Source organism: Allochromatium palmeri (assembly GCF_009720725.1).
Classification (GTDB): Bacteria; Pseudomonadota; Gammaproteobacteria; order Chromatiales; family Chromatiaceae; genus Thermochromatium; species Thermochromatium palmeri.
Genome location: NZ_WNKT01000001.1, coordinates 1 through 115,343, shown reverse-complemented (window position 1 = coordinate 115,343; position 115,343 = coordinate 1). Strand labels below are relative to the sequence as shown.

General features: G+C 63.6%; 102 protein-coding genes and 2 tRNA genes (1 of these 104 running past the window's edge). 51 read left to right on the top strand and 53 right to left on the bottom strand.

From position 1 onward, the window contains the following. On the top strand, positions 1-1,268 hold the final stretch of the coding sequence (locus GJ668_RS00520) for a trypsin-like serine protease (protein WP_186342800.1). 1,279 nt of this gene lie to the left of the window's left edge; only the last 1,268 of its 2,547 coding nucleotides appear in the window; the start codon falls outside the window, past its left edge; its stop codon occupies positions 1,266-1,268. 198 nt (positions 1,269-1,466) lie between these two features. Here GJ668_RS00520 and GJ668_RS00515 read toward each other — a convergent pair whose 3' ends face one another. Further along, positions 1,467-3,143: a hypothetical protein gene (locus tag GJ668_RS00515; RefSeq protein WP_155448154.1), complete on the bottom strand. Its 1,677-nt coding sequence runs from the start codon at positions 3,141-3,143 to the stop codon at positions 1,467-1,469. A gap of 405 nt (positions 3,144-3,548) precedes the next feature. Here GJ668_RS00515 and GJ668_RS00510 point away from each other — a divergent pair, with 405 nt between their 5' ends. From GJ668_RS00510 to GJ668_RS00495, 4 genes are read left to right on the top strand one after another with little or no spacing between them, the layout of a single operon-like run. Continuing rightward, positions 3,549-4,298 (top strand): glycosyltransferase family 2 protein, encoded by a 750-nt coding sequence (locus GJ668_RS00510; RefSeq protein WP_343032153.1) that lies wholly within the window; start codon positions 3,549-3,551, stop codon positions 4,296-4,298. Positions 4,299-4,337: 39 nt separating this feature from the next. Next, entirely contained in the window at positions 4,338-4,727 is a 390-nt protein-coding gene (locus GJ668_RS00505) for a DUF2304 domain-containing protein (protein WP_155448153.1), read from the top strand. Between the two features lie 2 nt (positions 4,728-4,729). Continuing rightward, positions 4,730-5,977 (top strand): glycosyltransferase, encoded by a 1,248-nt coding sequence (locus tag GJ668_RS00500; protein ID WP_155448311.1) that lies wholly within the window; start codon positions 4,730-4,732, stop codon positions 5,975-5,977. Further along, positions 5,974-7,035 (top strand): acyltransferase family protein, encoded by a 1,062-nt coding sequence (locus tag GJ668_RS00495; RefSeq protein WP_343032159.1) that lies wholly within the window; start codon positions 5,974-5,976, stop codon positions 7,033-7,035. The genes GJ668_RS00500 and GJ668_RS00495 overlap by 4 nt, the downstream gene beginning before the upstream one ends. 58 nt (positions 7,036-7,093) lie before the next feature. Here GJ668_RS00495 and GJ668_RS00490 read toward each other — a convergent pair whose 3' ends face one another. The 7 genes from GJ668_RS00490 to GJ668_RS00460 all read right to left on the bottom strand — a co-directional run bounded on the left by GJ668_RS00490 (position 7,094) and on the right by GJ668_RS00460 (position 18,093). Continuing rightward, positions 7,094-8,518 (bottom strand): hypothetical protein, encoded by a 1,425-nt coding sequence (locus GJ668_RS00490; RefSeq protein ID WP_155448151.1) that lies wholly within the window; start codon positions 8,516-8,518, stop codon positions 7,094-7,096. A 14-nt stretch (positions 8,519-8,532) separates the two neighbouring features. Beyond that, positions 8,533-9,741, bottom strand: a complete 1,209-nt coding sequence (locus tag GJ668_RS00485) for a hypothetical protein (RefSeq protein ID WP_155448150.1) — start codon at positions 9,739-9,741, stop codon at positions 8,533-8,535. Positions 9,742-9,747: 6 nt separating this feature from the next. Continuing rightward, on the bottom strand, positions 9,748-10,899 hold the full coding sequence (locus GJ668_RS00480; protein ID WP_155448149.1) for a glycosyltransferase: 1,152 nt from the start codon (positions 10,897-10,899) through the stop codon (positions 9,748-9,750). A 58-nt stretch (positions 10,900-10,957) separates the two neighbouring features. After that, entirely contained in the window at positions 10,958-12,643 is a 1,686-nt protein-coding gene (locus GJ668_RS00475) for a sialidase family protein (protein ID WP_155448148.1), read from the bottom strand. A gap of 396 nt (positions 12,644-13,039) precedes the next feature. Continuing rightward, complete coding sequence (locus GJ668_RS00470) at positions 13,040-14,149, bottom strand: hypothetical protein (RefSeq protein WP_155448147.1); 1,110 nt, start codon at positions 14,147-14,149, stop codon at positions 13,040-13,042. Positions 14,150-14,561: 412 nt separating this feature from the next. Then, complete coding sequence (locus GJ668_RS00465; RefSeq protein ID WP_186342799.1) at positions 14,562-15,524, bottom strand: GNAT family N-acetyltransferase; 963 nt, start codon at positions 15,522-15,524, stop codon at positions 14,562-14,564. 22 nt (positions 15,525-15,546) lie between these two features. Beyond that, positions 15,547-18,093, bottom strand: a complete 2,547-nt coding sequence (locus tag GJ668_RS00460) for an O-linked N-acetylglucosamine transferase family protein (RefSeq protein ID WP_155448145.1) — start codon at positions 18,091-18,093, stop codon at positions 15,547-15,549. Between the two features lie 17 nt (positions 18,094-18,110). Here GJ668_RS00460 and GJ668_RS00455 point away from each other — a divergent pair, with 17 nt between their 5' ends. Next, positions 18,111-18,968: a PIG-L deacetylase family protein gene (locus GJ668_RS00455; RefSeq protein WP_155448144.1), complete on the top strand. Its 858-nt coding sequence runs from the start codon at positions 18,111-18,113 to the stop codon at positions 18,966-18,968. Positions 18,969-18,986: 18 nt separating this feature from the next. Here GJ668_RS00455 and GJ668_RS00450 read toward each other — a convergent pair whose 3' ends face one another. From GJ668_RS00450 to GJ668_RS00430, 5 genes are all read right to left on the bottom strand, one after another. Continuing rightward, entirely contained in the window at positions 18,987-19,418 is a 432-nt protein-coding gene (locus tag GJ668_RS00450; protein ID WP_155448143.1) for a DUF29 domain-containing protein, read from the bottom strand. 10 nt (positions 19,419-19,428) lie between these two features. After that, on the bottom strand, positions 19,429-20,472 hold the full coding sequence (locus GJ668_RS00445; RefSeq protein WP_343032152.1) for a BPSS1780 family membrane protein: 1,044 nt from the start codon (positions 20,470-20,472) through the stop codon (positions 19,429-19,431). A 40-nt stretch (positions 20,473-20,512) separates the two neighbouring features. Continuing rightward, the gene (locus tag GJ668_RS00440; protein WP_155448141.1) at positions 20,513-22,498 is read right to left on the bottom strand and encodes a hypothetical protein; all 1,986 of its coding nucleotides are present in this window, start codon (positions 22,496-22,498) and stop codon (positions 20,513-20,515) included. A gap of 137 nt (positions 22,499-22,635) precedes the next feature. Continuing rightward, positions 22,636-23,100, bottom strand: coding sequence for an OsmC family protein (locus GJ668_RS00435; protein ID WP_155448140.1), 465 nt, complete (start codon positions 23,098-23,100; stop codon positions 22,636-22,638). Positions 23,101-23,123: 23 nt separating this feature from the next. Beyond that, a complete protein-coding gene (locus tag GJ668_RS00430) occupies positions 23,124-23,711 on the bottom strand; it encodes a DJ-1/PfpI family protein (protein WP_155448139.1) in 588 nt (195 codons plus the stop codon). Positions 23,712-23,829: 118 nt separating this feature from the next. On the opposite strand from GJ668_RS00430, the gene GJ668_RS00425 reads away from it, so the two are divergent. Genes GJ668_RS00425 through asnB form a run of 3 tightly spaced genes read left to right on the top strand, consistent with a single transcriptional unit; the run spans position 23,830 to position 27,070 of the window. Next, a complete protein-coding gene (locus tag GJ668_RS00425; RefSeq protein WP_155448138.1) occupies positions 23,830-24,858 on the top strand; it encodes a quinone-dependent dihydroorotate dehydrogenase in 1,029 nt (342 codons plus the stop codon). Positions 24,859-24,898: 40 nt separating this feature from the next. Beyond that, positions 24,899-25,252, top strand: a complete 354-nt coding sequence (locus tag GJ668_RS00420) for a hypothetical protein (RefSeq protein WP_155448137.1) — start codon at positions 24,899-24,901, stop codon at positions 25,250-25,252. Next, positions 25,253-27,070 carry an asparagine synthase (glutamine-hydrolyzing) gene (asnB, locus tag GJ668_RS00415; RefSeq protein WP_186342798.1) on the top strand — a complete coding sequence of 606 codons (1,818 nt, stop codon included), beginning with the start codon at positions 25,253-25,255 and terminating at the stop codon, positions 27,068-27,070. Here the strand turns inward: asnB and GJ668_RS00410 are convergent. After that, positions 27,067-27,384 carry a DUF2288 domain-containing protein gene (locus tag GJ668_RS00410; protein ID WP_155448136.1) on the bottom strand — a complete coding sequence of 106 codons (318 nt, stop codon included), beginning with the start codon at positions 27,382-27,384 and terminating at the stop codon, positions 27,067-27,069. The two genes, asnB and GJ668_RS00410, sit on opposite strands and share 4 nt — an antisense overlap. Next, positions 27,362-29,653 carry a 1,4-alpha-glucan branching protein GlgB gene (gene glgB / locus GJ668_RS00405; protein WP_155448135.1) on the bottom strand — a complete coding sequence of 764 codons (2,292 nt, stop codon included), beginning with the start codon at positions 29,651-29,653 and terminating at the stop codon, positions 27,362-27,364. The genes GJ668_RS00410 and glgB overlap by 23 nt, the downstream gene beginning before the upstream one ends. 93 nt (positions 29,654-29,746) lie before the next feature. Here glgB and glgC point away from each other — a divergent pair, with 93 nt between their 5' ends. The 9 genes from glgC to GJ668_RS00360 all read left to right on the top strand — a co-directional run bounded on the left by glgC (position 29,747) and on the right by GJ668_RS00360 (position 37,738). After that, positions 29,747-31,018, top strand: coding sequence for a glucose-1-phosphate adenylyltransferase (gene glgC / locus GJ668_RS00400; protein WP_155448134.1), 1,272 nt, complete (start codon positions 29,747-29,749; stop codon positions 31,016-31,018). Between the two features lie 27 nt (positions 31,019-31,045). Continuing rightward, positions 31,046-31,246 (top strand): sulfur carrier protein ThiS, encoded by a 201-nt coding sequence (gene thiS, locus GJ668_RS00395; RefSeq protein WP_155448133.1) that lies wholly within the window; start codon positions 31,046-31,048, stop codon positions 31,244-31,246. Positions 31,247-31,318: 72 nt separating this feature from the next. Next, the gene (locus GJ668_RS00390) at positions 31,319-32,110 is read left to right on the top strand and encodes a thiazole synthase (RefSeq protein ID WP_155448132.1); all 792 of its coding nucleotides are present in this window, start codon (positions 31,319-31,321) and stop codon (positions 32,108-32,110) included. Positions 32,111-32,121: 11 nt separating this feature from the next. Next, the gene (trmB, locus tag GJ668_RS00385) at positions 32,122-32,823 is read left to right on the top strand and encodes a tRNA (guanosine(46)-N7)-methyltransferase TrmB (protein WP_155448131.1); all 702 of its coding nucleotides are present in this window, start codon (positions 32,122-32,124) and stop codon (positions 32,821-32,823) included. 12 nt (positions 32,824-32,835) lie between these two features. Further along, positions 32,836-33,474, top strand: coding sequence for an ABC transporter ATP-binding protein (locus tag GJ668_RS00380; protein WP_155448130.1), 639 nt, complete (start codon positions 32,836-32,838; stop codon positions 33,472-33,474). Positions 33,475-33,494: 20 nt separating this feature from the next. Further along, positions 33,495-34,295, top strand: coding sequence for an ABC transporter permease (locus tag GJ668_RS00375; RefSeq protein WP_186342816.1), 801 nt, complete (start codon positions 33,495-33,497; stop codon positions 34,293-34,295). Between the two features lie 162 nt (positions 34,296-34,457). Next, positions 34,458-35,858 (top strand): FAD-dependent oxidoreductase, encoded by a 1,401-nt coding sequence (locus tag GJ668_RS00370; RefSeq protein WP_155448128.1) that lies wholly within the window; start codon positions 34,458-34,460, stop codon positions 35,856-35,858. 266 nt (positions 35,859-36,124) lie between these two features. After that, positions 36,125-37,534, top strand: a complete 1,410-nt coding sequence (gene nhaD, locus GJ668_RS00365) for a sodium:proton antiporter NhaD (RefSeq protein WP_155448127.1) — start codon at positions 36,125-36,127, stop codon at positions 37,532-37,534. 114 nt (positions 37,535-37,648) lie between these two features. Then, a tRNA-Ser gene (locus tag GJ668_RS00360) sits at positions 37,649-37,738 on the top strand. Between the two features lie 299 nt (positions 37,739-38,037). On the opposite strand, the gene GJ668_RS00355 is transcribed toward GJ668_RS00360, so the two are convergent. From GJ668_RS00355 to GJ668_RS00345, 3 genes are read right to left on the bottom strand one after another with little or no spacing between them, the layout of a single operon-like run. Continuing rightward, positions 38,038-38,877 (bottom strand): DUF3037 domain-containing protein, encoded by an 840-nt coding sequence (locus GJ668_RS00355; protein WP_155448126.1) that lies wholly within the window; start codon positions 38,875-38,877, stop codon positions 38,038-38,040. After that, positions 38,874-39,608 carry a HipA family kinase gene (locus GJ668_RS00350; protein WP_155448125.1) on the bottom strand — a complete coding sequence of 245 codons (735 nt, stop codon included), beginning with the start codon at positions 39,606-39,608 and terminating at the stop codon, positions 38,874-38,876. Before GJ668_RS00350 ends, GJ668_RS00355 begins: the two co-directional genes overlap by 4 nt. Before the next feature lie 59 nt (positions 39,609-39,667). Continuing rightward, positions 39,668-39,886: a hypothetical protein gene (locus GJ668_RS00345; RefSeq protein ID WP_155448124.1), complete on the bottom strand. Its 219-nt coding sequence runs from the start codon at positions 39,884-39,886 to the stop codon at positions 39,668-39,670. 125 nt (positions 39,887-40,011) lie between these two features. On the opposite strand from GJ668_RS00345, the gene pgi reads away from it, so the two are divergent. The 3 genes from pgi to GJ668_RS00330 are packed head-to-tail and all read left to right on the top strand — an operon-like array spanning position 40,012 to position 46,761. Further along, complete coding sequence (gene pgi, locus GJ668_RS00340; RefSeq protein ID WP_155448123.1) at positions 40,012-41,664, top strand: glucose-6-phosphate isomerase; 1,653 nt, start codon at positions 40,012-40,014, stop codon at positions 41,662-41,664. Positions 41,665-41,672: 8 nt separating this feature from the next. Continuing rightward, entirely contained in the window at positions 41,673-45,788 is a 4,116-nt protein-coding gene (locus tag GJ668_RS00335) for a DEAD/DEAH box helicase (protein ID WP_155448122.1), read from the top strand. Between the two features lie 13 nt (positions 45,789-45,801). Continuing rightward, positions 45,802-46,761, top strand: coding sequence for a protochlorophyllide oxidoreductase (locus tag GJ668_RS00330; protein ID WP_155448121.1), 960 nt, complete (start codon positions 45,802-45,804; stop codon positions 46,759-46,761). Here GJ668_RS00330 and rfbD read toward each other — a convergent pair. Genes rfbD through rfbB form a run of 4 tightly spaced genes read right to left on the bottom strand, consistent with a single transcriptional unit; the run spans position 46,758 to position 50,176 of the window. Next, positions 46,758-47,666: a dTDP-4-dehydrorhamnose reductase gene (gene rfbD / locus GJ668_RS00325; RefSeq protein ID WP_155448120.1), complete on the bottom strand. Its 909-nt coding sequence runs from the start codon at positions 47,664-47,666 to the stop codon at positions 46,758-46,760. The genes GJ668_RS00330 and rfbD overlap by 4 nt on opposite strands. After that, positions 47,663-48,235: a dTDP-4-dehydrorhamnose 3,5-epimerase gene (rfbC, locus tag GJ668_RS00320; protein ID WP_155448119.1), complete on the bottom strand. Its 573-nt coding sequence runs from the start codon at positions 48,233-48,235 to the stop codon at positions 47,663-47,665. The genes rfbD and rfbC overlap by 4 nt, the downstream gene beginning before the upstream one ends. Continuing rightward, a complete protein-coding gene (gene rfbA, locus GJ668_RS00315; protein ID WP_155448118.1) occupies positions 48,232-49,113 on the bottom strand; it encodes a glucose-1-phosphate thymidylyltransferase RfbA in 882 nt (293 codons plus the stop codon). Before rfbA ends, rfbC begins: the two co-directional genes overlap by 4 nt. Before the next feature lies 1 nt (position 49,114). Beyond that, the gene (rfbB, locus tag GJ668_RS00310; RefSeq protein ID WP_155448117.1) at positions 49,115-50,176 is read right to left on the bottom strand and encodes a dTDP-glucose 4,6-dehydratase; all 1,062 of its coding nucleotides are present in this window, start codon (positions 50,174-50,176) and stop codon (positions 49,115-49,117) included. A 222-nt stretch (positions 50,177-50,398) separates the two neighbouring features. Here rfbB and gatB point away from each other — a divergent pair, with 222 nt between their 5' ends. The 8 genes from gatB to GJ668_RS00270 all read left to right on the top strand — a co-directional run bounded on the left by gatB (position 50,399) and on the right by GJ668_RS00270 (position 56,967). Further along, a complete protein-coding gene (gene gatB / locus GJ668_RS00305) occupies positions 50,399-51,832 on the top strand; it encodes an Asp-tRNA(Asn)/Glu-tRNA(Gln) amidotransferase subunit GatB (RefSeq protein ID WP_155448116.1) in 1,434 nt (477 codons plus the stop codon). Positions 51,833-51,912: 80 nt separating this feature from the next. Continuing rightward, on the top strand, positions 51,913-52,524 hold the full coding sequence (hisB, locus tag GJ668_RS00300) for an imidazoleglycerol-phosphate dehydratase HisB (RefSeq protein WP_155448115.1): 612 nt from the start codon (positions 51,913-51,915) through the stop codon (positions 52,522-52,524). A gap of 60 nt (positions 52,525-52,584) precedes the next feature. Then, positions 52,585-53,328 carry a 1-(5-phosphoribosyl)-5-[(5-phosphoribosylamino)methylideneamino]imidazole-4-carboxamide isomerase gene (gene hisA, locus GJ668_RS00295; RefSeq protein WP_186342797.1) on the top strand — a complete coding sequence of 248 codons (744 nt, stop codon included), beginning with the start codon at positions 52,585-52,587 and terminating at the stop codon, positions 53,326-53,328. Continuing rightward, complete coding sequence (gene hisI, locus GJ668_RS00290; protein WP_155448114.1) at positions 53,325-53,732, top strand: phosphoribosyl-AMP cyclohydrolase; 408 nt, start codon at positions 53,325-53,327, stop codon at positions 53,730-53,732. The genes hisA and hisI overlap by 4 nt, the downstream gene beginning before the upstream one ends. An 18-nt stretch (positions 53,733-53,750) precedes the next feature. Then, entirely contained in the window at positions 53,751-54,068 is a 318-nt protein-coding gene (locus GJ668_RS00285) for a phosphoribosyl-ATP diphosphatase (protein WP_155448113.1), read from the top strand. Between the two features lie 34 nt (positions 54,069-54,102). After that, a complete protein-coding gene (gene tatC / locus GJ668_RS00280; RefSeq protein ID WP_186342796.1) occupies positions 54,103-55,269 on the top strand; it encodes a twin-arginine translocase subunit TatC in 1,167 nt (388 codons plus the stop codon). A gap of 124 nt (positions 55,270-55,393) precedes the next feature. Further along, positions 55,394-56,389, top strand: a complete 996-nt coding sequence (locus GJ668_RS00275; protein ID WP_155448307.1) for a LysR family transcriptional regulator — start codon at positions 55,394-55,396, stop codon at positions 56,387-56,389. 191 nt (positions 56,390-56,580) lie between these two features. Beyond that, on the top strand, positions 56,581-56,967 hold the full coding sequence (locus GJ668_RS00270) for a helix-turn-helix domain-containing protein (protein WP_155448112.1): 387 nt from the start codon (positions 56,581-56,583) through the stop codon (positions 56,965-56,967). 10 nt (positions 56,968-56,977) lie between these two features. Here GJ668_RS00270 and hypE read toward each other — a convergent pair whose 3' ends face one another. The 3 genes from hypE to GJ668_RS00255 are packed head-to-tail and all read right to left on the bottom strand — an operon-like array spanning position 56,978 to position 59,420. Beyond that, the gene (hypE, locus tag GJ668_RS00265) at positions 56,978-58,024 is read right to left on the bottom strand and encodes a hydrogenase expression/formation protein HypE (protein ID WP_155448111.1); all 1,047 of its coding nucleotides are present in this window, start codon (positions 58,022-58,024) and stop codon (positions 56,978-56,980) included. Next, the gene (gene hypD / locus GJ668_RS00260; protein WP_155448110.1) at positions 58,024-59,151 is read right to left on the bottom strand and encodes a hydrogenase formation protein HypD; all 1,128 of its coding nucleotides are present in this window, start codon (positions 59,149-59,151) and stop codon (positions 58,024-58,026) included. The genes hypE and hypD overlap by 1 nt, the downstream gene beginning before the upstream one ends. After that, positions 59,148-59,420 (bottom strand): HypC/HybG/HupF family hydrogenase formation chaperone, encoded by a 273-nt coding sequence (locus GJ668_RS00255; RefSeq protein WP_155448109.1) that lies wholly within the window; start codon positions 59,418-59,420, stop codon positions 59,148-59,150. The genes hypD and GJ668_RS00255 overlap by 4 nt, the downstream gene beginning before the upstream one ends. A 252-nt stretch (positions 59,421-59,672) precedes the next feature. Here GJ668_RS00255 and GJ668_RS00250 point away from each other — a divergent pair, with 252 nt between their 5' ends. From GJ668_RS00250 to GJ668_RS00230, 5 genes are all read left to right on the top strand, one after another. Next, entirely contained in the window at positions 59,673-60,263 is a 591-nt protein-coding gene (locus GJ668_RS00250; protein WP_155448108.1) for a class I SAM-dependent methyltransferase, read from the top strand. 321 nt (positions 60,264-60,584) lie between these two features. Further along, the gene (locus tag GJ668_RS00245) at positions 60,585-61,049 is read left to right on the top strand and encodes a peroxiredoxin (protein ID WP_155448306.1); all 465 of its coding nucleotides are present in this window, start codon (positions 60,585-60,587) and stop codon (positions 61,047-61,049) included. Positions 61,050-61,055: 6 nt separating this feature from the next. Then, positions 61,056-63,494: an ATP-binding response regulator gene (locus tag GJ668_RS00240; RefSeq protein ID WP_155448107.1), complete on the top strand. Its 2,439-nt coding sequence runs from the start codon at positions 61,056-61,058 to the stop codon at positions 63,492-63,494. Continuing rightward, positions 63,491-64,333, top strand: a complete 843-nt coding sequence (locus GJ668_RS00235) for an ATP-binding response regulator (protein ID WP_155448106.1) — start codon at positions 63,491-63,493, stop codon at positions 64,331-64,333. Before GJ668_RS00240 ends, GJ668_RS00235 begins: the two co-directional genes overlap by 4 nt. Positions 64,334-64,408: 75 nt before the next feature. Then, the gene (locus GJ668_RS00230; protein ID WP_155448105.1) at positions 64,409-64,747 is read left to right on the top strand and encodes an ArsR/SmtB family transcription factor; all 339 of its coding nucleotides are present in this window, start codon (positions 64,409-64,411) and stop codon (positions 64,745-64,747) included. A gap of 13 nt (positions 64,748-64,760) precedes the next feature. Here the strand turns inward: GJ668_RS00230 and GJ668_RS00225 are convergent, their stop codons facing one another. Then, the gene (locus GJ668_RS00225; protein WP_155448104.1) at positions 64,761-66,209 is read right to left on the bottom strand and encodes a methyl-accepting chemotaxis protein; all 1,449 of its coding nucleotides are present in this window, start codon (positions 66,207-66,209) and stop codon (positions 64,761-64,763) included. 237 nt (positions 66,210-66,446) lie between these two features. Here GJ668_RS00225 and pabB point away from each other — a divergent pair, with 237 nt between their 5' ends. The 3 genes from pabB to GJ668_RS00210 all read left to right on the top strand — a co-directional run bounded on the left by pabB (position 66,447) and on the right by GJ668_RS00210 (position 71,740). Further along, positions 66,447-67,760: an aminodeoxychorismate synthase component I gene (gene pabB / locus GJ668_RS00220; RefSeq protein WP_155448305.1), complete on the top strand. Its 1,314-nt coding sequence runs from the start codon at positions 66,447-66,449 to the stop codon at positions 67,758-67,760. 65 nt (positions 67,761-67,825) lie between these two features. Continuing rightward, complete coding sequence (locus GJ668_RS00215; RefSeq protein ID WP_222930732.1) at positions 67,826-70,228, top strand: hypothetical protein; 2,403 nt, start codon at positions 67,826-67,828, stop codon at positions 70,226-70,228. A gap of 27 nt (positions 70,229-70,255) precedes the next feature. Then, positions 70,256-71,740 (top strand): phosphomannomutase, encoded by a 1,485-nt coding sequence (locus tag GJ668_RS00210; RefSeq protein WP_155448103.1) that lies wholly within the window; start codon positions 70,256-70,258, stop codon positions 71,738-71,740. 13 nt (positions 71,741-71,753) lie between these two features. On the opposite strand, the gene zwf is transcribed toward GJ668_RS00210, so the two are convergent. After that, the gene (gene zwf / locus GJ668_RS00205; RefSeq protein ID WP_155448102.1) at positions 71,754-73,223 is read right to left on the bottom strand and encodes a glucose-6-phosphate dehydrogenase; all 1,470 of its coding nucleotides are present in this window, start codon (positions 73,221-73,223) and stop codon (positions 71,754-71,756) included. Between the two features lie 110 nt (positions 73,224-73,333). On the opposite strand from zwf, the gene glgA reads away from it, so the two are divergent. Beyond that, positions 73,334-74,869 carry a glycogen synthase GlgA gene (gene glgA / locus GJ668_RS00200; protein ID WP_155448101.1) on the top strand — a complete coding sequence of 512 codons (1,536 nt, stop codon included), beginning with the start codon at positions 73,334-73,336 and terminating at the stop codon, positions 74,867-74,869. Between the two features lie 7 nt (positions 74,870-74,876). On the opposite strand, the gene panD is transcribed toward glgA, so the two are convergent. From panD to pcnB, 4 genes are all read right to left on the bottom strand, one after another. Beyond that, complete coding sequence (gene panD, locus GJ668_RS00195) at positions 74,877-75,257, bottom strand: aspartate 1-decarboxylase (RefSeq protein ID WP_155448100.1); 381 nt, start codon at positions 75,255-75,257, stop codon at positions 74,877-74,879. A gap of 149 nt (positions 75,258-75,406) precedes the next feature. Then, positions 75,407-76,285 (bottom strand): pantoate--beta-alanine ligase, encoded by an 879-nt coding sequence (gene panC, locus GJ668_RS00190; protein WP_155448099.1) that lies wholly within the window; start codon positions 76,283-76,285, stop codon positions 75,407-75,409. 24 nt (positions 76,286-76,309) lie between these two features. Next, entirely contained in the window at positions 76,310-77,113 is an 804-nt protein-coding gene (panB, locus tag GJ668_RS00185) for a 3-methyl-2-oxobutanoate hydroxymethyltransferase (protein ID WP_155448098.1), read from the bottom strand. Positions 77,114-77,146: 33 nt separating this feature from the next. Then, positions 77,147-78,490: a polynucleotide adenylyltransferase PcnB gene (gene pcnB / locus GJ668_RS00180; protein ID WP_155448097.1), complete on the bottom strand. Its 1,344-nt coding sequence runs from the start codon at positions 78,488-78,490 to the stop codon at positions 77,147-77,149. A 97-nt stretch (positions 78,491-78,587) separates the two neighbouring features. On the opposite strand from pcnB, the gene GJ668_RS00175 reads away from it, so the two are divergent. Continuing rightward, positions 78,588-78,662, top strand: a tRNA-Glu gene (locus GJ668_RS00175). Positions 78,663-78,688: 26 nt separating this feature from the next. Here the strand turns inward: GJ668_RS00175 and glcF are convergent. The 6 genes from glcF to GJ668_RS00145 form a co-directional block, all read right to left on the bottom strand. Next, positions 78,689-79,909, bottom strand: coding sequence for a glycolate oxidase subunit GlcF (gene glcF, locus GJ668_RS00170; protein ID WP_186342795.1), 1,221 nt, complete (start codon positions 79,907-79,909; stop codon positions 78,689-78,691). Between the two features lie 17 nt (positions 79,910-79,926). After that, a complete protein-coding gene (gene glcE, locus GJ668_RS00165; RefSeq protein WP_186342794.1) occupies positions 79,927-81,009 on the bottom strand; it encodes a glycolate oxidase subunit GlcE in 1,083 nt (360 codons plus the stop codon). Positions 81,010-81,141: 132 nt separating this feature from the next. Next, positions 81,142-85,062 (bottom strand): PAS domain S-box protein, encoded by a 3,921-nt coding sequence (locus GJ668_RS00160; protein WP_155448095.1) that lies wholly within the window; start codon positions 85,060-85,062, stop codon positions 81,142-81,144. A gap of 81 nt (positions 85,063-85,143) precedes the next feature. After that, positions 85,144-85,773: a Holliday junction branch migration protein RuvA gene (gene ruvA, locus GJ668_RS00155; protein WP_155448094.1), complete on the bottom strand. Its 630-nt coding sequence runs from the start codon at positions 85,771-85,773 to the stop codon at positions 85,144-85,146. Between the two features lies 1 nt (position 85,774). Then, on the bottom strand, positions 85,775-86,311 hold the full coding sequence (ruvC, locus tag GJ668_RS00150; RefSeq protein ID WP_155448093.1) for a crossover junction endodeoxyribonuclease RuvC: 537 nt from the start codon (positions 86,309-86,311) through the stop codon (positions 85,775-85,777). Between the two features lie 6 nt (positions 86,312-86,317). After that, the gene (locus GJ668_RS00145; RefSeq protein ID WP_155448092.1) at positions 86,318-87,067 is read right to left on the bottom strand and encodes a YebC/PmpR family DNA-binding transcriptional regulator; all 750 of its coding nucleotides are present in this window, start codon (positions 87,065-87,067) and stop codon (positions 86,318-86,320) included. 166 nt (positions 87,068-87,233) lie between these two features. Between GJ668_RS00145 and GJ668_RS00140 the strand changes: the two genes are divergently transcribed. From GJ668_RS00140 to GJ668_RS00130, 3 genes are all read left to right on the top strand, one after another. Then, a complete protein-coding gene (locus tag GJ668_RS00140; RefSeq protein WP_155448091.1) occupies positions 87,234-89,204 on the top strand; it encodes an LOG family protein in 1,971 nt (656 codons plus the stop codon). Positions 89,205-89,406: 202 nt separating this feature from the next. Then, positions 89,407-90,174, top strand: coding sequence for a cell division protein ZapD (gene zapD, locus GJ668_RS00135; RefSeq protein ID WP_186342793.1), 768 nt, complete (start codon positions 89,407-89,409; stop codon positions 90,172-90,174). Positions 90,175-90,178: 4 nt separating this feature from the next. Further along, entirely contained in the window at positions 90,179-90,379 is a 201-nt protein-coding gene (locus GJ668_RS00130) for a DNA gyrase inhibitor YacG (protein ID WP_155448090.1), read from the top strand. Positions 90,380-90,382: 3 nt separating this feature from the next. On the opposite strand, the gene GJ668_RS00125 is transcribed toward GJ668_RS00130, so the two are convergent. The 6 genes from GJ668_RS00125 to queC form a co-directional block, all read right to left on the bottom strand. Further along, positions 90,383-91,330, bottom strand: a complete 948-nt coding sequence (locus GJ668_RS00125) for a Nudix family hydrolase (protein WP_155448089.1) — start codon at positions 91,328-91,330, stop codon at positions 90,383-90,385. 105 nt (positions 91,331-91,435) lie between these two features. Further along, on the bottom strand, positions 91,436-91,594 hold the full coding sequence (pufA, locus tag GJ668_RS00120; protein ID WP_155448088.1) for a light-harvesting antenna LH1, alpha subunit: 159 nt from the start codon (positions 91,592-91,594) through the stop codon (positions 91,436-91,438). Positions 91,595-91,625: 31 nt separating this feature from the next. Then, positions 91,626-91,760: a light-harvesting antenna LH1, beta subunit gene (pufB, locus tag GJ668_RS00115; RefSeq protein WP_043796339.1), complete on the bottom strand. Its 135-nt coding sequence runs from the start codon at positions 91,758-91,760 to the stop codon at positions 91,626-91,628. 257 nt (positions 91,761-92,017) lie between these two features. Next, complete coding sequence (gene queE / locus GJ668_RS00110; protein WP_155448087.1) at positions 92,018-92,659, bottom strand: 7-carboxy-7-deazaguanine synthase; 642 nt, start codon at positions 92,657-92,659, stop codon at positions 92,018-92,020. Further along, positions 92,656-93,750, bottom strand: coding sequence for a 6-carboxytetrahydropterin synthase (locus GJ668_RS00105; RefSeq protein ID WP_155448086.1), 1,095 nt, complete (start codon positions 93,748-93,750; stop codon positions 92,656-92,658). Before GJ668_RS00105 ends, queE begins: the two co-directional genes overlap by 4 nt. Beyond that, the gene (gene queC / locus GJ668_RS00100; RefSeq protein WP_155448085.1) at positions 93,747-94,520 is read right to left on the bottom strand and encodes a 7-cyano-7-deazaguanine synthase QueC; all 774 of its coding nucleotides are present in this window, start codon (positions 94,518-94,520) and stop codon (positions 93,747-93,749) included. Before queC ends, GJ668_RS00105 begins: the two co-directional genes overlap by 4 nt. Positions 94,521-94,540: 20 nt before the next feature. Here queC and GJ668_RS00095 point away from each other — a divergent pair, with 20 nt between their 5' ends. Continuing rightward, on the top strand, positions 94,541-95,239 hold the full coding sequence (locus GJ668_RS00095; RefSeq protein WP_155448084.1) for a cytochrome b/b6 domain-containing protein: 699 nt from the start codon (positions 94,541-94,543) through the stop codon (positions 95,237-95,239). 64 nt (positions 95,240-95,303) lie between these two features. Here GJ668_RS00095 and GJ668_RS00090 read toward each other — a convergent pair whose 3' ends face one another. The 3 genes from GJ668_RS00090 to GJ668_RS00080 form a co-directional block, all read right to left on the bottom strand. After that, positions 95,304-95,768 (bottom strand): c-type cytochrome, encoded by a 465-nt coding sequence (locus GJ668_RS00090; protein WP_155448083.1) that lies wholly within the window; start codon positions 95,766-95,768, stop codon positions 95,304-95,306. Positions 95,769-95,836: 68 nt separating this feature from the next. Next, positions 95,837-97,831 carry a M48 family metallopeptidase gene (locus tag GJ668_RS00085; protein WP_155448082.1) on the bottom strand — a complete coding sequence of 665 codons (1,995 nt, stop codon included), beginning with the start codon at positions 97,829-97,831 and terminating at the stop codon, positions 95,837-95,839. Next, entirely contained in the window at positions 97,828-98,415 is a 588-nt protein-coding gene (locus GJ668_RS00080) for a LemA family protein (RefSeq protein ID WP_155448081.1), read from the bottom strand. The genes GJ668_RS00085 and GJ668_RS00080 overlap by 4 nt, the downstream gene beginning before the upstream one ends. 89 nt (positions 98,416-98,504) lie before the next feature. Between GJ668_RS00080 and GJ668_RS00075 the strand changes: the two genes are divergently transcribed. From GJ668_RS00075 to GJ668_RS00065, 3 genes are all read left to right on the top strand, one after another. After that, positions 98,505-98,855 (top strand): hydrogenase maturation nickel metallochaperone HypA/HybF, encoded by a 351-nt coding sequence (locus GJ668_RS00075; protein ID WP_155448080.1) that lies wholly within the window; start codon positions 98,505-98,507, stop codon positions 98,853-98,855. Positions 98,856-99,056: 201 nt separating this feature from the next. Beyond that, entirely contained in the window at positions 99,057-100,373 is a 1,317-nt protein-coding gene (locus tag GJ668_RS00070; protein WP_155448079.1) for a DEAD/DEAH box helicase, read from the top strand. A gap of 135 nt (positions 100,374-100,508) precedes the next feature. Further along, positions 100,509-100,790: an RNA recognition motif domain-containing protein gene (locus GJ668_RS00065; protein ID WP_155448078.1), complete on the top strand. Its 282-nt coding sequence runs from the start codon at positions 100,509-100,511 to the stop codon at positions 100,788-100,790. Between the two features lie 113 nt (positions 100,791-100,903). Here GJ668_RS00065 and GJ668_RS00060 read toward each other — a convergent pair whose 3' ends face one another. The 6 genes from GJ668_RS00060 to GJ668_RS00035 all read right to left on the bottom strand — a co-directional run bounded on the left by GJ668_RS00060 (position 100,904) and on the right by GJ668_RS00035 (position 107,038). After that, on the bottom strand, positions 100,904-102,772 hold the full coding sequence (locus tag GJ668_RS00060) for an aryl-sulfate sulfotransferase (protein WP_155448077.1): 1,869 nt from the start codon (positions 102,770-102,772) through the stop codon (positions 100,904-100,906). A 124-nt stretch (positions 102,773-102,896) separates the two neighbouring features. Continuing rightward, positions 102,897-104,525, bottom strand: a complete 1,629-nt coding sequence (gene hcp / locus GJ668_RS00055) for a hydroxylamine reductase (RefSeq protein ID WP_155448076.1) — start codon at positions 104,523-104,525, stop codon at positions 102,897-102,899. A gap of 119 nt (positions 104,526-104,644) precedes the next feature. Next, positions 104,645-105,649, bottom strand: a complete 1,005-nt coding sequence (locus GJ668_RS00050) for an NAD(P)H-dependent glycerol-3-phosphate dehydrogenase (protein ID WP_155448075.1) — start codon at positions 105,647-105,649, stop codon at positions 104,645-104,647. A 2-nt stretch (positions 105,650-105,651) separates the two neighbouring features. After that, positions 105,652-106,131 carry a protein-export chaperone SecB gene (gene secB / locus GJ668_RS00045; protein WP_155448074.1) on the bottom strand — a complete coding sequence of 160 codons (480 nt, stop codon included), beginning with the start codon at positions 106,129-106,131 and terminating at the stop codon, positions 105,652-105,654. 67 nt (positions 106,132-106,198) lie between these two features. After that, positions 106,199-106,621 (bottom strand): rhodanese-like domain-containing protein, encoded by a 423-nt coding sequence (locus tag GJ668_RS00040; RefSeq protein WP_155448073.1) that lies wholly within the window; start codon positions 106,619-106,621, stop codon positions 106,199-106,201. Between the two features lie 48 nt (positions 106,622-106,669). Further along, positions 106,670-107,038, bottom strand: a complete 369-nt coding sequence (locus GJ668_RS00035; RefSeq protein ID WP_155448072.1) for an ArsR/SmtB family transcription factor — start codon at positions 107,036-107,038, stop codon at positions 106,670-106,672. 108 nt (positions 107,039-107,146) lie between these two features. On the opposite strand from GJ668_RS00035, the gene GJ668_RS00030 reads away from it, so the two are divergent. The 5 genes from GJ668_RS00030 to gspE all read left to right on the top strand — a co-directional run bounded on the left by GJ668_RS00030 (position 107,147) and on the right by gspE (position 114,652). Continuing rightward, entirely contained in the window at positions 107,147-108,442 is a 1,296-nt protein-coding gene (locus GJ668_RS00030; RefSeq protein ID WP_155448071.1) for a murein hydrolase activator EnvC family protein, read from the top strand. Positions 108,443-108,522: 80 nt separating this feature from the next. Next, positions 108,523-109,854 carry a S41 family peptidase gene (locus GJ668_RS00025; protein ID WP_155448070.1) on the top strand — a complete coding sequence of 444 codons (1,332 nt, stop codon included), beginning with the start codon at positions 108,523-108,525 and terminating at the stop codon, positions 109,852-109,854. Positions 109,855-109,874: 20 nt separating this feature from the next. Further along, on the top strand, positions 109,875-110,921 hold the full coding sequence (locus GJ668_RS00020; protein WP_155448069.1) for an MraY family glycosyltransferase: 1,047 nt from the start codon (positions 109,875-109,877) through the stop codon (positions 110,919-110,921). Further along, complete coding sequence (locus GJ668_RS00015; protein WP_155448068.1) at positions 110,918-112,819, top strand: polysaccharide biosynthesis protein; 1,902 nt, start codon at positions 110,918-110,920, stop codon at positions 112,817-112,819. Before GJ668_RS00020 ends, GJ668_RS00015 begins: the two co-directional genes overlap by 4 nt. Positions 112,820-112,855: 36 nt before the next feature. Further along, positions 112,856-114,652, top strand: coding sequence for a type II secretion system ATPase GspE (gene gspE / locus GJ668_RS00010; protein WP_155448067.1), 1,797 nt, complete (start codon positions 112,856-112,858; stop codon positions 114,650-114,652). A 57-nt stretch (positions 114,653-114,709) separates the two neighbouring features. On the opposite strand, the gene GJ668_RS00005 is transcribed toward gspE, so the two are convergent. Next, a complete protein-coding gene (locus GJ668_RS00005; protein WP_155448066.1) occupies positions 114,710-115,051 on the bottom strand; it encodes a FliH/SctL family protein in 342 nt (113 codons plus the stop codon). Positions 115,052-115,343 lie beyond the last annotated feature (292 nt).

Below are 115,343 nucleotides of genomic sequence, written 5' to 3'. Positions count from 1 at the left end.
CTTCGGGGCAGGTCGTCGGTCAGTTGTTTGGTATCTGTGGCTACAACATCGGTGATGTCTGTGATTCGGTCAGCAACGTCATCGCCGATGGTGCCTTTGCCAATTACTTCCATCGCCTGAGTCCCTGGCTCGATCCCAATGAGAACAGCTTGCCGCTGAGTGTGCAAAAGGTCGGCGGCGGGGATGGGCGTGTTACGGCCACCGACATCCAGATGAGCGACGAAGCGGAGCAAGAGGCGGCCCCCGCACCCCCGGCAGGCCCCGTGCAATCGCAGCCTGAGTGGCCCTGGCAGGCACGGTTGTCGGTCAGCACCTGGCGGCTCAATGGCGACTGGACCTGCGGCGGTTCGGTGGTGCATCCCAACTGGATTCTGACGGCGGCGCATTGTGTGGTCGATGACGTGGACGAGCGCTTTACGACGGTGGCCGCTTCCACGATCGAGGTGCGGACCGGCTCCAGCCGTCCCGATTGCGGCGGTCAGGTGTCCAAGGTCAAGCGCGTCGTCAAGCATCCCGAGTTCGATCCTTTCACGGGTAACAACGATATCGCGCTACTCGAACTCAAGAGCCCGGTGTGGGCCGAGCCGATTCGGCCCGTTACCTGTGAGCGCGAGGAGTTGCTCGCCTGTATCAATACGCGCGGCGCGATCACGGGTTGGGATGCGGAAGAGATGTGCGGCTATACCGTGACCGTGCTCGATGGTCAGGAGGCGACCATCGTGAACCCCAGCGAATGCCGCACGGCCTATGGTCAGGACAGCATTACCAACAACATGCTGTGCGCCAGCTCGACGCCCAGCAACGGCGCCTGTCAGTTGCAGGATGGCAGTCCGCTGGCGGTGAGCAATCAGCGCGGCGGCTATGTGCAGGCGGGGATCGTCAGTCGGAGCAATCCCAATACCGGCCTCATCAACAGAAATGCCGATGGTGATCGGGTCAACAGCTGCACCAGCGTTCCTACGCAGGCTGTCTATACGCGCCTGGCCAACTATGTTGACTGGATGGAAACGACAACTGGGATGGATTTCAGCTCTGATGTCGGACCGGGCGTGATCGACTGCGGTGGTGTCTGCGTCGGCCAATACGCCAAGGACTCGCGCGTGACCCTGACCGCTCTGCCGGATTATGGCTCGTTCTTCGACGGCTGGCAGGGCGCCTGTAGCAGCAAGGACAGCACCTGTGAGGTCAGCATGACCCAGGCTCAGAACGTCAAGGCGCTGTTCAGACCCATGCAGCCACGTTCGCTCTGCGCGGCTTGCACGCCCTGACTTGCTGCGCATCAGCATCGCCATATTCGTCGGTAGGCGTCTGCGCGTGCGAGGATTTTGCGAGGCGCGACAATAACGAGACTCGCCGCTCAGAATCGATTTATGACGCATAAAAAACCGCCCCCGATGTGCTCCTGGGGCGGTTTTATTTTGGGGCCGGATCACGGAAAGCTGTCCGGCCAAGCTCGAAACACGCGCTTATGGCGTATAGGGATTCGGGCGGTTCAGATAATCCTCATAAGCATCGGTGTCGATGGTGCTGGGCGGCAATTGGGAACCGTGCCAAGTAAAGTTGTAGGGGCTGGTATAAACGCTGGGAACAGCGACTTCACTACCGTATTGGCTACAAGCACACACTGCATTTGTAAGCCAATAGTTACATGTTTCTGTCGCAGCTTCTCCTTCGCCTTCTGTTGTACATGCCTCTTGACAACCAGGTTGAACACCTGGAACACAAGAATCTGTAACGGCATTAATACAAAGAATATCACCACTTTCACATTGATTAGATGGAATCATGCAATCATTGCCCCCATTGGAACAACCGCAAGAACCCACGAACCCACCGGAATCAAGAGCACTCACAAAGCTATAAGAAGCACAGGGCGCTGTAAAAAGCCTTATGTGTCCGATTCTCACGAAATAATAACCAGGATCCCTCAATCCAATTCGATAAGCCTCCGAATCTCTAGGATAAACACCATCACCTTCCTCAGTAGTGCAAAACTCAAAAGCGTCTGTCGCCGGGTCGTCACACTGATAAAGATTAGTATTAAAAGCCAAAAGAGGCCTAACTTGATCAGGCGCAACACCACTTTCTAAGGCGTTTGCAGATGGTTGATCAAACACCTGAACAAACCAGTCGCCGAGACCACACTGGTCTTTTGAGCAAAAAGTCAGCGTTACAATTTCATTGCCTTTACTTTCGTAAACAAACCAGTCAGCTTCCCCTTGCCCCCATCTAGATGTAATGATGGCATTTCCATCATCATCTGTTTGGCCTGTATCAACTGGATAGGTTCCTTCGAAAGTTAAGTTAATCAAGCCATACATACTAACGCCATTTGCTAATGGATTAGCACGGCTCGGCACATCATTCGGCTCAACCTCCGCATCAAAGAAACCAACAACAGGCTGATTATTGACAAGCGGAGAATCCTGCACCACAGTGGCAACCGAATAGGGATAAGCGGTCACATTACAAAATTCACCGCAAATCAGACGATCGTCCACTGGCTTGACGACGATGTAATAAGTGCCAGCTAGACCTGCCGTGATGCTATAGGTCATGGAGTAATAGGTTTCACGATCCTGGTCATACGAATCGATAGCACCCATGACATTCGTGTTGTAGTTCGCAAAAATATTTCCAGCCGCATCCCGCACCGATATATTCCAAACGGCTGGAAGCCCTTCCAGCAGGTTGACACCGCTGATCCAATACGGAACCGAGAATGTCACCAGGATATTCTGGTTAGGCGCCGTAGTCTCAGTATAGAACCAGTCTTGATCGGCTTGACCATAAAGCTGGCCCCAGAAATTGACACCCTGCGCAAGCGGATCGGCGGCAATGAAGTTATCGTTCGGCTCGGTCTCGCCATAGCTGGCCGCCGGAATCACCGAAGCAAGCGTGACACCAAACTGCAACGGATCCGCGACGCAGCTACGAATCCCGAAGTCATGTCCGGCTTGATGACCAAGATTCCAGCCGTTCGACTCACCCGTGCTGTAGCCCAAAGAATAACCATCAGCATAGCTGGCTTCACGATCGGCCTGACAGGTCTCGTCAGCGGGATAGCTACCGAGCGTAGCCGCGTTCACCGCCAGAGGTAGCAGGAGCGCAAGTCCCGCCATAGAGTGCATCAACGATTTCATAAATCCTCCGCCTGGAAACCCACGACCTCGGTCGCAGGAGGAATGGCCGCTGCGACTGCGCAGCTAACGCAAACACGCCTAGTCGTCGGCCTTCCACCGATCGAGCATCGAAGCGCGGCCCGTCAGGGCTGAATGTTCGATTTGCACATACTCGGGACATGCAAACCTGATTCCCTGACACCACAGTGTCGTATTCAAGCCGCCGCGATCCTGGATTTGCATCATGGCCGACGATCGGCTAGCTTGGCGTGCTGTCTGCGATTCTGATGGAGAAGCCGCACAGCTCGCCCATGTCCCTGGAACGCAACTCTGAGTGTCGCAGACGCTCGACACTGAAGTGTATCCCAACCTCCAGCGCGATCAAGTCATCCACGCCTTCAAATGAGCGATTCTTTTTGGTGATTCGTGTCCAGCCCCCGTGAATCCGCCCCGCGCGATCCAGCACCAGACGCCGCCCCACGCCTCCGAGCCTCGGACGTCCTGGTCCTGATCCCTGCCTACAACGAGGCGGCGACCGTCGGCGCCATCGTGCGCGAGGTGCGACAGCGTTGGGGCTATCCGGTGGTCGTGATCGACGACTGTAGCACCGATGACACAGCCGAGATCGCCCGCGCCGCCGGCGCGACCCTGCTTCCACTGCCACTGCAACTGGGCGCCTGGGGCGCGCTCCAGACCGGACTGCGCTACGCCGAACGCAACGGCTACCAACTGGCCGTCACGCTCGATGCCGACGGTCAGCACGAACCGGCCCACATCGGCACCCTCGTCACCCCCGTGCTCGCCGGCCAAGCCAACGTCGTGATCGGCGCCTTCCCCGCCCGCGCCAGTCCAGCCCGACGTCTCGCCTGGCGCTATTTCCGCTGGCTGACCGGACTCGACCTGGAAGACATCACCTCCGGCTTTCGCGCCTATGACACGCGCTCCATCCACCTGCTGGCCTCACGCGAAGCCACCCTGCTCGACTATCAGGATGTCGGCGTGCTCCTGACCCTGCACCGGCACGGTCTGCGCGTGATCGAGGAACCCGTACCCATGCAGCCGCGCCTCCAGGGCGTCTCCAGGGTGTTCAAATCCTGGTGGACGGTGGGAAACTATATGCTTCAGACCAGCCTGCTCTGTCTGGCGCGCGTCGGCCACGGTCGATCGCGGGGCTGACCGGCAGACTCAGACTCGCCAGGATAGGTTCATCGCGCAATGACATACCAAATGACCTCGATGATGATCGGGCTGGCGCTCGCCGGCGTGATCCTGTGGCTGGTGCGCCGCGATCATCTGCACGGCCCCTACGCGGTCTGGTGGATCGGCGCGGCGGCCACCGTCACGGTGCTGGGATTTTTCCCGCGCATCTTCGACAGCATCGGCGGCTATCTGGGCGTCAGCTATCCACCCATGCTGGCGATGGTGCTGGGATTCGCCATGCTGCTGATCAAGATCCTGACCATGGATCTGGAACGCTCGCGCCAGGAGCGCCAGATCCGGCGGCTGGCCCAGCGGCTGGCCATGCTGGAGGCGCGCGGACCGCTGACTGACGAGGCCGCGCCGCTGGCTTCCCCCCCAAGACCCGCCGACAGCGATGCCGGTTGAAGATGCGCGTCCTGCACATCGGTAAATATTTCCCCCCCTTCGCCGGCGGCATGGAGCATTTTCTCGCCGACCTGCTGCCGGCGCTCAACGCGCAGGGCGTCGAGGCCGCCGCACTCGTGCATCATGAGCGCTCCGGTTGGCGCGGAGCGCGGCCCACCGCGCCCGACGACCCGCCGGTCTATCGCGCACCGACCTACGGGCGACTGCTCTATGCCCCGATCAGCCCAGCCTTTCCGCGCTGGATCGACCGGCTCATCGGCGAGTTCAAGCCCGACCTGCTGCATCTGCATCTGCCCAACACCTCAGCGTTCTGGGCGCTGGCCCTGCCTGCGGCGCGCCGTCTGCCCTGGGTGGTGCACTGGCACTCGGACGTGGTCGCCTCGACGCTCGACCGGCGTCTGAGTCTGGCCTACGGTCTGTATCGACCCTTCGAGCAGCGTCTGCTGGCGCGCGCTCAGCAGATCATCGCCACCTCGCCGCCCTATCTGGAATCCAGCCCCGCGCTGGCACCCTGGCGTGAGCGTTGTGTTGTCATTCCGCTGGGCCTGGACCCAGCGCGTATTCCCGATCCCGATGCAACGAGCCGCGCCCAGGCCGAGGCGTTGTGGAAGGCGGTCACCCCGTCACAGGGACACGCCCGACGACCGTGGCGGATCCTCGCCATCGGGCGTCTGACCTATTACAAAGGGCATGAGGTGCTGATCCGGGCAGCGGTCGAGTTGCCCGAGGCCGGCGTGCTCATCGTCGGCGCGGGCGACCTGGCCGACTCACTGCGCGGGTCGATCGATGCACTTGGATTGACCGGGCGCGTCCGTCTCGCCGGCCATCAACCCGGCCCGGTCCTGAACGCCCTGCTGGCCAGTTGCGATCTGCTCTGTCTGCCTTCGATCGAGCGCACCGAGGCGTTTGGACTGGTGCAGCTGGAAGCCATGCGCTTTGGCAAGCCGGTGGTGGTCAGCGATATTCCCGGCTCGGGGACCGGCTGGGTGGTGCACCAAGCGGGCAATGGTCTGACGGTGCCGCCTGGCGATCCAGGCGCTCTAGCCACCGCCATTGATGGACTCAGACGCGATCCAGAGCAAGCGCAACGACTCGGTCAGACCGGCGCCCGAGCGTTGGAGACGCGCTTTAGCATCGCGCGCATTGCCGAGCAGATCGCGCAACTTTATACCGAGCACGATCCTCGACACCTGAACCCACGGTCGCCTCAAGATCGCCACAGCGCGACACTGTCTGGGGAAGGACGCTGAACCCCGTTATCGAACTGGTCCGTGGCCTAGCCGCCTGGATGGTCTTCACGGCTCATGCCGCCCATCTGCTCACGCCTGATCCAGCCTTTTTGAAGTTCCTCTGGACCGGGGTTGATCTGTTCTTCGTGATCAGCGGCTTCGTATTCGCCCCGCTGTTGCTGTCAGGCGGTTTTGCGATTCGGGCCTATGCGATCCGGCGCGTCTTTCGTCTCTATCCGCTCTATCTGGTTTCGCTGCCGCTGTATTACCTGATCGCACCTGAGTCGGCCGAAAAATTCGTCTATCTGCTCAAGCATCTGCTCTTTCTCGGCACCACCAGCGGCGCACACGAAGCCTTCTTTTTCAATCCGGCCTATTGGAGCCTGCCGGTCGAGGTCGAATACTATCTGCTGCTGCCGTTGCTGGCGCGACTCGTCGCCGGCCGGTTTTGGGTCGTGCTAGGGCTGTTCGCGATCTTTTGCTGCCTGCGTTTCGGGATTGTGCTGGGAGCCACGCCCTTCGCGGTCCCGGAACCGAACTGGCTGGCCATTCTGCGGGTTCATCTGCCCGGCATCCTGATCGAGTTCCTGGTCGGTGTCTTCGTTTATGTGGCGCATCAGCACTGGCTTGGCTCAGCGCAGCGTTCGCAGGCACTACTCGCCGGCTTGATGGGGCTGGTACTCTGGCTAGCCCTGGGACTCTTCTTTGCGCGACATGGCGATCAGGGGATCGGCGTCCATCTGTGGCTGAAAGCCTATTTCAGCCTGCTGTGCGCCATTGGCTATGGTCTGATGCTGTTTGGACTGCTCGGTCTGATGCGCTGTGAGGATGGGTGGTGTCGGATGTCGGCCTTTTTCTTAGGCAACCTGAGTTATGGCGTCTACCTCTTCCATATCCTGGTACTGAGGCTCTATGCGCAGTCGGGCCTGTCGCTGCCCGGCGTCGTGGCCTTCATCGCCTGCGCGCTCAGTGTGCTGGCACTGGCCATGCTAGGGCATCACCTGGTCGAGCATCCAGCGCGCACCTTCGGCCGACGGCTGGCGTCACGCTATGCGCCGGTGCGCCGCGACAGCCGTTAGACGATTTCCGAACAAGAACCGCCCCGCGTGTAGGATAAGCAAAGCACCGCGCGACCCATCACGGAAGCTCTGCCTCTCTCCAGAGCGTCAGCAGGAAGAAGACATAGAACGGCACGAATTGCAGCAGCAACCGGCCCAGACTGGTGCCCTGCTCAGCCCAGCGATGAGCGTCGGTGAGGAAGAACAGCCCCCAGAGCAGCATCAGACTGCCGAGCACCAGCGTCAGCCCCGACAGCAGCCAGGGCGAGCGCTCGCCACGCACGATTCGCCAGCTCGCCACGGCCAGTCCGACTAGCAGCAGATAACCGAGCAGGTGCCAGTTCTCCAGCCCCAGGAGTGTCCGGGCGAAAACGCCCCAGTTATCGTGATAGCCCAGCTCGAAGCGCCCGATGAACGGCAACTGGAGTGCGGTCGCGCTGATTTCGATTTGGCCGATCAGCGGCGCCTCGAAACGCAGACCGATCAGCCAGGCAAGTCCGAAGCCCAGGACTGCCGCCGCGATCAGGCTCAAACCGATCCGACGCCAGCGTGCCTCGGCGAGGATCCAGGCCGGGACCAGGAGCACCAGCCAAGCCGCGCCCTCCAGCTTGAGCAGCGGCCAGCTCGCGGCCAGGACCAGACAGAACACCGCCTGACGCCTATCACCCGTGCGCGTCCATTGTAAAAAAGCCATCAGGCTCAGCCCGAGCGCCCCGGCTAGCCAGAGATCGGCATAGCCCGCCAGGGCCACATGGGTGTCGAGCAGGGGCAGCGAGATCAGCAGCCAGAGCGCCACCAGACTCGTCAACGGCGAGGTGCCCCAAAGACGCGCCTGACCATAGAATCCCAGCGCCAGCGCGATAGCCCCCCCAAGCCAGGGCAGGTTCGCCGCAGTTTCGTTCCAGCCGCCGGCTGCCAGCGTCGGCCACAGCGCCAGGAATGAGACGAGCGACGGATAGTGCCAGGCCTCAATGGTATAGACCGCGCCCGAGCTATCGCTCGCCCAGACCTTGGGCGCGACGAAGGGCACCAGTTGCCCCAGTTCGGACCAAACGCGCGCGCGCACCGCCCAGGTCGTCCAGGCATCCCAGGGATACAGCGGCTGCCACCAGACCTCCAGGGCCAGCACCGTGAAGCGCAGGCCGATCCAGCCGAGCAGCAGCACACAGAGCAGACGTGATCCGAGTGCGCGCCTGTCTCGATCCCAGGCTGGCTGAAACGACTGGAGCGCGCCCCAGGCGGGTGGCCTCCAGCCATGCACAGCCCAGCCGAGCGTCAGTGCAAAACCGAGCATCAGCAGCCAGAACGCGACCCGCAAGCCAAGCATCGACAAGGGATAGAGCGCCAGCGCGCCCGCCAGCAGCCCTAGCCAATAGCCATAGCCCAGTGCCAGTGGCCAGACACCCGGCGTCCCAGCCGGCCACAGCCGCCGCACGAGCACGGTCCCCGTCAGCCAGGGCAGCAGCAACGACAGTCCAACGGCGAACCAGGCGGTCGAACTCATGCTTGTATCCATGCTCAGTCAACCTCTGCCAACGGTGCGACCCGAAACAGCGTGCCCAGACCCGGCCGGGACACTTCGCTCGATACCGCCAGCCGCCAGTCACCGAACGCCAGTTCGGAGCGCGCCCGGTCATAAGATGTGCGATCGAGTGGACTCATCAGGAGCACGAAATCACCCGGCGCGACCCCGCTGGCGGCGTCCAGGGTCGCGGTCAGACGGACATTGTGCGGGAGCAGATGGTAGCGCGCCCGATTGGCACCATAGCCTGCCGGATCGGACGCGAGAAGAAAAATCCGTGCTGGCTCGGCGCCGAGTTGGTCGCGGATCGCTTCGATGAAGGGATAAAACCCCTGGTCCGGCCCTACGCGCTGGCGCTCGGCCGCGTCGAGTCCGGCATAGAGCGAATGGGTCTGATCCAGGCGTTCCAGCAGCAGCCACTGCCAGCGCGCGTCGAGCGCCAGCCAGCCGACGAGCAGAATGACCGCATAGGGCATCCAGGCACGGAACCCGCGCCAGGGCTGCGCGAGCAGCAGATGGATCAGAGCGGCGAGCGCGCACCAGACGACTACCGGGATCAGCGGCCGGATCCGGCTCGCACCCTCCGCCGAGTCCGTGAAATTGATCGAACGCCCTGTCCAGCCCAGATCGCGCCGCCAGTCGTTCCAAGCCAGTGGGAGAATCTCGGACAGGGCTGGACGCCGTGGATGCAGTGTCAGTCCCTCGAACAACAACGGCTCGGCCTCGGCCGTCGATCCAACAACGGCCAGACCCACGCCGACGATCAATCCCTCCCAATTCGGGTCAGCGGTCAGGGTGACGAAACCGGCGCGGCGCTCGTCGGGCGAAATCAGGTGGTCGAAGGGCTTACGCGCCGTCGCTGCGGTGGCCCAGATGACGCGCAGTTCGCGCGTCTCGTCCAGGCCGTCGACCCGCCAGCCCAGTCCACGATAGTCGCGCGCCTCGAAGGGTCGGATCGCGCCCTGGACCAGTACCAGCCCATTGGGCGCCGGGTGCTCGACACGCAGACCACGCTCGCTCGGCGCGCCCTCGCCCGCCGTGAGCTGAAGCGACTGGGCGTCGATGCGAATCGTCGGTCGTGCCGGATTGTCGCTCCAGAGATAAACGCCCGCGAGCAGCAGCCACAGACCGAGCGTGGCGCCGATCATCGCCGCGGCAAGGGCGAGCGGGCGATACCAGGGCGATTGGAGAAGGGCGTTTTTCAATGTAATTCAACCGCGCTTCATCACATCGGTAAAAACATGCTCATAGCCGCGCACCATGCGCTCGATGGAGAGTTGCCCGGCGCGTTCCAATCCATGCTCGGTCAGCCGGCACCGGCGCTCGGGATCGGTCAGCAGCATGCTGATGGCGCGCGCAAGCGATTCGGCGTCGTCCATCGGCGTCAGCAGACCATATTCATTCGACCCCAACACCTCGCGCGGACCATAGGGGCAATCGGTCGCCACCACGGGCGTGCCACAGGCCAGCGCCTCCAGCATGGTATAGCCAAAGCCCTCGAACTGACAGGTATGCACATAGAGATCGGCTTGGCGGATATAGGGATAGACGTTCTCGCAATGGCCGAGGAAACAGACGCGATCGGCCAGCCCCCAGTCGACCACCTGACGTTCGAGTGCCGCGCGATCCGGCCCATCGCCGATCAGGACCAAGGCCGCTGGATGGATCGACTGCAAGCGCCGGAAGGCCGCGAGTAGCAGGCCAAGATTCTTCTCCGGCGACAGACGCGCGGCGGTGCATAGACGCGGCAGATCGGGCGGCAGTGCCTCCAGCCCTGGTGCCGGTTCGGCAGCCAGACGCGCCACGCTGGCGCCATCGATGCCGTTTGGAACGACCACCGTGCGCCGCGCCGGCCCCAGAAAACGCCGGCTCAGTTCGCGTGCCGTGCCCTCGGACGGAACGATCATACGATCGGCCAGCCGCGCTGTGGCACCGACGGCCAGCCGCAGAAATAGGTGGCGCTTGCGTCCATGCTCATACAGGCGCATGTGCTCGTATACCGGCCCGCGAAAGCTGCCGACTGTCTTGACCGGCAGACGCGCCAGCCGCCTCCCGAGCACGGCCAGGGCCGAGGGATAGTGCATCATCCCGAGCACCAGATCCGGCTGAGCGCGTGCGATCAGCGTGCCGATGACACGCGCGTCATCGCGCAGCTCGCGCGTGTTCGTGAACCAGCCGCGCGACAGATGCACGGCGGTGTCGATGAAGTCGTCATAGTCAGGCGGAACCAGATCACGCAGCGCTGCGGGCGCGGCGAGCGTGATGCGGCGCACCACACCGCGATCGAGATGCGTGATCAGATTGCTCGTCGTGCGCTCGGCGCCGCCGAATACCGTGGCCAGATGCAGCATTAGCAAGTGCATGCGGGTGTATTGGTACGACTCCGGGCCGGGCCGCGCACCCGGCCTGGAGACTTCAGGATCAATAGCGCGTGAAGACGATGTCCTGCGACTCGACCCTGAATTCGCTCACCCATTCGCCGTCGATCCACAGCCAGCGGTTTTTGACCGAAGCCACGCGCTCAGGCTGTTGGATAACCTCGCCGGTCATGGGGGCCTTGAACTCAGGTACATGGGCGCGAATGGTGGTGACGACCTCGGCGACCGGCCCCTTGATGGTAATCGCGTCGATCTTGGCCTCGCTGTACTTGATCTTGCCCATTTTGGACAGATAGAGGTTCAGCGGTGTGGCGGCCTTAAAGAACGGATCAAGATAAGTGTAGGTCGTGTTGTAGTCATCGGCCTGCATCGCTTTCCAATAGCCCTCGACCCGCTCGCGCAGAGCGGCTTCAGCAGTCTCAGCCTGGCGCTGGCGCTCAGCACGCGCCGAGTCTGCGATCGATTTCAAACTGGACTCATCGAGAGCCAGCTCGACGAGTTGCTTACCCTTGAGCGTGTCGTCGGTGTAGCGCTCGGCGATCACACGATAGCCATCACCGTCAGCATAGACCGCGTTCGGCTCATAACGCAGCCCCAGGTTGACGCCCGGCTCACGCGGCAGTGGCACATCGGCGATCGCCCAGGTCGCACCATAGTCGTTGGAGAGGCTGGCGTAGAGACCGGAGCGGATGTCGCGCCAGTCTTCCCAGACCAGCAGCACCTGTCCGGGCTTCTGGCCGAAGGCGACCGAGGGATTACGCGCATTGAACAGCGCCAGCATTTCATCGTCGCCTGTGCGAGGCCGGACGGGCTTGGACCAGGTTTCGCCGCGATCAGTTGAATGAATCACATAGACGTCTTGCTTATCCTGATCGTGCTGGCTGCGGTCGCGCCCACTGACGGCGAGCAGAATATGCCCCTTATCGTCAGTCGCTATGTTCAGGCTGCCGATGTCGTATCCGCGCAGATCCTCGAAGTTGAAGCGGGTCCAGGTCTTCCCACTGTCGTCGGAACGCGCACCTTCGAGATGGAAGTCGCGCTTGTCTAAACCGCGCTGGGACAGCCAGATCGCGAACCAGCGCGAACCGGAGCGGAAGGCTTCGAAGATCGGAGTGACTTCGGACACATCATCCGCAACCGTCACAGTCTCGGCAAAATCGCCGCCTGCCGGACGGAAGCGCGAGACGATACGCCGCCCCTCGACATCGCCCTGCCAACTGAAGACAGCCAGATTGCCTTGCGGGTCGGAGACCATGACCGGATAGATGCCCGCCATCACCAGCTCAATTGGGGACAGTTCCTGGCTGGCGCGGTTCAGGTTCCGATAATAGATATTGTGGATGCTATTGGTTGGCTGGCCGGCCTTTTCGCCGTACCAGAGCAGATGGGTCAAACCCTTGGCGTCGGACTGAGCCACGAAACGGGCCAATGGCTCAGTGTCGGCACCAATTTCCAATGGAGCAATTGATGTCGCATCCGCCGCTAGTTGCTCTGTGTCAAGCAAATAAAGTCCCTTGTCAGGATATTTATCGCGCCAGAGCGTAATTGCGCCCTTATCGGTCGCCAACAGAGCCAATCCGGATGGGGCCTGAGCGCGATTATTTGGAACGAGCAGACGTTCATTTCCTTCAGGATCACGCAACCGAAGCAAACGATCGCGATCATAGTAGGCAAGCCACTGCCCGCCCACAGCATCATGCACATATTTCCAGCCGCTGTCGGCTGACATGACTGAGCCAGACAGCGTCTCATAGGAGACGGCTGGTTCAGATTGATTGGCGGCAAGCGATATGGTGCTTGCAAAACAAGCACTTATAAAATACCCCAGACTAAGAGCATTGAGTGTTCTAACAATCACTGAAATCCCCAACAGTTAAGGCTGAAATCAAAGGTCATCATAAGCGTCTAGCGGTACTTCAAACTCACTACACCATCCATCATGGGGTGCGCGGACGCTATCCGAAAATGCTGCCTCTTTTTAGAACAAGGTATTAAGAATATTAAACTAATCAAGGAATCAAAATAATTACGATGCATACATAAAAAGGCCGCCCGAAGGCGGCCTTTGTCTTTACTTCAACTACAAAATCAGTAATGGAAGCAATTTAGATCGTTGGCTGCTTAATCAGCGAGGCCAAGGGTTATTGGCATCGGGACCATACATAATGGCATTGTTGAAGGTATCGTTCATCGACTCGCCATTGAACATTCCACCAACGCTGTATTCAAGCTTGATTACAACTGCACCGTCACTGGCCAAGCTTCTATCAGAAACGCTGATCAGACCCGTACTTCTTGTAGGATCGAACGCTGCCATCTGACCATCCAACACGGGGTAGCTCCACAGATTAGCCCAACCACCGTTACCCAGACGAACTAAGGTACCATCACTCAGCAGCGAAGTGGCGTCAACACGACCCACACACACGACATCCTGCTGCAATGTACCAGAGATTACGTTTTCGTCGCGATCGAACAGATCGCCGCGAGTCGTGGTGAAGTACTCGACACGAGCACGATACGCGTTTTCGACATCAGGCGTTTGATTGCCAGAGACAGGCGTCACAAAAAATGCCGTCGTGATATCACTGGTGGAGCCTTCAACCCCAGCAAACGGCATGAGCGCCACGGGCGTAGGACTCTGTGAGGCGGCCCAGCGCAAATCCTCTGAGTTGGATTGATACGCTTGATAACCCCAAGCTGCACCGCTGCCGAACTCAAATACGAAGGCTTCACCAGCCATCGTATCGCCGTCATCTCCGTTGGTGTCCCAGGTAGTGCCGTCACTATTGTCAACGGTTAAATAACCACGCGCAGGCGTGACATAGCGACCAAGAGCATAGTCACGATTAGCAGCTACCCACGGGTTGTTGACGCCAGGATCATTAAAGAGTACGCCTAACGTATCTGAACCATAAACGCCACTAAGATCGATGGTCTGAATATCGTTACGACTGGTCGACAGATATTCGTTGTACTCTTCGCAAGAGTTCGTCAAACCCTCTCCGTTTGCAACGTTCTTGTAGTAGAGACGATAGTGCAGAAAACCCGCAGCCTGAGGCGGACCGTCATTAGACCAGTTGTCATCCGTGGTGTTGATAACGCTGACAATGGTGGTGACGGTTTGACTCAAAGCCACATAGGGGAAAAAGAGGGTATCGGCCTGGGCTACACCAACCGCCGAAACGCCGATGGCTGCCGCGACTGCGGATGCGAGGGTATTTTTTGCGAACATCGCTGGAGTTCTCCTGTGATTCACACGTTACAAACTGACCAAAATGATTTGAGTATTCCGGATCTCTTATGGACTACTCGTGCTGGAGTTAGCGGAGGCGCCGCCCATCCGAAACGCATGCCACGCTGGCTCGCGGCTCGTCCAGGAGTCTACACCACAAATTGTTGTTGTCAACCCACATCCGTAAATTTGGCGACGTCCAACCGGCCGAAGCACAGCAAAACGCACCAGAAAAAGACTGAAAAACGAGTTGTTTAGACTTGTTTTCAAGCACATCGATGCTTCTTGTTGCAAATTGACAACATTTGACGGAAATGTCTCTCGAACCGTTTTTATGACTTTCGCGCCACATTGGCTCGAAACAGACGGGAATCGGACTGGCCATCTGCTGGCGACACGGATTCGGAATGCCTCAGAAGATATCCACATCGCCCATCGTATAATACAAAAGATTGCGCGCAATCTCAGCCGAGATTGCAGTCTCCCAGCGCATGTTGGCCACCACGACCGGGGTTTCAGTGCCAGGGACGCCCAGCGCGGCCCGATACGCGGTCGGCAGCCAGACGCGGATACCCGTCGTCCGGCTCAGATCCGACTCCAGGCGCACGGCCAGTGCGGCCAAGGCATGCCTCGCAGACTCCAGCGGTAGCCACAGGTCGACCAGACTCGGCTCGGAACCCGTCTCCGCGCAGACGCCCCAACCAGCGAGCCGCCCCAGCCGACTCAAACCATAGAGACGATAGCGATGGCTGGGATTATCGGCATAGCGCCAGTGCAGATAAGCGCGGTCGCGGATCAAACCGAGACGACACTGAGCGTTCAGACGCTCCCAGAGGGCGTCGATGCGCGCGTCGTTCCAGTCCAGCGGCGCGGCACGCCAGAGATTGTTCCAGCGGCGTGGCCCCGAAAGCCGCGATTCCAGGGCGATCTCCAGGCACTCGTAGACGCCGGATCGCTCGCCGATGAGATAGGGACGCTGGCCCGGAAAGCCGTAACGGAAGGCGGTCGGCAGCCGTTCGGCGATGCGCGCGAGCAGATCGCGCAGCATAAGCGTGAAAAGGTTATGGCGACCCAGCCCACCGCGATGCTCGGGATGCACCATGACGTCGCAGACCTGCACGATCGGGATGGGGGCACCCTCGCGCCAGCCAGGCAGGGGCAGGACGCCGGCGTGGGCGACCAACTGCTCGCTGTCGTCGAGTGCGACGACCGATTCGGCACAGTGGTAGCCAGCTCCGGTCGCCAGCGCACAGCTGGCGCCATATTTCCAGCGCCATTCCTCCGCTGTGCGAGATTCTCCGAACACGGTCGCGAACAGCTCGCGTAATCGGTGCTCGTCGTTCGGCTCGGCGGCGCGCAATCGATATCGATCCATCGCTGAATTATCCAGTGGAAGTTCAATCTCCGGCAAGCGCTTTTTCTGGCGCGTCGAGTCGTGCCGGCTGAAATCCCTGGATCTGCCGCTTCCACATGCGCCGATAGAGTCTTTCAAGCTGGCGGGCGAAGCGTTCGCCATCGAAGAAGGGCGCGTGCGTTTTGGCCTCGCTCAAACGCGTCCGAAGTGCCAGGAGACGCACTGGATGGCTAGCCAGATCAAGCGCCAGCGCCTGATACTGATCGAGATCCGTGGCGATCAGCGCGCTCAGACCACAGGCCGCGAGCAGACTGGAGGCCACGCGAGCGGCGAAGGTTTCGCCCTGGCAGGTCACGAGCGGCACGCCCATCCAGAGCGCGTCCGAAGCCGTGGTGTGGGCGTTGACCGGCAGCGTGTCGAGCATGAGATCAGCCAGCGGCAAACGCGCCAGATGCTCAGGCTGAGGGCGCTTAGGCGCGAAGATCAGACGCTCGGCGGCGATGCCTCGCTGTTCGGCCTCGTGCGCCAGATTGCGTCGGATGGCCTCGGTGCGCGCATAGAGCCAGAACACCGAGCCGGGAACGGCCTGAAGCAAGCGGCACCAGCGTTCGAAAACCTCGGGCGTGATTTTGTAGGGGTCGTTGAAACAGGCGAAGACGAAGGCGTCCTCGGGCAGCCCGGCCTCAGTGCGCGTGGGCCGTGCACCGACCCCGCGCCGGTCGTCGACCGGGGCATAGGCATCAGGCAGGTAGGCGATGGCCTCGTCATAGGACGCGACATGCTCCGGCGGGACGACGACCGGATCGGCAATCAGATAGTCGATGAAATCGCTCCCCAGACCGCCCGGAAAGCCAAGCCAGGTCACCTGGATGGGACTCGGACGCTGGGCCAGAATTTCCAGGCGCGCGTTGCGGGTGTAGCCCTTGAGATCGATGAGGATATCGATGCCGTCCTCGCGAATACGCCGTGCCGCCGCCTCGTGGGTCAGATCGCGAATATCGATGAAGTGCTCGAAAGCCGTGCGCAAACGCTGGCGCATGGGGCCGCCGTCGTCATGGCCGGTCGAATAGGCGAATACCTCGAACTGCGCGCGGTCGTGACGCTCGAAGAGCGCGGCGGTGAGATAGGCGGTGGCGTGCTCCTGGAAGTCATCGGAGAGATAGCCGAGGCGCAGTCGCGCTCCGGTCGGTTTAGGCGGAGCGGGTGGCAAGTCCAGGGTGCGTGACGACCAGGGGGCATATTCGGCGGCCTGAAGACGGGCGATGCGCTGCTGATCGGCGGCTGTAAATCCAGGGATGGCCAGCGCCGCGAATGGTCGGATCACGGACTGATCGGCCGTTCTGACCCGCTCGATCAGGGTCGCACAACGCGCGTCGAACTGGCGCCAGTCACAGACATGGAGCTGGTTGCGGATCAGCGCGCTGAGCAAGTAGGGCGGTTGTGGCTGCGGTGATTCGTGGGCGCGCGCGAGGATGTCGACGGCATCCTCGAAGCGCCCGAGATCCGACAGCCAGTCGGCGAGCCTCAGGGCACGCTCTGGGCTAGTGGCCTTGGATTTGACGGTTTCGGCGGCGAACGCCAGCGGCCCGCTACGGTCCTCGGCGGGTTCGGTGTCGGGTCGGTCGCGATCGAGAAGCTTATAGGCCGCCTGCAGCAGCGAATAGCTGGCGATCAGGAGTTCGGGATCGAGCCGCAGCGACTGGAGTGCGTATTGGAAGGCCGCTTCCAGCGCATGGGCGCGGAGCGCGACATCGGCGGCATTGTTCCAGGTCTCGGCGCGCAGTGGACTCAGGCACAGTGATTGCTCAATGGCCCGCCGCGCGCCCTCGGTATCACCGAGCCGCGAACAGGCCACACCCAGATGGTCCCAGAGTTCGGCGCGTCCGGGGATGAGTTCGGTCGCGCGCGCGAGCGACTGACGCGCGGCCGTGAAGTCACGCTGGGCCATCGCGGCCAGGCCGCGCAGATGATGCGCCTCGCCCCAGGATGGCTGGTCAGTGAGCGCGCGCTCCAGCTCGGCAAGCAGGGTCTCGATATGGCCGGACTGATAGAGCTGGATCAGGCGGGCGAAGGTTTCCTGGAGCCGCGCCTGTACGGCTGAACCCGTCGGTAGATTTAGCGGTGCGTCAGGTGGCTCGGCGCCGACCTGAGCTGGCATCGGGCGCGATTCAGCCTCATGCGCCTCGGGTGTGGGTGCGTCGATCCAGGTCCGCCAGCGCGCTAAGGTCTCGGTGGCCAGGCCCAGCGACTCGGCCTCGGCCAGCCGCTGCTCGGCTTCGGAATGACGTCCGGCGCGTATCAGGCTGTAAATCCAGGCGCTACGCAACACCGCCGAGTTCGACCATTGCATCGTCGCGCGCGCAAACAGCGGAATCGAACTCAGGCCGCAACCAGCATCGATCAGGGCCACACCCAGGTTGTAGGCGGCAAGGATGCGCTGTGGCCGTTCGCGCAGGGCGCGCGCATAATCGACCAGGGCACGCTCCAGATCGCCCTGCAGATGGGCGGCGAGTCCGTCGGCGAGTGGATCGGACGGTTTCGTGGCGGCTGGAGCGGACTGGGACGACCAGGAGACCGAGTAATTGCTCAAGACGATACCTAGACTGAATGAACGTTGCTGAACACGAATTTGTTCCCTATCGCGCCGAGCATTGTCTCACGCACGGACGGGTGCTGGTGCTGGCGCCACACCCGGACGACGAGGTCTTCGGCTGCGGGGGCGCCATTATGCGTCATCTGGCCGCAGGAGACCCAGTGCGGGTCATCATCGTCACGGATGGCGCGCTGGGCGTGGGGCCGGATCAGCCCGACCCGATCCGGACCCGCCGGGACGAGACGCGCCGCGCGGCGGCGGTGCTCGGTCATATCGAGCCGGTGTTTTGGGACTGGCCTGATCGCGGGCTCGAATATGGCGAGCCGCTGCTCGGACAGATCCTGGAGGCCATCAACGACTGGTCGGCGGATCTAGTCTATGCGCCATCCTGGTGGGAGATCCATCCAGACCACCTGACGCTGGCGCTGGCGAGCGCCGAGGCGGTGCGGCGCTGTGAGCGTCCGCTCCAGCTTGCGTTCTACGAAGTTGGCTCGCCGCTGTGGCCCAATCGGTTGCTCGATATCACGGATCTGGCCGAACGCAAGCGCGCGGCCATGGCCTGTTTCACGACCCAGATGGCCCAACAGGACTACGACCGCCACGTTGCCGGACTGAACAGCTTTCGCACCTATACGCTCGCACCCACGATCCGCGCTGCCGAAGCCTACCGGCTCTTGAGCGGCGAGGAACTGTGCGCGCCGCCCTGGGACCGGATGCGCCCCTCGTCCGAGTGTTCGCTGAAGGATCTCGCCGCGTCACTGCGCCAGCCGTGCGGAGACTTCGAAGCCCGACTCGCCGCCATCGAGCGCTCGACCTCCTGGCGGATCACCGCTCCGCTACGACGGCTGGTCCGGCGTCTGCGCCGAAACTGAACCAAGCCGATCATCCGTTCACGACGGCAACCAGTCTTCTCCGAGGATCTCGGATTCAGCCCAGGGGCAAACCTCAGGGAAGTCATCGCGCCCGGTCTCATCAGCCGCCTGTGCCACTGCATCCGACCAGACATCCGCCCACCAGGCGGTATCGGCGATCATGGCCTTCAGGCTCGGCGTTTTCTCCAGACGACGCCGCACGCCGCGCCGTTGCTCCCTGATGGTGCGTGCCCAGCTGTTGCCGCGCCGCTCGGGTTGATGATGCCATTTCAGCAAATGCATCAGCAGGATCGCCATGCGATTGGCGAGCTCGCGCTGTTCGCTCTTGCCCACGTCCTCGATCTCCTCGGCGATGTGCTCCAGGTCGAGCAGGTCAAACCGCCCGGCACGGATCAAGCGCGCCTGCTCGTTCGCCCAGGCTACGATGTCGGTGTCGTAACAGGTCGTCATGCTCGATATCTCAAGACTGGAAGATATCGCGATAAGCGGTATAGACTGCGATGGTCAGTACAGGCACGACCACGAGCCACCCCAAAAAGAGCGGAATCGCGCCAACGAAGAACAGCACCAGCGCGATCAGCCCGAAGACCAGGAACGGCAAAATATTCTTCAGGCAGCCCATGAAGCTGAGCTTTAAGGCTTGCATGACCGGCACCGCGTCCAGGGCCACGAGCGCCGGGGCGAAGAACATGGCCATAGCCAGCGGCATACCCAGCAGGAGCGCGATCAGGATTGGCAACATGAACTGCGGACCTGTAGCCATGGCCTGGAATTGCTCGGGCGTCATGGTCGCACCGGGCGCCAGCATCCCCGCGCTGCCGATGGTGAAGATGAAGAGCACACCCACCACCAGGCCGATGAGCAGCGCCAGCCCCAGATAGACGACGCCGATGAGCGCCAGCGAAGCGGGGCGTACCGAAAATCCGCTGAAGAGCTGACCGACCTTGAATCCCTCGCCGCGATCCTGAGCCTGGGCGCCGAGCATGAGTCCGGCAGTGAACATCGGGCCGAGAATGGTGGTCGCAAGTCCGCCGATCAGCGGCACCAGACTGACCACGATGATGATCAGATAGAACAGCAGCAACGCGCCGATCCAGGCCAAGGGCGCCTGCTTGAAGAACCCCCAGGCCTCCTGGATCCAGCCCCAGCCGCGACCGGCCTCAACCACAGTCGGCTCACCGATTCGACCCAGCGATGCGTCGAGATCGATAGACGGCGACGCCCCCGAGCCGGAGGCCGCCGGTTTGGTTAGCGACGGCCCCGATGCACCCGATTGCGCTTCGATCTCGACCTCCAGCCCCACCGAGGCCAGCGCCTCCTGATAACGCTCGGCCTGCGTGCGGCTCAGATCATGCTTGATGACCCGTCCCTGACCGTTCATCACCAGCTCGCGCGCTTCCTCTTCGGTCATGTGAAACGTGCGCGCGAGTTGCTCGACGACTTCGTGATGACTATGGCCGAGCGACAAGCGCCCCGAATAGACAATGCGATATTGAGTGTCCACCTGAATCAGCCCCCCCCGATGTTGAGTTGTGATCCTGTTTTTAGACCAGACAGCGTTTCAACCAGTCCAGCACGCCCGGCTCAGCGGCCCAGACGTCGCGCATGGCCTCGCGATACAGCCAGGCCTGATCCTCGCCGCCGAGCGTGACGCCGAGCGGATTCAGGCGCGGTTGCTTGATACGCTTGCGTGTCAGATAACGCGGGATGCGCGGCAGACGGCGGATGGCGGTCTTGAGCACGGTGCGCGCGCGATCCTCACGTCCGAGCCGATAGAGCGCCAGCACCTCGCCATAGGCCAGGTCGGCGAGCAGATCGTCCGGAAAGCGCCGCGCCAGGACCAGGGCGCGTTCATCCTCGCCATCGCGCAAATAGAGGTTCATAAGCTCTGCGCGCGCGCCGTGGTTGTCCTGGGGGTTGAGACGCAGCAGGGCTTCGAGCGTGCGCCGTGCTTCATCGGCGTGTCCTTCCTGAGCCTGCGCCAGATAGCGCCGGAACAGCAGCCGCAGGGCCGGACGGTTGTGCTCGATCGACCAGGGGAGCTGACGTCCCGACTCCGGCGGCAGGGTCTGCTCCAGGATCGCCCAGGCCCGATCGAGCACGGGGGTGAGCAGAGCGTGCGCGATCCAGGGCAGCGCACTCTCGGGATGCTCATAGAGCACCGTCGCCAGATCGTCGAGCACGTCCAGACTGTCGGCCAGCTCGGGATGACCGAGCAGATACTCCAGCCAGCCCGGCTCGGACCAGACATCGAGCTCACCGCTCAGGGCAAGATGGGTCGAGGGCGGCTTGCCGCCTGGATAGAGCCGGTGCCAGAACTCCTCGGACCGTTTGACCGCCGCTGGCGCGCGCAACTCGGCTGGCCGATCGGAGTCGATCATGACGTCCGGTGCGCCCCCAGTGGTCGCGGTGTCGGACGCCACGCGCCGCCGACCCTGTGCCTCCAGTCCATCGAAGAGTTCAAGTTGCGTGGTGCGCGTCGCGGGTGCCGGCTGGGCGCGTGGACGTCGGTTGATCAGACCATAGTCGGGTAAGGGTCGCGCCATGGCGACCGCAACCCAATCGTGCAGATCCACCAGTGCCGGGTCGAGCGCATCGGCCTGAGTGTTGACCATGGCCTCCTGCGGATCGACGACGACCTGCTCCAGAAAATCCATGAAGCTTTCGGACTCGACCCCCAGGCGTCTGAAGCGATGCAGCCAGAAACGCGCCCGCTCGCGCGCCAGGGCATCCTTGTGCTGAGCCACCAGCAGCGTGATTTCGAGCAGGGCCGTGCCCGGACTGTCCGGGTCGCTGCGCTGTGCGGCGGTGAAGGCCATCTGGGCCAGGTGGTAGTCGCCGGCGTCGATATTCATGGTGCCCAGCCGCTGCCAGGCCGTCGACTGGAGCGCGCGGCTGCCCTCCTCACAGACACGCTGGAGCAGCGCGAGCTTCTTGCGCCAATGGTCGAGCCGGTCGTAGGCATCACAGAGTAGATCCAGCGCCGGCTCGTAACGCCCGTCGAGCGGCTCCAGCGATCCGGCGAACAGCGGCTCCAGCAGCGCCACCACCCGCCCGGGCCGATCCTCGTCGAGCCAGCGGTCGGCAATGCGCGCCAGCAGCGGCTTAGGGACAGCGCCGCTGGCCAGTGCCGCGCGCACCTCGTCCTCCGACAGCCACTCAATAACGATATCCCACACCAGCTCGGTCGAGAGTTGCGGCAGCTCGTCGAGATGGCCGCAGCACTGACCGTAGGCGAAGCCGGAGCCGCAGGGACAGGGCGCTTCAGGCGCCGGCTGGGGAAGCGGGCGCGGCTGGAAGGCATTGGACGGCAGCGGCGTGGCGTCCCAGATGAGCGTGGCAAGCATTCGCGTCAGGCGCGCGATCTCGGCGGGGTCGAGACTGGACTCCCACAGACCCAGGGTCTCGGGGATATAGTCGTCCGCCCAGTCGAGATAATCGCGTGGATCGGGATGCTCCAGGATGTGCCGAACAGACTCCACGATGACCTGTTCGAAATGTTCCGCATCAGCGGCATCGTGCTGGACCATGACACACTCCTCCACTCGCTAGTGAGATGCGCATTCTAAACCGCGTCCAGCCTGAATGATGCAGAGTTTTGGGTTAGACCTCCGGGTAACGTCCGTGATCTCCAGGCTTAGGGTACGCCAGGCGTACCCTACGGGCCTCAAGACGAGGTATGGAGTATTTGGCCCGCTTCGTCCTCGACCGTCACCTGCATCGGGATGCCCTGGCGGATGCTGGCCGAGACGACGCAGAAGTCCTCGAACAGATCCTTGCAGCGGGCGAAGCGCGCCGACTGCGTGACCACATCGCTGACGATCAGCCGGATCTCCATGGCGCCGATGCGCAGTCGTTTGCGCGCGTTGCGGACCATGACGCAGGTCGCCTCGGCACGCAGACAGTTCTCGGGCGGTTCTTCTTTGAAAACACAGTAGAGCAGACTGGCGCTCAGACAGTTGGCGGCCGCCGCCGCGAGCATCCGCGAGGCGTTCGGCCCCTGTTGCTCGCCGAGCGGCGGCGGCTCGTCCATCAGGACATCCGGCGCGCGCTTCCAGTCGAAGGCGACATTGATCAGGAAGCCTTCCTGCTGCTGGAGATGAATGGTGAAACGACCTTCTTCCTCGGACATGTGAGCCTCCTCGACGATCAGGTTCAGGGTTCGATGCGGCTGCCGAGCACATCCAGAAATTTGCGCATCCATTCCGGATGGGCAGGCCAGGCTGGAGCCGTAACCAGCGTGCCATCGACATAGGCATTGGAGACGCTCTCGTTGACTTCGCACCAGGTGCCGCCGGCGCGCTCCAGCTCCGGACGCACGGCCGGATAGGCGGTGCACTGGCGCCCCTCCAGCACTCCGGCGGCGGCCAGGATCTGCTGACCGTGACAGACCGAGGCGATCGGCTTGTCGCCGGCGGCAAAGTGCCGCACGATCTCGATGACGCGCGGATTGAGGCGCAGATACTCGGGGGCGCGACCGCCCGGAATCACCAGAGCGTCATACTTGGCCGGATCGACGGTGGCGAAGTCGGCGTTGATCGCGAAGTTGTGGCCGGGCTTTTCGCTATAGGTCTGGTCGCCCTCGAAGTCGTGAATGGCTGTACGCACAGACTCGCCCGGCTGTTTGCCCGGACAGACCGCATGGACCTGATGCCCAACCATCTGTAGCATCTGGAAGGGTACCATTGCCTCGTAGTCCTCGACATAGTCCCCGACCAGCATCAGTATCTTTTTGATCGCCATGAGCGGTGTCCTCCTCCGGATCGCTTCGATTGGAAAACTCAAACTATAGCATTAGGGATCACCGCGACGAGTGCTCGCCTTGATCCCGCCCTGCCTCGACACAGGAGTCTCGAAACCCATGCTTGTGACCCCGCCCTGGCCGCTTGCCCGCGCCCTGCTGTTCAAACTCGATCCGGAGCAGGCGCACAACCTCACGCTCGCCCTGCTTGCGCGCTGGTCGACGCTCTTCGACGGGCGGCTCAGCGTGACGGATCTCGCGCGGCGTCCGGCGCTGGCGCGCGAGGTCATGGGTCTGCATTTTCCCAACCCCGTTGGTCTGGCGGCTGGACTCGACAAACAGGGCGAGGCCGTGCCGGCCTGGCAGGCGCTCGGCTTCGGCTTCGTCGAGGTCGGAACCGTGACCGCCCTGCCACAGCCCGGCAATCCGCGCCCACGGCTGTTCCGGCTCACGGACGATACGGCGCTGATCAATCGTATGGGCTTCAACAACGGCGGTGCGGCGGCGATGGCTCGGCGGCTCGGGCGCCTGCGGGCGCGCGGTCTGCCCGAGATTCCGCTCGGGGTGAATCTGGGCAAGTCCAAGGTCACACCGGCTGAGCAGGCCGCTGACGACTATCGTCGGAGCTTCGAGCAGTTGGGCGAGCTGGCCGACTATGTGGTCGTCAACATCTCCAGCCCGAACACGCCGGGGTTGCGTGATCTGCAACGGGTCGATGAGGTCGCGCGCATTCTGGAAGCGATTCAGGGACCGAATCAGCGTCTGAGCCGTCCGCGTCCGATCCTGGTCAAGCTGGCCCCGGATCTGGCTGACGACGAGGCCATCGAATGCGCACGCGCAGCGCTCGAAGCGGGCGCGACCGGACTGATTCTCACCAACACCACGATTCGCTTCGACGGGCTCAAGAGTCCGACCACGGGCCTGAGCGGCGGGCTCTCCGGGCGGCCGCTGCTGACGCGCTCGACCGAATTGCTAGCCAAGGTGCGTGCGGCGCTCGGTTCCGAGCCGGTCATCATCGGCGTCGGCGGCATCCTCGACCCCGAGGACGCGCGCGCCAAGCTCATGGCTGGCGCCGATCTGATCCAGATCTATACCGGTCTCATCTATCGTGGTCCTGGATTCGTGCGCGAACTGCTGCGCGGACTGTAATATCGCGTTTTGGAATCTCTATAGAGGAGGAGTCCCCGTCATGGCGCTGGCTCAGGAAGATATTGCCTTCATCAAGAACCATCTCGGCGAATGGCTGGCCGAGCAGAGCCTCGGTAAGCCGCCGATGGTCTACGAGATCGAACTGCGCGAGCGCATGGTGCGCGTGGAGGAAGAGCTCAAGCACCAGCGTGAGCTGATGCGCGAAGGCTTTGAGCGCATGGACAAGCGTTTCGAGCAGGTCGACAAGCGTTTCGAGCAGGTCGACAAGCGTTTCGAGCAGGTCGACAAGCGTTTCGACGAAATGCTCAAGCGTCACGATCAGCAATTTTTCTGGCTGTTCGGACTCATCGCGACCGGCGTGGGCCTGGTCATCGCCGCACTGCGGTATCTTTAGGTGTGCGGAATCGCCGGATTCATCCTGGCTCAAGGTCGGCGTCCCGAGCCTGAGTGGCTCGATCGCATGGCCGAACGGCTCGCGCATCGCGGACCGGACGATCGCGGTCGCTATTGTGCCGGGCTGGTTGGCTTGGTGCAGACGCGGCTGTCGATCATCGGCCTGGAGAGCGGCCATCAGCCGCTGCTGTCGGCCGACGGCCAGCTTGCGCTGGTCGCCAATGGCGAGGTCTACAACTACATCGAGCTGAACGCCGAGCTGCATGCGCTTGGCCATCCGCCGCGCACCGGCTCAGACTCTGAAACCATCCTCAACGCTTATGCCGCGCATGGACTCAACGCGCTCGACCGACTGCGCGGGATGTTTGCCTTTGCGCTCCATGATGCGCGCGCTGGACGCCTGATCCTCGGGCGCGATCGACTCGGCATCAAGCCGCTGTTCTATGTCCGGCGGCCCGACCGCATCGCTTTCGCTTCCGAGATCAAGGCGCTGCTGGCGCTCCTGCCCGAGTCGCCCCGCATCCAGCCGGGCGCGCTGCGCCAGTTCCTGCAAAACCAGTTCGCCAGCGGCGAGGAGACATTGATCGACGGCATCCGGCGCGTTCCGCCGGGCACGGCGCTGCTGATCGACGCCGATCTGAGCATCCGCGAGCACCGCTACTGGTCGGCGCTGGATGTCGCACCGCGCCGGATCGAATTTGAGGAGGCACGCGCCGAACTGGACGTGCTGATGGACGCGGCCATGCACGAGCACATGCGCTCCGACGTCCCCTTCGGGCTGTTTCTCTCCGGCGGGCTGGATTCAGCGGTGCTGGCGGCCAAGCTCGCCGAACAGGGTGCGGGACGCATCAAGAGCTATTCGGTCGGCTATCGCGGCACGACCATGTCGCATGAACTCGACGAGGCCGCGCGCGTGGCGGCGCATTTCGGCTTCGACCATCGACCGCTCGCACTGGAGCTGCCCAGGGTCTTCGGGCGTCTGCCGCATACGGTCTGGTGCGCCGACGAGCTGATGCGCGATTACGCCTGTCTGCCGACCTCGATCCTGGCCGAAACCGCCGGCACGGAGCTGAAGGTGGTGTTTTCGGGCGAAGGCGGCGACGAGGCGTTCGCCGGTTACGGGCGCTATCGTCCGCCGCTCGCCGAGCGGCTGCTGAAGTCCCTGCTCCATCCGGGCAGCGGCGGCTTCCGTACCCGAGGTCAGTGGGCGGGACGCTGGACACGACGCCTGATGGGACCGGCACTGCGCGCAGTCGCGGATGCTGATCGCGCCCCGGTGCAGCGCGCCTGGCGCGAGACGCCCCGACACTGGTCGGACATGCAGCGCCGCCAGTACACGGACCTGATTACGGCACTACCGGATAACCTGCTGGTCAAGACCGACCGACTGTTGATGGGGTTCGGGCTGGAGGGGCGCGTGCCCTTTCTCGACCATCGGATCGTCGAGTTCGGACTGTCGCTGCCGGACGCGCTCAAAGTGCGGGGACATCAGGGCAAATGGCTGGTCCGGCGCTGGGCCGAGCCGAAGCTGCCACCCGGCCATCTGGAGCGGCCCAAGCGCGGTTTCCATGTCCCGGTCGGCGACTGGCTGCGGGGGTCGCTGGCCGCCGAGGTCGGACAACGGCTGGCGCGCAATCCGGGCGTGCGCGACTGGTTCGAGGTCAGTACCATCCCCGAGCTGGTCGCCGCGCGTCAGGCCGGACGCGGCGGCGGGCGCGAGCTGTTCGGGCTGATGCAGTTTGCGATCTGGCACCGGCTCTTCATCGACCGACCTGGACTCACGCCCGCGCCGGACGAAGATCCGCTCGATTGGATTTAAGACCGATCCTGAACCAACACCCAGGGCTTGACGACCACGGCCCACAACTCAGTATCCGCTGTCAGCCAGGCACGCGCCTGCGCATCGCTCACCGGTGCGAGGCGTCCGTGTTCCAGCTCAGCGGCGATGACCTGGGCTTCATCGCGTGAACACTGGAGCGCCAGCTCGACCAGATCCAGCCTAGGGTCGACCGCAATCACACGCCCTTGAGCGAAGAAGCGTTGCAGTTCGCGCCAGGGGATGCGGGCCGTCTCCTGGTTGAGCCTGGCCCGCTCCAGTGCGTTCTGATCCTCAAGCGGCTCGATCGGTTGCATCACCCGCATCCGTTGGCGTTTCAGGAGTCTCTGGGGCGACCGGCGTCTCATCGGCCGCCTCGCCGGACGACTCGGTCAGCGACTCGTGCACGAGAATGAGTCCGGCCAGCGGCGGCAGCGAGATCAGCAGCGAGTGCGGGCGACCCATCCAGCTCACGGGCTCGGCGGTCACACCGCCCTGATTGCCGACATTGCTGCCGCCGTACAGCTCGGCATCCGAGTTGACCGCCTCGCGATAGAACCCAGGCTCGGGCACACCGATGCGATAGTTGGTACGCGGCACCGGGGTGAAGTTGAACACCGCCGCAATCAGGGTCTTGCCGGCGCGGTCCTTGCGAACATAGCTCAGGACCGATTGGGAGCTGTCGTGACAGTCGATCCATTCAAACCCGGCGGCGTCGAAATCGACTTCATGCAGCGCGGGAAGCGTGCTGTAGATCCGGTTGAGATCCGAGACCAGCTTGTGCACGCCCTGATGGGGAGGACGCTCCATCAGCCCCCAGTCGAGCGAACCGGCGAAGTTCCATTCCTTGCCCTGACCGAACTCACAGCCCTGGAACAGCAGCTTCTTGCCCGGATAGCTGAACATGAAGGTATAGAGCAGCCGCAGACTGGCGAACTTCTGCCAGCCATCGCCCGGCATCTTGTCGAGCATGGATTTCTTGCCGTGCACGACCTCGTCATGCGAGAAGGGCAGCACGAAGTTCTCGGTGAAGGCGTAGAGCAGGCCGAAGGTCAGCAGGTCGTGATGGAAGTGGCGATAGATCGGGTCTTTCTGCATGTAGGACAGGGTGTCGTGCATCCAGCCCATGTTCCACTTCATGCTGAAACCCAGCCCGCCGAGATAGGTCGGACGCGACACCGCCGGCCAGGCGGTCGACTCCTCGGCGACCATAAGCGTGCCGGGGAACTGCTCGTGCGTGACCATGTTCAGCTCGCGGATGAAATCCACGGCGTCCAGGTTCTCGTTGCCGCCGTACTTGTTGGGAACCCACTCACCGGCGTTGCGTGAGTAGTCGAGATAAAGCATCGAGGCCACGGCATCGACGCGCAGACCGTCGATGTGGTACTCCTCCAGCCAGTAGAGCGCACTGGCGAGCAGGAAGTTACGCACCTCGTTACGCCCGAAATTGAAGATCAGCGTGCCCCAGTCCTTGTGCTCGCCCAGCCGCGGGTCGGCGTGCTCATAGAGCGCGGTGCCATCGAAACGGGCGAGCGCATAGGCATCCTTCGGGAAGTGCGCCGGCACCCAGTCGAGCAGCACACCGATTCCCTCGCTGTGAAAATGATCGACAAAATAGCGAAAATCATCCGGCGAGCCGAAGCGCGCCGTGGGCGCGAAATAGCCGGTGCACTGATAGCCCCAGGAGGCATCGAGCGGATGCTCGGTGATGGGCATCAGCTCGATATGAGTGAAACCGAGTTCCTTGACGTAGTCAGCGATCTCGTGGGCAAGCACGCGATAGTTGAGAAAGTTGCCGTCCGGATCGCGCCGCCAGGAACCGAGATGGACCTCATAGACCGACAGCGGCTGATGCTGCCAGTTGCTCTCGGCGCGCGCGGCGATCCAGTCGGCATCGCCCCAGTCGAAGTCGCTCTGCACGGCGATCAGTCCGGCCGTCTGCGGACGCTCCTGGAAGGCCTGTGCATAGGGGTCGATCTTGATATGGATGTGGGTGGCGCGATCGCGGATCTCGTATTTGTAGTAGCTGCCCGGCGTCAGATTTGGGATGAACAGCTCCCAGACGCCCGAGCCACCGCGCACCCGCATCGGATTGGCGCGCCCGTCCCAGGCATTGAAGTCGCCCACGACGCTGACCCGCTCGGCATTCGGCGCCCAGACGGCGAACTGAATGCCGACAACGCCCTCGACCTCGACAACGTGGGAACCGAGGATGCGATAGATATGCCAGTGCTTGCCCTCGCCGAACAGATGCAGATCGAGATCGCCAAGCTGGGCGGGAAAGCAGTAGGCATCATGCTGGACATGGGTTGCGCCGTCGGTATCCACCCATTCGATCTGATAGCGCGCCGGCAGTTGTCCAGGCTCGCCCTCCCAGACGAACAGATCCGTGCCCTCGATCCGGTTCATCGGCGCATCGGGCTCGACCAGCCGGACACGCTCGGCCTGAGGCAGGAAGACGCGCGCGACGGCCCGTCCGTTGTCCTCGTGGCGTCCAAGAACCTCGAAGGGGTCGTGATGACGCGCTTCGACGATGCGCTGCAAGGGTTCCGGGAGCTTGGGGGCGGAGCCTGTCGCGTTAGCCATGTCGTTCCTGTACCTCTGGGGATTGGAATACGCAGGGATGGTATCATAAGGGCGTTCTCAATCCTTTGTATGTCGCTTGAGTCAGGAGGAGTTATGCCCCACACCAACCCCAGGTTCATCAGTCGCCTGACCCGCAACACGCTGGCGCTCATCCTGGCTGGTGGGCGTGGCTCACGGCTCAAACAGTTGACTGCCTGGCGCTCCAAGCCCGGCGTGCCCTTCGGCGGCAAGTTCCGCATCATCGACTTTCCGCTCTCCAACTGCATCAACTCCGGCATTCGACGCATCGGCGTACTGACGCAGTACAAGGCGCATTCGCTGATCCTGCATATCCAGAAAGGCTGGGGGTTTCTGCGCGGCGAGTTCGGCGAGTTCGTCGAGCTGTGGCCAGCGCAGCAGCGCGTGGCCGAGACTGCCTGGTACGCTGGCACGGCGGACGCCGTGTTCCAGAATCTCGACATCATCCGCGACCATGATCCCGAATACATCCTGATCCTGGCCGGCGATCACATCTACAAGATGGACTATGGCGCCATGATCGCCCATCACGTCGAGACCGGCGCCGACATGACAGTCGGCTGTCTGGAAGTCGACACCGAGCGCGCACGCGAGTTCGGGGTGATGTCGGTCGATAACGATGGGCGGGTGCGACGCTTCGCCGAAAAACCGGCGAATCCCGAGACCATCCCCGGTCAGCCCGACCACTGTCTGGCCTCGATGGGCATCTATGTCTTCAATCGCGGTTTTTTGTTTGAGCAGCTCCTCAAAGATTCCGATATGCCGGGGTCGAGCCATGACTTCGGTAAGGACATCATCCCTAACGTCATCAATCTCTATCGGGTCATGGCCTATACCTTCCGCGATCCGCGCAGCGGTGATCAGGCGTATTGGCGCGATGTGGGCACCCTGGATGCCTTCTGGGAGGCCAATCTGGAGCTGATCGGCATCACCCCACCGCTGAACCTCTACGACAACAACTGGCCGATCTGGACTTATCAGGAACAGCTGCCGCCGGCTAAGTTCGTCTTCGACGACGACGACCGGCGCGGCATGGCGGTCGACTCCATGGTCTCGGGCGGTTGCATCATCTCCGGGGCGACGGTACGCCACTCGCTGTTGTTTTCGAACGTGCGAGTGAACTCTTTCAGCCAGGTGAGTGACTCAGTGATCCTGCCGGACGTGGAGATCGGGCGCCATTGCATCGTGCGCAAGGCGATCGTCGATCGCTATTGCCAACTGCCCGAAGGCACCCAAATTGGGGTGGACGCCGAGGCCGATCGGCGTGCCGGTTTCCAGGTGAGCGAGGGCGGCGTCACCCTGGTGACGCCCGAAATGCTCGGGCAGGAGGCCAATCAGGTTCGCTGAAACCCTACTCGGATCACTCAATACACCATGAAAATCATCTTGAACGGAGCCCCCCGCGAGATCGCCGACGGCATGCGCGTGTCGGAACTCGTCGAATATCTGGAAATGCTCGGCCAACGCTTCGCCATCGAGGTCAATGCCGAGCTGATTCCGCGCAGCCACTTTGCCGAGCATCGCCTCGCCGCTGACGACAGGGTAGAGATCATCCAGGCCGTCGGCGGCGGCTGAGCCGCGCCTCGCCGCTGTCAGCGGATCTCCGCCACCCTTACTCTCCAGGATCGACCCTGATATCCCATCGCTATGTCTACATCAAACACTGATCGTCTCATCATTGCCGGCAAGGACTACGGCTCGCGTCTGCTGGTCGGCACCGGCAAGTACAAAGACATGGATGAAACCGCCCGCGCCATCGCGGCCAGCAGCGCCGAGATCGTCACCATCGCCGTGCGCCGCACCAACATCGGCCAGAACCGCGACGAGCCGAACATCCTCGACGTGCTGCCGCCGGATCGCTACACCATCCTGCCCAACACCGCCGGCTGCTATGACGTCGATACCGCCGTGCGCACCTGCCGGCTGGCGCGCGAACTGCTCGACGGTCACAACCTGGTCAAGCTCGAAGTGCTCGGCGACGAGAAGACGCTGTTTCCCGATGTCATCGCCACGCTCAAGGCGGCCGAAATTCTGGTCAAGGACGACTTCGAGGTCATGGTTTACACCAACGACGACCCCATCGTCGCACGCGAGCTGGAGGCGATCGGCTGTGTCGCGGTGATGCCGCTGGCCGCACCGATCGGTTCGGGCCTGGGTATCCGCAATCCGCTCAACATCCGCACCATCGTCGAGAACGCCAAGGTGCCGATCATCGTCGATGCCGGTGTGGGTACGGCCTCGGATGCCGCTGTAGCGATGGAACTGGGCTGTGATGGCGTGCTCATGAACACGGCGATTGCGGCGGCCAAAAATCCGGTGCTCATGGCCAGCGCCATGCGCAAGGCGATCGAGGCCGGGCGCGAGGCGTTCCTAGCTGGACGGATGCCGGCCAAGCGTTTCGCCTCGGCCTCCTCACCGATCGAGGGCTTGTTCTTTTGAGCCAGACGGGGATGGAGGATGTGACCGACGGACGCCCACGACGCGCCATTCGTAGCTTCGTGCTGCGCGAGGGGCGTCTGACCGCGGCTCAGGAGCGCGCCTTCAGCGAACTCTGGCCGCGCTTCGGCGTGGACTGGTCGCCGGGCGCGCCGCTTGATCTGGCGGCACTGTTCGGCAATGACCGGCCCGTGGTGCTGGAGATCGGCTTCGGCAACGGCGAATCGCTGGCCGAGATGGCTGAACGCGATCCCGAGCGCAACTGGCTCGGGATCGAGGTCCATCGGCCCGGTGTCGGTCATCTGCTGCTGGAGATCGAACGGCGGGAGCTGAGCAATCTGCGTGTGATGCGTCATGATGCCGTCGAGGTGCTGCGCGCCGGTCTCCAGCCGGGGGCGCTCGACGCGGTTCAACTCTTCTTCCCCGATCCCTGGCCGAAGAAGCGCCATCACAAACGCCGCATCCTGAGTCCGGAGCTGGTCGAATTACTGGCGCGTGTCATCCGGACGGACGGACATTTTCATGCCGCGACCGACTGGGCGCTCTATGCCAAGCAGATGCTGGCTGTCCTCGATGGTGCGCACGCCCTGTTCGAGAACACCGTCGGCAGCGGAGCCTATGCGCCCCGCCCCGCCAGCCGGCCGCTGACCAAGTTCGAGCAGCGCGGCGAACGGCTCGGGCATCCGGTCGCTGATCTCATCTATCGGCGCCGCTGAGTCTGAATCTACATGGCTAGTCTGCGGCTCGACGGCCTCGCACATCGCACGCTCGCGCCGGTCGATCTCGCGCTCGCGGCCGGTGAGCAGGTGTTCGTCTCCGGGCCGTCCGGGTCAGGCAAGAGTCTGCTGCTGCGCGCGATCGCTGATCTGGACCCGCATCAGGGTGAGGTCTGGCTCGGCACCGAGGCGCGCTCACAGATGGCACCGCCCCTCTGGCGTCGGCAGGTCGGTCTGCTGCCGGCCGAGTCATTCTGGTGGGCCGAGACAGTCGGGGCGCATCTGCCCCTGATCCAGTCCTCCAGCGCGGATGCAGAACGGTTGAGCGGCTGGCTGGCTGGACTCGGTTTCGAGCCGGATGTACTCGACTGGTCGGTCACGCGACTCTCGACTGGCGAGCGCCAGCGTCTGGCGTTGGTGCGGTTGCTGGCACAGACACCCGAGGCGCTACTGCTCGACGAAGCAACGGCCAATCTCGACCCTGGCAACCGCGATCGGGTCGAAACCCTGGTCGAGGCCTATCGGCACGAACAGGCCGCCGCCGTGCTCTGGGTCAGCCATGATCCCGAACAGCGCCAACGTCTCGGTGGGCGTCGCTTCATCATCCGGACTGGACGGCTGGAGCTGGAACCTGAGACCGGATGGACATGAACGCGACCACAAGCCCGAGCATCAGCCTGATCGAACTCTCGCCCTGGGATCTGTCCCTGGCTTCGCTGCTAGTGCTGCTGTTGGCCGGCCTGTCCTGGCGGCTGCGGCTCGGGGTCGAACGGCGTGTGCTGATCGCCGCTGTGCGCAGTGCCGTGCAGCTCACGCTGGTCGGTCTGGTGCTCAAGCTGCTGTTCGCCCAGACCAGTCTGCCGCTGATCGGACTCATGGCGCTGGTCATGCTCTCGGTCGCCGGCTTCGAAGTCATGCAGCGCCAGACGCGCCGCTTCGGTGGTCTTTGGGGCTATGGCATCGGCGCCCTCTCGATGTTTCTGTCCTCGTTCAGCGTCACCCTGCTGGCGCTCACGGTCGTCATCGGGGTCGACCCCTGGTATCAACCGCAATATCTCATCCCGCTGCTCGGGATGCTGCTCGGCAACACCATGAGCGGCGTGGCCATCGCGCTTGACAATCTGACCCGACACGCCTGGGACGCCCGCGGCCAGATCGAGGCGCGGCTGCTGGCCGGTCAGGACTGGGAGCAGGCCGTCGAGCACATCCGGCGCGAGGCGCTGCGCTCGGGACTCATCCCCATCATCAATGCCATGGGCACGGCGGGGCTGGTCAGCCTGCCGGGCATGATGACCGGCCAGATCCTCGCCGGCAGCCCGCCGATGGAAGCGGCCAAGTACCAACTGCTCATCATGTTCCTGATCGCCGCCGGTACCGGACTCGGCTCGATGGCCGCCGTCTGGATGGGCTCACGGCGGCTGTTCGACGAGCGCCAGCGACTGCGGCTCGACCGGCTGACACAGGCTCGATAAGCGTCGGCTTTAATTGAGTGTTTTAATGCATTAAATGCAGCGCCTGGCATTCTCTTGATGCGCGACTTCAGCTAACGTGACGGACATGTTGCGCCGCATCATGGGTCAGTACGGCCCGCTCGCGGCGATCGGCGTCCGCGCCGCCGTTGGAGATCGAGAACCATGTCCGCTTCGACCCATTACGATGTCCTGATCGTCGGCGCCGGTGTCACCGGCACCGCCCTGCTCTATGAACTGGCCAAGTTCACGGATCTCAGCCGGCTGTGTCTGGTCGAGAAATACGACAGTGTGGCCAGCGTCAACTCGCATGCGCATAGCAACAGCCAGACCATTCACTGCGGCGACATCGAGACCAACTACACGCTCGATAAGGCGCGTCTCGTCAAGCGCACGGCCTACATGGTCATCAACTATGCCGCCAAGCTCCCGGCACGCGAGCGCGAGCGCATCATCTTCCGCATGCCCAAGATGCTGCTTGGGGTCGGCAAGGACGAATGCGATCTGGTGCGCCGGCGCTATGAGAGTTTCAAGGAACTCTTCCCCCGGATGCAGCTCCTGGAGCGGCAGGACATCGCCGATCTGGAGCCGAACGTCGCCCTGGTCGACGGCGCCTGGCGCAAAGATGAGATCGTCGCGACCGGCACTCCGGACGACTATTGCGCGGTCGACTTCCAGGCGCTGGCCGAGTCCTTCTCGCGCGAGTGCGTGCGCCTCGAACGCAGCGCCAATAAACAGATCAGCCAGTTGTTCTCGACCAAGGTCGACCGTATCCGCCGCACCGACGGTGGCTATCTGGTCGAGACCAGTCGCGGCCCGCTCCAGGCGCGCGCCGTGGTCGTCTGCGCCGGCGGGCACTCGCTGCTGATGGCCCAGGAGATGGGACTCGGGCTGGAATACTCCTGTCTGCCCGTGGCCGGGTCGTTCTATTTCGCCCCCGAGGCGCTCAACGGCAAGGTCTATACGGTCCAGAATACCAACCTGCCGTTTGCTGCCGTGCATGGCGATCACGACGTCAAGGAGCGAGGCAAGACCCGCTTCGGACCGACCGCGCTCATGCTGCCGATGCTCGAACGGCGCAATCCAGCCTCGATCAAGGAATTCTTCAAGGTCTTGCGCTTCGACCGTCAGGTGGCCGGCGTGCTCTGGGATCAGTTCAAGGTGCGCGACATCCGGCAGTACATCCTGCGCAACTTCCTTTACGAGGTGCCGCATCTCAACCGGCGTCTGTTTGCCAAGGAAATCCGCAAAATCGTGCCCTCGATGACGGTCGAGGACATCAGCTATGCCGAGGGCTTCGGCGGCATCCGGCCGCAGCTCATCGACAAGGCGGCGCGCAAACTGCGTCTCGGCGAAGCCAAGATCAGCGATGGTCAGGGCATCATCTTCAACATGACCCCCTCGCCGGGCGGCACGAGCTGTCTGGGCAGCGGCGAGAACGACATGCGCACCATCGCCGGCTATCTGGGAGCGCGCATCGATGAGTCGGCCTTCGAGCGTGAGCTGTTAATGGGGCATGAGGACACACGCGCACCCAAGTCGATCCTGACCGAGGACGCGGCCTGACGTCGCCGGCCAAAACGGGCCGGCCCACGACTGGCCCTATCGATCATTGAGCGTTCAATTCTTTCAATTAGCGTTGAAAGCACCGGCTCGACTTGGCGTACCGGCTCCCGGCGAGTATCTTGCGCGGTGGCCCGTGGGGCCGTCCCGTGTCGACGCTTCTGTTCGTCGACGCGGACGCGCCAGGGCCGTCGACGCACAGTCCCACGCGCGCGCGGCTCATTGACGCGGCGTGGGGTCGCCCCCAGTACCCACGAGAGGCCTGCTTTATGCCCCCCGTTCAACGTCTACTCATCGGACTCTTCGCCTTACTTGTTCCCGCCCTGGCCTGGGCCAGCGGTGAGACCGCAACCCTTCAGGCCATCGATCTGACCGACCACACCGTCGGTTATCTCGCGCTGCTGATCTTCGGTATTGCCTATGCCCTAGTCATGAGCGAGGAATTTCTGCATTTGCACAAGTCCAAGCCGGTCATCATCGCGGCCGGTCTCATTTGGTGTCTGATTGCTTACGTCTACATTCAGCAGGGCCAGCCACACGCCGCCGGCGAGGCGGTGCGCCACACCCTGCTCGAATACGCCGAGCTGATGCTCTTCCTCTTGGTCGCCATGACCTATATCAACGCCATGGAAGAGCGGCGTGTCTTCGATGCGCTGCGTACCTGGCTCATCAACAAGGGCTTCGGCTTTCGCTCGCTGTTCTGGATGACCGGCATCCTGGCCTTCTTCATTTCGCCGATTGCCGACAACCTGACCACAGCACTCCTGATGTGCGCGGTGGTGATGGCCGTTGGCGGTGACAACCGCACCTTCGTCACCCTGTCCTGCATCAACATCGTGGTTGCGGCTAACGCCGGCGGCGCCTTCAGTCCCTTCGGCGACATCACGACGCTCATGGTCTGGCAGAAGGGTGTGCTCGATTTCTTCGCCTTCTTCAAGCTCTTCGTGCCCTCGGTCGTCAATTATCTGGTGCCGGCGATCATCATGTCCTTCGCCGTACCTAACATCAAACCCGAGTCCCAGGAGGCCAGCGCGCACATGAAACGCGGTGCGCGCCGGATCATTCTGCTCTTCATCCTGACCATCGCCACGGCGGTGAGCTTTCACAACTTCCTGCACCTGCCGCCGGTGATCGGCATGCTCACCGGATTGGGTTATCTCCAGATCCTCGGCTATTTCCTGCGTCACACTCATGACAACTGGCACAAGCGCAACGAGGATCGCGCCGCCCTGGTCGGCGACATGACCCCTTTCGATGTATTCAACAGGGTCGCACGCGCTGAGTGGGACACGCTGTTGTTCTTCTATGGCGTGGTGCTCTGCGTCGGCGGACTGGGCCAGATCGGCTATCTCTCGCTGGCCTCGGAAGTCATGTACCAACAATGGGGACCGACCCTGGCCAACGTGGCGGTCGGCGGACTCTCGGCCATCGTCGACAACATCCCGGTCATGTTCGCGGTGCTGACCATGATGCCGGAGATGAGCGACACTCAATGGCTGCTGGTGACGCTAACGGCGGGTGTCGGCGGATCGATGCTGTCGATCGGCTCGGCCGCCGGCGTGGCGCTGATGGGACAGGCGCGCGGTACCTATACTTTCTTCGCGCATCTGGAGTGGACACCGGCGATCGCGCTCGGTTTCCTGGCGAGTATCGTCGTCCATTTCTGGCTCAACGGTTGAGGTGAGGGGCCGCTAGGCCAATGCGCAGGATCGCAAGCGGGCATGGACAAATGGCCCGCTTGCGATTATATTGGCGCGCTTGTCGCCGACCACGCTCGTTGGTCGGTACTGCCCGGAGAGGTGCCAGAGTGGCCGAATGGGCCTGACTCGAAATCAGGTGTACGTGCGAGCGTACCGTGGGTTCGAATCCCACCCTCTCCGCCAATTCAATGGCTGGCGATAAACGATAGTCGCGTGAATCGCGTCAAAATACCCAAATCGCGTGCATTTGCTGGTACCTGCCCTGCATCGTCTGATTTCGGTTTACTCTGATTCAGAGGAACGCCGCTGGCGCCCACGAAAACCCAGCACTTGTCTGGGTCTCGGGTTCGAAGTAGCCCAGATCAGGAGCATCGCCGGTGGTCCGAAAACAGAAAGGCCCAAGTTTTACCGCAGGCTTCTGCCGTGGGTCTTGGGCCTTCAAGCTCAACCGCGCTGGGCGTGTTGAATCGTTTGCGACTGTTTCAGGTGGCGGCAAACTCAAGAATACGTTGCCGATCAGCGTATTGTGTTACCTCAACGCCGGTGTCTTCTAAGCGCCCCACAATATCCGCAAAGGCGCCCTGGCGTCGCTCGTCATCATCCCCCGGACCACTCACGGCAAACAGGACTTTGTCGGGTAACTTGAGGCGCCGTTTCAACTCGGTCACTCGAAACAGCCAGGCCGCGCCATGTTCCATGATCTTGCTCGGTTGATCTTGAGCAAGATGTAGCGGCTTAATGGCCTTGGCTGGTTGCTGGTCGATTTGCTCGACGAAGGGAAAAGTCGCCTGATAGTCCTCGTCACCGATGGCCATGCGTTGGAAACGCTCACTGAGCTTCGCCTTGTACAGCCATTGCGACACGCCCCGCTCCAGGATGGTTTCCTGGTAGTGTCGTGTCACGAAGCTGCGTTCGACATAGAACTTGAAGAGTTCGTCCAGTTTTTCCTTGGGCTCGTCGGCGAGCACGATGCCCGGCTCACTGAAGCGCACGATGCTTTCGCGGGTACGAACCACCTCGTTGAAGAGATGGCGCGCTAAATCGAGATCGATCGTGCTTCTGCGGTCATCGAATCCATGGCGCTTGAGGATCCCATGAATCCTCTCCAGCTCGTCTCGCAGTGCTCGCATCACCTCACGATAGAGTTTGGCGTCGACCTCTTCGAAGAAACCGGTGATGCGCTTGTGGCGGCGGGTTTGCAGCTTGAAGCCGAAAAAACCGGCTTTGGGTGCCATCAACAGGATGCCCACATTGGCAAACTCGCCCGTCTCCACATAGGGAGCAAACCGTGCGATGGCATAGTGGCAGGCAACCTTGCTCATGGTGTCGTCCAGAAATCGTCGTGCTCGTGTCTCTTGAGTAAGAGATAGGCCATATCCAGGTCGAAATCTACGGACACGGTCATTTCAGGGTCTACGAACAGCCATGCCTCCGGGATCGCGGCGCATATCTTGGGCCAGTCGGCGAGCGCTGCGGCAAAGCGGGCATTGTAGTCATGACGCTTCAGTCTGTCACCGAACAGGTAGTGCCGTTGGGCGGCAAACACATGGCGATCCAAGAAATTTTCAGGATCGAAATCGAGATCGAATGCCTGGTTATGGTCGATGACGATCAACTCGCGCGAAGCTGGATTCCACAAGAGGTTTGGATTGCCGCCCCGGTCCGTCAAGAGTCGATCGCCGTTATGAATCCACCAGTCGAAGACCAACACGTCCTGCTGAATCTCTTTGGGAATCTCCCTGATGGCTGAGACCGTCAGATCCATGGCCTCCTGCCATTGAGACCCAAAGGCCGGACCTGCCCCCAGATCCCAGAGCGTCCGCGCGCCGTCTGCCTCGACCAGCTCGTCCGGTACATCTACAAGACAGAAGGGAGCCATCGGCAAACCGAACGTCAAGGCCAACTTGCCAGCAATCCATTCGCAGATCTGGCTGCGCCGACCGGCACCCCGCCCCTTGACGAAGTAGATCTCACCATCCTCGCCTCGGCAGATAAAGGGCCGAGTTATGCCCTGTTCGGATCGTCGCAATACTTCCACAATATGTGCCGTCATGCGCCTTCAGCCCTGCTCACCGGCTACCTTGCACAGTCTCCCACTCCAGCATGGCTGGATCACGGCACACATGGAAGGCCCAGCGCCCAAACTTGCCCCAGTTGTTGACGGCTGCGACCAAGCTTGGCTGCGCCATGCTTGGCCTGGGTCTTGTCATCCTCGTAGCTCTTGACCTCCAGTAACAGGGTCAGGTCAAACGCCGCCAAGTTCAAGCGAACCAGAAAGTCCGGCCCAAAGTTATGCGCGATCCCCACGTATTCATAGGGTGTCAAGCGCACGTCGGATTCATCGAAAGAGCCCCCCGCATATAACAGGTGACTGCTTGGTAGCTGAGAATCTGTCGCGAATATGATCAAATGCGCCTCCATCCCGTGATCCCGGACTTGAGGAGGCTCGAATCATCATGTCGCCCGTGCTCGTAAACCAGACACTCCAGTGGCAGGCGCTCCAACGGCATTGGGAGACGCTGCGCGCACAACGGATGCGCGATCTGTTTGCTGCCGATCCCAAGCGCGCAGCGACCATGAGCCTGACGGTGGCGGGTCTCCATCTCGACTACTCGAAGAACCTCATCACCCAGGAGACACTGGACCGGCTGATCGATCTGGCTGAAGCGGTGGATCTCAAGGGGTGGATCGACCGCATGTTCAACGGCGAGCCGATCAACAACACCGAAGATCGCGCGGTACTCCACATCGCGCTGCGCAACCGCTCCAACCGTCCGATCCGGGTCGAGGGCGAGGACGTGATGCCAGCGATCAATGGCGTGCTGGCGCGGATGGAATCCTTCGTCGGGCGCGTGCGCTCGGGTGACTGGCGCGGACACACCGGCGAGCGTATCACGGATGTGGTCAACATCGGCATCGGCGGTTCCAACCTCGGCCCCAAGATGGTATGCGCGGCGCTCGCGCCCTATCAGACCGAGAGCCTGCGCGTACATTTCGTCTCCAACGTCGACGGCACCCATCTGGTCGAGACCCTGCGCGGGCTGAATCCGGCGACCACGCTCTTCATCGTCGCCTCCAAGACCTTCACCACCCAGGAGACCATGACCAACGCCGGCAGCGCCCGCGACTGGCTGCTGACCGCGCTCGGCGACTCATCCGCCGTCGCGCGGCATTTCGTCGCGGTCTCGACCAACGCCGAGAAGGTCGCCGCCTTCGGGATCGACACCGCCAACATGTTCGGCTTCTGGGACTGGGTCGGCGGGCGCTATTCGCTGTGGTCGGCAATCGGGCTGCCGATCGCGCTCGCCGTCGGCTTCGACCGCTTCGCCGAGCTGCTGGAAGGCGCACACGCCATGGACGAGCATTTCCGCACGGCGGACCTGCGCGAAAACATGCCGGCCCTGCTCGGCCTGATCGGGGTCTGGTACGCCAACTTCGCCGGAGCGCGCACCCATGCCGTGCTGCCCTATGATCAGTCACTGCGCTATCTGCCGGCCTATCTGCAACAGGGCGACATGGAGAGCAACGGCAAGGGCGTGACCCGCGAGGGCGTGGCGGTCGAGTACACCACAGGCCCGGTGGTCTGGGGCGAACCGGGCACCGATGGTCAGCACGCCTTCTATCAGCTCATCCATCAAGGTACGCAGATGATCCCGGCCGATTTCATCGGCGCCGTCCACAGCCACAATGAATTGGGCGATCATCACCCCAAGTTCATGGCCAACTTCTTCGCCCAGACCGAGGCACTGATGCGTGGCCGCACCTATGACGAGGCGTTGAGCGAACTGCTTGCCGCCGGCATGGACGAGGAACAGGCCCGTTTCCTCGCGCACCATCGCACCTTCCCCGGCAACCGCCCGACCAACAGTCTGCTGATGGAGCGGCTCACACCGCACACACTCGGCGCCCTGATCGCGCTCTACGAGCATCGCATCTTCACCCAGGGCGTGGTCTGGGGCGTCAACTCCTTCGACCAATGGGGCGTGGAACTCGGCAAGCAACTGGCCAATGTCATCCTCGCCGAGATCCAGGCGGGTAAGGTCACCGCCGATCACGATCCCTCCACGCGCGCCCTCCTGGAGCGCTTCATCCGTCAGCGCAAACTTTGAACGCCGCCATGTCATCGCCCGAAGTCCTTGCGACCCTTTCACCTGATGATCGTCGGATTCTCCAGGCCCTTTCGGTCGTCTATGAGCCGATTAGCCAGACCAACCTGCTCCACATCCTGAAACATCTCGGCTGGCGCGGCGAGGATGGCAAACCGCTCGGCATTCAATTAAACACAAAATGGCGTAATACCCTGATCGCCGTTGGTGCGCTGGCGAACAAGGCCGGGCTGGCGGTGGCCCCGGATGTGGTCGAGATCCTGACCCGCGAGACAGTCCGCGAGGGAACCTTTAAGGCGATCCACGAGGCCGCCGAGACCGTCGTCAGAAGCCAGCCGTTCTATTCCAGGCAACCCCAGAACATTGAGCGTCTGACGCGCCGTCTGCGCAACGCCCTCTATGCCGGGCGGGAGACCGAGGTCTTGCAGCTGCTTGGTCTGGAGAACTGGTCCGGGATCGAGCTGATCGAGGCCAATAAGCGCGACCAATTGGTGTGTATCTGCACCAACCCGCTCGATCCCGCCTGGCTCGAAACCCTAGCGCCGCGTCTGCGCGTCCTGGCGCTCGCGTCCAAGCTCGATTTGCTGGCCTATCATCTGCGCACCGACGACGAACTGGACGCCACCGCCCAACAGCTGCTCACACCACTGGTCGACAGCCAGCCGCTCGCGCTCGCGACTCTGGTCGAGCAGCATCTGTTGCGGGGGCGCTTCGATCAGGCCGCGGGTCTGCTGTCGAGTCAGGTCTCCACGCTGGTGCTGCCTCTGATTGGCTGGCTGCATACCGTCCAGGGACGCGGCGACGAAGCGCTCGGAATCTTCGATCTCTATCTCAAAACGCTCAAGCGCGAGACGCGCCGGCGCAACATTCCGATTGGGGGGTTGCCGGGGGTACTGCATGTGCTGGGCCTGCTGGCCCGGAGCCATCCGGAGGATCTGGCGCAGTTCCAGCATCAGATCCAGGTGGCGCTGCAACAGCTCCAACGCGACCCGTTCCAGATGACCTGGAATGTGATCGAAGACCTTGGTGCGGTCCGCACGGGCCTGCGCCAGTTCGGAGACACAACATTCATTCAGATCACACCGCCGGCCAGCCGCCCCTTTGACCAGCTGTTCCAGGCTATGGCGCTGCACTGGCTCGGCGAGCGACCCAAGGACAGCGTGCTGGTCGCGCTCGACAAGCACTGTCGCGACGCCATCAAGGGCGGCTGGCTCTGGTATGCCTGGGAGGCACACGCCCTGCTCGATCGTCTCGGGCGGCCGATGAAAAATGTCGAACTCCCGCCACCGCCGGATGGCACCTCGCGACTGGCCGACTGGATCAAATCCAAGTCACGCTGGGAGATTGCGCTCGATGCCCTGACGGGAGTCGGCGCCGGCCGTTCGTCTACCGAATCGAGCGACAGCACGACAGATCGGCGCATGTGCTGGTGGCTCCATGAACACGCCGGCTCGGTGCGGCTGGAACCGCGCGAACAGAAGCGCGCCAAGCGCGGCGGCTGGACTCAAGGGCGCCCGGTCTCGCTACAACGCCTGCGAGAATCACCCACCGAGTTCGACTATCTGACCCCGACCGATGAACGCATCCGTGCCTGTATCGAACGCGAGTACGAGAGCGGCTGGTATGGCGGCACCAGTTACAACCTCGACTCAGAGAAAGCCCTGCTCGCCGCCGTGGGCCATCCCCGGATCTTCCGTCCGACGAATCTGGAGACCCCGCTGGAACTGATCGAAGCTGGCCCGGCGCTGGAGGTCAGCGAACATGGCGGCGACATCCGCATCCGGCTCCAGCCCTTTCCGCCGGCGGACGGCAACCTGCTCATCGTCGAGGAAGGCAAGCATCGGCTGCGTCTGGTCCGCTTCGACGGCACACACAAACGCATCGCCACTATTCTGGCCCGCGACGGACTGCGGGTGCCGGCCGAGGGCAAGGACCGCGTGCTGGCGGGGATCGCGGCCGTCGCGCCGCTGCTGACCGTACATTCGGCCATCGGGGGCACCGAACACCTGGCCGAGCCGGTCGAGCCGGATACACGCCCCTATGTGCATCTGAACCCGCTCGGCGATGGCCTGAATCTCGAACTCGTCATGCAGCCGCTCGGCGAGTCCGGACCACGTCTGCCGCCCGGTCAGGGCATGGAAACGATCTTCGCCGAGCTCGACGGACGCGCGGTCCAGACCACGCGCTCGCTCAAGGGCGAAAAAGCGCGCGCCAAGGCCGTGCTCGATGCCTGTCCAAGCCTGGCCGGTCAGAGCGGCTGGGCCTGGGTGCTGCCAGAAGCCGAGGAAGCCTTGACGGCGCTCTCCGAACTCTATGCGCTCGGCGACGAGATCGTGCTGCAATGGCCCGAGGGCAAACGGATCGGACTCACGCCCGAAGCCGGTGTCGGCGCGATGGCCGTCAAGGTCGGCGAGGGCCGCGACTGGCTGGGTCTGGAGGGTGGATTGACGCTCGACGACGGGCGCGTGCTGGAGATGAAGCTGCTGCTGGATCTGCTCGACGCCAGTCCGGGACGCTTCGTCTCGCTCGGGGAGCGCGAGTTCCTGGTCCTGAGCACGGCCTTGCGCCAGCGGCTGGAGACCCTGCGCGGTCTGACCGACGGCGGACACTTCCATCCGCTCGCCGCCGGCGTCATCGACGAGGCGCTCGAAGGGATGCAGGTCAAGACCAGTGCGCGCTGGCGCGAAATGCTCCAGCGTCTGGGTTCGGCGCGCGAGTTCGAACCGACCCTGCCGAGCACGCTCCAGGCCGAGCTGCGTGATTATCAGATCGAGGGCTTCCGCTGGCTGGCGCGTCTGGCCCATCTGGGTGCGGGCGCCTGTCTGGCCGACGACATGGGACTGGGCAAGACGCTGCAATCGCTGGCGCTGATCCTGTCGCGCGCGCCCGAGGGACCGACCCTGGTGCTGGCGCCGATGTCGGTCTGCTCCAACTGGGTCAACGAGGCGCAGCGCTTCGCTCCGACCCTGAATCCGAAGCGCTTCGGTGAGGGCGATCGCGACCAGATGCTCAAGGACGCTGGCCCCTTCGATCTCATCGTCTGTAGCTATGGCCTGGTGCAGACCGAGGGCGAGCGGCTGGCGGGCGTCACCTGGTCGACCATCGTCGCCGATGAGGCGCAGACCTTCAAGAATCCGCAGACCAAGCGCTCGCAGGCGATCATGAAGCTCGATGCCGGGTTCAAGATGATCACCACCGGCACTCCGATCGAGAACCATCTCGGCGAGCTGTGGAATCTGTTCCGTTTCATCAATCCGGGGCTGCTCGGTTCACTGGATCGCTTCAATCAGCGCTTCGCCATCCCGATCGAACAGCATCGCGATTCGGGCGCGCGTACTCGACTGCGCCAACTGCTCAAGCCCTTCATCCTGCGCCGGCTTAAAAGTGAGGTGCTCACGGAGCTTCCGCCGCGCACTGAGATCACGCTTGAACTCGAATTGGGCAAGGCGGAGTCAGCACTGTATGAGGCCATGCGCCGTCAGGCGTTGGAGCGACTGGAGAGCGAGGAGACCGGCCCCGGTCAGAAGCGGATGCAACTGCTCGCCGAGATCATGCGTCTGCGCCGCGCCTGCTGTCATCCCAAGCTGGTGATGCCCGAGACCGATCTGGGCAGCGCCAAGCTGGAAGCCTTCGGAGAAATTCTCGACGAGCTGCTGGAGAACCGGCACAAGGCACTGGTGTTCAGCCAGTTCGTCGATCATCTGAGCCTGATCCGCGCCTATCTCGACGGGCGCGGCATCCAGTACCAGTATCTCGATGGCTCCACCCCCGAGGCCAAGCGCAAAGCGGCTGTCGCCGCGTTCCAGGCTGGAGAGGGCGATCTGTTCCTCATCAGCTTGCGGGCGGGCGGCGCTGGACTGAATCTGACGGCGGCGGACTATGTCATCCACATGGACCCCTGGTGGAACCCGGCCGTCGAGGATCAGGCCTCCGACCGCGCGCACCGCATCGGTCAGGAGCGTCCCGTGACCATCTACCGACTGGTCACCAAGAGCACCATTGAGGAAAAGATCATCGCCCTGCACGGCGCCAAGCGCGATCTGGCCGACGGCCTGCTGGAAGGCACGGGCGACGGCGGGCGGCTGAGCTATGACGAGATGCTGGGGCTGATTCGAGAAGTCGATTGATAGAGGTCGCACCATGGAACACATGATCGAGGCCGAGAGCGCCCTGGAATCGACGCCTTGGGCGTTGCACGAACGGCTATTCCTTGACCGGCTCGGTGCCCGTCTGGAACGGGAGGACTTCAGCGAGTACAGCGCCCGGCGCTGTGCCAGTGGTAAACAGGTCTTCAATCACACCCGCGTCTATCAGGGCGAGAAGCTTGATCGGGTGATGGTCAGCCGCTACTCGCTGCGCCTGGGCCGCTGGGGTCTGGTCATCTTCGCCTATCCGCGTCTGGACTATGACCTCCCGGCCTTTCTGCTGCATGTCGGCGGCCAGCCGCCCGAGCGCACGTTGCTCACGCTGGATCTGGCCCCCTGTTCGTCGACCCTGGATCTGGAGTCGTTCGCCCGGGTCGCGCGCGAGCACCGCGCCGCGCTGGAACTCCCGGACGAGCGGCTGCCGCTGCTGGAATCGGTGACCTCGCCCCATCTGCTGCACTGTACCTTCAAGCCGCTGGATCCAGAGCGCTTTCTCGCCGCCTTCGACGCCGTTGTCGAGACCTGGTGCCGTTACATCGACCAGGCCGTGCCCGATCCGGACACCAAGTCCAAACAAGCACGTAGCGATCGGGTGCTGGAGCTGAAACGGGTCATCTTCGAGAACGATCCGGCCTTTCCGGTCTTCACCCAGTCGTTCGGCAAGTCGATGTCCGAGACGCTGGCCGAGGCGGCGTTCGGCGGGACACCTGGGCTGGCGACCAGTGATTTCCAGGACGTCCCGCCACCGGCCGTGGGAAGCTGGGCCAACAAGAAGCTCGGCCTGATCTGGAGCGCCGAGGCCCAGAAGCGCGTCGGCGAGGCACCGGTCATCATCCGACCCATGATCCGGCGTCTCATCGAGAAAGAAGCCGCTAAAGACAAACTCGATCGCATCACGGTCGAGTTCGTCAAACACTGCGAGCAGAAGTATTGGACCCGGGGTGGTGAAGCTTAGAGCTCTTCGAGACACTGGGTCAGCGAGAGACGCCAATCCGGCATCGCCAGCCCGAAGGTCTCCTGGAAACGCCGGTTGTCGAGCACCGAGAAGGTCGGGCGCTTGGCCGGAGCCTGATATTCGGAGGACGGAATGGGGATCAAATTAGTCCGGGCGCCGCTCGCCTCCAGGATGGCGCTGGCAAAACCATACCAACTGACCTGACCGCCGCCGGTCAGGTTGTAAAGGCCACCGACCTGTTCCAGATCCAGCTCGCCACGCAGGACGCGATAGAGCACCTGGGCCGTGATCTCGGCCAGCATCCGGCTCCAGGTCGGCGAACCGATCTGGTCGTCGACCACCCTCAGTTCCTCGCGTTCCTGAAACAGACGCCGCATGGTCAGCAGAAAATTCGCCCCGCGTGCGCCATAGACCCAACTGGTGCGGAAGATCAGCGCCTTCGCCCCCGAGTCGAGCAGCGCGCGCTCGCCGCCGAGCTTGGTCTCACCATAGACGTTGAGCGGGTCTGGAGTGTCGTCTTCGGTATAAGAACGGCCAAGACCACCGGAGAACACGAAATCGGTCGAGTAATGGATGATCGGCGTGCCGCGCTTGGCCAACAAGGCACCCATCTCGCCGACCGCGTCGGCATTGATGCGCTGAGCCGTCGCGCGGTCGCTCTCGGCCTTGTCGACGGCGGTGTAAGCGGCGGCGTTGATCAGAGCATCCGGCTGGGTGTCCTCGATCAGACGGGCCAGTGCGGCGGGATCGGTCAGATCAATGGTCGGGCCATATTCGCCCTCCAGCGAGGCCGCGATCACCTCACCGACGCTGGCGAGCGTGCGGCGCAATTCCCAGCCCACCTGACCATTGGCGCCGATCAGCAGCAGTTTGGGCCGGGGGCCGACGTGAGTCGTTGTAGTCATCTGTTGTAATCCTCCAAACCTGGGAGCCGATCGAGCGGGATGTCGCGCAAGCAGGCCGCCTCGCGATCCTTGGCCGACAGTTCAGGCGTCATCCCGTCCAGCGGCCAGTCGATCCCAAGGTCTGGATCGTCCCAGCGCACGCTGAATTCGGTCTCCGGGCTGTAGTAATCGGTGTTTTTATAGACGAAGAGCGCGTTCTCGCTGGTGACGAGAAAGCCGTGGGCGAAACCGGGTGGAACCCAGAACTGGCGCTTGTTCTCGCCCGAAAGCGTCACGCCGACCCAGTGTCCGAAATGGGGCGAGCCGCGCCGGATATCCACGGCCACGTCGAACACCTCGCCGGCCAGCACCTGCACCAGCTTGCCCTGGGCGCGCGGATGCTGGACGTGCAGCCCGCGCAGCACGCCCCGGCGCGAGAAGGACTGATTGTCCTGCACCAGCGGCGCCGGGATGCCAATCTCAGCGTACTGATTGGCGCGATAGGTCTCGAGAAAGTAACCGCGCTCATCGCCCCAGACTTTCGGTTCCAGGATGAGCACACCGGGGATAGCGGTTTCGATCACCTTCATACGCGCCCCCGCTGCAACAGGCTCAACAGATACTGGCCATAGCCATTTTTGCTCAGCGCCTCGCCCTGGGCGCGGAGTTGTTCAGCGTCGATCCAGCCGTTGAAATAGGCGATCTCTTCCGGGCAGCAGATCTTGAGTCCCTGACGTTTTTCGATAGTTTCGATGAATTGGCTGGCTTCCATCAGCGAGGCGTGGGTACCTGTGTCAAGCCAGGCGGTGCCGCGACCGATGCGGGTCAGGGACAGCGCGCCCTCGCGCAGATAACGGGTGTTGAGATCCGTGATTTCCAGCTCACCGCGCGGTGAGGGAGCGAGTTCAGCCGCCAGATCCGGGGCGCGCCCATCGTAGAAATAGATCCCGGTCACCGCCCAGTTGGACTTAGGCGTATTGGGCTTCTCCTCGATGCCGAGCACCCGGCCCGCGTCGTCGAACTCAGCCACGCCATAACGCTCGGGGTCGGAGACGTAATAGCCGAACACGGTCGCGCCCGATGTGCGCGCGCTGGCCTCCTGGAGCTGATCGACCAGACCGTGACCGTAGAAAATGTTGTCGCCCAGCACCAGACAGGACGGCGCGCCGGCCAGGAACTCGCGTCCGATCAGAAACGCCTGCGCCAGTCCGCCCGGCTCGGGCTGGACGGCATAGCTGAGCGACAGGCCCCACTGCGAGCCATCGCCGAGCAGGGCGTGGAACAGCGGCGCGTCATGTGGCGTGGTGATGATCAGGATCTCGCGCATCCCCGCCAGCATCAGCGTGGCGAGCGGATAGTAGATCATCGGCTTGTCATAGATCGGCAGCAGTTGCTTGCTGATCGAGCGGGTCAGCGGATAGAGCCGGGTGCCGGAGCCGCCGGCCAGAATGATGCCTTTGCGTGTCATCTCACACCCCTCCTGAACCCAAACGTTCGCCGCGATAACGCCCATCCATCACCCGCTGACACCATTCGGGGTGATCCAGATACCAGTCGACCGTGCGCCGCATCCCGGACTCGAAGGTCTCGGTCGGCTCCCAGCCCAGCTCGCGCTTGAGCTTGCTGGCATCGATGGCATAGCGGCGATCGTGTCCCGGACGGTCGGTGACGAAGGTCTTGAGCTGGCTGTGCGGACACTGTGGCGAGTCGGGCAGACGCGCGTCGAGCAGGGCGCAGAGCGTATCGACGACCTGGAGATTGGTCCGCTCGCTGTTGCCGCCGACGTTGTAGACCTCGCCGGGGGTGCCGGCCTCCAGCACGCGCGCAATGGCGCGGCAGTGGTCGAGCACGAACAGCCAGTCGCGCACGTTGCCGCCGTCGCCATAGATCGGCAATGGCTCGCCGGCCTGGGCCTTGAGGATCATCAGCGGGATCAGCTTCTCGGGGAACTGATAGGGGCCGTAGTTGTTGGAGCAGTTGGTGGTGAGCACGGGTAGCCCGTAGGTATGGAACCAGGCACGCACCAGATGATCCGAGGCGGCTTTGGAGGCTGAATAGGGCGAGTTGGGCGCATAGGGCGTGGTCTCGGTGAAGAGACCGGTTGGCCCGAGCGACCCATAGACCTCATCGGTCGAGACATGCAGGAAGCGGAAGGCCGCCTGTGCCGCCGGGCCGAGCTTGGACCAATAGTCGCGCGCCCGGTCGAGTAGCGTGAAGGTACCGACGACGTTGGTCTGGATGAACTCGGCCGGCCCGTCGATCGAGCGGTCGACATGGCTTTCGGCGGCGAAGTTGACTACGGCGTCGACGTCGTACTCGCGCAGCAGTCGTCCGACGAGTTCGGCGTCGGCGATGTCGCCCTGGACGAAGATGTGGCGTGGATCGCCGGCCAGACTCGCCAGCGTGTCCAGGTTGCCGGCATAGGTCAGACGGTCCAGGTTGACGACCCGGACGTCGGTCTGCTCAAGCATGTGATGGACGAAGTTGCCGCCGATGAAGCCGGCCCCGCCCGTAACCAAGAGCGTTTGCATATTGAATCCTGTCAAGGCTGGATCAAAAAATCGTTCGCCACCGCCATGTTGCGCAATGCCGCACGAGACGTTTGGCGCCATTTTATGGCATACGGCTCGCCAATGACGACAAAAGCCTGTCGTGCGTGTATGGCGAGTCGTCCGCGTCCAACGAAAACTGGCCGTCAGCCCTGACTCCCCTGTAACATCGCGGGTCGAATCGATCAGCCAGCAGGACCGACCATGCAGTGGGAAACCGTCATCGGTCTCGAGATCCATACCCAGCTCGCGACCCAATCCAAGATTTTCTCCGGTGCGCCGACCGCTTTTGGCGCTGAACCCAACACCCAGGCGTGCGCCATCGATCTGGGCCTGCCGGGCGTGCTGCCGGTGCTCAACGCCGAGGTGGTACGGCTCGCGGTGCGCTTCGGGCGTGCTATCGAGGCCGAGATCGCGCCGCGCTCGGTGTTTGCGCGCAAGAATTATTTCTACCCCGACCTGCCCAAGGGCTATCAGATCAGCCAGTACGAATTGCCGGTGGTGGGCAAGGGCCAGGTCGAAATCGTGCTGGATGACGGCACCATGAAGACCATCGGTGTCACCCGCGCCCATCTGGAGGAAGATGCCGGCAAGTCGCTGCACGAGGACTTCCAGGGTTTCACCGGCATTGATCTCAACCGCGCCGGCACGCCGCTTTTGGAAATCGTCTCCGAGCCGGATCTGCGCTCGCCGGCCGAGGCGGTGGCCTATGCCAAGAAGATCCATCAGATCGTGCGCTACATCGGCATCAGCGACGGCAACATGCAGGAAGGCTCCTTCCGCATGGACGCCAATGTCTCGGTGCGTCCGGTTGGCCAGCCGGAATTCGGTACCCGCGCCGAGATCAAGAACGTCAACTCCTTCCGCTTCCTGGAGAAGGCCATCGCCTTCGAGGTCGAGCGCCAGATCGATCTGATCGAGGGCGGCGGCACCGTGGTCCAGGAAACCCGCCTCTATGATGCGGTCAAGGACGAGACGCGATCGATGCGCACCAAGGAGGAAGCCAATGACTATCGCTACTTCCCCGATCCGGATCTGCTGCCGCTGGAAATCGATGCGGCCTTCCTCGCCGAGGCGACGGCCGATCTCCCCGAACTGCCGGATGCCAAGCGCGCGCGCTTCCAGTCCGAGTACGGGCTGTCGGAATACGATGCCAATCTGCTGACCGCCAGCCGCGAGCTGGCTGATTATTACGAGGCCGTCGCCCGTGCCTGCGGTGAGTCGAAACTGGCGGCCAACTGGGTGAGCGGCGAGCTGATGGCGGCGCTCAACAAGAGCGAGCGCGAGATCAGCGACAGCCCGGTCTCAGCGAGCGCCCTGGCCGGTCTGATTGCGCGCATCCAGGACGGCACGGTCTCGGGCAAGCTGGCCAAGCAGGTATTCGAGGGCATGTGGAGCGGTGGTGGCGAGGCCGATGCGGTGATCGAGGCCCAGGGACTCAAGCAGATCACGGACACAGGTGCTATCGAGGCCCTGATCGACGGGATCATCACCGCCAATCCGACCCAGGTCGAGCAATACCGCTCGGGCAAAGACAAGGTCTTCGGCTTCTTCGTCGGTCAGGTCATGAAGCAGAGCGGCGGCAAGGCCAATCCGGCGCAGGTCAACGAGATCCTCAAGCGCAAGCTGGCTGGATAGGATCCAGCGCGAGGCTGTGGTTTAATGCTTGCTTTCAGCGCGCACCGCTTGGGTGCGTTGCATACGACCACAGTCTCGCCATGTCACAGGATACATCCGCTCAATCCCGCCGCGTCCAAGTCGAGCGCAACACGCTCGAAACCCAGATCCGCGTCAGTCTGAACCTGGACGGCCAGGGTCAGGCGTCCTTCAAGACCGGCGTGCCCTTCCTGGAGCACATGCTCGATCAGGTGGCACGCCACGGTCTGATCGATCTCGACATCGAGGCCGTGGGCGACCGACATATCGACGATCATCACACGGTCGAGGATCTGGGCATCACCCTCGGTCAGGCGCTGGCCAAAGCACTTGGCGACAAAAAAGGCATCCGCCGCTATGGCCACGCCTATGTGCCGCTCGACGAGGCGCTGTCGCGCGTGGTGATCGATCTCTCGGGGCGGCCGGGGCTGGTCTATGGCGTCACCTTCACCCGCGCCCAGATCGGCGCCTTTGATGTCGATCTGTTCCAGGAATTTTTCCAGGGGCTGGTCAATCATGCCGGGATGACGCTGCACATCGACAATCTGCGCGGCGTCAACGCGCATCATCAGGCCGAGACCATCTTCAAAGCCTTCGGGCGCGCGCTGCGGATGGCCGTCGAGCCGGACCCACGCATGGCTGGCATCACACCCTCGACCAAGGGCGCACTCTAAAGTGCCGCCACTGAGCCGTTCATTCGACATCTCACAGACATACAGCAAGAGAGCAATCCGGTGCTGCTGATTCCCGCGATCGATTTGAAGGATGGCCGCTGCGTGCGGCTGCGTCAGGGCCGCATGGACGACGAGACCGTGTTCGCCGACGATCCGGTCGAGATGGCCGGACGCTGGGTGCGTGAGGGCGCCCGCCGGCTGCATCTGGTCGACCTCAATGGCGCCTTTGCCGGCGAGCCGGTCAATGGCGCGGCCATTCGCGGTATTGCGGCGGCCTATCCTGAGCTGCCGCTCCAGGTCGGCGGCGGCATTCGTGACGAGGCCACCATCGAAGCCTATCTCAAGGTCGGGGTGCGCTATTGCATCATCGGCACCCAGGCGGTCAAGGAGCCTGAATTCGTCGCCCGCGCCTGCCGCGCCTTTCCGGGGCACATCATGGTCGGGCTGGATGCCAAGGACGGTCAGGTCGCCATCAACGGCTGGGCTGAGATCACCGAGCATCGGGTCGACGAGCTGGCGCGTCGTTTCGAGGACGACGGCGTAACGGCCATCGTCTATACCGACATCGGGCGCGACGGGATGCTCTCCGGCCCCAATATCGAGGCCACGCACGCCCTGGCCGCAGCGATTCGCATCCCGGTCGTCGCCTCTGGCGGCATCACCACCATCGACGACATCCGCGCGCTCTGCGAGGCGGGCGGCATCGAAGCGGCCATCACCGGGCGCGCCATCTACGAGGGGACGCTCGACTTCGCTGAAGGACAGCGTCTGGCCGATAGGCTGAGTGGAGCTGAAACCCCATGACAACGACCGATGACGCCTGGCTCGATGCCATCGCCTGGGGACCGGACGGTCTGGTGCCGGCCATTGCTCAGGAGCATGGAACCGGTAGCGTACTCATGCTGGCCTGGATGAATCGCGAGGCACTGCGTCTGACGCGCGAGACCGGGCACGCGGTCTACTGGTCGCGCTCACGCGCACGTCTGTGGCACAAGGGCGAGGAGTCGGGCCACCAGCAGGTGGTTCACGCCATCCGACTCGACTGCGATGCCGACGTGGTGCTGCTGGAGGTCGAGCAGAAGGGCGGCATCGCCTGTCATACCGGACGCCACGACTGCTTCTACCGCGCCCTGGATGCCGCCGGCGACTGGGTCGAGGTCGCGCCCGTACTCAAGGATCCAGCCGCCATCTATCGCGGTTCGCCGTAACAGTCAGGATAACAGCACATGAACGATGTACTCGAACGACTCGCCGAGGTGCTGGAGTCACGCAAGGACGCTGACCCGGACTCGTCCTATGTCGCCAAACTCTATGCCAAGGGACTCGACGCCATCCTCAAAAAAGTCGGCGAAGAGGCCACCGAGACCGTGATGGCCGCCAAGGACGGAGCGCCTGACAAGCTCGTCTATGAGATCGCCGATCTCTGGTTCCATACCCTGGTGCTGCTCGCGCAACAGGGACTGGGGCCGCGTCAGGTGCTCGACGAGCTGGATCGGCGCTTTGGTCTATCGGGACTTGCAGAGAAGGCCAGCCGTCAGGGCTGAATCCGAGCGATCCGCTCAATTCGGGGTTCGAACCATGTCTCTTACGATGCCGTCCGACGATCCGGGCGCTGAACAGCCCTTCATCTCGCACCTGGTCGAGTTGCGCGATCGCCTGATCCGCATGCTGATCGCCATCGGCGTGATGGTGCTGGTGCTGTTTCCGTTCGCCAACGATCTCTATGCCTATGTGGCCGCACCGCTGCTGGCGCAGTTGCCCGAAGGCAACACCATGATCGCCACCCAGGTGGCCTCGCCCTTTCTGACGCCGTTCAAGCTGGCGCTGATCGCGGCGATGTTCCTGTCGATGCCCTATCTGCTCTATCAGCTCTGGGCCTTCGTGGCGCCCGGTCTCTATCAGCACGAGAAACGGTTGGCGATCCCGCTGCTGATCTCCAGCATCCTCCTGTTCTATCTGGGGATGCTCTTTGCCTATTACGTCGTCTTCCCGCTGGTGTTCGCCTTCCTGTCGGGGACCACGCCAGAGGGCGTGGCGATGATGACCGATATTTCGGCCTATCTGGATTTCGTGCTGACGCTGTTCTTTGCCTTCGGCATCGCCTTCGAGATCCCGATCGCCACCATCCTGCTGGTCGCCATCGGCGTGGTGACGCCCGAGGGTCTGGCACACAAGCGGCCCTATGTGATCGTCGCGGCCTTCGTGATCGGCATGTTCCTGACTCCGCCCGACATGATCTCGCAGACGCTGCTGGCGGTGCCGATGTGGCTGCTGTTCGAACTGGGCATCCTGCTCTCCAGACTGATGCTCAAGGACCGGCGCGCCGCGGATGACACGCCCGATGGGCCGCCGGCCGGCGCGGCGCCCAAACCGCTGCCAGGCGCACCAAGCGCCGGTGACGTCGATGTCGGCCGTGAGCTGTCGCCCGGCTTCGATGATCGGGATCGCTGGCACCCCATGACCGACGCTGAGATGGAGGCCGAGCTGGATCTGATCGATGCCGAGGACGCGCTGGCCGCCAAGACGCCCACGCCCCAGACAGCGCAAGCGACCTCGCCCGCAACGGCTGAACCATCCGCCTCGCCAACGGATCCGGTCGAAGACAAGATCCGCCGCGCCAACCAGTTGCGCGATCTCGGCAGCGATTTTGCCGCGCGTCAGATGCTCTATCAGGTGCTGGAGGAAGGCGACGCAACCCAGCGTCAGGTCGCACGTAACATCTTGAGTCAACTCGACGAACACTAAGTGTGAAGAGCGTCACAAAACACGCGCAAACGACTGGATTTTTTACGCCAAGGATGGTGATATTGCTTTTGTCAATGAACCTTGTGGTATACCATCAATTCTTATTAGACGGCAAAAGATGGGTATGACCGTGGGTTCAGGCTCCCAGATTCATTACAAACAAAACAGACTCAAGCAGTTGCGTGCTTTTTGTCATGCGGCGCGTACCGGAAGCGTGAGTGCGGCCGCCGAAAAGATCTTTCTTAGCCAACCAACCGTGTCGCTTCAGATCCAGGCGCTTGAGCGCGAGTTCGGAACTGTGCTCTTCGAGCGTCGTGGACCCAAGATCAAGCTCACACCCGAAGGCGACCTGCTGTTCCAGATGGCCGAGCCGCTGGTCGAGGGCATGGACAAGCTTCATGAAGCCTTCGCCACCCAGTCCGGGCGCGTGGATCAGGGGGTGCTGAACATCGCCGCCGGCGAGTCGACTATCCTCTATATCCTGCCCGAGCCGATCCAGGCGTTCGTCGAGCAGTATCCGGGGATCGAGCTGAAGCTGCACAATGTCACCGGCCGTGACGGTCTGGCGATGCTGCGCGCGGATGAAGCCGATCTGGCGGTGGGGTCGATGCTGGAGATCCCGGACGACATCACCTATCGGCCGTTCGTGACCTATGAGCCGACCCTGATCACGCCGCTCGATCATCCGCTGGCTGAGAAGGAAAGTGTGACGCTGGAAGAGATCGCGCCCTATGGCCTGATCCTACCGCCGCGCCATCTGAGCACCTGGCGCATGGTTGATCTGGTGTTCAAGCAGCACAATCTCGGCTATCACGTCACCATGGAAGCCGGCGGTTGGGAGGTGATCAAGAAGTATGTCGAGCTGGGGCTTGGCATCTCGATCGTCACCGACGTCTGTCTCACGGGCGAGGAAAACCTGGGCCGTATCCCGATCGGGCAGTATTTTCCACGACGCAGTTACGGCATCGTGCAGCGACGTGGTAAATTCCTCTCCCCGCAGACCAAATGTTTCATCAAGACGCTCGATCGTGCCTTTGCCGATCGTCTCGTCGAACCGCCGCCGCCACCGCAGCCACAGACCGCCGGCGACACCGAATGGGAAGACGCCCTATTGGGCTGACGCGCCCCGGAAGGCTGATCCAAGCCAACGTGCACGGGTGTTGAATACGCTCGTGCCGGATGGTTGTCGATGTATCCGTTTCCACACCAAGGATGTGTATCCCGCTCGCGCGTTGGGTGGGCGGACATCGTTTGCACTCATCAACCTAGAATCACCACAACGAGACCGTCTTGCATAACATCAAGATCACCATGGACCTAACAAAACGTATCGGCCAGCGTCTGCGCTCGGCCCGGCATGAGCAAAAGCTCAGTCTTGCCGATCTTTCAGCCCGCACCGACTCCCTGTCCAAGTCGCGGATCAGCAACTACGAGCAGGGCATCCGCCGGATGGGGCTCGAAGAGGCGCATGAGTTGTCCGTGGCCCTGGGAACCGTCACGCCGACCTATCTGCTGTGCCTCGACGATCGAGGGCCGTTCTCCGATCCGGAGCTGGCGCTGATCGATCATTTCCGCCGCACTGACGATCGCGGTCGCGAGACCGTCCTGGCTGTCGCTCAGTCCCAGCCGGATCACGAGCCCGTCGTCGCCGACGAAGACGCGATGGCTGAGACGCTGGACGAATCCGAGGCCGTGTGAGCGGCTGAGGTCAGCAGATGCGCGGCAGCTGCTCGCCGGCGAGCCAGTCGAGTAGACGCTCGCCGCCGAAACGGGTCTGCATCTGGACAAAGCCGAGCGGATCCTCGACGACCTCGCCGATGATGGCGGCGTGCGCGCCCAGCGGATGGCGGCGCATGACCGCCAGCAGGGTCTCAGCCGCTTCGGCTGGACAGATCGCCACCAGCTTGCCCTCGTTGGCAACATAGACGGGGTCGAGTCCGAGCAGCTCGCAGGCGGCTGAGACCGCCTCACGCACCGGGATGTCGGTTTCGCGCACGCGCAAACCGACGCCCGACTGCTGAGCCAGTTCGTTGAGCGTGGTGGCCAGACCGCCACGGGTCGGGTCGCGCAGACAATGGATGTCGGGCACGGCGGCGATCATATCGGCAACCAGGCCATGCAGTGCGGCTGAGTCCGATTGAATCACGGTGTCGAAGCCGAGGTTCTCACGTTGCGACAGGATGGCGATGCCGTGGTCGCCGATGTGACCGTTGACCAGGATGGCATCACCCGGGCGCGCGCGATCACCCGAAATTGAGACGCCCTCTGGGACCACGCCGATCCCGGTCGTGGTGATGAAGACGCCATCCCCTTTACCACGCTCGACGACCTTGGTGTCGCCGGTCACGACGGTGACGCCCGCCTCGCGCGCCGCCTGCGCCAGACTCGCGACGATGCGCGCCAGATCGGCCAGCGGAAAGCCTTCCTCCAGAATGAAGCCAGCCGCCAGATGTAGCGGGCGCGCGCCCGACATGGCGACATCGTTGATCGTGCCATGCACGGCCAGCGATCCGATATCTCCGCCCGGAAAGAACAGCGGCGAGACCACATGCCCGTCAGTGCTCATCACCAGCCGGCCGGGCGGGACACTGAACAGCGCCTGATCGTTGCCCTGGGCCAGCCATTCGTTGTCGAGCGCCTGTCTGAACAGCTCGTCGATGAGCTGGGCCATGGCGCGTCCGCCAGCGCCGTGGCTCATGTCGACCCGCCCCTGTTCGAGATCCAGCCGGGCGGAAAAGCGTGATTTGGCTGTCATCAATGGCGTCCTGAATGTGGCGTGTGCGTTCGATGGCTCCAGTAGGCCGCGCAGGCACCCTCGGACGAGACCATGCAGGCGCCCATGGGGTTGTCGGGCGTGCAGACCGTGCCGAAGAGCTTGCACTCGGTCGGCTCCTTGAGACCGCGCAGGATGGCCGGGCATTCGCAACCCTTGATCTCATGGCTCGCTTCGATCCTGACCGGAAAGCGGCGCTCGGCGTCCAGGTCGGCATAGTCCTCGCCGAGCGCCAGCGCGCTCTCGGGCAGGAAGCCGAGTCCACGCCACTCGAAACTCGGACGGGTGACGAAGACGCGCGCCATGAGTTCGAGCGCCCGAGCATTGCCGTGCTCATCGACGGCGCGGCTGTACTGGTTTTCGACCTCACAGCGACCGGTATTGATCTGACGCACCAGCATCAGCGCCGACTGCATGACGTCGAGCGGCTCGAAGCCGGCGATCACCACGGGCACGCCGAACTCACGCGGCACGAAGGCGTAGGGCTGAGTGCCGATGACCGTACTGACATGCGATGGCCCCAGGATACCGTCGAGTTGCACGCCCTCGGGTCCAGCGGTCGCGAGGATGGCGCGCAGAGCGGGCGGTGTGAGAACGTGATTGCAGAGGATGGACAAATTCTTCAGCCCTTCGGCGCGTGCCTGGAGGATGGCGACCGCCGTGGGCGGGGTGGTGGTCTCGAAGCCGATGGCCAGAAAGACGACCTGACGCTCGGGTTCAGTGCGTGCAATCCGCAGCACATCCTGGGTCGAGTAGATCATCCGCACGTCGGCGCCGGCGGCCTTGGCCTTGAGCAGCGTCTGACGCCCGCTCGCCGGCACCCGCATCAGGTCGCCATAGGTGCAGAGCGTGACGCCATGTTCGCGCGTCATGGCGATGGCCTGATCGAGCCGCGCCATCGGCAGCACGCACACCGGACAGCCCGGACCATGGACGAAGCGCAGATTGGGAGGCATCAGCTGCTGGACGCCATAGCGGAAGATAGCGTGCGTGTGTCCGCCGCAGAACTCCATCAGACGGTAGTCGCGCCCAGGATCGACCTCGGCGGCGATGGCGGCGGCCAGTTGACGCGCGAGCTGCTGGTCGCGGAATTCGTCGACGTATTTCATGCCGGTCTGGCGGCGTCAGCCACGCCGGATTCCTCGTCGAGCAGGCGCGCCATCTCGGCCATGAGCCGCAGTGTCTCCTGGGCTTCTTCTTCGCTGATGCGGTTGAGCGCATAGCCGACGTGGACCAGGACATAGTCGCCGACCTCCGCCTCCGGAACCAGCGCGATGGAAACCTCGCGCGAGACCCCGCCCAGATCGACGATCGCGGTATCGATAGCGGGGTCGATGCGGGTGACATGGGTGACACGGGCCGGGATGGCGAGACACATGATGGACTCCTGGAACACTGTGGACCTTGAACCAGAGCATTGGACTACGATCCAGGCGCCGACTCAACTGGATTAGGTACAAACGGACAATGGACCGGTCGCGACTGAGGCAATGCGCTCTGCTCATCGCATCCGACGACAAGTCGATTCTTGCTCGGAAATCGCCTTGAGCTCACAAGCCCGCGCATTTTTCTTGGCGCCCTTCGCACCTTTGCGGTTCAATCCACGCTTTTTGCCCGGAACGACAACACCATGCTGACTCCCGAACAACTCACCGCGCTGCGCCGCGATATCCAGTTCTCGACCCAACTCGGCGGCCGTACCCTCGAATTGCGTAGCACCTGGGGGCTGTTCTCGCCGCGTGAAATCGACGAGGGGACGCGCTTGCTGCTCGACTATCTGCACATCGAGCCAAGCGATGACTGTCTGGATCTCGGCTGCGGCTATGGTCCGATCGGTCTGACCCTGGCCGCGCTGGCTCCCCAAGGGCGCACGCTCCTGGTCGACAAGGACTTCGTCGCTGTCGACTATGCCAACCGCAATGCCCGTCTCAACCGGCTCGATAACGCCGAAGCGCGTCTGAGCAATGGTTTCGACCACGTCGAACCCGAGCGGCGCTTCGACCTGATTGCGAGCAACGTCCCGGCCAAGGTCGGCAAGGAACTGCTGGCGATCCTGCTGCATGACGCGCACGCACGGCTAAATCCCGGCGGTCGGCTCTATCTGGTCACCATCAACGGACTGCGCCAGTATATGAAGCGCAATCTCACCGAGGTTTTCGGCAACTACGACAAGCTCAAGCAGGGCGCGCACTACACCGTGGCTCTGGCACGACGCGATTGAGCCAGGGACGTCGTGTTGGGACTGAATCCGTGGATGCGAGGACTCGCGTGGACGTCGGTCAAACTGGCGTGGCGGACTAAAAAATGGCCGCAACGACAGGGTGTGTAACCGTCGTGCGGCCCAAGGGCTTGCTGCTCAGTGCCACCCCACCCTGGGGATCGTGCGTTGGATGGTTTTGAAGTATTTCATCATACACTAATTTATATGGCCGTCCGCGTTCGATGCGGACCGCCGGCACCCGAGCCGTCACAAGAGTTGACGACCCGGACCGGCATGCCTACATTCGGCGCATCGTTCAACCTGTCGATGGAGCACTCACCCATGCTGCAAACCGGCGATCGCGCCCCCGATTTCGCCCTGCCCAACGCCGACATGGAGCCGGTGAGTCTAGAATCGCTCAGAGGGCGACGTCACGGCGTCATTTATTTCTATCCCAAGGACGACACGCCCGGTTGCACCCTGGAGGCACTCGAATTCACGGATCTGCAAGCCGAGTTCGAGGCCGCCGAGACCGAGATCCTCGGCATCAGCCGCGACAGCTGCACCAGTCACGGCGCCTTCCGCGACAAGTACGGACTCGCCATCCATCTGCTCTCCGACAGCGACGGCGAGGTGTGCGAAGCCTATGGCGTCTGGCGCGAGAAGGAAGCGCACGGCGAGAAACGGCTCGGCATCCTGCGTTCAACCTTCATCATCGACAAATCAGGCGTCGTCCGGCATGTGCTCTATGACGTCAAACCCAAGGGCCACGCCGCCCAGGTGCTCGACCTGGTGCGCGCGCTCTGATCCCGGATGTCCCCGAGCCGCGCGCCAGGCGTCAAGCTACGCGCCTATATTCTGCTGTTTCTACTGATCTTCGGCCTGATGCCGCTGATCCTGGCCGCGCTCATCAACCTGCCGCTGGTGCTCGATCGCACCGCGCTCTTCTATCAGCGCGCCTACTTGCAGAATCTGCGCGCCGACTTCCGCGATCTCGATCAGCATCTGGCCAGCCGTCACGAGATGATCCGCTTTCTGGCCAAGCTCCCCGAGCCGGGGCTGATCCTGGGGGTGCGCGGCGACTCGGATCAGATCGACCTGGCGCGGGCGCGCTATACCGCCTGGATCAACCAGATCCTGGCCGATCAGCGCGACGTGATCCAGATCCTGTTCGTCGATGCCGAGGCGCAGGAACGCTTCTGGCTGGTGCGCGATGCCCGCACGCAGGAATGGCACCCAACCGCCCAGCCACCTCAGATCCCGAATCGTCAGTTCCTGGCGGCGGGTCTGGAAAGCCCGCCCGGTGCGGTCATGGTCAGCCGCATCCGGGTCGATGCGCAGGCCGGAGTCGATGACCCGCGCCAGCTCATGACGCTCAACCTCGTCAGTCAGATCGGCAATGACGGCGCTGATCCTGAGCCGGGCGTGGTGGTGCTGACCATCGATGTCGGCGGACTGGCCCAGACCTATCGCGACACACTCTGGGTCAATCATGACGGCAGCTATCTGCGTCCCGGTCAGCCGGCCAGTGGCCAGCCCGAAGCCTTCGAGACCTTTCCGGGACTGGCGGCGATCTTCGCTGAGGGCAAGCTGGCGCTCTGGAAGGGCGGTCAGGGGCGCCAGATGCTGTGGCTGCCGATGTTTCTGACCGAGGATGGATTTCCGCTCTGGGTCGGGCGCGTCGTCGATCCCTCGCCGCTGGATGCGTTTCGCAACGAGCTGATCGTGCGCGTGTTGACCATCATCGCCGTGCTGGTGCTGGTGGTCATGGTACTGGCGCGCTGGATCGCGGCGCGCGTCGAACACTTCGGTCACGAGCTGCTCGGGGGTATCCGGCGCATCCTGCACGATGGTCAGCCGCTGCGTTTCAGTTGGGCCGGACCCCGCGAGCTACGCGAACTCGGCGAGCAACTGACCGCGCTCGCCGAGACCCAGGCCGAGCATCTGCGCGCCGCGCGCGCCCATACGCGCGAGCTGGAGCAGTCCAATCGCTACAAGTCGCAGTTCCTGGCCAATGTCAGCCATGAGCTGCGCACCCCCCTGAACTCGATCTTGCTGCTGTCGAAGATGCTCGGCGCCGAGAGCAGCGGACTGAACCCGGCCCAGCGCCGTCAGGCGCAGGTCATCAATGAGGCCGGGCGCGATCTGCGTGCCATGATCGACAACATCCTCGACATCTCGCGGATCGAGGCCGGGCGGCTGGGTCTGAGTCTCGATTCGGTGGAATTGCGGCCCATGCTCGAAGATCTGATCGAGCTCTTCAGCCCGCAGCTCGTCGACAAGCCGGTCGAGCTGAGTCTGCGACTGGAACTCGGCACGCCCGAACAGCTCCAGACCGATCGCGACAAGCTGCGCCAGATCCTCAAGAACTTTCTCGCCAATGCCATCAAGTTCACTGAGCGCGGCGAGGTCCGACTCGAGGTCGGCACCCGCACCGAGTCGGACCGCCCGCTGGTGCTGAGCGTGATCGACACCGGCATCGGGATCGCACGCGACAAGCAGGAGATCATCTTCGAAGCCTTCCAGCAGGCCGATGGCTCGACGCGGCGCCGCTATGGCGGCACCGGACTGGGACTGGCCATCAGCCGCGAACTGGCGACCCTGCTTGGCGGAGTGATCGAGGTGGAGAGCACGCCTGGAGTCGGTTCGCGTTTCTCGCTGCTGTTGCCGCTGTCACCTGAAGGCGCGGCGCTGGAGCGCGCGCCCGAGCCGATGTCGACGCGGGCCTCCGAGCCGCTCGACGATGTCGACGAAGCGCCATCGAGCCTGGATGTGACCGCTGAATCCGCGTCCGATCCAGGTGCGCCCTGGGTGCTCGTCATCGAGCGCGATGTCAAGACGCTGGTTCGGCTCACATCGGATCTGTCGCGCCGCTGTCTGCGGGTCCAGACCGCCGCGGATCTCGACGAGGCGCTGGAGACCCTGCGCGAGGAGGGCGAGGGCTGTGCCCTGTTGCTGCTGGCCGCTCAGGTGTCGACCGAAATGACCTGTGATACGATCCGAACCCTTCTGGCCGAGACTCAGGAGCCACATCCAGCGGTGGCGATCCTGGGGTCTGCGGACATGGACCCTGGCTTGCAGACCTGTCTGGGTGTCGGCGCTGTCGCGCTGCTCGCCAAGCCGGTCGACCCGGACGCGCTGACCGCGCTCCTGGTTCAGGTCATGGGCCGAGCCGTGTCCGAGACCCCTGACCGGACGGGCGAGGCGCCTGGCCAGACGTCCGCCAGTCGTCACGCAACGGAGCGGACATGACGCGCTACGCCGACTTCAAACTTCTGATCGTCGACGATCACGCTCACAACCTCTTCACGCTGCGCACGCTCATCGAGCGCCATCTGGATGTCAGTATCCTGGAGGCCAGTTCGGGTCAGGACGCGATCAATCTGACCCATGCGCACCCCAACATCGATCTGATCATCCTCGATGTGCAGATGCCCGAGATGGACGGTTTCCAGACCGCTTCGCTGCTGAAACTGCGCAAGCGTACCCGTGACATTCCGATCATCTTTCTGACCGCCGCCTTCAAGTCCGAGGAATTCCAGCGGCGGGGGTTTGCGGTCGGCGCGGCGGATTATCTGCTCAAGCCGATCGAGGACACTCAGCTCATCAACAAGATCAGCACCTATTTCCGGCTGATCGAGAAGGAGCGTGAACTCAACCGCACCCTGGAGCTCAAGGTCGCCGAGCGCACGCGCGAACTGGCCGAGGCGCGTCAATATCTGGAGAACATCCTCACCCACATGGGCGAGGCGCTGCTGGTGCTGGAACCGGACGGGCGGATCAAGTTGACCAATCCCGCCGCGCGACACCTGCTGGGCTACAGCGACGAGGATCTGCTCGGCATGTCGATCGGGGATGTCTTCGAAGAAGAGGGTGACGAGCAGGCCGGTGCCTTCATGGGCACCTGGCTGGAAGCACTGATCCGTACCGGGGCACTCAGCCGGATCGAGGCGCGTTTCATCGCCCGCGACGGGCGGCGGGTGCCGATCCTGTTTTCGCGTACCGCCGTTAAAGACACCGAGGGCCGGATCAGCGATATCATCTGTATTGCCAAGGACATGACCGGTTATGCCCGGATCGAGTCGGATTGAAGTCATTTGCCGAAACCCCGTCGCGCCGAAACCATCAATGCGCAGTGGACGCGGTTTTCAACGAGGATGTCGAGGATGAACGAGTCGAGCACCCCTGAATTTCCCGAAGAGGACGAAGACACCACATTGACCGCCAACGCCCTCAAGGCGATGGCCCATCCATTACGCTGGAAGATCCTCTGTTCGCTCGGTAAGAGCGAGCTGTCGGTCGGCGAGATCGTCGAGCGCACCGGCACCTCGCAGAGCAACATCTCGCAGCATCTCGAACAGCTCAGGAACAAGAACATCGTGGTCGCGCGCAAGGAGGCCAACCGGATCTATTACCGCATCCGCAACACCCAGCTGCTCGACCTCATCGGCATCATGCGCGAAGTGCTCTGTCCGGCCAACCTCGACGATCGTGCGCCTCGCTGAGGATCGGGAATCCTCAAGTGCCGTGCTTCTCGACCAGCATGCGATCGACCTCGCGCATGACCTGGAGGCTCGCCTCCTCACTGGCGCGCATGGCCTGAAGGATGGCATCCTGGAGTTCGGGCTGCGCTTCCCAGCCGCTGCCCAACAGCGGTAGCAGCCGATGCACGTTCTCATGCACGCGCGCATGCGGGGCTTCCAGGCTGGCATAGGCGCGGGTCTCGCCGAAGTGGTCGCGTCCGTTCGTGTCGTACCAGCGCCCCAGACGACACCCATGGTGATCGACACGGACTGCCTCGACATGCTCGCTCTCGCGTCCATCGGTGACAATTGCCATGTAGGCGCGCTGTTTGTAGATCATGTGATCGACTTTCACGAGCGTACCGAAGCCCTTGTCACGGGCGCTCATCGCGTGTGTCCGGGTCTCGCGCGCCGACTGCGCGAACTGGGCGAAGCGTTCTTCCATCTCGCCGATGACCGCGCTCGATTGACCGGCCATCTCACGCATGGTGTCTGAGTCCTCCAGCATACGCTCGCTCTCGCCGCGGAGCTCACCCATGACCTGACCGATGGACTCAGAGGCGCGTCGGCTGCTCTCGGCGAGCTTGCGCACCTCGTCGGCCACGACCGCAAAGCCGCGTCCGGCTTCGCCGGCGCGCGCGGCCTCGATCGCGGCGTTGAGCGCCAGCAGATTAGTCTGGTTGGCAATCGCCGTGATCAGCTGCACGGCGGCCGTGACCTGCTGGCTTTGCGCGTTGAGTCGTGCCACGGCATCAGCGACATGATTGATGCGCTCGGCGATGGCGTGCAGATAGGCAACGACCTGACCGACGGTGGCCTGACCATCTTCGGCTTCGTGGGCGGTGGTCGTGGCCAGATCCAGCACCGCCTGCATCTCCTGGTTGACGCTGACCAGATCCTGCCGGCCGGAGGCGAGGTTGGGCAGGAGGTTGGTGCTGTTGAGCATTTGAATACGTTCGAGCAGTCGGTAGCGTCCATGCGTGCGTTGCTGCTCGGCGCATTCGGTGCGCAGTCGCCGGCACTGTTCCAGTGCCTGCCCGAAGTCGCCCGACCAGTCCTGGTCGAGCTGTTGGCGCAGCGTTTCGAGACCCGTCGCGTTCTGGCCGGTCGGTGCCTGGAAGTAAACCTCCAGACGATCCAGGAGGTCGTTGACGCCCCAGCAGAGCCGGGCGATTTCGTCCTCGCACTCAAGATGGGTGATACGTTGTACGAACTGGCCGCGACCGGCCTGCTCGATCACCTGGGTCAGGCGCGGCAGGGGAGAGAGACTGCGTCGCAGCGAACGCTGACCCCAGATGGCGAGTCCGAAGCTCGGTAGCGCGAGCAGGGCCGTCCAGGGGACGAGCGCGGGAGCGAGCCAGACGAGTACCGGAGCGATCAAGGTCAGACCCGCGAGCGACCAGAGCAGCCATGAGATCCTCGATTGCAGGGGCGAGTGCGTCATGGAGTCAAGTCCTGTGCGAGAAGGGTCTTGGACGGAATCGAGGCGCCTGTCTGCACCAGACCAGGCCGCTCGGCGGGCCGAGACCAAGGGTCGATCATGCTACGATGGATGTCCCGAGCCGACAAGCCTTGTCCGGCGCGGGTCGACGCCAGTCCGCGACCGGCCCTCACGGTATCCGCCCGCTTGAAGACACCGCTGATTTACGATTTCGACTATCGTCCCGAGGCAACCCTGTGGATGGAGCGGCTGCTCGCCTGGCCCTGGCCGGTCTGGCTCGACAGCGGTCGTCCATTCAGCGAGCAGGGGCGCTTCGATATTCTCACGGCCGATCCGGTCGCGACACTGGTCACGCGCGGCATCGACAGCGAGTGGCGCACCACTGGGCCTGTGTTTCGCTCATGCGCCGATCCGCTCGATCTGCTGGCGGCGGGTCTGGGACCGCCTCGGGCGAGCGTCCCTGGACTGCCCTTCGTGGGCGGGGCCATCGGTTATTTCGGCTATGATCTGGCGCGGCGTTTCATGCCGCTGCCGAGTCTGGCGCACGACGCCGAGCAGCTCCCCGAACTGGCCATCGGGATCTATGACTGGGCCTTGATCCTGGATCACGCTGAACGGCGCGCGCATCTGGTCGGCTGGGATGCGGCGCGACTCGACGCCTGGGCGGCGCGGCTGTCGGCACCCGTGAAGCGCACGGCGCGCGAATCGTTCAGGACGCTGGGTCCGGTTGCCTCCAATCTGACGCGCGCGCGTTATCTCGACGCGGTCGCACGCATCCAGGATTATCTGTTCGCGGGCGACAGCTATCAGGTCAATCTCGCCCAGCGCTTCGCCGCCCCGGCCGGGGGCGATCCCTGGACCGCCTACCAACGTCTGCGTGCACTCAATGCCGCGCCCTTCGGCGCCTATCTGCGCCTGCCGGAGGCCCATATTCTGTCCTCCTCACCCGAGCGTTTCCTGTCTGTCCGCGACGGAGTGGTTGAAACCCGTCCCATCAAGGGTACCCGCCCGCGTTCGCCGGATCCGGCCGAGGAGGCACGTCTGGTCGAATCACTGCGTCTGAGTACCAAGGATCGCGCCGAGAATCTCATGATCGTCGATCTGCTGCGGAACGATCTGGGCCGGGTGTGCGCGACTGGGAGCATCCAGGTGCCGGCCCTGTTCGAGATCGAGACCTTCGCCCGTGTGCATCATCTGGTCAGTACGGTCACAGGGCGGCTGGCCGACGGCCGCACGGCGCTCGATCTGCTGCGCGCGGCCTTCCCCGGCGGTTCGATCACGGGCGCACCCAAACGTCGCGCCATGGAGATCATCGAGGAACTCGAACCGCACCGGCGCGGTGTCTACTGCGGCGCCATCGGTTATCTGGGCTTCGACGGCGCCATGGACACCAACATCGCCATCCGCACCCTGATTCACTCAGAGGGCGTCGTGCGCTTCTGGGCCGGCGGCGGCATCGTGGCCGACTCCGACCCTGAATCCGAGTATCGCGAGACCTACGACAAGGCCGCCCCCTTGCTCGATCTGCTGCAATCGACCGACAATCCGGCCTGAGCCTCGATCCAATTACAGCGGCTATCTCAAAACGAGGCCATCATCCACCAGGGGGACACGCGATCATGTCTACGGACACGCAACGGCCGGCGCATCGCTGGCGCTTCAGTCGGCTCGGCGGTTTCGATCAGGTCATGATCGATTCAGGCGAGGACATCCGCCATCTGCCCGACCTCGATCCCAAGCTCTGGGCGGCCCTGAGCTGCCCGACCCAGGGGCTGGAGTTCGACGCGCACACCCTGGCCCTGCTCGATACCAATGGCGACGGACGCATCCGGATCGGCGAGATCCAGGAGGCGGTGCGCTGGACCTGCCGGCGACTCAAGGATCCGGGCGATCTGTTCAAGCACGAGGCGGGGCTGCCGCTGGATGCCATCGACGAGAGCACCGACGAAGGGCGTCTGCTCATGGCCTCGGCCTGGCGCATCCTCGACAACCTGGGGCGCACTGAGTCGACCGTCATCACGGCAGAGGAGACGGCGAACACCACGCAGATCTTCGCCGGCACCCGCTTCAACGGCGATGGCGTGGTGCAGCCGGGCGCGGCGCGCGACGAGTCTGTCGCTGCGGCGATCGCTGACATCATCCGCTGTGTCGGCTCGGTGACGGATCGCGGCGGCGCGGAGGGTCTGGATCAGGCGCTCTGTGACCGTTTCTTCGCCGAGGCGATCGAGTATCTCGACTGGTGGGCGGAGGCGGAAGCCGATCCAGCCAACATCCTGCCGCTTGGCGAGGCGACCGAGTCGGCAGCCGAGGTCTTCGAGTCGGTCAAAATCAAGATCGACGACTATTTCACCCGCGCCCGACTTGCCGACTACGATCAGCGCGCCGCCGAGCGGCTCAATCCGACCGAGAGCGATTACGCCGCCCTGGCCAGTCTCACGCTGTCGCTGGAGACCGAGGATCTGGCCGGCTTTCCGCTAGCGCGGGTCGAGCCGGGGCGTCCGCTGCCGTTGCGTCAGTTGCTAAATCCGCGCTGGGCCGGCGTGCTGGAACAGTTTCGGGTGCAGGTGGTGGTGCCGCTGCTCGGCGACATCGACAGCCTGAGCGAGGTCCAATGGCTGGATCTGAGCGCGCGTTTTGCCGCCCATTCGGCCTGGCACGCGCGCCAACGCGGGGCACTGGCGGCACCGCTGGGCGCGTCGCGGGTCCGGGCGCTGGTCGATGGCCCGTTCTTCAAGGAGGCCATCGCCTCCCTGATCGAGCAGGATCTGGAACTGGCCGGGGTGTCGGATGCCATCGAGTCCGTCGACCGGCTGGTGCACTACTATCAGCATCTGGAACCACTGCTCCAGAATTTCATTGCACTGCGCGACTTCTATACCCCTGGGCGCAAGGCGATCTTCCAGGCCGGCACGCTCTATCTGGACGGGCGGGCGGGCGAACTCTGCGTGCGCGTCGAGGATCCGGCCAAGCATGCCGCGCTGGCCAATCTCAGTCAGATCTATCTGGCCTATTGCGAATGCCGACGGCGCGGCGGGACCGAGACCCTGACCATCGCGGCGGCCTTCACCAATGGCGACTCGGACAATCTCATGGTCGGGCGCAATGGTGTCTTCTATGACCGGCACGGTGATGACTGGGACGCAACCATCATCAAGGTCATCGAGCATCCGATCAGCGCCTATCAAGCCTTCTGGTCGCCCTACAAGCGTCTCGGGCGGATGATCTCGCAACAGATCGAGAAGTTCGCCAGTGCGCGCGATAAAGCGGTCGATGCCAGCGCCGAGCAGGGCGTGACGGGGCTGTCGACCCGCGCCCAGGATCACTCCAGCAGTGCGGCTCCGGCAACGCCGGCACCCTTCGATATCGCCAAATTCGCTGGTATCTTCGCCGCTGTCGGTCTGGCGGTCGGCGCCATCGGCACGGCGCTGGCGGCGGCCCTGACCGGTCTGCTGTCGCTGAGCTGGTGGCAGATCCCGCTGGCGCTGTTCGGTCTGCTGCTGGCCATCTCGGGGCCGTCGGTGCTGCTGGCGCATCTCAAGCTGCGTCAGCGCAATCTGGCCCCGCTGCTGGATGCCAACGGCTGGGCGGTCAATGCTCAGGCCCGGATCAGCCTTCCATTCGGCGCCACCCTCACCAGCATAGCCAGGCTGCCTAAGGGCGCAGTACGCTCGCTGCGCGATCCTTTCGCCGAAAAGAATTTTCCCTGGAAGACCGCGCTGGTGCTCGTCGTTCTGATCGCTGGGCTGGCCCTGGCCTGGCGCGAGGGTTATCTGGACACCTGGATCGCACGCTGGATGCCGCAACAGGCCGTCGAGACGCCGGTAGAAACCTCGGCGGCGACCTTGCCTGAATCAGCGGAGACGATCAAAACCGCACCCGATGCGACGCCTGAGTCAGCCGCGGCCGAGCCGGTTTCCGAAAAGCCCGAGACACCCGAACGGTCCGAGCCTGTCGAACCGGCAACTGATCCGGTCGATTCGACGCCGGCACCGGACGCACCGACCGCTGAAGCGGCGGATTGATCGCACATGAAACGAGAGGATTGAAGGATGCAGATTGGCGACTTGATGGCCGAGAGCGGTGTCGGTTTCGGCACCAGTGGCGCGCGCGGTCTGGCCGAGCAGATGACCGATTGGGTCTGCTATGCCTATACGCTTGGTTTTCTGAGCTATCTGGAGCAGATCGGGGACTGGGCGCCCGGCTCGGATGTCGGCCTCGGCGGCGATCTGCGCCCGAGCACGCCACGCCTCATGATCGCCTGCGCGCGCGCTGTGCGCGACAAGGGCGGCAAACCGATCAACTTGGGTTACATCCCCAGTCCGGCAGTGGCGGCCTATGGTTTCGGACTGTCGATTCCAACCCTTATGGTCACCGGCAGCCATATCCCGGACGATCGCAACGGCATCAAGTTCAACCTGCCCAACGGCGAAATCCTCAAGCCTGATGAAGCGGGCATCCGCGCCCAGACGATCGCGCGGCCCGAGGGACTCTTCGATGCGGATGGCGCCTTCATCGCCGGTCAGTCCGATGCCCTGCCGGACCTCCAGCCCGAGGCCCTGCAACTCTATATCGAGCGCTATCTGGACTTCTTCCCGCGCGGCTGTCTCAAGGGGCTGCGGGTCGGGGTCTACGAGCATTCCAGCGTCGCGCGCGAACCCTTCATCGCCGTGCTCGGTGGACTGGGGGCTGAGGTGACGCCGCTTGGCCGCTCCGAGGTCTTCGTCCCGGTCGACACCGAAGCGGTGCGCCCCGAGGATCAGGCACTGGCGCGCGAGTGGGCGGCGAGCGGGCGCTTCGAGGCGCTGGTCTCGGCCGATGGCGACGGCGACCGTCCGCTGATCGCCGATGAGCATGGACAGTGGCTGCGCGGCGACGTGGCCGGGGTGCTCTGTGCGCGCCAGCTCGGGATCGAAGCCCTGGTCACACCGGTCAGCAGCAATACGGTCGTGGAGCGCTGCGGCGCCTTCAAGCAGGTGCAACGCACCCGTATCGGCTCGCCCTTTGTCATCGAGGGGATGCAGCGTCTGATGGACGACGGTCTGGAGTCGGTCGCCGGCTATGAGGCCAATGGCGGTTTTTTGCTGGCCACCGATTTGGTGAACAGCAATGGCCGTGTGCTACCGGCCCTGCCGACGCGCGATGCCGTGGTGGTGGCTGTAGCCATTTTGCTCGCTTCAGTCGAGCGCGGTCAGCCGGTCTCAACCCTGGCCGCCGATCTGCCGCCACGCTTCACGCATAGCGATCGGCTCAAAAACGTCCCGACCGAGCTCAGCCGGGCGCGGCTTGCCGCACTGCATACGGGGAACGCGAACGCCGATAAGGTCGCCATCGAGGCCGAATTCGGTGAAGCCTTCGGCTCGGTCGTCACACTCGACGACACCGATGGCTTGCGAATCACGTTCGAGAGCGGTGACATCCTGCATCTGCGCCCCTCCGGCAATGCGCCCGAACTGCGCGCCTATGCCGAGGCTGACAGCCCCGAGCGCGCCGAGGTCATGACGCAGATTGCATTGGAGCTGTTGCGTCCCGCGTGAGCATCGGCGGCGTTCACAACCCATTGCGCCAATCCTGATCTTCGCGATCAAACAGCCGATTGGCCTCGACCGGCCCCCAGGAGCCAGCCGGATAGGTGTGGATGAAGTCGCGCTCGGTCGCCCACAGCTTCAGCACCGGATCGACCACACGCCACGCCCAGTCGACCTCGTCATAGCGTAAAAAATGGGTGTGGTCGCCCTCGATCACATCCAGAATCAGCGCCTCATAAGCATCGATGTGCTCGGGCGGCAGCACGCAACTGCTGGCATCCATCCGCTCGGTCTGGGTGCGCATCTCCAGACCCGGCTGCTTGACCTGAATCTCGATCCGCATGCACTCATTGGGCTGGATGTTGAGCAGCAACCAATTGGGTTCGAGCCGTTCGATCGCCGTCGACTGGAACAACTGCTGCGGCGGATGCTTGAAACGAATGGCGATCAGCGAATTGGTGTGGGCCAGCCGCTTGCCGGTGCGCAGATAAAAGGGCACGTTGCGCCAGCGCCAGTTGTCGATGTAAAGCTTGAGCGCCGCATAGGTCTCAGTGGTGCTGTTGTGTCTGACCCCCGACTCGTCGAGATAACCGGCGAGCTTCTGCTCACCCAGACGCCCCGCGCCATACTGGGCGCGAAATGCCTGCGCATGGACGGCCTCGCGCGGAATGGGCCGGATCGAGCGCAGCACCTTGACCTTCTCGTCGCGCAACGCCTCGGCGTCCAGATTGGGCGGCGGCTCCATGGCCACCAGCGCCAGCATCTGCAACAGATGACTCTGGATCATGTCGCGCATGGCTCCAACCCCATCGTAAAAGCCAGCCCGGTCCTCGATCCCGCGCGACTCGGCATGGGTGATCTGCACATGGTCGATGTAATTGCGGTTCCACAGAGGTTCGAGCATCAGATTGGCGAAGCGGAACACCAGGATGTTCTGTACCGTGCTCTTGCCCAGATAGTGATCGATGCGATAGATCTGACACTCACCGAAGCGCCGGCGCAGTTGACGATCCAGGATATTGGCGCTCTCCAGATCGAAGCCGAACGGCTTTTCGACCACCAGCCGCGACCAGCCGTCGTCTTCCAGATGCAGATCATGCGCTGCCAGCGACTCGACAATGGTCGCGTAATAACGCGGCGCCACGGCCAGATAGGTGAGCCGGTTGGCCGGAAAGCCCTCCTCGCCCCGCAAGCGCGCGGCCAGGGAGGCAAAGTCCTCGGGGCGCTCCAGATCGCCGCTGACGAAGTACAGCCGTCCGAGCAGACGGCGCAACACCTCGGCCTCGATACGGCCGGCCAGACGCGCGTTCAGGATCTCGGCCACCTGTTCGCGCCAGTCCTCGTCCGACCAGTCGCGCCGCCCAAAGCCGACCACGCGGCTCTCGGCGGACAGCCGCCCGGCGGCCTCGATGTGATAGAGCGCGGGCAGGAGTTTATAGGCTGCCAGGTTGCCCGTGGCCCCAAAGATCAGCAGTGTGCAGGATTCCATCATCGGACGGTTACCTCGATCCGGATCAACTGTGCTAACGTGATGTCTTGCATGGGATCTCCTCCCTTTAACCACGGCTGCCCGAGCCAACGCGCCAGAACGAAACACACCGCATGGAGTCGTCACTCAGCCCCTTTGCCTTCCCGGCGTTCGAGCCGGATCGTCTGCGTATCCTCGTCGCCAGCAGCGAGGCGCATCCATTGATCAAAACCGGCGGGCTGGCGGATGTCGCCGCCAGTCTGCCGGCCGCCCTGCGCCAGCTTGGACATGACGCACGACTCGTCATTCCGGGCTATCCGCTGGCCATGCGCCAGGTGCGCGAACCCAAGCCGCTCGGCGAGATCCGCATCCCAGGCTACCGGAGCGCCATCCGGCTGGTCGAGGGCCGCCATCCCGATCACGACCTGCCGGTCTATCTGGTCGACGCACCCGATTATTTCGCGCGCGAAGGCAATCCCTATTGCGATCCGACCGGGCGTGACTGGGGCGACAATCCTGACCGCTTCATGCTGTTCTGTCGCGTGCTGGCGCTGATGTCACAGGGTCTGCCGGCGGTCGGCTGGCGTCCGGACGTCTTCCACGGCAACGACTGGCAGACCGGACTGGCGCCGACGCTGTTGCAAGAGGCCCCCTGGTCGCCGGCGCGCGTCTTCACGATTCATAATCTCGCCTATCAGGGACTCTTCGACCGCGCGACCTTCGATCGGCTGGAACTGCCGCCCGCGCTCTGGAATCTGGCGGGACTGGAATTCCACCAGCGTCTGTCCTTTATCAAGGGCGGCATCGTGTTCTCGGAACGCATCAACACCGTCAGTCCCACCTATGCCGAAGAGGTGCGCACGGCGCGCTTCGGCTGCGGACTCGACGGACTGCTGCGCCAGATCGGCAACCGTTTCAGCGGCATCCTCAACGGCATCGACTATCAGGTCTGGAATCCGGCCGGCGATCCGCTCATCCTCCAGAACTATGACGCCGAACGCTTCGGACTCAAGAGCGAGAACAAACTCGACGTGCAGCGCGAGCTGGGTCTGCCGCGCAGCGAGGACAGCTTCGTGCTCGGCTATGTCGGGCGCCTGGTCGAACAGAAGGGCGTGGATCTGATCCAGGCGATCCTGCCTGAGCTACTCCAGGATCCACGGGTGCAGGTCATGATCCTGGCCTCCGGCGAGCGTCGCTGCGAACAGGCTCTGCTGGATCTGGCCGCGACCAACCCGCGTCAGATCGGCGTCTTCATCGGTTACGACGAGACGCGCGCCCATCGCATCGAGGCCGGCTGTGACGCCTTCCTCATGCCCTCGCGTTTCGAGCCGTGCGGCCTGAACCAGATCTACAGTCTCAGGTACGGAACGCCGCCGATCGTGCATCGCACGGGCGGTCTGGTGGATACGGTGGTTGCGGCAACACCCGAGCATCTGGCTCAGGGCACAGCGACCGGCTTCATCTTCGACGAGCCGACACCGGCCGCCCTGCTCGGTGCCGTCCGTCGGGCGCTGCAACTCTACCGCGACGACCCCGCCGGCTGGCGCCGACTGGCCGTCACCGGCATGTCGCAGGACTTCAGTTGGGAGGCCAGCGCCCAGCGCTACATCGAACTCTACAACGACGCGATCACGGATCGGATGCAGCAGGAGCAGGCGCGCTCGGCGTGACGGGGACTCAAGCCGCCTGGGCGGGGATGGCGTCTCCGGTACGGATGACGCGATTGTGCTCGTTGAGATAGACGAGGCTCGGCTTGAAGACGTCGGCCTCGGCCTCGGTCATGGCGGCATAGGCGCAGATGATGATGCAGTCGCCGGGCGCCGCCTTGTGGGCCGCCGCGCCATTGACCGAGATCACGCGCGAGCCGGCCTCGGCACGGATGGCATAGGTGGTAAAGCGCTCGCCGTTGGTGACGTTGTAGATCTGGATCTGCTCGTATTCACGGATGCCGGCCAAATCCAGCAGTTCCTCGTCGATGGCGCAGGAACCCTCGTAATCCACTTCCGAATGCGTCACACAGGCGCGATGGAGCTTGCACTTCAGCAAGGTCAGATGCATTTGACTCGATCCTCTCAATGGCCGCTCGGCCCCGGTCTTCAAAAACGTCGATGAAGACTATTGTATTTCAGTTCGCGTAAGTCTACAGCAGGCTTTGCTGCAATGCAGCAACATCGATCAATGACCGCTCTACTGGCGGGAGAGGAACGTCACTCCAGAGCCACGCGCCGATTGTCGATCAACCGCGTCCGCCCTAGATAGGCCGCCGCTAGAATGACCAGCGCCCGATCCTCGGAACCGGCCGGATCCAGATCCTCAGTGCGGCGCACGCTCAGATAATCAGGGCGCAGTCCGGCCGCGTCCAGTGCGTCCAGCCCCGCGCGCTCGGCCCGCGCGATCGGCTCGCCAGCGCGCAGCGCCTCGTCCGTCGCCTTCAGCGCCTGATACAGCGCCGGCGCCAGTGCGCGTTCCTCGGGCGTCAGATAGCCGTTGCGCGAACTCATCGCCAAGCCATCGGACTCGCGCGCGATCGGCACGCCGATGATCTCGACCGGCATGGCCAGATCCTCGACCAGCCGCCGGATCACAAGCAGTTGCTGAAAGTCCTTCTCACCGAAGAGCGCGACATCAGGCTGGACCATGTTGAGTAGCTTGCAGACCACGGTCGCCACGCCGACGAAGTGTCCGGGCCGACTCGCCCCGCAGAGGATGTCCGAGATCCCCGGCACCTCGACGCGCGTCTGGGTGTCCTGACCGCGCGGATAGACTTCGCGCACGCTGGGGAGGAACAGCAGGTCACAGCCGGTCTCGCTGAGCTGGCGCCGGTCGGCGTCGAGCGTGCGCGGATAGGCGTCCAGATCCTCATTGGCCCCGAATTGCAGCGGGTTGACGAAGATACTCGCCACCACCCGATCAGCCTGGGTACGCCCTGCGCGGACCAGGCTCAGATGTCCGGCATGGAGATTGCCCATGGTCGGCACGAACGCGATGCGCTCGCCGGCCGCGCGCCAGGCCTGCACGCGCTCGCGCAGTTCGGCGATGTGCTCGACTTGCATCAGGTGCGTTGAATGTTGCGCTGTACTCAGCATGGTCTCGATCTCTCCGGCACGGGTTCAATAAGGCGTCTCAGCGGCGGCCGGAAAGCGTCCGTCGCGCACGGCGGCCACATAGGCCGCCACCGCCTCGCCGATCGAGCTGTGTCCCTGCATGAAGTCGCGGCTGAAGCTCGGCGGACGGCCCGGATTGAGTCCGAGCATGTCGTGCAGCACCAGCACCTGACCATCGCAACCGGCCCCAGCGCCGATGCCGATCACCGGGATGCTGAGGGACTGACTGATCTCGCCAGCGAGTGCCGCCGGTACGCATTCGAGCACCAGTAGACTGGCGCCCGCCTCTTCCAGGATCCGCGCCTCGCGCCGGATGCGTTCAGCCGAGGTCTCGTCGCGACCCTGGAATCGATAGCCCCCGAGCCGATTGACCGACTGCGGCAGCAGTCCCAGATGGGCGCAGACCGGCACGCCCTGCTCAGACAGACGGCGCACGGTCTCTGCCAGCCATTCACCACCCTCCAGCTTGACGACCTGGGCACCGCCCTCCTGCATGAGCTGCGCGGCATTGTCGAGTGCGCGCTCGGGTGTGGCCGCCGCCATGAACGGCAGATCGACCATCAGCAGCGCCCGCTCGCGCCCGCGCGCGACCGCGGCGCCGTGATAGACCATCTGCTCGACCGTCACCGGTACCGTGGTTGCGTGTCCCTGCAACACCATCCCCAATGAATCGCCGACCAGCAGCAGATCGACGCCCGCGCGGTCGAGCAGACGCGCGAAACAGGCGTCGTAACAGGTCAGACTGACGATCCGCTCGCCGCGCGCCTTCATAGCGGCCAGCGTGGCGACGGAAACAGGCGCAACAGACATCGTCGGCTCCGGAATGACTAGGGATTGATCGCGTCAGCTCGCGGGTTCACCGCTCGAACCGGACGGCTTGCGCCGACGGCGCGGACGCCGTTTACGACGCACGCCCGGCTCGGTCATGCGGGCGCGTTCCTGGCTGCTGGCGTCCTGAAAGCGCGTCCACCAGTCGGCCAGCTCGGCATCCGCCTCACCAGCCTCAGCGCGCAACACCAGGAAATCATAGGCCGCGCGGAAACGCGGATGGGTGATGAGTCGATAGGGCCGCTTGCCGTCGCGTTGCTCCAGACGCGGCTGCAAGGCCCAGATCTCGCGCATCGGCAGCGAGAAGCGCTTGGGAATGGCCACCAGCGGCTGCTGCTCGACGCAGACCTCGGAAGAGGCCGACAGGATCGCCTCGATGGACGCCATGCCATGCGCGACCAGCTCCTCCCAGCGCCGCCGCACCGGCTCCCACAGCAGAACCGCATAGAGAAAGGCCGGCGTGACCGGCTTGTCCTCGGCCAGGCGCTTGTCGGTATTGGCCAGACCCCGGCTGACGAAGGTGATCGGAAAGTCGTGATCCTCGTGCGCCAGACAGGCCTCGGTGGCCGGGAACAGATGCGCGAAAAGCCCGTAGTGACGCAGCTTATCGAACACCTCCAGACCATAGCCGGAATGGAACAGCTTGAGCAGCTCATCGAACAGGCGCGAGGCCGGGATGTCGCACAACAGATGGCCCAGCTCGAACAGCGGATGCTCGGTCGCCGGCTCAATGCTGAAACCGAGCTTGCAGGCGAAACGCACCGCGCGCAGCATCCGCACCGGATCTTCGCGATAGCGCTGCACCGGATCGCCGATCAGACGCAGTTGTCCGGCGCGCAGGTCTTCCAGGCCACCGGCATAGTCGATCAGTGCGAAATCAGCGATGTCGTAGTAGAGCGCGTTGATGGTGAAGTCACGCCGCAGCGCGTCTTCCTCGATGGTGCCATAGAGGTTGTCGCGCACAATCAGGCCGTTGCGCACCTGACGATCGGCATCCGTATCTGTGTCGTCGTCCGAGCCGCCGCCGCGGAAGGTCGCAACCTCGATGATATCGCGCCCGAAATGCACATGCGCCAGCCGGAAACGCCGTCCGATCAGACGGCAGTTGCGAAACACCTGCCGCACCTGTTCGGGCGTGGCGTCGGTGGCGATGTCGAAGTCCTTGGGTTCATGGCCCAGGAGCAGATCGCGCACCCCGCCGCCCACCAGATGGGCCTGGTAGTTTTCCTGCCGGAGCCGGTAGAGCACCCGTAACGCCTGCTCACTGATATTGGCGCGCGAAATGTTGTGCTCTGGACGTGGCACCACATGGGGCTGGCCGGGACGAATCGGAGCTGAATGAGGGTCGGAATCCTGCATGGATGTCTTCGTGGATATTCCTTGTCATCAATCGTAACAAAGCCGCTTGTCTAATGCGGCGAGCCGCGTATAATACGCCATTCTTGCACGACGTACCGCTCTCTTCGTCTAGTGGTTAGGACGCTGGCCTCTCACGCCGGTAACAGGGGTTCGAATCCCCTAGAGAGCGCCAACTCCCGCACGCCCCCTCCAGTCGTTTCAAACCGTCCCCGGATCATCCAGCAGTTCGAGCCAATGCACGACGGGCGTCTGCGTCCCGCCGGCCAGGTGGAGCTGACAGCCGATGTTGGCCGTGGCGATGATCTCAGGCGCCTCTGATTCGAGCGCAGCGACCTTGTTGGCGCGCAGTTGGCCCGCCAGTTCCGGTTGAGTGATCGAATAGGTGCCCGCCGATCCGCAGCAGAGGTGCGCCTCCGGAACCACGGTGGTGACGAAGCCGAGCCGGTCCAGAATGGGTTCGACCACCTGCTTGAGCTGTTGCCCGTGCTGAAGGCTGCACGGCGCCTGAAAGGCCACGCGCCGCCCAGCGCCCGGCACACCCAAGGCTGACAGATCCTCGGCGCCCAGCACCTCGGCCGGATCACGCGCCAGGGCCGCGACCCGCGCCGCCCGCTCGGCATAGTTCGGGTCATGCGCCAGACGCTCGCCATACTCCTTGACCATGGCCCCGCACCCGCTGGCATTGACCAGGATCGCCTCGGCGCCGGATTCGATCTCGGGCCACCAGGCATCGATGTTCCGCCGCATGGCGGCAAGTCCCGCCTCGCGGTCATCGAGATGATAGGCGACCGCGCCACAGCACCCCGCTTCAGGCACCTCGATCAGATCGATCCCGAGCCGTGACAGCAGACGCGCGGCAGCGGCATTGGTGCGCGGCGTGGCCACCGACTGCACGCAACCGGCGAGCGCCAGCATCCGACGTCGACCGGCGGGCTGTGGCCGACGACCGGCCGCCTGAGGTGCCGGCACCTTGGCGCGCAGTGCGTCGGGCAGCCACGGACGCACCCGACGGCCAAGCCAGATCAGAGGCGCCAAACGGCGTGGATACGGGACGATGGCGATCAACATCCGGCGTAACCAACGCTCGCTCCAGGGCCGATCCACACGCGCGTCGACATAGTGACGCCCGATGTCGACCAGCCGCGCATAGCGCACGCCCGAGGGACAGGTGGTCTCACAGGCACGGCAGGTCAGACAGCGGTCGAGATGACTTTGGGTGACGCGCGTCGGCGCCTGCCCTTCCAGCACCAGCTTGATCTGATAGATGCGTCCGCGCGGTCCGTCGAGTTCATCGCCGAGCAGCTGATAGGTGGGACAGGTCGCGGTACAGAAACCGCAGTGGACACAGGCACGCAGGATGGCGTCGGCCTCCTGGCCTTCGGGGGTGCGCCGCAATTCGGGCAGGATCTCAGTTTGCACGCCGGACCTCTCGTGGCTCAAAGATTGGCGTAGAGACGGCCCGGATTGAGCAGTCCATGGGGATCGAAGGCGGACTTAACCCGTCGATGCAGTTGCATCAATGGCTCGGACAGTGGATGGAAGACTTCGCCGGAGCGATCGCCGCCGCGAAAGCGCGTCGCCTGTCCGCCGAGCCGCTCGGCCTCGGCGCGAATGACGGCGTCCGGCGCCTCGCTTCTTAGCCAGCGCTGCGACCCGCTCCATTCGATCCACTGTGGACCATCCAGACGCACGGCGGGCGCACCCTGGGGCAGCGACAGACGCCAGAGCGGCGCCTCGCCCTGGACGAAAAAGGGATGACGTTGCTCGCGCACCTGAGACCAGAACGCCTCAGCCTCGCTGTCGGCGACCGACTCGCCGCCGATCTGCGCAGCCGTCTCCATCACACCCTGCTCGGTCCCGGACAGACGCACCCAGAGCCGCTCGCCGTCGCAACAGGTCGCGCTCAGCGGCCAGGGTCTGGCGCCCCAGTGATTCATGCGCTCCAGCGCTTCGTCCGGCCCGGACGCCAGCACCAGGGTGCGTGTCGCGGCCGGGATCGGCAGCACCTTGAGACTCAGATCCAGCAGGATACCGAGCGTCCCCAGAGCGCCGACCATCAGGCGCGAGACATCATAGCCGGCGACGTTTTTCATCACCTCGCCGCCGAAGCGCAGTATCTCACCGCGCCCGCTGAGCACCCGCGCCCCGAGCACCAGATCGCGCGCCGCGCCCCAGTAAGGACGTGCCGGCCCCGAGAGCCCGCAGGCGATGGTTCCGCCCAGCGTGGCCGGCGGTCCATTCGGCGCCGCAAAGTGCGGCGGCTCGAAGGGCAGCCGCTGGCCCTGTTCAGCCAGGGTTGACTCCAGTTCAGCGAGTGTCGTCCCGCACCGGGCCGTCACCACCAGTTCCTTGGGCTGATAGCCGAGAATACCGGTATGTCCGGACAGTACCAGCGGTTCGCCAGTGCTCGCGCGACCGATGAACGACTTGGTGTCATTCCCCAGCAGCCTGAGCGGCGTCGAATCGGCCATGGCCGCGCATACGCGCGCTTGGAGTTCCTGTGTCAGGTCAGTGCTCACCGCGTTCCTCGTGGTCATCAGCTGGATGAATCGGACAAGGCTGGAAATAGGGGCCAATCTGCCGATCACCAATGGCACGGGATCGACATCACCGACCACGACCGAACCGACCCTGAGGATCGAGACGCGCGCTTAAGACTGTGAGACGTCGTGATCGCGCGCTGAGTCCAGTTGCTTGAGCGTCTGGAGCGCCGCCTCATACTCGAAGGCGTCGATCTGGCGCTCCAGTTCAGCCGCTGACTCACCGAGTCCGGCACGCAGCAGCTCGGATCGATCGCGCATGACCCGAGCGGCGCGCACGTCGTCCTCGGCCAACAGCGCCGCGAGTTCGTCCACGACAGCCGCGAGCGGCTCCAGGTCGACCTCGACCATTGGTGCGGCGTCCGGAGCCGGCAGATGACGACCGATATCCTGGATCAGCGTATCGAGTTCGGATTCCAGACGCTGGATCAGTGCTTCCAGTTCGGACTCCGGCGCCGCCTGCTTGAGTCCATGTTCGAGATCCGCTGCCAGCGTCGGCAGCCGCGTGGCACCCAGGTTGCCCGTGACACCCTTGAGCGTATGGGCCAGACGACGCGCCGTCTCGCGCTCACCCTGGCGCAGAGACGCGCGCAGACGTGCGCCATCTTCGCCATGATGCGCGGCAAAGGTGCGCAGCAGACGCACATAGACATCGGCGCGACCACCCAGGCTCAGTGCTCCGCGTACCGGGTCGATGCCCGGAATGGCCGCCAGGCTGCCCAGATCCGCAGACGACGCAAGGACCGGCTCCGGTGAGGCCGCGGCTTCGGGTGCGGGCGCTGGTACGAGCGGGCGCTCGGTCGCGGGCAACCAGTTCAGCAGGGTGGTGAAGAGCGCGTCCGGCTCCACCGGCTTACCGACATGATCGTTCATACCGGCGGCCAGACAGGCGGCGCGATCCTCGGCGAAGGCGTTAGCGGTCATGGCCAGGATCGGCGTCTTTTCCCGGCCAGGCAGACGCCGGATGGCGCGCGTGGCCTCCAGCCCATCCATCACCGGCATCTGCACATCCATCAGAATCAGGTCGTAAGGCCGGATGCGCACTTTTTCGAGCGCCTGGGCGCCGTCGTCGGCGAGATCGACCTCAAGCCCGACGCCTTGCAGCAAGGCCAGCGCCACTTCCTGATTGATTGGGTTGTCCTCGACCAGCAGGATACGGGCGCCAGAATAGCGCGCGGACAGACGGCTTTCGATGTCCGACAGATCCGCGTCAGCGTTCGCCTCCCGTGCCGTCGGCGCTGAGGTCAATGCCCGATTCAATCGCACACTGAACCAAAAGGCGCTGCCGGCGCCCGGCTGGCTTTCGACGCCGTCGGCGCCGCCCATGAGTTCGATCAGACGCCGGTTGATGACCAGACCCAGTCCGGTGCCGCCATGACGACGGGTCGTCGAATCGTCGGCCTGAGCGAAGGGCTGGAAGAGTCGTTCCTGATCCTTGGGATCGATGCCAACGCCGGTATCCTGGATCTCGAAGCGCAGTCGGCAGTCATCGGCGCGCGCCTCCTCGACACGGCCCAGCAGCCGGACATGCCCCTGCGCGGTGAACTTGACGGCATTGCTCAGATAATTGACCAGCACCTGCGTCAGGCGCGTCGGATCGCCGCGCAGACGCAAACCGCCTTGCAGGGTCTCATCCAGGTCGAGTATCAGCTCCAGCCCCTTGGCCCGGGCCTGCTCGCCGATGAGGTCGCGCACGCGCTCCAGCAGGCTGTCGAGTTCGAAATCGGCCTGCTCCAGCTCCAGCTTGCCGGCCTCGATCTTGGAGAAGTCGAGGATGTCGTTGATGATCGACAGCAGATAATGCGCGGCGGCCATCATCCGATCCAGGCGACCGCGCTGCAGTGGATCGTGACTATCACGGCGCAGGACATGGGTCATGCCGACGATGGCATTCATCGGAGTGCGGATCTCGTGGCTCATGTTGGCCAGGAACACGCTTTTGACCTGCGACAGACGCTCGGCCTCGGCGAGTGCGGCTTCGAGCGCGGCCTCGGCCTGTTTCTGGATCGTGATGTCGATGAAGTTGACCACGGACCCCAGGATCTCGCCATCGCGGATCATGGGCTGGCTGGAATAAATCACCGGGATCGGATGGCCGTCGGCGTGCCAGAAGACTTCGCTAGCGACGCTGACCTTCTCGCCCTGCTCCAGGGTCCGACGAATCGGGCACTCCCTGAGCGGATAGTCGCGTCCGTCGGGATAGCGATGATGGAAGAGCGTGTGATCGACACGCCCATAAAGCTGTTCCGGCGAATACCCAAGCACGCGCGACACGGCCGGGTTGGCGAAGGTGATCCGCCCATCGAGATCGAGTCCATAGAGTCCGCTGGCGCTCGACTCCAGGATCAGGCGCAGATGGTCCTCGGTGCGACGTAGCGAGAGGGTGCGGATCTCGGCGATGTCTTCCAGCTCGGCCTGATAGGCGCGCCGCTCGACATCCTGGTCATGGATGTGGGTGACGTCGCGCGCCGTGCAGATCATGCCGGCAAAAGCGCCGCCCTCGACCATGGGGATCAGCCAGCCGGACTGCCAGCCCTCGCGCCCGCTCGGCGTGACCAGATGGATTTCGTACTCGCGCGGTATCAGCGAGGCCATGACATCCAGATAGAGCGGACGGAATTCGAGCAGCGTCTCCTCCGGGAAGTCCTCCAGCACCCAGCGCTCCAGCAGATGATCGACCGGCACGCCCGCAAGGCGCGACATGGCTGGATTGACATAGATCATCCTGTGCTCGGTATCGCTGACCCAGATGCCGTCCTGAACCCGATCCAGGATGATCTCGTAGAAGGCGCGTTGCTCGCGAACCCGATCCTGACTTTCAGCCAGCGCATGCTTGGCGCGACGCACCCGCACCAGAGCACTCGTCAGTATCAGGATCACCAGGCCCAGCAGCAGCAGACTGGCCACCCCGCTCCAGACCAGGGCACGATTGAGGGTGTAGAACGACAGCGGCTGATTGATGATCAGGCTCTCGGGCGGCAGGTCGGCGAGTTGGATACCGAAACGCTGGAGCTGGATCGCGTCGAATGCGGGTATCGACTGACTCAGCTCGACGGCAATCGCTGCCGGCGCCTCGCCGTCGAGCACGCGCAGTGCGAGCGCGGCCACCTGAGCGCCATGCCGATAGCCGTCCAGCAGCAGACCGCCGAGGATGCCATGACCGAGCAAAAGCTCATGCGTGGCGTAGACAGGCACCGAGTTCGCGGCACTGATGAGCTGAGTGAGGTTGGTGCGGTCGAGGATTTTGCCCGTGCTATCGACAGCATAGGAGAGCAGCAACACAAGGGTGCCGTCCTGCAACTCGGCCAGGCGATCGAGTAATTCATCGACAGGAACATCGGGCGCGAACTCGATTTGCACCCGATCCTCAAAACGGGGAATCAGGCGCGCGATCTCATCGCCCATCGCCCGCCCGGTATCAGTGTGATCATGAATCACCCAGATCCGGCGTGCCTCGGGATGCAGGCGTAGCAACAGTTCCAATCCGCCGGCCAGATCATGGGCCTGGACCACGCCGGTCAGGCCGGGGCGCCGGGTCAGGAGTTCGGGGTGGTAGTCGTTGATCCCGCCGAAGACGACCGGAACCCCAGCGAACAGCGTAGCGGAATCATTGAGCAGCAGATTCAGCGCCGAATCGTCGAGCGCGATAATCAGGTCGGGCTCACGGCCCTGATATTTGCGCCCGAGATAGTCCTTGAGCCGCTCCAGGTGCTCGGGTCCGGGAAAGCGCTTGGTATCCAGATATTCGATTGCGGGGAACAGCTCGGGCCGCGCCTGACGCAGCGTCTGCTGGACGCCGGCCAGTTCGCGATCGGACCAGACCTCGCCTGGATGATAGGAGACCAGAATGAGCACTTCGGGTGACTCGGCGGCGGCACTCCCTGGCGGCGCCCAGAACACCAGACACAGCATCGCCAGAACCGTGACACGCCCCAGGCCGATCCAGCGACGCGCCGCAACCATCGCGCACGCCAGCGTTGTGCCAGCGTGCCGAGAACGGGCGCGCGTATCATTGGATGCAGGCTTCGTCATCGACTTCAGAGTCTCTTCGGGCGCGGATTGGTCCAACTATGGGGCGAGTATCGCGCCGATCGACGCACTATGACAGGTATCTCAGACCGGATTGACCGCGCGCAAAGCGGCGCGAATGATCTCCTCTGAAGTCTTGGCGCCATCATCGACGGCGCGCGCCATGCGGTTGGCGTCCGGCGGTTTGTAACCGAGCGCGACCAGGGCGCTGATGGCATCGGCGAGCGCCTGATCTTCGGCGGCCTTGATCGCGCCGGCGTCATGTGCGGGCCGACCCGATGTGGCCGGCATCAGGCTGGAGAGATTGGTCACGGCATCGAGCCGGTCGCGCATCTCGATGATCAACCGTTCGGCGGTCTTCTTGCCGATGCCCGGCACGCGCACCAGGGCCGACGTATCCTCCTGCTCGACGCACTGCGCAAAGCGCGCCGCGTCCATGCCGGAGAGGATGGCCAGCGCCATGCGCGCCCCGACGCCTGTGACCTTGATCAGCGCACGAAAGAGCGCGCGGTCGCGTTCGTGGCTGAAGCCGTAGAGAATCTGGGCATCCTCGCGCACCACGAAATGCGTCACCAGCGTCACTGTTTCGCCGACCGCCGGCAGGTCGTAGAAGGTCGACATGGGGGCTTCCAGCTCATAGCCAACACCGTTGACGTCGAGCAGAAGTTGGGGGGGATGCTTGGCCAGGATCTGGCCGCGAAGTCGTCCGATCATCTCAGGGTCTCCAATCGCGCCAGGAGGCGGCGGCACGCTTGCGGGCCGGGATGCCCATGGAATGCGCGTGACAGAGCGCGATGGCCAGCGCGTCGGCCTCGTCCTCACCCGGCGTCTCGGGGAGCGACAGCAGCACCCGCACCATGTGCTGGACCTGCGACTTATCCGCTCCGCCCGAGCCGACCACCGCCAGCTTGACCGACTTGGGACTGTACTCATGCACGACCGCCCCGCCCTTGAGTCCGGCGCAAAGCACCGCGCCGCGCGCCTGGCCGATCTTGAGCGCGGCGGTCGGATCGCGGGCGAAGATAAGCTGCTCGACGGCCATCTCGTGCGGCTGATATTCGGCAACGATGGCCGTCACCTGATCGAAGATCAGCCCCAGCCGGTCCGGCCAGGGCTGCTCGCCGACCCGGATGCAGCCGCTGGCCACGCGCACACTGTGGTGCCCGTCGCTGTCAATGACGCCAAAGCCGGTGTTGCGCGAGCCGGGGTCGATGCCGAGGATGCGATGGCGCGGGGTGCGGGTGTCAGTCATGCGCACTCAAACATCGAGCGCCGCCATGATCTCATCGGAGATGTCAGCGTTGTGGTAGACGTCCTGCACATCGTCGAGGTCTTCGAGCATCTCGACCAGCTTCAGGAGCTTTTCGGCGGTCTCGGCATCCAGCTCGGCCTGGGTGGCGGCGTTGTAGCTGATCTCGGCGATCTCGGTGTCGAAACCGGCCTGGGTCAGAGCCTCCTTGACGGCGGCGAAGTCCTCGGGCGTAGTGACGACATCGAGTGAACCGTCGTCGTTGACCACTACGTCCTCGGCGCCAGCTTCCAGGGCCGCCTCCATCACCGCATCCTCGCTGGTGCCGGGCTGAAAGCTGATGATGCCCTGCTTGGTGAACAGATAGCTCACCGAACCATCCGTGCCGAGATTGCCGCCGCGCTTGGAGAAAGCGTGACGCACCTCGGAGGCGGTGCGGTTGCGGTTGTCAGTCATGCAGTCGACCATGATCGCCACGCCGCCCGGACCATAGCCCTCGTAGCGGATCTCCTCGTAGTTCTCACCTTCCATGCCGCCGGCGCCGCGCTTGATGGCACGCTCGACGGTGTCACGCGGCATGTTGGCGCCGAACGCCTTGTCCATCGCCAGACGCAGACGCGGATTGGCGTTCGGATCACCGCCGCCCTCGCGCGCGGCGACCGTGACCTCGCGGATCAGCTTGGTCCAGACCTTCCCGCGCTGCTTATCCTGCGCGGCCTTGCGATGCTTGATATTGGCCCATTTACTGTGACCGGCCATGAATGATTCTCCTGACTGTGGCAAGGCACCGCCCGCCCCCGCCGGGCCGCACGGCGCGTCTGAATGTTAGCCGCGCATAGTAGCATTGCGCCTCGTCGGACGGCCAAGCCGGTCGCGCGTCCGGCTGTGGTAATCTGATCCTCCGACGAGTTGTGAGAGAGCCTGTATGTATGTGACCCCTGAAACCGGCGACGGCTGGATCACGCGCCTCATCGCCCAGGATGACGAGGGCTTCGTCGTCAGCGCACGCTTCGCCCTGACGCCGCGCTTTCGTGCGCTGATCGGCGGGCGCACGCGCGATCTGGTGTTTGCGGCGCGTAGCCGGCTGGCGCGCATGGGCATCAACATCCTGCCGCTCGGCGAGCTGGAACTCGATGGCGACCACGGCGACCTCCAGCTGCGCATCCTGGCCGCTATCACCTCCTATGGGATCGGCGAACATCTGGAGCGCATCGTGGTTCCAGGGTTGCGCGTGGGGCGTCTGGTCTTCTGTCCCGAGGACAATCGGCTCGATTCGGCCGCGATCCATCAGCTCATCCACGACAACAGGCTCCAGGTGCCGGCCGGGTTCTCGCTCGACGGCCACGGCTATCTCATCCTGCGCCCCCAGCAGCGGATCTATCGCTTCCAGAGGCCGCTCACGCCCGATGAGGTCACGGCCATCGCCACCCATGCCGATGGCAAGGATCTGCTCAATCGTCTGCAGACGCGGGTCGAGGTCGATCACATCGAACTGCCGCCCAGGGACGGACTGGTCACGGCCTGCTCGATGTTCCTGCATCGCCATTACGTCGTGCTGCGCAATCTCGACGAGTCGCTCGGCGTGCATCTCCAGGCCACCGTGCTCGATCCGGTCTCTACGCGCGGCACCAACGTCTATCTGGAGTTCATCAACCGCACCGAGCAGCTCATCATCAATCCGAGTGTCGCTGCCTCGGTGCACGAGGCCATCCGCATCGATCCCAAGCCGCATTACTGGCATGGACGAGCGCGTCCCGAACCGAGCGCGACCGATGATGCGACCGGCTGTCAGTCGCTGCTGGCGATCTTCGATCGGCTGGAAGCCGGCCCGGTGGGTGATCGCTACTCGCACCGCCTAGCGGCCATCGTGCGTGATCCAGCCACACTCCTGACCGGCGAGGAACCCGAGCGACTCTGGACCCAGCCCCAGACTCCTCGCGATCCACGCGGCGGCACCGATCTGGCGGCCGGACTGGTGGCCGAGGGCCTGGATCTCACCGCACGCCTGGAGTGCGGCACCCAGATCCTGGCCGATCTGCCGGACGGAGCGCGCGCCACCCTGCTCCTGGGCTACTTCCCCAATCTGATCGAGCACACCCAGATCTGTGAGGCGGCGCTCAGGGGACGCATCGAGCGCATTATCTTCCGCCGCGCCTCCTTCGAGCACGGCCCCTTTCTGTCCTCGCGCGACCAGGGCCGACTGGCCGACTACGAGGGTCTGGGCCTGCGGGTGTTCTGGTGCAACGAGGCACGCGGCCATGTGGTGCGTCATGTCTTCCGCGGGCTGCGCGGCTATTTCACCACGCCCGACACGGTCGACCGCTTCCGCTCCTGTCTGATCTTTGCCGTCTATGGCTCGACCAAGCCGCTGGCCGAGACGGCCGTCGGCCAGATCGAGCGTTTGTTCACCAATCTGCGCGGCCTCTTCGGCAGCGACATCGGCATCCTGACCGGCGGCGGGCCGGGCGCCATGCAGCAGGTCACAGACGTGGCGCATCAGCTCGGACTCATGGTCGGCTCCAGCTTCATCGAGACGGTCGACCAGACGCCCAACGAGACGGCGGAGTTCTATCAGACCTTCCAGGCCCGCAGTCGTCAGGCGCGCCAGCGCTGGTTCGAGATCGCCAGCTTCCATCTGTTCCTGGTCGGCGGCGTCGGCACCCTGGAAGAGATCGGACTGACGCTCACCGACATGAAACTCGGCGTGATCGAGACCGGTCCCGTGGTGTTCTTCGACAGCTCGGGCGGCGAATTCTATTGGGAGGGACTGCGCCAACAGCTCGAAGAGATGAAACGTCAGGGCCGCGTGCCGGCCTGGCTGACCGATCAGATCCTGATGACGACCGACCCGGACGCTGTGCCGCGCTTCTATAAGCAGGCGCTGCGGCTTGGCTGATACACATGGAAGCGGCCGTTTTCGCGCAAGACGGATGACATCCGAGGCCGAAATCAGGACAATTCCATGCTAACCCGGCATACCGCTGGATCCATATCCCGTCCCGCCGCACGCCGTATCTTCGGCGCGGGCTGGATCGGAACCGCCTCAACCGTTACTGGGTCGCCTGGCGGGCCATGACCGCCGGATACGAGACAAGGCCGTGTCAACATTGATTACCTTCGAACATCCGCTCAACGAACGTGTCCGTACCTTCCTGCGACTGGAACATCTGTTCCGTCAACTCGATCACTTCGTCCAGCAGGAAGACCCGCGCTCATCGCGCTGCGCCATCTGGGCGCTCTTGGATATTGTCGCCGTCACCACGCGCGCGGATGTCAGGAACGAGATCCTCAAGGAGCTCGATCGCCTCACCGGCAATCTCAACCGGCTCTCGACTCAGCGTGGTGTCGATACCGAGGCGCTCAACGAGGTGCTGGCTGACCTGCGCCGCGCCACTGAAGGCATTCAGCATCTCAACGGCCCCATCGGTCATCGCGCACGCGAGGACGAATTCCTCAAGGCCATCGCCCAGCGCAGCAGCATTCCGGGCGGCACCTGTAGCTTCGACCTGCCGCACTTTCACTATTGGCTCATCCAGCCAACTGAACAACGCCAGACACGCTTCAATGGCTGGCTCCAGGATCTCAACCCCGCGATCGAAGCCATCCGGCTCGCGCTCTCGCTGACACGCTCCAGTTCATCCTCGCGTCAGGTCACGGCCGAAGGCGGGTTCTATCAGGAAGCGCTCGACGCCGTGGCACCGGCGCAGATGCTGCGCGTGACGATCGAGACCGAGGCCGCGATCTTCCCCGAGATCAGCGGCCACAAGAACCGCTTCAGCATCCGCTTCATGAAGCCTGAGCTTCAGGGACGCGCTACGCCGCATGCCGAGGACATCCAGTTCCGGCTCACCTGCTGTGTCTTCTGAGGCCATGGTCAAGACGGTCGACTGCCCGCACTGCGGCAAACCCGTATCCTGGACGCCGGACTCGCGCTGGCGGCCCTTCTGTAGCGAGCGCTGCCGGCTGATCGATCTGGGTGATTGGCTGGAGGAGCGTCATCGTCTTGCCGCTGATGACGAGGCACCGGTTGAGGACGGGCCCGACTCCATGGCCGCGCCCATTCAGCACTAGCGCTCAGGACGCCGGCCAGAGTCCGCGAATCGCGGCAATACCCTGGGCGCCATGTTGGACGGCCTCGTTCAGATCGTCCGCTGTCAGTCCGCCGAGCGCATAAACTGGCAACGGCAGCGGATCGACCCAGTCGGAAAAAGCACGCCAGCCGAGCGGATCGGCCTCGGGATGCGTGGCCGTGGGCTTGACCGGCGAGAGCAGCGCGTAATCCAAACCCAGTTCGACGGCCCGCGCCAGTTGCCGCGGATCATGGCAGGAAGCGCCGACGAGGTCGTTCGACCGGCCTGGACGGGTAGCGAGCGCCATCAGCGTCGGGCTGGCCAGATGCAAACCATGACGCGCGATGTGCGCAACCTCGGCGGGGTCGCGATTGAGCAATAGTTGCGCACCCTGGCGTTCGCACAGCTCGAAAGCGGCTTGCGCGAGAGAGGCATAATCAGACGCTGACAGGTCATGGGCGCGCAGTTGCACCAGACGCACGCCAGCGTCCAGGGCGTCTCTTAGACGCGCCAGAAAAGCCTCGGGCTGGCGTGGATCTTCGCCCGTGATCAGCATGAGCGTCGGCAGACGCAGCGCGGTGATGATGGGGCGGTCAGCGGCGGGAAAAGCGGCCGGGTCCATGTCTCCGGGCGTCAGCCAGTCGAGCGGTTGACCCTCGCGCCCATGTGGAATGCCCGCATAGTCGTCTACGCGATGCACGTCGAGCAGAACGTGCCGGTCGCCATAGTCGTGATGGACACGAATCAGCGGACGGCTGGCGCGGACCTGGATGCCGAGTTCCTCGGCGAGTTCGCGCTTGAGGCCGGCAGCCGGTGATTCGCCTGACTCCAGCTTGCCGCCTGGAAACTCCCAGAGTCCGCCCTGATGCACATGATCCGGTCGTTTGCTGACCACAATGCGCCCTCTCGCATCGGAGAGCGCACCGACCATGACATGAATGATTTCAGGCATCGTATAACGCAAACGGCACCGATAGCCAGGCTATCAGTGCCGTTTAGACCAGCTCTCGACCAGCGGATCCGCCGGAGCGAATCGGGGATCGAGACGCGGGAGGTCTTACTGCCAGCCGAGGCCGACCGAGAAGACGACCGCGTGGACGGCGATGGCCAGAACCAGCAGGGCGTAGAAGATGGGCATCAACCAGGTCGCCGGGTTCACAACCAGCCAGATCTTCCAATCGTCTTCGGGGTTACGCGGCTTTGCGACGTTGCTCATTGCATTGTCCTCTTAGAGGTTTAAGACCGTTTTACCACCAAGGATTGGCGGCGATGACGAACAGGTGAGCCAGGGCGGCCAGACCGACGAATGCGGTGTAGGTTACCTTGAACTGTTCGTGGAATTCTTTAGCCTGCTGATCGGTAAGACCGGAAAGACTTGCCATGGACTTAGTCTCCATTGTGGGTTTGGCGCTTCCGCCGCCCTTGATTTGGGCAGTCGGTTTTTTCTGTTCAGCCACTGAGTTGATGACTCCGAAGGAAATCGAATACTGCTGCCTTCGTGACGCGCGGATGGAGGCGCGAATACTGTCTGGCGCTGCCTCGCTCGACCCGGTGCTGCTTGGTTCGAGATGTTCCGCTGTTCGGCAGGTGTCATCTTAGCTTGACACCAAACAATGTCAACAGGAATTTACAAAAAATCTCAGGGGATGCCCAGCCACTTATGTGTCTGGAGACTTAGACGCCAGCGCGGATGGGCCTTGCAGTAGTCGACGGCCAGGCGCGTATTGGTCTCGCGTTGCGGTCCGTCCATGGGTTGCAGAAAGAAATGTCGAAAATTCAGTGCATCGAACGGCTCAGGATCCAGGTCCGGCTGCGGATAGATCAGCTTGAGTTCGTCGCCGGCAGTCAGTTGCAGCGGCGCGCCAGCCTTGGGGCTGACACAGACCCAGTCGAGACCGGGCGGTGCCGGGCGGCTGCCGTTGGTCTCGACGGCGACCTCGAAGCCGTGACGATGCAGGGCGTCGATCAGGGGCACGTCGAGTTGCAGCAGCGGCTCACCGCCGGTGCAGACGACATAGGGCTGGCCGCTCGATCCGGCTCCGGCTGGCCAGAGGGCGCGGATACGCTCGGCCAGTTCGTCGGCGTTGCGATAGCGCCCACCGCCCTCCCCGTCCGTGCCGCGAAAGTCCGTGTCGCAGAAGCGGCAGATCGCCCCGGCCCGGTCCTGCTCGCGGCCCGACCAGAGGTTGCAGCCGGCAAAGCGGCAGAACACCGCCGCGCGTCCGGTCTGAGCGCCCTCGCCTTGCAGGCTGTAAAAGCACTCCTTGACCCAGTAGCTCATGTCGGCAGGGCCGGACCCAGCTCGCCCCAGCACAGCGAGGCACCACAACCGGGCGTCGGTTGCAGATCGATGCGGTCGAGTTCAGGCAGATCCGCGCGGATGTGCGCACGGATCCAGTGGGTCAGACTCCCCGGATCAGCGGCGTCGAGTCCTTCGAGCGCGTCGAGCCGATGATGGTCGAGCCGATCATAGAGCGGCTTGAACAGGCGTTTGACGTCGCCATAGTCGACGGTCCAGCCGAGCACCTGATCGAGCGGCGCGGTCAAATGCAGGCGCAACAGATAGCTGTGTCCATGCAGACGCCGCCGCGCATCGCCCTCGGGCGCGTGCTCCAGACGTAGCGCGGCCTCGAAGCGCTGCTCCTTCCAGATCCGATAATGGGTGCCGTCGAAATGACAACCGGCGGTCGCGGTCTCGTAGACCGTGACCCAGGACAGCGCCGGCAGCTCGGGCTTGAGCCGTGCCCAGATCCAACGCGCCAGCAGCTCGCTGGTCGGGTTCTCCAGGCCTGGGATGTCGTTGAGACAGACCTGATGCAATGCATCATGCAGCGGCGCCCAGAGCGCGGCGAGCCGGTCGAAATCGATCCCCATGTCCTCGCCGTCCAGATCCTGATCAGCGTGCAGGATGACCTCGAAACCGTGACCATGCATGCGTCCACAGGGATGGCCTTCGGGCACGTTCGGCAACCGGTGGGCCGACTCAAAGCGAAAGCGGCGCCAGACATGGATATGATCGGCGCCGTCGAGATCGGCGCCCTGATCGTGCGTGCTCTGGATGCCGATGGAGGCGATGCCCGGCAGGTCGAGCCGGTCGCGCACCCAGCGCGCCAGGTTCTCGTCGGTCGGGACCGGCAGCAGGGTGTTGAGATCGCGATAGTCGAGCGGTTCGACACCGCGCGCCAGTGCGGCCTGGAGGTCGTCGCTCTCGGCGCCCGGAAAGCTGGCCCAGCCGGATGGCAGCTCGGCGCGCAGGCGCGCGAGAAAGCCATGACCATGCAGATGCCGGCAGCGATGGGTCTCGGGCAGGATGTCGACCCGACGCGCCGCCTCGAAGGGAACAGCCGCCAGATGGAAGAGCCGTGTATTCATCTTCGCTCCTCGAAACGCGCCAGGAGCGGATCAGCAACGCCGGCCTCGTCGAAGCCCTTGGCGCGCAACTGGCAGGAGTCACAGCCCCCACAGGGCCGACCATCGGGGCCAGGATCATAGCAACTGCTGGTCAGACCATAGTCGACTCCGAGCGCCAGTCCGGCGCGAATGATTCTGGCCTTGGTCATCTTGATCAATGGGGTATGGATGCGATAGTGCTGGCGCCCCTCGACACCGGCCACCGTGGCCAGATTGGCCAGACGCTCAAAGGCCGCGATGTACTCCGGCCGGCAGTCCGGATAGCCGGAATAGTCGAGCGCATTGACCCCGATGAAGATGTCAGCCGCCTCCAGCACCTCGGCCCAGGCCAGCGCAAAGGAGAGAAAAACCGTGTTGCGCGCCGGGACATAGGTCACGGGGATCTCGTGCTCCATCGCCTGTGGAGCGCGCCCCTTGGGCACCGCGAGATCTGCCGTCAGGGCCGAGCCGCCGAAGCGGCGCAGATCGATCTCGGCGATCACATGCTCGGCCACGCCCATGGCGTCAGCGATACGCGCCGCGGACTCCAGCTCGACTGCGTGACGCTGGCCATAACGAAAGGACAGCGCATGAGGGACGAAGCCCTCGGCGCAGGCGATAGCGAGCGCGGTGGTCGAATCCAGGCCGCCGCTCAGGAGAACGACAGCCGGCTTCATCGTCCGACCTCGCCGCCTGGAGCACGCGCGAACTTGGCGTCGACCGCCGGATTGGGCGACACTTCGGACACCCATCCATCTTTGGTATTGGAATGATGCAGGAACATCGAATCAAACTCTGGGATCTTCCGACCCGTCTCTTTCATTGGTTACTGGTGTTACTGGTGGCGCTGGCCTTCGTGACCGGGCTGACGGGCGGACGCTGGATCGACTGGCATGGCTGGATCGGACAGGGCATCTTCGGACTGATCGTCTTTCGCCTCGTCTGGGGCTTCGTCGGCTCGACCTATGTCCGCTTCGGCCAGTTCGTGCACGGCCCCCGGACCATGCTCACCTATCTGCGTGGACGCTGGCATGGCATGGGCCACAATCCATTGGGCGGGATCTCGGTGCTGGTGCTGCTGGCGCTGATGCTGTTCCAGAGTCTGACCGGACTCTTCGCCACCGACGACATCGCCTTCTCCGGGCCGCTCAAGTCACTGGTCTCCAGCGAGACGAGCGTCTGGCTCAGCGGACTGCATCGTCAGACCATCTGGATCATCGGCGGCTTCGTCGCCCTGCATGTGCTGGCGACACTCTTTCATACCTGGGTGCGTGGTGACAACCTGATCCGACCCATGATCACGGGCTACAAGATGACGCGCGAGCCGATGGCGCACTCGGCCAAGGGCGGCGGGCCGATCGCCTTCATCCTGGCGCTCGCCATCACGGCAGGCGCGGTCTGGATCGCCAATGGCGGACTGCTGCCGCCCCCGCCTCCACCACCGCCGGCAGGCAGTGTGCCGGATTGGTGATGAACAAAAAAGGCCACCCGATGCGACGGGCGGCCTTTTCAACCAATCAGGCGCGGTTTGAGGATCAGTCGGCCCGATACTTCTTGTGGCATGCCTTGCAGGCGTTGCCGACATCGGCGAAGGCGGTCTTGACGGCCTCGGCCTCACCGGTGGCAGCGGCCTCGGCGAGTGCATCGGCCGCGCCGACGAACTCACGCGCGATCTTGCCGACGTCTTCCATGTTCTGGAAGAACTCGGGCTTTACGCGGGTCTTGACGTCGCCGATGTTCTTGTCGGTGCCTGGACCATAGAGCGCGCCCATGCCCGAGTTGGCGATAGCGGCGATGGTGTTAGCGGCGGCCTCGACCTGAGCGGCATTGTACTCGCCTTCCAGGTTGGCCTTGATCTTGCCCATGTTCCAGCCCATGAACTCGTAGCCGGCCTGACGGGTCTCGATCTGCTCCTCGGGCGAGAGGTTAGCGGCGATAGCGGAACTGGCGAGGCCAAGGGCCATGAGACCGGCGGCGGTGCTGGCTAGCAGGTGTTTCATCGGACAATCTCCATATTTTTGGATTGAGAAGTTTGGCGCCCGGCTCCCTGATGAAGCCAGGAGTGCCATCAAATAGGCGCGACACCCGGCCGATTCAAGTCGAGAACCGGCATTGGCGTCCGCAGTGTGGCACAGATGGCGCGCAAAAGTTCCATCTCGGCGACCGCGACCCGACCATCGGCAAGCACCGTGGTCGTCATGGCGCCGAGCAGACGCTGTTTGTCGGCCAAGCGCAGTCGGGCGAGCTTGACGAGGGCGGCATCGAGTCGCGCCGGCCAGTCGCGCACAAGCCAGTCGGCGTCGAACCAGTCCTCCTGGATCCGGGCAAGTACTTCGGGCTTGGCGCCGAGCCGTTCGATGCCGGCCCGCAGGGCCGCGAGCGCGACCGAACGCTGCGGACGGCCCTGGTGCGCGAAGATTGTCAGCAGATCGATCACCTCGCGCGTGGCCGCACTCAACGTGCCATGACCCGCGACCTGCGCCTCGGACGGATGAGCAAAATCCCGCAGATAGCGGTCGAGCGAACGGGCCAGGGCATATTCGAACACGGACATCCGACCATCGGCCTGGATCAGGCGCTCGACCAGGATTTTCAGCCGCGCGCGGTCCGGCTCAGGCCGCCGGCGCAGGGCTGGAAAGGCGATCTCCAGTACGGGCATCCGTAGCTCAGGCACCAGTTCGGGCACATCGCGCAGCAGCAGATCGACCTGGCGTTCCGACTCAGGCCCCAGAACCTCGGTCAGGATCAGACGCTGTGACTCACGGATCTCGGGTTCGGCGCTCATCAATAGATAGGCGATGACGGCCATCGACCACTCCGGCGTGCGTGCCGCGCGCTCCAGGGTGGCGGGAATCGCTGCCGCCAGCCGACCGGCAGCCGCCATCTGATTGTCATCCGGTCGGCCCAGGCGTGCCATGATTCGCTCCGGCGACAGCGACGACAGACCTGGAGCGGCTGGCGCCGTCGACGTGGTCAGCGTTGGATCGACGGCCTCGGGCGCGGGTGTCTGGCGTTCCATGCGCACCGCTATCCGGCTCAGTTCGGCTGGATCGAAGCGCGGTTCGATCGCGCGAATCCGCTCGACCAGCGGCGGATGCGTGGCGAACAGCCGGCTCGACAGACCGGACGCGAAGAGCATGTGCGCCACCTCTGAGCCATCGGTCTGCAAGCGCGACCCTGGCCCGACGGCGGCGATCTTTTTCAGTGCCCCGGCCAGACCGGACGGCTGCCGGGTGAACTGCACCGCCGAGGCATCGGCCAGGAACTCGCGCTGACGCGACACCGAGGCCTGGATCAGACGTCCGAAGAAGACGCCGACATAGCCAACCACCATCAGGGCCAGACCCAGTGACAGCACACCGCCTTTCTTGCGTTGCGCCGAAACACGCCCGGCCTCTAACAGAAAGCGCCCGAGCAGTGTCAACATCAGGATGCCGAACAGCCAGCCCATGAGCCGGATGTTCAGTCGCATGTCGCCATTGAGGATGTGTCCGAATTCATGGGCCACCACGCCTTGCAGCTCGGCGCGATCAAGCGTCTCCAGCGTCCCCTGGGTGACGGCGACGGCGGCATCGGCGGGCGAATACCCGGCGGCGAAGGCATTGATGCCCGGCTCGCCCTCCAGCACATAGATGGCGGGCACCGGCACGCCCGAGGCGATCGCCATTTCTTCGACCACGTTGCGCAGACGTCGGCGCAGCGGGTCCGTGGACTCGGCGGTGACCAGGGTACCGCCGAGTCCGCGTGCCACGGTGGCGCCACCACCGCGCAGACTCAGGACACGCCACTGGCTGGCCAGACCAATGACCCCGGCGGTCAGCAGTGACGTCCAGATGAGCAGGTCGCGATTGGGCGCGATCTGGAACGGAAAGGGATTGATCGTCCCGCCCGACTCGGCCAGAGCCAGATAGCGATCGGGGCCGATGACGTTGTGATAGGCACCGAAGAAGAGCAGCGCCACCAGATCCACCAGTGCCACGATACAGATCAGCGCCAGCGCGAACAGCCCGACGAGCCAACCAGTGCGGCGGCGCGCGCGGGCTTGGTGCTCGAAGAAGTTCATACGAAGGAGACCCGGACGGCCTCGCGTTTTTCGGGCGACTCGATATTCAGGAGTTGCGCCGGCTGGAAACTGAAGAGGCCGGCGATCAGGTTGCCCGGAAACATCTCGCGCTGATTGTTATAGGCCATGACCGCATCGTTGAAGGCTTGGCGAGCAAAGGCGACGCGATTCTCGGTGCTGACCAGTTCCTCGGACAGTTGCGCCATGTTTTGATTGGCCTTGAGATCCGGATAGGACTCCGAGAGCGCGAACAGCCGGCCGAGCACACCCGAGAGTCCCTGTTCGGCGGCGGCGAGCTGGCGCATGGCGGCGGCATCCGTGGGATCGGCGGCCGCCTGGCGCAGTGTATCGACCGCCTGACTGCGCGCCCGGATCACGGCCTCCAGCGTCTCGCGCTCGTGCTGCATGTAACGCTGAGCGACCTCGACCAGATTGGGGATGAGATCGTGACGGCGCGTGAGCTGCACATCGATCTGAGCGAAGGCGTTTTTGTAGGCATTGCGCCCGCTCACCAGTCGGTTGTAGAGCGTGACGACCAGGATCGTCAGGACCAGTAGAGCGATTCCGAGCGAGATCCAGACCATGGGTTTTCTCCAGAGTGTGACAGCGAAGCGTTGGCGTCTTGGCGACATCAGTCTAGACTGCTCGCCATCATGGTCATAGCGAGTAAACGATGCACGAACTCTCACTCTGTCAGGCGCTCATCGATCAGGTGACGGGCATCGCCCGCGAGCATGGCGCGAGCCGTGTCGATCGCATCCGGCTCAAGGTCGGCCCGCTCGCGGGCGTCGAGCCGATGCTGCTCCAGCAGGCCTATCCGCTCGTCGCGGTCGGCACCCTCGCCGAGGACGCCGAACTCGTCATCGAGCCGGCCGAGGTCCGGGTGCAGTGTAACCTCTGTGGCGCCGAGACCGAGGCACGTCCGAACCGGCTGCTCTGCGGAGCCTGTGGGGCCTTCCAGACCCGGCTGGTCAGTGGCGACGAACTCCTGCTGGCGAACCTCGAACTCACAATCCCTGATTGAGCCGCGTCGACGGCGTCGAAAATAGTGATTGCATTCGCCGCGAATTCGCGTATGGTGGCGGCTCAACATCACGCGCCATCCGGTCGGCGCGGCCCGTCTTTCGGTTGATCTCCCGCCCAAGGCTCACCCGTCGCGACTCATACGTACCCTACGCCTAGACCGGCCCAGACGATTCCTGGGTAGGCCGACCCAGGAGCATTCATGTCGTTTTCTGCGCTCGGCCTTTCGGCCGAACTGCTGCGCGCGATCGCCGCGCAGGGCTATACCCAGCCCACGCCGATCCAATCCAAAGCGATTCCCGCCATTCTGGCTCGCCGCGATGTCCTCGCTGCCGCCCAGACCGGCACCGGCAAGACCGCCGCCTTTACCCTACCGATGCTGCATCGGCTGAGTCAGTCCAATCCACGTCAGCGGACCCCGCGCGCCCTGGTTCTGACCCCGACCCGCGAACTCGCGGCCCAGGTCGGCGAAAGCGTCAGTACCTATGGCCAGCATCTGCCGCTGCGCGCGCTCCAGATCTTCGGCGGCGTCGGCCTGGGCCCGCAGACCACAGCCCTGCGTCGCGGTGTCGATATCCTGGTCGCCACGCCGGGCCGACTGCTCGACCATATCGGTCAGGGCAATGTCGATCTCTCCGCCATCGAGTTTTTCGTCCTCGACGAAGCCGATCGGATGCTCGACATGGGCTTCATCCATGACATCCGCCGTGTGCTCAAGCTGCTGCCGTCCAAACGTCAGAATCTGCTGTTCTCGGCCACCTATTCACGCGAAATCGAGCAACTGGCCATCGGCCTGCTGCGCGACCCGCAGCGCATCGATGTCGCACCGCGCAATACCGCCGCCGAGACCGTGACCCAGGTGGTCCATCCGGTGGCCCGCGACGCCAAGCGCTCGCTGCTCTCACATCTGATTCTGCAGGGCGACTGGCAGCAGGTGCTGATCTTCACCCGTACCAAGCACGGCGCCAACCGGCTGGCCGAACAGCTCGGACGCGACGGCATCACCGCCGCCGCCATCCACGGCAACAAGAGCCAGGGTGCCCGCACCCGCGCCCTTGCCGACTTCAAGAGCGGCACCCTGCGCGCTCTGGTCGCCACCGATATCGCTGCCCGCGGACTCGACATCGACCGTCTGCCGCATGTAGTCAACTTCGAGCTGCCGAACGTGCCCGAGGACTATGTGCACCGCATCGGCCGCACCGGCCGCGCCGGCTCGGACGGCACCGCCGTGTCGCTGATCAGCCCCGACGAACGTGGACTCCTGGCTGGCATCGAGCGTGTGCTCGGGCGCCGCATCGAAGTCCAGCGCATCGACGGCTTCGAGGAACGCGGCTCGACCGACGAGACGCTCCAGGCCGATCAGCGCCGTCAGTCACAAGCGCCGCGCAAGCATCACGCCCGACCGCGCTCCGACGCACGCGACCAGGGCGGCAATCGCGGCCAGACCCAGCATCCGCGCAGTCATGCACGCAAGCCCGGTGGACGCAGCGGCGGATCACGCCCGCGCGCCACGGTTTGATCGCGACGGCTTAGCGTTTACAACAGTTTCGCGGAACGGCTCAGGCTGAACCGCACCCACTCCAGCCAGCGGGCGCATCGGCCGGCACCGGAGTTCCTTTTGATCGATGCGCAGTTCCCCAAGAGACCGAGACTGATGAATATTTATGTTGGCAACCTGGCCTATAGCGTGACCCAAGATGATCTGCGCGAGGCTTTCGGTGCCTACGGCAATGTCGAGAGTGCAAACCTCATCACCGATAAGTTCACCGGTGATTCCAAGGGCTTCGCTTTCGTCGAAATGCCCAGCAATTCCGAGGCCGACGCGGCCATCAAGGGTCTGAACGAGACCCCGCTCAAGGGGCGTCCGCTGCGCGTCAACCAGGCCAAGCCACGCTCTGACCGTCCGTCGCGTAGCGGCGGTGGTCAGCGCTGGTAACAGCCGGCTCCAGCCCATTGCGGGCTGTTGCTGAAAAAGGCCGCGTTCTGCGGCCTTTTTTGTGTCCGAAGAAATCGCCGCTCTCGATCGGCGCCCGGACCACACGCAACGACCTACCAAAAAGACGGTTCTCCGGCATGGCTGTTCCAGGCGGGCACATCCCAGGCCGGCGGCACCGAATAGAGATCGCGCAGACGATAGGATCGATAGTGGAGCATATCGAGTTCGATCTGGCGCCGCATCACACCATCCGGTCCAGCTTCCAGCAAGGTCGCGCGCGGCGCGGCGAAGCTGCCGAGCATTCCGGAGTTGAACCAGTAATCGCCGCTCAGCAGTCGCTGCGCTGAGCCGACGGCGAAGGCAAATTCACCGAGATCCCGGTTAAAGACCAATTCAGCCGTCATCGCCTGTTCATCGATCTCCCACACCTGCCCGCGACTCTGACAGTCTGGGGACGGCGTCTCGGCGGTGCAACGCTGATTGCTGTTGTCGTAGACCAGCAGGCGGTTTTCACTGATGAAGCTCGCATCATGGGTGTGCGAGAACCAGTCGTCGGACTCGCCGCCGATCAGCGCAAAATCGCCCTCGGGTCCAAGCCGCCAGAGGACGCGCCCATCCCCGGCGCCATCGGCGTACTGCACCTTGACGATCCAGTCCTGATGCCTGACCGAGAGGATCAGATTGCCGTCCGGCGTATAGGCCAGGCTGTTGGCGTGCATCCAGTCGTTGGACTGCTCGGCCAGATGGAAGGGCGGACAGCCGGCCATGCCGATCAGGCAGACCTCATCGAGCGTCGCCAGTCGGGTCGGGTCCAGATGATCCCAGCCGTTCCAGACCCACTGAATCACGAAGTTCTGGTCGACGACCAGGATCATGTCGCCGAGTACCGAGACCGTGCCCGGCCCCTGCACATCCGTCACCAGGCGCTCGACTGTCGAGATGAAGGCGATCTGGCCATTGGGCAGGTCGCGCACGTCGTGATGGATGTCGTTGATGCGATCCGCATACCCGAGTTGCGCGAGCTGACGGTTGAGCGCCTCGACACGGGTCTGCTTGATGACCTGACCGAGCAGATCCACCTTGGCAAGAACCGTGTCACGGATGCCGCTAAGCGGGTCGGGCCGGATGACCCAGAGCGTACCGCCGTGACTTGGCCGCACCGCCCAGGTTGGGGTGTCCAGATACCAGACCAGCCGGCCCGCGAGATCGGTCGCATGGATATAAGGATCCAGTCCGAGCGTCGGATTGCCGATGAGGGTCGAGTTCCAGATCAGAGGTTCGGGCGTCCCGTCCCAGGCGGTGTCGGCGGGCGTGATCCGGGCCTCCGAGATCGTGATCAACGCCGTGCCGGTGGTGAAATCGAGCGGGTCTGAACGGACGATCACCGCCTCGCCGGGGCCGAGGATCTCGTGCCACATCCGATAGCGGGTCTGTTCACGCATCCCGGCTACCTGGAAATGCAGTGGCACGCCCGGCTCGCAGCGTTTCGGGCTGGTCGTCCAGTCCTGACCGTCGCCCGGCGCCTCGAAACGCACGCGCATCCGCGCCGGCGGCGGACAGGGCGGCGCGACATAGAGCGCCACCAGCGGATTGGACGTCGGCAGCGCCACGGCCCAGGGTGTCAGTGGCGGTACGGCCGGTTCAATATTGAAGCGTTGCTCGGCGACCTGCTCCTCGCCGGTCTCGGTATTCAGGACCGTCGCCACGACGCGATAGACACCGGGATCGATCCGCGTCCACTCCAGGACGTTGTCGCGCGAACCATCGTAGACGACCTCGGGCTGATCCGGCCCCAGCGCGGACCCGACGCTCAAACGGTAGAGCGCGTTCGCGGCTCCGTCTCCGTCGATGGTAAAGGTGATGGTGGTGCCAGCGGGTTGTGGCGATGGCGGATCGGCAATGAGCGTCGCGGCCCCGGCCACTGACAGATCTAGTAGCCCACCCAGGGCCATGAAGATCGTGAAGCGAATCGCGTAGCGCATCGGCCATACCTCCCGTTGGATACAAGAGTGCGCAGTATGTACCAATGCGGAGGATCGGTCAGCGATTCAGACGCCTCATCCGCCGTCTGTCATGCACGCTGACCGAATTGGACGCGCTGTCGACTCAGGCGGCAGCCATCATCGCCCGCACGTCTTCTTCGATATCGCCGATCGGCTTGATGTCGAAGTTCTCGATCAGCACCTTGGCCACGTTCGGCGACAGGAAGGCCGGCAGGGTCGGTCCGAGCCGGATGTGCTTGACGCCCAGATGCAGCAGCGCCAGGAGCACGATGATCGCCTTCTGTTCGTACCAGGCGATATCGTAGGAGATCGGCAGTTCGTTGATGTCGTCGAGTCCGAACGCCTCCTTGAGCTTCAGGGCGATAATGGCCAGCGAATAGGAGTCGTTGCACTGTCCGGCATCGAGCAGACGCGGGATGCCGTTGATGTCGCCGAGATCGAGCTTGTTGTACCGATACTTGGCACAGCCGGCGGTGAGGATCACGGCCTCCTTGGGCAGCGCCTTGGCGACATCGGTGTAATAAGAGCGCGACTTGTGACGTCCGTCGCAACCGCCCATGACAACGAAGCGCTTGATGGCGCCCGACTTGACGGCTTCGATCACGGTGTCGGCCAGTGTCATCACCTGTGCATGGGCAAAGCCACCGAGGATCTCGCCCTGCTCCAGCTCAGTTGGCGGCGCGCAACTGCGGGCGCGCTCGATCAGCGGCGAGAAGTCCTTGGCGCCACCCTCGGGACGGTCGGCGATGTGCATGGCGCCCGGCCAACCGGCCTGACCCGTGGTAAAGATCCGATCGCGATAGGCGTCCTTGACCGGCGTGATGCAGTTGGTGGTCATCAGGATCGGGCCGTTGAAGGACGCGAACTCCGTGTCCTGTTCCCACCAGGCGTTGCCATAGTTGCCGACGAAGTGTGCGTACTTCTTGAACGCCGGATAATAGTGCGCCGGCAGCATCTCGCTGTGGGTGTAGACATCGATGCCGGTGCCCTCGGTCTGCTTGAGCAGTTCCTCCATGTCCTTGAGGTCGTGCCCGGAGATGAGGATGCCGGGATTATCGCGCACGCCGAGATTGACCTTGGTGATCTCGGGGTTGCCGTAGGCGGTGGTGTTCGCCTCATCGAGCAGCGCCATGGCGGTCACGCCGAACTCGCCGCACCTGAGCACCCAGCCGATCAGGGTCTGGATGTCGGATTCGGTCAGCGAGGCGGCCAGGGCGGCAACCATGAAGTCATAGATCTCGGGCTGCTCGAAGCCGAGGACGGCGGCATGATCGGTATAGGCGGCCATGCCCTTGAGACCATAGACCAGGAGTTCGTGCAGCGAGCGCACGTCCTCGTCGGCCTGCGACAGCACGCCGACGACCAGGGCCTTGGTCTCGTATTGATCGGGCGTGCCGATCCAGTTGACGGCATCCAGATCGCCGGCATAGCCGATGGATGCCTTGAGCGCCTCGCGGCGGGCAATGATGGCCTGAATCCGGTCTTTGAGCCGCGCGTCGTCGAAATTGGCGTTGGTGATGGTCATGAACAACGCCTGGGTGATGAACAGACCCACGCCCGGATCAGGCCGGCCCTGCCGGGCCGCATCCTCGGCGACCACGGCCAGTCCCTTGAGCAGATAGACCAGCAGATCCTGCAAATGGGCGGTCTTGGAATGCTTGCCGCAGACACCCTTGGTGGTGCAACCAAAACCCTTGGACGCTTCTTCGCACTGGAAACAGAACATACTCATGACAGGCTCGCTCTCGTTCGGACGGATGGGTTCGATGAGACAAGCATGTCAGCAAGCGGCGCTGAGCGACTTGATGTAGGTCAAATCAACACACGACACCGGCCATTGCGGACGCGGCGTTAGACGAACTCGGGCTTGGGTTCGCGCTCCAGAAGCGCGCGCGTGGCCTCGGCCGGCGAGACGCCCTCATGAAGCACACGATAGACCTGCTCGCTGATCGGCATCTCGATGCCAAGCCGCTTGGCGAGACGATGGACGGCCAGTGCCGTGACGACGCCCTCGACCTCCTGACCGATCTCGGCTTTGGCCTCGTCCACGGTCTTGCCGCGTGCGAGCGCCAGCCCCATCCGGCGGTTGCGCGATTGATCGTCGGTACAGGTGAGGACCAGATCGCCAAGTCCAGCCAGTCCGTTGAAGGTCTCGGGCCGGCCGCCGAGCGCGGTTCCGATCCGGATCAGCTCGGCCAGTCCGCGTGTGATGAGCGCCGCGCGCGTGTTGGCGCCAAAGCCCAGACCATCGGCAATTCCCGTAGCGATGGCCAGCACGTTCTTGGCCGCACCGCAGATCTCAACGCCAACCATATCCGGACTGGTATAGGAGCGGAAGGTCTGTCCGTGCAGCAGGGCGGCGAAACGGGTCGCGAATTCGGCCTGACCGGAGGCGACCGTCACCGCCGTCGGCAGCCCGCGCGCAACCTCACCGGCGAAGCTCGGACCCGAGACCACGGCCAGCGGACGCTCACCGAGTTCTTCGCGTGCGACCGTATGCAGAAGTTGACCACTGGCCACGTCCAGCCCCTTGGTCGCCCAGGCCACGCCAAAGCCGGACGGCAGACGCTCGGCCAACTGGCGCGCGACCGAGCGAAACGCCTGACTCGGAACGACGACCAGACAGTCGGTCGCGTCCGCGAGTGCTTCATCGAGCGAGTCGGTTGGCTGCATCCCGGCCGGAATGGGATGACCGGGCAGGAAGTGACGGTTCTCGCCATCGCGACGAATCGCCGCCACCTGAGCGGCTTCATGGCCCCAGAGTCGCACCGCGTGACCGTTGCGGCACAGTTGCAGCCCCAGGGCCGTACCCCAGGAGCCGGGGCCGAGCAGCGCGATCCGGGCCAGCGTGCTCATAGTCAATGCTGAACCGGTTTAGCGCCGCCGGCCTGTGCCTGCTCGGCGGCCTGCTGCTGATGCTGGGCGAAGAGGACGTCGAAGTTGACGTGCTGCAACACCAGTTGCGGGAAGCTGCCCTTGACGACCAGATCCGAGACGACCTCGCGCGCATAGGGGAAGAGCAGGTTGGGGCAATAGGCGCCGAGCAGCGGCCCGAGGTCGTCCTCGGAGAAACCCTGCGCGGTGAAGATACCGGCCTGCTGGACTTCGACCAGGAAGGCGGTTTTTTCCTCGACCTTGACCGTCACCGTCACTTCCAGCACGACTTCGTAGATGCCGGCGTCGAGCGCGTTGATCTTGGTGTTGAGGTTGAGCTCATGGTGCGGTTTCCACTCGCCACGGAAGATATCCGGGGCGTTGGGCGACTCGAAGGAGACGTCCTTGGTATAGATGCGCTGTACGGAGAATTGACGTTCGTTGGTCTGTTGCTCTTCGGCCATGCCGTTACCTAGCTCTGTTGATGTGAATGAATAGTTCGAGTGACGGTGCGCACCGGGCCACGATGGCTCAGCGTTTCTTGCGTGTCAGGGGCAGGCTCGCGGACTCCCAGGCCATGATGCCGCCCTGGAGGTTGTAGACCTCCTCGAACCCGGCCTTGCGCAGGTGCGCGCAGGCCACGGAGGATTGGGCGCCGGAGCGGCAATTGACGATGATGGGTCGGCCCTTGTATTTGTTCAGGGTCGCCAGCTGGTTGTTGAAGCCGTTCATCGGGATGTTCAGGGCGTTGATGATATGCCCGCGCGCATAGTCCGCCGCCGGACGCACGTCGATGATGACCGCCTCGCGATGATTGAGCATCTCGGTGGCCTGGAGCGGCCCAACGCTGCCCTTGCCGCCGACGATGAGATTGTGGATCAACAGGCCCAGGATCACGATCAGGGCCAGAAAGAGAATCCAATGGTTACCGATGAACTCGATGAGTTGTGACATGGTGTGAGCCGTCTCGTTCGGAATGGGGATCGGGCTGGGCGGCTCGCCCTAGCGGGTGTGATGACAGAAAACCTCGCGCATCATCCCGATCAGTTGCAGGGTGCGATTGTCGCTGACGCGATAGTAGACGCGGTTGGCATCCTTGCGCGAGGCGAGAATGCCCTTGTCGCGCAGGATCGCCAGATGCTGCGAGATGTTGCTCTGCGAGGTGCCGACATGCTCGACGATCTCCTGGACGCTGATCTCCTGATCACCGAGCGTGCAGAGGATCTTCAGACGCAGTGGATGCGACATCGCCTTGAGCGAGCGCGAGGCACGCTCGATGTCCGCGTCGTCGGCGAACAGGTCGATCTCCTCGAATGTGTTCTCGGGGAGATTCAACACCGGGCGTGAGGAATGACTCGGGTTGCTTACCATTGAATCGCATCTGATCGATTTATCACCGTACAATGATAAACGTTTTCCGGGCAACGACGAAATACTCGGACGCGAAGCACGCAACGTCATCAATCTCGGACACCATCGATGTCTAGTCGCACTCTTGGATCGAATCCGACGCTCCGACGAGGAACTCAGGCGCGCGCTCGCGGTCGATTCTCGTCATGGCTCCTGGCCGGCCTCCTGTCTTCGTCGAGCCTGCTGCTCGCCCAATCGGACAGCTACCCGGCGCTCGACGCGCGCCAGCAGGATCTCAGCGAGACCCAGCGTCAGGTTCAGGAGATCGGGCGTGAACTGACCGTTCGCAGTGAGGATCGGCGCGCCCTGATTGCGGAACTGGAAGCGCGCGAGCGCAACGTCGCTGAGCTGTCGCTGGCCAATCGCGAGCTGGAACGTCTGGTCGCGGAACACAATCGGGTCGCTAGCGAACTGCGCGCGCGCCAGGTCGAGGAACGCGCGGCACTGGGCGTCGAGCTCGATCTGCTCTCGGATTTGCTGCGAACGGCCTATGTCATGGGGCGCGCCGATCGTCTGCGTCTGTTGCTCAACCAGGAGGATCTAACCCGCGCCAGCCGTGTCATGTCCTATTTCGCCTATTTCAATCGCGAGCGCATGAAGCGCATCCAGGCCGTGCAGCAACGCGCCGAGCGACTCGACCGGCTCGCCCGCAGCGCCGAGGAGGAAGCGCACCGACTGGCCGAGCTGGCGCGCAGTCAGGAGGCCACGCGCCGGCGGCTCGAACAAGCCAAACAGCGTCGTGCGCAGGTGTTGCGCGATCTCGAGTCCGCCATCAGCAGTCGCGCCGAGACCCTGGAAGGACTCAAGCGCGATGCCGAGTCACTGAAGATGCTCGTTGAACATCTGCGTCAGCACGCCCAGATCCGGGCTGAGCTGGATATTCAGCACGATCCATTCGCCACGCTCAAGGGACAGCTGGCCTGGCCGCTCCTGGAGAACCACATCCTCGCGGCCTTCGGCACGCGCAAGGAGGCCTCTGAGATCGACTGGGATGGCGTGCTGCTGGCCGCGCACGAGGGTGAGGAGGTCCGCGCGGTCAAGGAGGGGCGCGTGGTCCATGCGGACTGGCTGCGCGGTTTCGGCCTCCTGATCGTGATCGATCACGGCGACGGCTATATGACGTTCTATGGCCACAACGAGGCGTTGTTGCGCGAAGTGGGTGAATGGGTCGCGACCGGCGACCCGATCGCGCTCAGCGGCAAAAGCGGCGGACGCCGTGAGCCAGTGCTCTATTTCGCCATCCGGCACAATGGACGCCCGCAGGATCCGGCGGCCTGGTGCGCGAGTCATGGCCGCTATGACCAGCGCTCCAGTCGTGTTTGGCCCGTCCGGTCCGAAGCAGCCGAATCTGTCGAATCGACGTGAAACATGCGATCCTTTGTAACACGCTGTCCAAATCCGTTTTTCGTCCCTATCTAGCCACCGTCCGCTAGGAATTCACGATCATGCGCTTTCCATTCGTTCTGCCGTTGTGTCTTGGCCTGCTGACCGGCGCCGTCGCCTGTGCCGAAGAACCGGCCGCCATCGAGCCTGACCCAGTTCCATCCGCGCCGACCACGTCGAGCACGGAACCGGATCTGCCACTCGACACGCTGCGCACCTTCGCCGATGTGTTCGGACGGATCAAGGAGGACTATGTCGAGGAGGTCAAGGACCAGTCCCTGATCGAGAACGCCATCCGCGGCATGCTGTCCGGACTCGACCCGCACTCGTCCTATGTCAATGGCGAGGATTACCGTGAACTCCAGGTCGGCACCAGCGGCGAGTTCGGCGGACTCGGCATCGAGGTCGGCATGGAAGACGGTTTCGTCAAGGTCATCGCACCGATCGACGACACCCCGGCCCAGCGCGCCGGACTCCAGGCCGGTGACATGATCGTGCGTATCGACGACAAGCCGGTGAAGGGCCTGAGCCTGAACGAGGCCGTCAAATTGATGCGCGGCAAGCCCGGCAGCCAGATTCAGCTCACCATCCTGCGCGGTACCGACGACAAACCCTTTGAGGTCGTCCTCGAACGCGCTGTGATCCAGGTCGCGAGCGTCAAGAGCCGGATGCTGGCCCCTGGATTCGGCTATGTGCGACTGACGCATTTCCAGGCCCACACCACCGACGACATGCTCAAAGCGATCGATGAACTCAAACAGGCCAACGAAGGCCGGCTCAAGGGGCTGGTGCTCGATCTGCGCAACAATCCAGGCGGTGTGCTCAATGGCGCGGTCGGCGTCAGCGATGCCTTCCTGACCGATGGACTGATCGTCTATACCGAGGGCCGGGTCAAGAACAGTCAGATGCGCTTCAAGGCCGGCCCGGACGACGTACTCGACGGTGCGCCCATCGTGGTGCTGGTCAACGCCGGCAGCGCCTCGGCCTCCGAGATCGTCGCCGGGGCGCTCCAGGATCATCGGCGCGCCATCGTCATGGGCACCCAGACCTTCGGCAAGGGGTCGGTCCAGACCATCGTACCGATCGACGAGGACTCGGCTCTGAAGCTGACGACGGCGCGCTATTACACGCCGTCCGGGCGCTCGATCCAGGCCCACGGCATTGCACCCGATATCGCGCTGGAGCGCGGCGAGTTCAAACCGCTCGCCGATCCAGGACTTGGCTCGCTCAAGGAGGCCAATCTGATCCGGCATCTCGATGGGCAGACGCCCGCGACCGAAAAAGCGGCTGAGCCGGAAGAACAGTTGCCACTGGCGGTCGAGGACTTCCAGCTCTCAGAAGCACTCAATGTGCTCAAGGGACTGAACATCCTTGACGCGGCGCCCCGCCGCTGAAAGCTGGAAGTTGACCGCCCATGTCGTCCGCGATCGTCCCGCTCGTCGTCGTCTCGGTACTCGCTTTGGGCCTGAGCCTTTGGCTCACGCGCTGGCTGGCGACGCGGGCGGGTTCGGGATTCGGTCCACTCGATCATCCGAACGAACGCTCGCTGCATGTTGCACCTGTGCCGCGCTCGGGCGGTCTGGGCGTGCTGGCGGGCGTGATGCTAACGCTCCTGGCCGCATTCGGGCTGGGCTGGATGGATGGCGCGCTGGTCTGGATCGCGGGTGCGCTGATCCTGGTTGCGCTGGTGTCCTTTTTCGACGATCTCGGTGATCTTTCGCCGCTGGCGCGACTGGCCGCCCATGGGCTGGCGGCCGGATGGCTGATGCTCGGCGGACTGGGCTGGAGCCACCTGGATCTGCCTGGCGTCACGCTGGTGTTTCCGGGCTGGCTGGCGCTCGTGCTCACGCTGCTGTTCGTGATCTGGATGATCAATCTCTACAACTTCATGGATGGCATGGACGGTCTGGCCGGCGGCATGGCGGTCTTTGGTTTTCTGACCCTGGCCTGGCTCGGCTGGCGTGGCGATGAGCCGGTCTATGCGCTGATCTGTCTGGGTGTGGCGGCGGCTTCGGCAGGTTTTCTGGCCAGCAACTTTCCGCCGGCACGCATCTTCCTGGGCGATGTCGGCTCGTCGAGCCTGGGTCTGCTGGCGGCCGCGCTCGCGCTCTGGGGTGCTCAGCTCGGACTCTTTGCGCTCTGGGTCGCCTGGCTGGCGTTCTCGCCCTTCATCGTCGATGCGACCTGGACCCTGCTGGCGCGTCTGGCGCGCGGCGAGCGCGTCTGGGAAGCCCATCGCTCGCACCATTATCAGCGTCTGGTGCTGGCCGGCTGGAGCCATCGGCGCACGGTGCTGCGCGCCTATGGTCTGATGGCGGCGCTGAGTGCCTGCGCGATCGCCGCCCCTGGACTCACGCCCAGCGATCAATGGCTGTTGCTCGGCGCCTGGGCCGTGATCTATGGGGTGATTCATCTCAAGGTCGGGCTGGTCGAGCGCAACGCCCAGATGGACCCCGCATGAATCCGTTCGTCGACCGGCTGCGCTCGCGCACAGCGGCTTTTACGCACGATCTGCTGAGCATCCCGGTCGCCTGGATGCTCGCCTACTGGCTGCGCTTCAATCTCGACACCGTGCCGCCGGAGTTTCTGCACGGCGCGCTCCAGGCGCTGCCCTGGCTGATTCCGATCCAGGCCGGCGTCTACTGGCTGTTCGGACTCTATCGCGGTGTCTGGCGCTTCGCCTCGATCCCGGATCTGGTGCGCATCACCAAGGCGGTGCTGGTCGGCACGGCGCTGGTGGTGGTCGCGCTCTTCATCCTCAACCGCTCGCTCCATGTCCCGCGCTCGGTGCCTGTGCTCTATTTCGGCGTCCAGCTCATCCTGCTCGCCGGTCCGCGTCTGCTCTATCGCTGGCTGAAAGATCATCGTCTCAATCTGTCCTCCGGTCAGCGGGTGCTGATCGTCGGTGCCGACCGCGCGGGCGATCTGCTGGCGCGCGATCTGCTGCGCGACCCCAGCCGCGCCTATTTTCCGGTCGGGTTCGTCGACGACACACTCCGGCGTCAGGGCGGCGAGGTCCAGGGGCTGCCGGTCCTGGGTTCAAGCTCGGCTATCCCCGAGATCGTGCATGAACGCGACATCGAACTCATCATGCTCGCCGTGAGCGGAGCGAGCGCCCGCGAGATGCGCCGTCTGGTCGAACTCTGCGAGCAGACCGGGCGTCCGTTCCGCATCTTGCCGGCGTTGCGCGGAATCCTGGCTGGCGAGGTCGATTTCCACCAACTGCGCCCGGTCTCGATCGAGGATCTGCTCGGACGCGAGCCGGTCGCGCTCGACTGGCGCGAGATTCACGCCGGACTGGCCGGACGCGATATTCTAATCACAGGCGCGGGCGGCTCGATCGGCTCGGAGCTGGTGCGCCAACTGGCCGCGGCCGGCCCGGCGCGTCTGATCCTGGTCGACAATGGCGAATTCAATCTCTATCGCATCGAGATGGAGCTGAGCGAAACCCACCCCGAGCTGCCGATCGCGCGCCATCTGCTCGACGTGACCGACGCGACCGCGATCGCGGCGCTCTTTCGCGACGAGCGCCCGGCAATCGTCTTCCACGCCGCCGCCTACAAGCATGTCCCGCTCCTGGAAGATCAGCCGCGCGCGGCGGTCAAGAACAACGTGTTCGGTACGCGCCGCGTAGCCGAAGCCGCCGCCGCGAGCGGCTGTGAGCGCTTCGTGCTGATTTCGACCGACAAGGCCGTCAATCCGACCAATGTCATGGGCGCGACCAAGCGCCTCGCCGAGATGCTGTGCCGCGATCTGGACAGTCGCTCGGACTGTCGCTTCATCACAGTGCGCTTCGGTAATGTGCTCGACTCAGCCGGCAGCGTGGTGCCACTGTTTCGACGTCAGATCGAGCACGGTGGACCCGTGACCGTGACGCATCCCAAGATCGAGCGCTTCTTCATGACCATCCCCGAGGCCAGCCAGCTCATCATGCAGGCGGCGGTGATCGGCGACGGTGGCGAGGTGTTCGTGCTCGACATGGGCGAGCCGATCAAGATCCGCTATCTGGCCGAACAGATGATCCGGCTCTCGGGGCGCGAACCGGGCGAGGACATCGCCATCGAGTATGTGGGTCTGCGTCCGGGCGAAAAGCTCTACGAAGAACTCTTCCACGACTCCGAGGTGCTCATCGCGACCCGTCATCCCAAGATCCGGAGCGCGCGCCAGACAAACGGCCTGTCCAGCCAGACGCTGGGCGAACGCCTCGGTCGTCTGGAGCACGGTCTCGCGAGCGCTGAACCCGAGGCCATCCGGCTCAGCCTGCGCGAGCTGCTGCCTGAATGGCGTCCCGGACCTGGCGCGGCGCCGATGGACAGGGACGACGGGATGATCCAGGATCGACACGAGACAGCTGCATGATCCTGTCCATGTTCAACGAGACCCGAGACTGATTCGATGCCGGAAGACGCCATCCTAGACGACGCGCCGCCGATCAACGCCTGGCGCGACGAGCCGGAATTCACCCAGGACGCGCTGGAGACCGCATCCGTGGCGCCTGAACCGAGCGCCGAGTTCAAGATCGCGACGCACCTGCTGGCTCAATCCAAGCTGACCGCCGCTGACATGGCGCGCGCCCGGCGTCTGGCCGATGAGGCCGGCGAGGCGCTGTTGCCGCTGCTGGTGCGTCTGGGACTGGTCTCCGAGCGCGACATGGGGCTGGCCATGTCCGAGGTACTGGAACTGCCGCTGGCCAATGCCGCCGATTTTCCGGCCGAGCCAGTGCGCGAGGATCTGCTCACGCTGCGTTTCATGAAGGATGCGCGTGTTCTGGTGCTCGACGAGAACGCCGAACGTCTGCGGGTGGCCTTTGCCAATCCGGTCGATGACTTCGTCAGGGCGGCGGTCGGTCTGGCCGCCGACCGCGCGATTGAGTCCGTGGTGGCGTTGCCGAGCGAGATCGAATCGGCTATCGAACGGCTCTATGAAAAGGTCGAGGAGGACGCCGCGACCGGCGAGTCCGAGGCGGATTTCGGCGATTTCGACGAGGAGGACATCGAGCACCTGAAGGATCTGGCCAGCGAGGCGCCGGTCATCCGCATGGTCAATCAGCTCATCCAGCGCGCCGTTGAGTCGCGTGCTTCGGACATCCACATCGAACCCTTCGCCGATGAACTCAAGGTGCGCTATCGCGTCGACGGCATCCTGAAGGAAGTCGAGGCCCCGCCGACGCGTTCCACGGCGGCCGTGATCTCGCGCGTGAAGATCATGGCCAAGCTCAATATCGCCGAGCGTCGGTTGCCCCAGGACGGGCGCATCCCGATCCGCATTCAGGGCAAGGAGCTGGATCTGCGCGTCTCGACCGTGCCGACCATGTTCGGCGAGAGCGTGGTCATGCGTCTGCTGGACAAGGAGAGCGTGCGTTTCGATCTCGACGCGCTCGGCTTCGACGGCACGCCGCGCGGGCGCCTGAACACCATCCTGGAGCAACCCTACGGCATCCTGCTCGTCACCGGGCCGACCGGCTCGGGCAAGAGCACCACGCTCTACACCGCGCTCAGTCGGCTCAACACTCAGGAGCGTAAGATCATCACGGTCGAGGATCCGGTCGAGTACCAGTTGCCCGGCATCAATCAGATCCAGGTCAAGTCGGCGATCGGCATGACCTTCGCCGGTGCGCTGCGCGCCATCGTGCGCCAGGACCCGGACATCATCATGGTCGGCGAGATGCGCGATCTGGAGACGGCGCGCATTGCCGTGCAGTCGGCCCTGACCGGCCACGTCGTACTCTCGACGCTCCATACCAATGATGCGGCCAGCGGCGTGACGCGCTTATTGGACATGGGGGTCGAGGACTATCTGCTGACCTCGACCATCAACGGCATTCTGGCCCAGCGTCTGGTGCGCCGACTGTGTCCGCACTGTCGCGAGTCCTATCGCGCCCAGCCCGAACTGGCCGCGCGTTTTGCGCATATCAAGGGTTTGAGCGGATTGGTCGGTGAGGTCGATCTCCAGCGCGCTGTCGGTTGCGAGCAGTGCAACGGCACCGGCTATCGCGGGCGGCTGGTCATCACCGAGGTGCTGATCATGTCCGAGGCGATTCGTCAGGCCATCCTGGCACACGCGACGGCTTCCGATATCAAGCGAATCGCGATGGAGGAAGGCATGGAGACGATGTATCAGGATGGACTGCGCAAGGCGCTCGACGGGCGGACCACCATCGAGGACGTGTTGCGCGTGGCTGAGGCGGATTGATGGGGGGCGTGCGTGGCCGGCTGTCTCAGCGGTTTCAGCCAACCTCGCTGGCGGCGCTCAGGGCGTTCCGCTTGTACGCACGGCTTCGATCTGCGCCACGCTTAGTCCGGTGATCTGTGCGATCTGGACATCGTTCAGCAGGCCGAGTTTGATGAGATTACGAGCCATCTCGCGGGCCGCTTCCTGGCGGCCTTTCTGCAACCCGATCTGTTCGCCCTCCTGGCGGCCCTCCTCGCGGCCCTCCTGATGGCCCTCCTCGCGCGCTTCCAGCAGCAGGGTGGCTTCATCGCGCAGGGCTTTTTCGCGCGCTTCGGCCCAGTAGCGGGCTTCTTCATCGGCGCTCAGGGCGCGCAGTTTTTCGATCGCCCGTTGTACCGGGGCGTAGGTGTGAGTGCTCATGGTGGTGTCCTATCGCCAGTGTTCGAAGAGGGTGGCGCACTTCGATCCGGCCACCGTTTTGGCGCCGGACGTACAGGCGGCGTGCCATGGCGTAATTCGGCGACGGGGTCTGTGACCACCCTCAGTGATCGCTTCGCTGCTTGGCGAGCCAGGCTTCGATCAGGGTTGGATCCAGACCCTTGAGGCGTTCTTCGGCATCCAGACCCCTGAGGCGTTCTTCGGCATCCAGGCCCTTGAGCCGCTCTTCGGCATCAAAGCGCTTGATGATGGCCGCCGGGTCGCGTTCGATGGC

Bases quoted from the DNA above. Each gene is read 5' to 3' on its own strand.
- GJ668_RS00015 (WP_155448068.1), top strand. From the start codon at position 110,918: ATGAATCCGTTCGTCGACCGGCTGCGCTCGCGCACAGCGGCTTTTACG.
- hisB (WP_155448115.1), top strand. From the start codon at position 51,913: ATGTCACAGGATACATCCGCTCAATCCCGCCGCGTCCAAGTCGAGCGC.
- panC (WP_155448099.1), bottom strand. From the start codon at position 76,285: ATGCTGAGTACAGCGCAACATTCAACGCACCTGATGCAAGTCGAGCAC.
- GJ668_RS00075 (WP_155448080.1), top strand. From the start codon at position 98,505: ATGCACGAACTCTCACTCTGTCAGGCGCTCATCGATCAGGTGACGGGC.
- ruvC (WP_155448093.1), bottom strand. From the start codon at position 86,311: ATGACTGACACCCGCACCCCGCGCCATCGCATCCTCGGCATCGACCCC.
- GJ668_RS00440 (WP_155448141.1), bottom strand. From the start codon at position 22,498: ATGGTCCAGCACGATGCCGCTGATGCGGAACATTTCGAACAGGTCATC.
- rfbB (WP_155448117.1), bottom strand. From the start codon at position 50,176: ATGCAAACGCTCTTGGTTACGGGCGGGGCCGGCTTCATCGGCGGCAAC.
- GJ668_RS00410 (WP_155448136.1), bottom strand. From the start codon at position 27,384: ATGCAACCGATCGAGCCGCTTGAGGATCAGAACGCACTGGAGCGGGCC.
- GJ668_RS00425 (WP_155448138.1), top strand. From the start codon at position 23,830: ATGCTTGTGACCCCGCCCTGGCCGCTTGCCCGCGCCCTGCTGTTCAAA.
- GJ668_RS00465 (WP_186342799.1), bottom strand. From the start codon at position 15,524: ATGGATCGATATCGATTGCGCGCCGCCGAGCCGAACGACGAGCACCGA.
- GJ668_RS00490 (WP_155448151.1), bottom strand. From the start codon at position 8,518: ATGAGTTCGACCGCCTGGTTCGCCGTTGGACTGTCGTTGCTGCTGCCC.
- hypE (WP_155448111.1), bottom strand. From the start codon at position 58,024: ATGACAGCCAAATCACGCTTTTCCGCCCGGCTGGATCTCGAACAGGGG.
- GJ668_RS00355 (WP_155448126.1), bottom strand. From the start codon at position 38,877: ATGAGCAAGGTTGCCTGCCACTATGCCATCGCACGGTTTGCTCCCTAT.
- GJ668_RS00370 (WP_155448128.1), top strand. From the start codon at position 34,458: ATGTCCGCTTCGACCCATTACGATGTCCTGATCGTCGGCGCCGGTGTC.
- GJ668_RS00215 (WP_222930732.1), top strand. From the start codon at position 67,826: ATGTCTACGGACACGCAACGGCCGGCGCATCGCTGGCGCTTCAGTCGG.
- GJ668_RS00050 (WP_155448075.1), bottom strand. From the start codon at position 105,649: ATGAGCACGCTGGCCCGGATCGCGCTGCTCGGCCCCGGCTCCTGGGGT.
- panB (WP_155448098.1), bottom strand. From the start codon at position 77,113: ATGTCTGTTGCGCCTGTTTCCGTCGCCACGCTGGCCGCTATGAAGGCG.
- GJ668_RS00475 (WP_155448148.1), bottom strand. From the start codon at position 12,643: ATGTCAGCCGACAGCGGCTGGAAATATGTGCATGATGCTGTGGGCGGG.
- pcnB (WP_155448097.1), bottom strand. From the start codon at position 78,490: ATGCAGGATTCCGACCCTCATTCAGCTCCGATTCGTCCCGGCCAGCCC.
- GJ668_RS00515 (WP_155448154.1), bottom strand. From the start codon at position 3,143: ATGAAATCGTTGATGCACTCTATGGCGGGACTTGCGCTCCTGCTACCT.
- GJ668_RS00505 (WP_155448153.1), top strand. From the start codon at position 4,338: ATGACATACCAAATGACCTCGATGATGATCGGGCTGGCGCTCGCCGGC.
- GJ668_RS00275 (WP_155448307.1), top strand. From the start codon at position 55,394: ATGACCGTGGGTTCAGGCTCCCAGATTCATTACAAACAAAACAGACTC.
- GJ668_RS00070 (WP_155448079.1), top strand. From the start codon at position 99,057: ATGTCGTTTTCTGCGCTCGGCCTTTCGGCCGAACTGCTGCGCGCGATC.
- GJ668_RS00250 (WP_155448108.1), top strand. From the start codon at position 59,673: ATGCTGACTCCCGAACAACTCACCGCGCTGCGCCGCGATATCCAGTTC.
- pufA (WP_155448088.1), bottom strand. From the start codon at position 91,594: ATGAGCAACGTCGCAAAGCCGCGTAACCCCGAAGACGATTGGAAGATC.
- GJ668_RS00430 (WP_155448139.1), bottom strand. From the start codon at position 23,711: ATGGCGATCAAAAAGATACTGATGCTGGTCGGGGACTATGTCGAGGAC.
- GJ668_RS00090 (WP_155448083.1), bottom strand. From the start codon at position 95,768: ATGAAACACCTGCTAGCCAGCACCGCCGCCGGTCTCATGGCCCTTGGC.
- hypD (WP_155448110.1), bottom strand. From the start codon at position 59,151: ATGAAATACGTCGACGAATTCCGCGACCAGCAGCTCGCGCGTCAACTG.
- GJ668_RS00330 (WP_155448121.1), top strand. From the start codon at position 45,802: ATGGAACACATGATCGAGGCCGAGAGCGCCCTGGAATCGACGCCTTGG.
- GJ668_RS00420 (WP_155448137.1), top strand. From the start codon at position 24,899: ATGGCGCTGGCTCAGGAAGATATTGCCTTCATCAAGAACCATCTCGGC.
- nhaD (WP_155448127.1), top strand. From the start codon at position 36,125: ATGCCCCCCGTTCAACGTCTACTCATCGGACTCTTCGCCTTACTTGTT.
- GJ668_RS00095 (WP_155448084.1), top strand. From the start codon at position 94,541: ATGCAGGAACATCGAATCAAACTCTGGGATCTTCCGACCCGTCTCTTT.
- GJ668_RS00240 (WP_155448107.1), top strand. From the start codon at position 61,056: ATGTCCCCGAGCCGCGCGCCAGGCGTCAAGCTACGCGCCTATATTCTG.
- GJ668_RS00140 (WP_155448091.1), top strand. From the start codon at position 87,234: ATGTATGTGACCCCTGAAACCGGCGACGGCTGGATCACGCGCCTCATC.
- ruvA (WP_155448094.1), bottom strand. From the start codon at position 85,773: ATGATCGGACGACTTCGCGGCCAGATCCTGGCCAAGCATCCCCCCCAA.
- hcp (WP_155448076.1), bottom strand. From the start codon at position 104,525: ATGAGTATGTTCTGTTTCCAGTGCGAAGAAGCGTCCAAGGGTTTTGGT.
- GJ668_RS00350 (WP_155448125.1), bottom strand. From the start codon at position 39,608: ATGACGGCACATATTGTGGAAGTATTGCGACGATCCGAACAGGGCATA.
- glgB (WP_155448135.1), bottom strand. From the start codon at position 29,653: ATGGCTAACGCGACAGGCTCCGCCCCCAAGCTCCCGGAACCCTTGCAG.
- gatB (WP_155448116.1), top strand. From the start codon at position 50,399: ATGCAGTGGGAAACCGTCATCGGTCTCGAGATCCATACCCAGCTCGCG.
- GJ668_RS00085 (WP_155448082.1), bottom strand. From the start codon at position 97,831: ATGAACTTCTTCGAGCACCAAGCCCGCGCGCGCCGCCGCACTGGTTGG.
- GJ668_RS00145 (WP_155448092.1), bottom strand. From the start codon at position 87,067: ATGGCCGGTCACAGTAAATGGGCCAATATCAAGCATCGCAAGGCCGCG.
- GJ668_RS00235 (WP_155448106.1), top strand. From the start codon at position 63,491: ATGACGCGCTACGCCGACTTCAAACTTCTGATCGTCGACGATCACGCT.
- GJ668_RS00500 (WP_155448311.1), top strand. From the start codon at position 4,730: ATGCGCGTCCTGCACATCGGTAAATATTTCCCCCCCTTCGCCGGCGGC.
- GJ668_RS00450 (WP_155448143.1), bottom strand. From the start codon at position 19,418: ATGACGACCTGTTACGACACCGACATCGTAGCCTGGGCGAACGAGCAG.
- GJ668_RS00390 (WP_155448132.1), top strand. From the start codon at position 31,319: ATGTCTACATCAAACACTGATCGTCTCATCATTGCCGGCAAGGACTAC.
- GJ668_RS00030 (WP_155448071.1), top strand. From the start codon at position 107,147: ATGTCTAGTCGCACTCTTGGATCGAATCCGACGCTCCGACGAGGAACT.
- tatC (WP_186342796.1), top strand. From the start codon at position 54,103: ATGTCTCTTACGATGCCGTCCGACGATCCGGGCGCTGAACAGCCCTTC.
- rfbC (WP_155448119.1), bottom strand. From the start codon at position 48,235: ATGAAGGTGATCGAAACCGCTATCCCCGGTGTGCTCATCCTGGAACCG.
- rfbD (WP_155448120.1), bottom strand. From the start codon at position 47,666: ATGACTACAACGACTCACGTCGGCCCCCGGCCCAAACTGCTGCTGATC.
- GJ668_RS00480 (WP_155448149.1), bottom strand. From the start codon at position 10,899: ATGCACTTGCTAATGCTGCATCTGGCCACGGTATTCGGCGGCGCCGAG.
- panD (WP_155448100.1), bottom strand. From the start codon at position 75,257: ATGCATCTGACCTTGCTGAAGTGCAAGCTCCATCGCGCCTGTGTGACG.
- GJ668_RS00380 (WP_155448130.1), top strand. From the start codon at position 32,836: ATGGCTAGTCTGCGGCTCGACGGCCTCGCACATCGCACGCTCGCGCCG.
- zwf (WP_155448102.1), bottom strand. From the start codon at position 73,223: ATGATGGAATCCTGCACACTGCTGATCTTTGGGGCCACGGGCAACCTG.
- GJ668_RS00065 (WP_155448078.1), top strand. From the start codon at position 100,509: ATGAATATTTATGTTGGCAACCTGGCCTATAGCGTGACCCAAGATGAT.
- glgA (WP_155448101.1), top strand. From the start codon at position 73,334: ATGGAGTCGTCACTCAGCCCCTTTGCCTTCCCGGCGTTCGAGCCGGAT.
- GJ668_RS00035 (WP_155448072.1), bottom strand. From the start codon at position 107,038: ATGGTAAGCAACCCGAGTCATTCCTCACGCCCGGTGTTGAATCTCCCC.
- GJ668_RS00105 (WP_155448086.1), bottom strand. From the start codon at position 93,750: ATGAATACACGGCTCTTCCATCTGGCGGCTGTTCCCTTCGAGGCGGCG.
- GJ668_RS00125 (WP_155448089.1), bottom strand. From the start codon at position 91,330: ATGCCTGAAATCATTCATGTCATGGTCGGTGCGCTCTCCGATGCGAGA.
- queE (WP_155448087.1), bottom strand. From the start codon at position 92,659: ATGAGCTACTGGGTCAAGGAGTGCTTTTACAGCCTGCAAGGCGAGGGC.
- GJ668_RS00060 (WP_155448077.1), bottom strand. From the start codon at position 102,772: ATGCGCTACGCGATTCGCTTCACGATCTTCATGGCCCTGGGTGGGCTA.
- GJ668_RS00130 (WP_155448090.1), top strand. From the start codon at position 90,179: ATGGTCAAGACGGTCGACTGCCCGCACTGCGGCAAACCCGTATCCTGG.
- pufB (WP_043796339.1), bottom strand. From the start codon at position 91,760: ATGGCAAGTCTTTCCGGTCTTACCGATCAGCAGGCTAAAGAATTCCAC.
- GJ668_RS00435 (WP_155448140.1), bottom strand. From the start codon at position 23,100: ATGTCCGAGGAAGAAGGTCGTTTCACCATTCATCTCCAGCAGCAGGAA.
- GJ668_RS00005 (WP_155448066.1), bottom strand. From the start codon at position 115,051: ATGAGCACTCACACCTACGCCCCGGTACAACGGGCGATCGAAAAACTG.
- trmB (WP_155448131.1), top strand. From the start codon at position 32,122: ATGGAGGATGTGACCGACGGACGCCCACGACGCGCCATTCGTAGCTTC.
- hisI (WP_155448114.1), top strand. From the start codon at position 53,325: ATGACAACGACCGATGACGCCTGGCTCGATGCCATCGCCTGGGGACCG.
- secB (WP_155448074.1), bottom strand. From the start codon at position 106,131: ATGGCCGAAGAGCAACAGACCAACGAACGTCAATTCTCCGTACAGCGC.
- GJ668_RS00025 (WP_155448070.1), top strand. From the start codon at position 108,523: ATGCGCTTTCCATTCGTTCTGCCGTTGTGTCTTGGCCTGCTGACCGGC.
- GJ668_RS00270 (WP_155448112.1), top strand. From the start codon at position 56,581: ATGGACCTAACAAAACGTATCGGCCAGCGTCTGCGCTCGGCCCGGCAT.
- GJ668_RS00230 (WP_155448105.1), top strand. From the start codon at position 64,409: ATGAACGAGTCGAGCACCCCTGAATTTCCCGAAGAGGACGAAGACACC.
- rfbA (WP_155448118.1), bottom strand. From the start codon at position 49,113: ATGACACGCAAAGGCATCATTCTGGCCGGCGGCTCCGGCACCCGGCTC.
- GJ668_RS00255 (WP_155448109.1), bottom strand. From the start codon at position 59,420: ATGTGTCTCGCCATCCCGGCCCGTGTCACCCATGTCACCCGCATCGAC.
- queC (WP_155448085.1), bottom strand. From the start codon at position 94,520: ATGGGTGTCCGAAGTGTCGCCCAATCCGGCGGTCGACGCCAAGTTCGC.
- thiS (WP_155448133.1), top strand. From the start codon at position 31,046: ATGAAAATCATCTTGAACGGAGCCCCCCGCGAGATCGCCGACGGCATG.
- GJ668_RS00335 (WP_155448122.1), top strand. From the start codon at position 41,673: ATGTCATCGCCCGAAGTCCTTGCGACCCTTTCACCTGATGATCGTCGG.
- glgC (WP_155448134.1), top strand. From the start codon at position 29,747: ATGCCCCACACCAACCCCAGGTTCATCAGTCGCCTGACCCGCAACACG.
- GJ668_RS00455 (WP_155448144.1), top strand. From the start codon at position 18,111: ATGAACGTTGCTGAACACGAATTTGTTCCCTATCGCGCCGAGCATTGT.
- GJ668_RS00225 (WP_155448104.1), bottom strand. From the start codon at position 66,209: ATGACGCACTCGCCCCTGCAATCGAGGATCTCATGGCTGCTCTGGTCG.
- GJ668_RS00285 (WP_155448113.1), top strand. From the start codon at position 53,751: ATGAACGATGTACTCGAACGACTCGCCGAGGTGCTGGAGTCACGCAAG.
- GJ668_RS00470 (WP_155448147.1), bottom strand. From the start codon at position 14,149: ATGTTCGCAAAAAATACCCTCGCATCCGCAGTCGCGGCAGCCATCGGC.
- gspE (WP_155448067.1), top strand. From the start codon at position 112,856: ATGCCGGAAGACGCCATCCTAGACGACGCGCCGCCGATCAACGCCTGG.
- GJ668_RS00210 (WP_155448103.1), top strand. From the start codon at position 70,256: ATGCAGATTGGCGACTTGATGGCCGAGAGCGGTGTCGGTTTCGGCACC.
- GJ668_RS00245 (WP_155448306.1), top strand. From the start codon at position 60,585: ATGCTGCAAACCGGCGATCGCGCCCCCGATTTCGCCCTGCCCAACGCC.
- GJ668_RS00160 (WP_155448095.1), bottom strand. From the start codon at position 85,062: ATGACGAAGCCTGCATCCAATGATACGCGCGCCCGTTCTCGGCACGCT.
- GJ668_RS00040 (WP_155448073.1), bottom strand. From the start codon at position 106,621: ATGTCACAACTCATCGAGTTCATCGGTAACCATTGGATTCTCTTTCTG.
- GJ668_RS00020 (WP_155448069.1), top strand. From the start codon at position 109,875: ATGTCGTCCGCGATCGTCCCGCTCGTCGTCGTCTCGGTACTCGCTTTG.
- pgi (WP_155448123.1), top strand. From the start codon at position 40,012: ATGTCGCCCGTGCTCGTAAACCAGACACTCCAGTGGCAGGCGCTCCAA.
- pabB (WP_155448305.1), top strand. From the start codon at position 66,447: ATGGAGCGGCTGCTCGCCTGGCCCTGGCCGGTCTGGCTCGACAGCGGT.
- GJ668_RS00080 (WP_155448081.1), bottom strand. From the start codon at position 98,415: ATGGTCTGGATCTCGCTCGGAATCGCTCTACTGGTCCTGACGATCCTG.